This window comes from Streptomyces sp. NPDC044044 (assembly GCF_056434405.1).
Genome location: NZ_JBWKFG010000003.1, coordinates 57,224 through 168,305 on the forward strand (window position 1 = coordinate 57,224; position 111,082 = coordinate 168,305).

Consider the following 111,082-nt stretch of genomic DNA (forward strand, 5'->3'; position numbering starts at 1 on the left):
GACGGTGACTCGCACTGGTGCGTCGGTCGCAGGCCCGGTGCCGCTGCCCACTGAGAAGAACGTGTACTGCGTCATCAAGTCGCCGCACAAGTACAAGGACTCGCGCGAGCACTTCGAGATGCGCACGCACAAGCGCCTGATCGACATCCTCGACCCGACGCCCAAGACCGTTGACTCGTTGATGCGCCTGGACCTTCCGGCCGGCGTCGACATCGAGATCAAGCTCTGAGAGGCGCGGACAGATGACTAAGCAGATCAAGGGCGTCCTGGGCGAGAAGCTCGGCATGACCCAGGTCTGGGACGAGAACAACCGTGTCGTCCCGGTCACCGTCGTCAAGGCCGGGCCCTGCGTCGTTACCCAGGTCCGTACGAATGACTCCGACGGCTACGAGTCGGTCCAGATCGCCTTCGGCGAGATCGACCCTCGCAAGGTGAACAAGCCCCTCAAGGGTCACTTCGCCAAGGCCGACGTGACCCCCCGCCGCCACCTGGTGGAGATCCGCACCCCTGACGCCAGCGAGTACACGCTGGGCCAGGAGGTGACTGCCGAGGTGTTCGAGTCCGGCGTCAAGGTTGACGTCACGGGCAAGAGCAAGGGCAAGGGCTTCGCCGGTGTCATGAAGCGTCACAACTTCAAGGGACTCGGCGCGGGTCACGGTACCCAGCGCAAGCACCGCTCTCCCGGTTCCATCGGTGGCTGTGCCACCCCGGGCCGTGTGTTCAAGGGCCTCCGCATGGCGGGCCGTATGGGCAACGAGCGGGTCACCACCCAGAACCTGACCGTTCACGCCGTTGACGCGGAGAAGGGCCTGCTCCTGATCAAGGGCGCAGTTCCCGGTCCGAACGGTGGCCTCGTCCTGGTCCGTACCGCGGCCAAGGGGGTTTGAGGAACCGATGAGCACCATTGACATCCTTTCGCCGGCAGGCGACAAGGCCGGGACGGTCGAGCTCCCCGCGGAGATCTTCGACGTAGAGAAGATCAGCATCCCGCTTCTCCACCAGGTCGTCGTCGCTCAGCTGGCAGCTGCCCGTCAGGGCACGCACAAGACCAAGCGCCGCGGTGAAGTCCGCGGTGGTGGCAAGAAGCCTTACCGCCAGAAGGGCACCGGCCGCGCCCGCCAGGGTTCGACCCGTGCGCCGCAGTTCGCCGGCGGTGGCGTCGTCCACGGCCCGCAGCCGCGTGACTACTCGCAGCGGACCCCGAAGAAGATGAAGGCCGCGGCCCTGCGCCACGCCCTCACCGACCGGGCCCGCAACGCTCGTATCCACGTTGTCACCAACGTGGTCGAGGGCGACATCTCCACGAAGGCCGCGAAGACGCTGCTCGGCAAGGTCAGCGAGCGCAAGAACGTGCTCCTGGTCATCGACCGTGCGGACGAGACTTCGCTGCTCTCCGCCCGCAACCTGCCCCAGGTGCACATCCTGGAGCCGGGCCAGCTGAACACGTATGACGTGCTCGTCTCGGACGACGTGGTCTTCACCAAGGCCGCCTTCGAGTCCTTCGTGTCTGGCCCCAAGGCCGATGAGACCGAAGGGAGCGAAGCCTGATGGCTACGCGTCACCCGAGCATCGCCCCCAAGGCGGCCAAGGCCGCCAAGGCCGCGCGCCTCGCCAAGGCGAAGCGCCACGCCACCGAGGGCAAGAACACCGTTGAGACGCCGCTGAGCAAGAGCTTCACGGACCCCCGTGACGTCCTCGTCAAGCCGGTCGTCTCTGAGAAGAGCTACGCGCTCCTCGACGAGGGCAAGTACACCTTCGTCGTTGCGCCCGGCGCCAACAAGACCCAGATCAAGCAGGCCGTCGAGGCGGTCTTCTCGGTCAAGGTCACTGGGGTCAACACGATCAACCGCCAGGGCAAGCGCAAGCGCACCCGCACGGGGTTCGGTAAGCGCGCTGACACCAAGCGCGCGATCGTGACCCTTGCTGAGGGCGACCGTATCGACATCTTCGGCCAGGCCTCCTAACGGAGCGCCCTGGTCCGAATATCGGACGAGGACTGAGAAATGGGAATCCGCAAGTACAAGCCGACTACGCCGGGCCGTCGTGGCTCCAGCGTCGCCGACTTCGTCGAGGTAACGCGGTCCACGCCGGAGAAGTCGCTGGTCCGCCCGCTGCACAGCAAGGGCGGCCGTAACAACGCCGGTCGTGTGACCGTTCGCCACCAGGGTGGCGGACACAAGCGCGCCTACCGAGTGATCGACTTCCGTCGTCACGACAAGGACGGCGTGCCGGCGAAGGTCGCGCACATCGAGTACGACCCGAACCGCACCGCGCGCATCGCGCTCCTGCACTACGCGGACGGCGAGAAGCGCTACATCCTGGCCCCCCGCAACCTGTCGCAGGGTGACCGGGTCGAGAACGGACCGGGCGCGGACATCAAGCCGGGCAACAACCTGGCCCTCCGCAACATCCCGGTCGGTACGACCATCCACGCCATCGAGCTGCGGCCCGGCGGCGGCGCGAAGTTCGCCCGCTCCGCGGGTGCCTCCGTGCAGCTGCTGGCGAAGGAGGGCTCCATGGCCCACCTTCGTATGCCGTCCGGTGAGATCCGTCTGGTCGACGTCCGCTGCCGCGCCACCATTGGCGAGGTCGGCAACGCCGAGCAGTCGAACATCAACTGGGGCAAGGCCGGCCGTAAGCGCTGGCTTGGCGTTCGCCCGACCGTTCGCGGTGTGGCGATGAACCCGGTCGACCACCCGCACGGTGGTGGTGAAGGCAAGACTTCCGGTGGTCGCCACCCGGTCTCGCCGTGGGGTCAGAAGGAGGGTCGTACTCGTTCGCCGAAGAAGGCGAGCAACAAGTACATCGTCCGCCGCCGCAAGACGAACAAGAAGCGCTAGGAGCGGGTTTAGATGCCGCGCAGTCTCAAGAAGGGACCCTTCGTCGACGGACACCTCATCAAGAAGGTGGATGTCCAGAACGAAGCAGGTTCCAAGAACGTCATCAAGACCTGGTCCCGTCGCTCGATGATCGTCCCGGCCATGCTGGGCCACACGATCGCGGTGCACAACGGCAAGACCCACATCCCGGTGTTCGTCACCGAGGCGATGGTCGGCCACAAGCTCGGCGAGTTCTCGCCGACTCGCACCTTCCGCGGCCACGTCAAGGACGACCGGAAGTCGAAGCGCCGCTAGCGCGGGGTGGAACGACTATGACTTACACCGAAGGGACAACCATGGAAGCCAGGGCCCAGGCGCGGTACATCCGCGTCACGCCCATGAAGGCCCGCCGAGTGGTGGACCTCATCCGTGGCATGGATGCCACGGAGGCTCAGGCGGTCCTGCGTTTCGCCCCGCAGGCCGCGAGCGTGCCGGTAGGCAAGGTGCTTGACAGCGCCATTGCCAATGCCGCGCACAACTACGACCACAGTGACGCCTCTTCGCTGGTTATCAGCGAGGCGTACGTGGATGAGGGCCCGACCCTGAAGCGGTTCCGTCCGCGTGCACAGGGCCGTGCCTACCGGATCCGTAAGCGGACCAGCCACATCACCGTGGTCGTCAGCAGCAAGGAAGGAACCCGGTAATGGGCCAGAAGGTAAACCCGCACGGGTTCCGGCTCGGCATTACCACCGACTTCAAGTCGCGTTGGTACGCCGACAAGCTGTACAAGGACTACGTCAAGGAAGACGTCGCCATCCGTCGGATGATGACGTCCGGCATGGAGCGCGCCGGCATCTCGAAGGTTGAGATCGAGCGCACCCGTGACCGCGTGCGGGTGGACATCCACACCGCGCGTCCCGGCATCGTCATCGGCCGCCGTGGCGCCGAGGCCGACCGCATCCGCGGTGACCTCGAGAAGCTCACGGGCAAGCAGGTTCAGCTGAACATCCTCGAGGTCAAGAACCCCGAGGTCGACGCTCAGCTGGTCGCGCAGGCCGTTGCAGAGCAGCTGTCCTCCCGCGTCTCCTTCCGTCGCGCCATGCGTAAGAGCATGCAGTCGACGATGAAGGCCGGCGCCAAGGGCATCAAGATCCAGTGTGGTGGCCGTCTCGGCGGCGCCGAGATGTCCCGCTCGGAGTTCTACCGCGAGGGCCGCGTGCCCCTGCACACCCTCCGTGCGAACGTCGACTACGGCTTCTTCGAGGCCAAGACGACCTTCGGCCGTATCGGCGTGAAGGTCTGGATCTACAAGGGCGACGTCAAGAACATCGCCGAGGTCCGCGCCGAGAACGCTGCGGCCCGTGCGGGTAACCGCCCGGCCCGTGGTGGCGGCAACGACCGCCCGGCCCGTGGTGGCCGTGGTGGCGAGCGTGGCGGCCGCGGCCGCAAGCCGCAGCAGCAGTCCGCGCCGGCTGCCGAGGCCCCCAAGGCCGACGCTCCCGCCGCAGCTGCCGCTCCGGCTGAGAGCACCGGAACGGAGGCCTGACCGACATGCTGATCCCTCGTAGGGTCAAGCACCGCAAGCAGCACCACCCGAAGCGCAGCGGTATGTCCAAGGGTGGTACGCAGGTTGCGTTCGGCGAGTACGGGATTCAGGCCCTCACTCCGGCGTACGTGACCAACCGCCAGATCGAGGCGGCTCGTATCGCGATGACCCGCCACATCAAGCGTGGCGGCAAGGTCTGGATCAACATCTACCCGGACCGCCCGCTGACGAAGAAGCCCGCCGAGACCCGCATGGGTTCCGGTAAGGGTTCCCCCGAGTGGTGGGTCGCGAACGTCAAGCCCGGACGGGTGATGTTCGAGCTGTCCTACCCGAATGAGAAGACTGCGCGTGAGGCGCTTACCCGCGCTGCTCACAAGCTTCCGATGAAGTGCCGGATTGTTCGGCGCGAGGCAGGTGAGTCGTGATGTCGGCCGGTACCAAGGCGTCCGAGCTGCGCGAACTGGGTGACGAGGAGCTTCTCGCGAAGCTCCGCGAAGCCAAGGAAGAGCTGTTCAACCTCCGCTTCCAGGCGGCGACCGGTCAGCTCGAGAACCACGGGCGGCTCAAGGCCGTCCGTAAGGACATCGCGCGGATCTACACCCTGATGCGTGAGCGCGAGCTGGGCATCGAGACGGTGGAGAGCGCCTGATGAGCGAGAGCAACGTGACTGAGACCAAGACTGACCGCGGATTCCGCAAGACCCGTGAGGGTCTGGTCGTCAGCGACAAGATGGACAAGACCGTCGTCGTCGCTGTCGAGGACCGCGTGAAGCACGCGCTGTACGGCAAGGTCATCCGCCGTACGAACAAGCTCAAGGCGCACGACGAGCAGAACGCTGCCGGCGTCGGCGACCGCGTCCTCCTGATGGAGACGCGTCCGCTGTCGGCGACCAAGCGCTGGCGCATCGTCGAGATCCTCGAGAAGGCCAAGTAATTTCCGAGGGGTTTCCCTCGGATCAGTTCCGCCAGGCTCGGTGGGGACTGTCTAGCGCAGTCCCCGCCGGGAACCGGCAGACAAACAGGAGATAGACGTGATCCAGCAGGAGTCGCGACTTCGGATCGCCGACAACACGGGTGCGAAGGAAATTCTCACCATTCGTGTTCTCGGTGGCTCGGGTCGCCGCTACGCGGGCATCGGTGACGTCATCGTCGCCACCGTCAAGGACGCGATCCCCGGTGGCAACGTGAAGAAGGGTGACGTCGTCAAGGCCGTCATCGTTCGCACCGTCAAGGAGCGCCGCCGTCCCGACGGCTCGTACATCCGCTTCGACGAGAACGCCGCCGTCATTCTGAAGAACGACGGCGACCCTCGCGGCACCCGTATCTTCGGCCCGGTCGGTCGTGAGCTGCGCGAGAAGAAGTTCATGAAGATCATCTCGCTCGCGCCGGAGGTGCTGTAAGCATGAAGATCAAGAAGGGCGACCTGGTTCAGGTCATCACCGGTAAGGACAAGGGCAAGCAGGGCAAGGTCATTGCCGCTTACCCGCGCGACGAGCGCGTCCTGGTCGAGGGTGTCAACCGGGTCAAGAAGCACACGAAGGCCGGCCCGACCGCCAGCGGTTCGCAGGCCGGCGGCATCGTGACCACCGAAGCCCCTGTCCACGTGAGCAACGTTCAGCTCGTCGTGGAGAAGGACGGCAACAAGGTCGTCACGCGTGTCGGTTTCCGCTTCGACGAAGACGGCAACAAGATCCGCGTTGCCAAGCGGACGGGTGAGGACATCTGATGACGACCACCACCACTCCGCGTCTGAAGACGAAGTACCGCGAGGAGATCGCGGGCAAGCTGCAGGAAGAGTTCTCGTACGAGAACGTCATGCAGACCCCGGGTCTCGTCAAGATCGTGGTCAACATGGGTGTCGGCGACGCCGCCCGTGACTCGAAGCTCATGGACGGTGCCGTCCGTGACCTGACCACCATCACGGGTCAGAAGCCGGCCATCACCAAGGCCCGGAAGTCCATCGCGCAGTTCAAGCTGCGCGAGGGTCAGCCGATCGGCTGCCACGTCACGCTTCGTGGCGACCGCATGTGGGAGTTCCTGGACCGCACCCTGTCGCTCGCGCTTCCGCGCATCCGCGACTTCCGTGGTCTGTCCCCCAAGCAGTTCGACGGCCGTGGCAACTACACCTTCGGTCTCACGGAGCAGGTCATGTTCCACGAGATCGACCAGGACAAGATCGACCGCGTCCGGGGTATGGACATCACCGTGGTCACCACGGCGACCAACGACGCTGAGGGCCGTGCGCTCCTTCGTCACCTCGGCTTCCCGTTCAAGGAGGCGTAAGCGAGATGGCGAAGAAGGCACTTATTGCCAAGGCTGCTCGTAAGCCCAAGTTCGGTGTGCGCGGCTACACCCGCTGCCAGCGTTGTGGCCGTCCGCACTCCGTGTACCGCAAGTTCGGCCTGTGCCGCGTCTGCCTTCGTGAGATGGCTCACCGTGGCGAGCTGCCGGGCGTGACCAAGAGCTCCTGGTAATTCCCGCCTGTCCTTAGGGACTTGGGAATTACTGGAGGCTCTCGGTAAGTATCTGGTCGGTAGGTGGCCCACCTCTCCATGGCTTAGGCTAGGAGGGTTGGGCGCCTGCCGCCCTGACCGACTTACTACGCCGTAGGTCCCCGCGCCGCACCCGTCCCGCCTCTGAGTGGGGAGAGGGATGGCGCAGATAGGAAACCACGGCGAGAGAGGCCGAAGGCCAATTCATGACCATGACTGATCCGATCGCGGACATGCTGACTCGTCTGCGTAACGCGAACTCGGCGTACCACGACTCCGTGGCGATGCCGCACAGCAAGATCAAGTCTCACATCGCGGAGATCCTCCAGCAGGAGGGCTTCATCACGGGCTGGAAGGTCGAGGACGCCGAGGTTGGCAAGAACCTCGTTCTCGAGCTGAAGTTCGGCCCGAACCGTGAGCGCTCCATTGCGGGCATCAAGCGGATCTCCAAGCCCGGTCTCCGGGTTTACGCGAAGTCCACCAATCTGCCGAAGGTGCTCGGCGGCCTGGGCGTGGCGATCATCTCCACGTCCCACGGTCTCCTCACCGGCCAGCAGGCAGGCAAGAAGGGCGTAGGTGGGGAAGTCCTCGCCTACGTCTGGTAGTCGGGAACGGAGGAATAGCTAATGTCGCGTATTGGCAAGCTCCCCATCACGGTTCCCGCCGGCGTGGACGTCACCATCGACGGCCGGACGGTCTCGGTTAAGGGTCCCAAGGGCTCCCTTTCCCACACCGTCGTCGCGCCGATCGACATCGCTAAGGGTGAGGACGGCGTCCTGAGCGTCACCCGCCCCAACGACGAGCGTCAGAACAAGGCCCTGCACGGCCTGTCCCGCACGCTGGTGGCGAACATGATCACCGGCGTGACCACGGGTTACGTGAAGAAGCTCGAGATCAGCGGTGTCGGTTACCGCGTGCTCGCGAAGGGCTCCAACCTGGAGTTCTCGCTGGGTTACAGCCACCCGATCCTGGTCGAGGCCCCCGAGGGCATCACCTTCAAGGTGGAGTCCGCGACCAAGCTTTCGGTCGAGGGCATCGACAAGCAGAAGGTCGGCGAGGTTGCGGCCAACATCCGCAAGCTGCGCAAGCCCGACCCGTACAAGGCCAAGGGTGTCAAGTACGAGGGCGAAGTCATCCGGCGCAAGGTCGGAAAGGCAGGTAAGTAAGCCATGGCATACGGTGTGAAGATCGCCAAGGGTGACGCTTACAAGCGTGCCGCCAAGGCCCGCCGCCACATCCGCATCCGCAAGAACGTGTCGGGTACGGCGGAGCGTCCGCGCCTCGTCGTGACTCGCTCGAACCGCAACATCGTTGCTCAGGTCATCGACGACCTCAAGGGTCACACCCTTGCGTCGGCGTCGACCCTGGACGCGACGATCCGCGGTGGCGAGGCCGACAAGTCTGCGCAGGCCAAGCAGGTCGGCGCGCTCGTTGCCGAGCGTGCCAAGGCTGCGGGTGTCGAGGCCGTCGTGTTCGACCGCGGTGGCAACAAGTACGCCGGGCGCATTGCCGCTCTGGCGGACGCCGCCCGCGAAGCCGGGCTGAAGTTCTAAGCCCCGGTTCCGGAGCTAGCGGACGTAACAGAGAGAGGTAATTCCAATGGCTGGACCCCAGCGCCGCGGAAGCGGTGCCGGTGGCGGCGAGCGGCGGGACCGGAAGGGTCGCGACGGTGGCGCCGCCGCCGAGAAGACCGCATACGTTGAGCGCGTTGTCGCGATCAACCGTGTCGCCAAGGTAGTCAAGGGTGGTCGCCGCTTCAGCTTCACCGCGCTGGTCGTGGTGGGCGACGGTGACGGCACCGTAGGTGTCGGATACGGCAAGGCCAAGGAAGTTCCCGCGGCCATCGCCAAGGGCGTTGAAGAGGCCAAGAAGAACTTCTTCAAGGTTCCGCGTATCCAGGGCACCATCCCGCACCCGATCACGGGCGAGAAGGCCGCGGGCGTCGTCCTGCTCAAGCCTGCTTCCCCCGGTACCGGTGTTATCGCCGGTGGCCCGGTGCGTGCTGTGCTCGAGTGCGCCGGCGTTCACGACATCCTGTCGAAGTCGCTCGGTTCTTCGAACGCGATCAACATCGTGCACGCGACCGTGGCGGCCCTCAAGGGCCTGCAGCGTCCCGAGGAGATCGCGGCTCGCCGTGGTCTGCCCCTCGAGGACGTCGCTCCCGCGGCCCTGCTTCGTGCACGTGCCGGGGCGGGTGCGTAATGGCTCGCCTCAAGATCACGCAGACGAAGTCGTACATCGGCAGCAAGCAGAACCACCGCGACACGCTGCGTTCGCTCGGGCTCAAGCGCCTGAACGACGTGGTCGTCAAGGAAGACCGCCCCGAGTTCCGCGGAATGGCTAACACCGTCCGCCACCTCGTGACGGTTGAGGAGGTCGACTGACATGGCGGAGCAGAACCCGCTGAAGGTCCACAACCTCCGGCCCGCCCCGGGCGCCAAGACCGCCAAGACCCGTGTGGGTCGTGGTGAGGCGTCCAAGGGTAAGACCGCAGGCCGTGGTACCAAGGGCACCAAGGCCCGTTACCAGGTTCCGGAGCGCTTCGAGGGCGGGCAGATGCCCCTCCACATGCGCCTCCCGAAGCTCAAGGGCTTCAAGAATCCGTTCAAGACCGAGTTCCAGGTCGTGAACCTCGACAAGCTGAGCGCGCTGTTCCCCGAGGGTGGCGAGGTCACCGTCGAGGGTCTCGTCGCCAAGGGTGCCGTTCGCAAGAACAGCCTCGTCAAGGTCCTCGGCCAGGGTGAGGTCACCGTGGCGCTGCAGGTGACGGTTGACGCCGTCTCCGGCTCCGCCAAGGAGAAGATCACCGCCGCCGGCGGTACCGTCACCGAGCTCGTCTGAACTATTCAGGCCACTCGATGACTTGAGCGATTCCCAGCCGGGGATGCCCCACATATGGGGCATCCCCGGTTGGTCGTTCCAAGGGGGGCACGGTCGCCGGTAAGGTGGCGTGCACTGTCTAAGCTCCGTGCGGTCTGCCCGTGCGGTTTTTCTGACTGATACGTATTCGTCGATCCTCAGACCACTACCTCTTGCGCACGCGCGCGGGGGTCGCAGGAGGCACCGTGCTCACCGCGTTCGCCCGGGCGTTCAAGACGCCCGACCTGCGCAAGAAGCTGCTCTTCACGCTCGGCATCATCGTGATCTACCGGATCGGTACGCATGTCCCGATTCCCGGTGTCAGCTATAAGAACGTCCAGACCTGCATGGACCAGGCCAACTCCAACCAGGGGTTGTTCGGCCTGGTGAACATGATGAGTGGCGGGGCGCTCCTGCAGATCACGATCTTCGCCCTCGGCATCATGCCGTACATCACGGCGAGCATCATCTTGCAGCTGCTGACCGTGGTGATCCCGCGGCTCGAGGCCCTCAAGAAGGAGGGTCAGGCCGGCACGGCGAAGATCACGCAGTACACGCGTTATCTCACCGTCGCGCTCGCGATCCTCCAGGGGACCGGCCTCGTGGCCACCGCTCGTACGGGCTCGCTGTTCTCCGGCTGCCCCGTCGCCACCGAGATCGTGCCGGACCAGTCGATCTTCGTGACCGTCACCATGGTCATCACGATGACCGCGGGCACGGCCTGCGTGATGTGGCTCGGTGAGCTCATCACCGACCGCGGCATCGGCAACGGCATGTCGATCCTCATGTTCATCTCGATCGCCGCGACCTTCCCGAGCGCCCTGTGGGCCATCAAGAAGCAGGGCTCGCTGGCCGGTGGCTGGATCGAGTTCGGCACGGTGATCGCGGTCGGTCTCGTCATGGTCGGTCTGGTCGTCTTCGTGGAGCAGGCTCAGCGCCGCATTCCCGTTCAGTACGCGAAGCGAATGATCGGTCGCCGTTCCTACGGCGGTACTTCGACGTACATTCCGCTGAAGGTCAATCAGGCGGGCATCATCCCTGTGATCTTCGCCTCTTCGCTGCTCTACATCCCCGCTCTCGTCGCCCAGTTCGCGGGTGGCAACTCGGGGTGGAAGCAGTGGATCGAGGCGAACCTGACCAAGGGCGACCACCCGATTTACATCGCGACGTACTTCTTGTTGATCGTGTTCTTCGCCTTCTTCTACGTGGCTATCTCGTTCAACCCCGAGGAAGTCGCGGACAACATGAAGAAGTATGGTGGCTTCATCCCGGGCATCCGGGCTGGCCGTCCGACCGCTGAGTACTTGAGCTACGTACTCAACCGGATCACGTGGCCGGGCTCGCTGTATCTGGGTCTGATCGCTCTCGTGCCGACGATGGCGTTGGTGGGCTTCGGCGCAAACCAGAACTTCCCGTTCGGCGGGACAAGCATCCTGATCATCGTGGGTGTGGGTCTGGAGACCGTGAAGCAGATCGAGAGCCAGCTCCAGCAGCGCAATTACGAAGGGTTCCTCCGCTGATGCGAATCGTCCTCGTCGGGCCGCCCGGTGCGGGCAAGGGAACGCAGGCCGCGTTCCTCGCCAAGAACCTGAAGATCCCGCACATCTCCACGGGCGACCTCTTCCGCGCCAACATCAGCCAGGGCACGGAGCTGGGCAAGCGCGCGAAGGCCTACATGGACGACGGCAATCTCGTCCCCGATGAGGTCACCATCGGCATGGCGCACGACCGCATGACGCAGCCGGACGCCGAGAACGGCTTCCTGCTCGACGGCTTCCCGCGGAACGTGTCGCAGGCCGAGGCCCTGGACGAGTCGCTCAAGACGGACGGCCAGAAGCTCGACGCGGTGCTCGACCTCGAGGTCCCCGAGGACGAGGTGGTCAAGCGCATCGCGGGCCGCCGCATCTGCCGGAACGATTCCAGCCACGTCTTCCACGTGACGTACAGCAAGCCGAAGACCGAGGGCGTCTGCGACGTCTGCGGTGGCGAGCTCTACCAGCGCGGTGACGACCAGGAAGAGACCGTGCGCAAGCGTCTCGACGTGTACCACCGCGAGACCGAGCCGATCATCGACCACTACAAGGCCCAGGGCCTGGTGGTCACGATCTCCGCGCTCGGCAAGGTGGACGAGGTCACCAAGCGCGCGATGGACGCCCTCAAGGGCGACAAGTAGTCAGTACGCTGTATCGGCCGCGGTGCCCCTCGGGGGACCGCGGCCGTAGTGTTGTGTACGTAGCGGTTACGTACGTAACCGGTTGTCGGACGGATGACGGAGAGCGGAAGCCCCATGGTGCAGATCAAGACCCCCGAGCAGATCGCGAAGATGCGTGAGGCGGGCCTTGTCGTCGCCGCCGTCCACGCCGCGACGCGCGAGGCGGCGGTGCCGGGTGCCACCACGAAGGACCTGGACGACGTCGCCCGCAAGGTGATCGCCGAGCACGGCGCGAAGTCCAACTTCCTGGGGTACGGCGGCTTTCCGGCGACGATCTGCACCTCGGTCAACGAGGTCGTCGTGCACGGCATCCCGGACGACAAGACCGTCCTGAAGGACGGCGACATCATCTCCATCGACGCGGGCGCCATCATCGACGGCTGGCACGGCGACGCCGCCTACACCGCGTTCGTGGGCACCGGTCACGCTCCGGAGCTGATCGAGCTCTCCCGGGTGACCGAGGAGTCGATGTGGGCCGGCCTGGCCGCCATGAAGCAGGGCAACCGGCTGGTGGACATCTCCCGCGCCATCGAGACGTACATCCGCCGCCAGCCGAAGCCCGGCGGCGGCAAGTACGGCATCGTCGAGGACTACGGCGGCCACGGCATCGGCACCGAGATGCACATGGACCCCCACCTCCTGAACTACGTCGAGCGCCGCCGCGGCAAGGGCCCCAAGCTGGTGCCCGGCTTCTGCCTGGCCATCGAGCCCATGGTCTCCCTCGGCACGCCCCGTACGGAGGTCCTGGAGGACGACTGGACGGTCATCACGACGGACGGCACCTGGTCCTCGCACTGGGAGCACTCCGTCGCGCTGACGGAGGAGGGGCCGATCGTGCTTACGGCGCCTGACTGCGGCAAGGCGAAGCTGGCGGAGTACGGGGTCACGACGGCGCCGGACCCGCTGGGCTGAGCAGGGCCGGTCTGCTTAAGGATCTTCCCGATGGGGCATTCTTCCTCGATTCGTCTTTCCGGGTGGCCTGACGTAGACTGACGCGTCGGCTCTCGTGCATCCGTGTGTCTGCATGCGGTGAACGAAGTCGATCAAGGTAGTCGATTCGAAGGGCAGAGCGTGGCCAAGAAGCAAGGTGCCATCGAGATCGAGGGCACTGTCGTTGAGTCTCTTCCGAACGCCATGTTCAAGGTTGAGCTCCAGAACGGCCACCAGGTCCTGGCACACATCAGCGGCAAGATGCGTATGCACTACATCCGCATCCTCCCTGACGACCGGGTCGTGGTGGAGTTGTCTCCTTACGACCTGACCCGTGGCCGGATCGTCTACCGGTACAAGTAGATCTTGCCCGTACCTCATTCACGTGGGGTGCGGCACTGACCCGGAGAACCTCACCAATGAAGGTCAAGCCGAGCGTCAAGAAGATCTGCGACAAGTGCAGGGTGATCCGCCGTCATGGCCGGGTCATGGTTATCTGCGACAACCCGCGCCACAAGCAGCGCCAGGGCTGACGCACGACTGCAGTTCGCAGATTTTCGCGCGACGCACGTAAGCACATATGCAGGACGCGTCCCTCTTCAGTGATGGAGGGCGACACCCCCGGTCGGAGGCCGGGGACCCAGGATGTACCTCGTACGGCACCTGGGACCGGTCCTGCTGAAGACCTCCGAAAATCAACAGGAGCCTTGAATGGCACGCCTTGAAGGTGTTGACCTCCCGCGCGAAAAGCGTGTTGAGGTCGCCCTCACGTACGTGTTCGGCATTGGCCGCACGCTGTCCCAGCAGACGCTGGACGCCACCGGTGTGGACCGCAACACCCGTGTTCGTGATCTGTCCGAAGAGGACCTGATCAAGATCCGCGAGTACGTGGACGCGAACATCCAGACCGAGGGTGACCTCCGTCGCGAGATCCAGGCCGACATCCGCCGCAAGGTCGAGATCGGTTGCTACCAGGGTCTTCGTCACCGTCGTGGCCTGCCCGTCCGCGGTCAGCGCACCAGCACCAACGCCCGCACCCGTAAGGGCCCGCGTCGCGCCATCGCCGGTAAGAAGAAGCCGGGCAAGAAGTAGTCCTCAGCGGTCGATCGACAGCTGTCGCTGCAGGACCGACCACCTCGCGTAGGAGTTAATAGATGCCCCCCAAGGGTCGTCAGGGCGCTGCCAAGAAGGTGCGCCGCAAGGAAAAGAAGAACGTCGCTCACGGGCACGCCCACATCAAGAGCACGTTCAACAACACCATCGTCTCGATCACGGACCCCACGGGCAACGTGATCAGCTGGGCCTCCGCCGGCCACGTCGGCTTCAAGGGCTCGCGCAAGTCGACTCCGTTCGCCGCGCAGATGGCCGCCGAGTCGGCCGCGCGTCGCGCCCAGGAGCACGGCATGCGCAAGGTTGACGTCTTCGTCAAGGGTCCCGGCTCCGGCCGTGAGACCGCGATCCGCTCCCTCCAGGCCACCGGCCTCGAGGTCGGTTCGATCCAGGACGTCACGCCGACGCCGCACAACGGCTGCCGTCCCCCCAAGCGCCGTCGCGTCTGACGCACGTCGCTTGACTCAGGGATTTTCGGGCGGTGCGGCTCCTTGGAGCCGTACCGCCCGTACCCTTGTAGCAATCAAGGACATCAAATAGTGGGTGTCCATGACTGAAGGAAACACTTCATGCTGATCGCTCAGCGTCCCTCGTTGACCGAAGAGGTCGTCGACGAATTCCGCTCCCGGTTCGTGATCGAGCCGCTGGAGCCGGGCTTCGGTTACACCCTCGGCAACTCCCTGCGGCGGACCCTTCTCTCCTCGATCCCGGGTGCGGCTGTCACGTCCATCCGCATCGACGGTGTCCTGCACGAGTTCACCACCGTGCCGGGCGTCAAGGAAGACGTCACCGACCTCATCCTGAACATCAAGCAGCTGGTGGTCTCCAGCGAGCACGATGAGCCCGTCGTGATGTACCTGCGCAAGCAGGGTCCCGGTCTCGTCACCGCCGCTGACATCGCCCCGCCGGCCGGTGTCGAGGTGCACAACCCCGACCTGGTCCTGGCCACGCTGAATGGCAAGGGCAAGCTGGAGATGGAGCTGACCGTCGAGCGCGGTCGCGGCTACGTCTCGGCCGTCCAGAACAAGCAGGTGGGCCAGGAGATCGGCCGTATCCCGGTCGACTCGATCTACTCGCCGGTCCTGAAGGTCACGTACAAGGTCGAGGCCACGCGTGTCGAGCAGCGCACCGACTTCGACAAGCTGATCGTCGACGTCGAGACCAAGCAGGCCATGCGGCCGCGTGACGCCATGGCGTCCGCGGGCAAGACCCTGGTCGAGCTGTTCGGTCTGGCGCGCGAGCTCAACATCGACGCCGAGGGCATCGACATGGGCCCCTCGCCGACGGACGCGGCCCTCGCCGCCGATCTCGCCCTGCCGATCGAGGAGCTCGAGCTCACCGTCCGGTCGTACAACTGCCTCAAGCGCGAGGGCATCCACTCCGTGGGTGAGCTCGTGGCCCGCTCCGAGGCGGACCTGCTCGACATCCGCAACTTCGGTGCGAAGTCGATCGACGAGGTCAAGATGAAGCTGAACGGCATGGGTCTCGCGCTGAAGGACTCGCCTCCCGGCTTCGACCCGACCGCCGCGGCCGACGCCTTCGGCGCCGACGACGACGCGGACGCGGGCTTCGTGGAGACCGAGCAGTACTGATTTTCTGCGGGCCGGCTCTGGCAGGTCGCGCAGTTCCCCGCGTCCCTTACGGGACGCGGTGCCACTGACCCCGGTACCTGATACGGCCGGGGCAGACAACAAGGAGAAACACCATGCCGAAGCCCACCAAGGGTGCCCGTATGGGCGGCAGCGCCGCGCACGAGAAGCTTCTTCTGGCGAACCTCGCCAAGCAGCTCTTCGAGTACGGCCGCATCACCACCACTGAGGCGAAGGCCCGTCGTCTGCGTCCCTACGCGGAGCGTCTGGTCACCAAGGCGAAGAAGGGTGACCTTCACAACCGCCGCCAGGTGCTGTCCGTCATCACCGACAAGAGCATCGTGCACACGCTCTTCACGGAGATCGGCCCGCGCTACGAGAACCGCCCGGGTGGTTACACCCGTATCACCAAGATCGGTAACCGTCGTGGCGACAACGCGCCCATGGCGATCATCGAGCTGGTCGAGGCCCTGACCGTGGCGCAGGCTGCCACCGGTGAGGCCGAGGCGGCCACCAAGCGTGCCGTCAAGGAAGACGCCCTCAAGAAGGACGACGCGCCCGTCGAGGACGCGAAGCCGGCTGAGGACGCTGCCGAGGAGTCGAAGGACGCCTGAGGCTCTGCCTTGCTGTGAGCGGGTCCGCCCTTCGGGGCGGGCCCGCTTTCGCGTGTCCCTGGTGCTGAGAGGATGGTTGGTGTGAGCGATGAAGTAGAGCCCGGGTTCGTGCGGGTGCGGCTGGATCTTTCCTACGACGGCAAGGACTTCTCCGGCTGGGCCAAGCAGCGGCAGGGGCAGCGGACCGTCCAGGGCGAGATCGAGGACGCGCTGCGGACCGTGACGCGCTCGCGGGAGACGTACGAGCTGACCGTCGCCGGGCGGACCGACAGCGGGGTGCACGCGCGGGGGCAGGTCGCTCATGTCGATCTGCCCGATGAGGTGTGGGCCGAGCACAGCGACAAGCTGCTGCGGCGGCTCGCCGGGCGGCTGCCGCACGACGTGCGGATCTGGAAGGTGGCCGAGGCCCCTGCCGGATTCAACGCGCGGTTCGCGGCCGTGTGGCGGCGTTACGCCTATCGCGTGACCGACAATCCGGGCGGCGTCGACCCGCTGTTGCGCAGTCATGTGCTGTGGCACGACTGGGAGTTGGACCTCGACGCCATGAACGCCGCCGCACAGAAGCTCGTCGGCGAGCATGACTTCGCCGCCTACTGCAAGAAGCGTGAGGGTGCCACCACCATTCGCACGCTCCAGGAACTGCGCTGGGAGCGGCGGCCGGACGGGATCCTTGAGGCGACCGTGCGGGCCGATGCCTTCTGCCACAACATGGTGCGGTCGCTGGTCGGCGCCATGTTGTTCGTGGGGGACGGGCATCGCCCCGTGGAGTGGCCGGCCAAGGTGCTCGCCGCCGGGGTGCGGGACTCCGCCGTGCACGTCGTACGGCCGCACGGGCTGACCCTTGAGGAAGTCGGTTACCCCGCGGACGAGTTGCTCGCCGCGCGCGCCAAGGAAGCGCGCAACAAGCGGACGTTGCCCGGCGCCGGGTGCTGCTGAGCCCCGACTGCCGGACTACTCGGGGGCGTTGGCCGCGGCGGAGGCCTGGGCCTCGCCCCGCCGGTTGATCTGGCCGAAGGCGAAGCGGGCCAGATCGTCGCCGACGGTGTAGACCTTGCGCTCCTTCTCCGTGACGTCCTTGTCGCTGGTGAAGCCGGAGGTCGTGAAGTAGGCGTAGCGGCCGTAGGCGTTGTACGTGCCCCGGCAGACCGCCGTACGGCAGAAGTCGGGCACGCCCTTGCCGGACAGCGAGAGGACCAGGCCTTCCCTCGCCTGGTCGTTGACCTTGGCGGCCTGAGCCTCCGTGTCGAAGACGGCGACGCCGACCGTGACGGCGATGTTGTCCTTCACGTAGCTGGCGCGGAAGAGCTGCGTGCAGTCGTTCTTGGTGAGGATCGCGCCCAGCTTGGCCTGCGTGACGCTGGCGCACTTCTTCGTGCCGTCCGTGTCGCCCTTCTTGTAGACACGGTCGCCCGAGGTCAGCGACTTGCCGGGGAAGAGGGTGTCGGCGCTGAGCGGCGCCTTGTCCTTCTTGGCGCTGGAGATGAACTCCTTGGGGTCCGGCGGGGGCGGCGGCGTCGTCTCCTCGAAGGACGGGCCGGGGTTCTGACTCGCGCCGGGGATGTCCGCGGTCGAGGGCAGCTCGCTGGCCGGTTTGTTCGCGGCGGGGGAATTGTCGCTGTTCGCGGAGACGACCGCGACGGCGACCGCGGCCGCGACCACGACGGTGGCGAGCGCGCCGCCACCGATCATCAGCCATTTGCGGCGCCGGGTGCGCGATTCGGACGCCTCGGCGAGCGCCGCCCAGTCAGGGGTCTGTGAATCCCCTGGACCCCACTGAGGTCCCCCTTGCCCAAAGCTCATGGGCCGCATCTTAGACGGGGAGTTGGGGATGTTGAGCCGGGGTCCGGGGCGGGGGCCGACCTAGCCTGATCCATATGAACACGGGCAAAGTAGCTGTTAGCGGGTGGTTGTTGCGGCCGGTGACCTGGCACGGCTGGGCGGCGCTGGGAGTCGTGCTGCTCGCCGCGGTCGTCCGGGTGGGCCTGAAGAGCGCGGACGGCGGGATGGACAACGCCATCGTGGTGCGGGCCGCCGAGGCCTGGATCGAGGGGCGTTCGCCCTATGCCGACCGGCACTTCCTCTATCTGCCGGGCGCCGTGCTCGCCGCGGTGCCGCAGGCGTTGCTTCCGCAGTCCGTCGTGCGGTTCCTCGTCCCGGCGGGGGTCACGGCCTCGCTCGTCGTCGGGTGGGGGTGCGCGCTGCGGATCCATGGGGTGCCGTGGCGCAGCCGCTTCGCGGTGCTCGGTCTGCTGGTGCTCGCGGTCGGGTTCGCGCCGTTCGGTCACCTCGTCGTCCTCGGCAACTGGACGGTGGCGTCGGCGGCGGCGCTGCCGCTCGCGCTGCTGTTCGTGTGCCGGGGGAGGTGGGTGGCCGCGGGTCTGGTGATCGGGGCGGCCGTCGCCGTGAAGCCGCTGCTCGCGCCGGTGGTGCTGCTCTTCGTCTTCGCGCGGCGGTGGAAGGGGCTCGGGGCCGCGGTGCTCGTGCCGGCGGTGGTGTCCGCCGTGGCGGCGCTCGCGATGCCGGACCCCGCCGGGTTCTTCACGCGGACGCTGCCGTTCCTGCTGCGGGGCGACGACAGCTTCGTACGGCTCTATGAGGCGTCGCCCGCCGCGATCCTGCCGCGGCTCGGGGTGCCGCAGGGGGCGGCCTCGCTGCTCGCCCTCGCGGCCGCGGGGGCGGGGGTGTGGTGCGCCTGGCGGCGGTGGAGGAGCGGTGGGGGGCCGGGGGAGCTGCGGGTGGTCGAGACGGCCGTGATGCTGATGCTGGCGGCCTTCCTGGTGTCCAGGCCGTCGTACGACCACTACCTGCTGGTGGTCGTGCCGCTGCTGCTCGCGGGGGCGCTCGTGCCGGGGGCGGTGGCCCGGGGGCCGTGGTTCTGGGTGGCGCTCGTGCCGCAGGTCCCGGGGTTCAGCTGGCCCTGGCTGGAGCCGGGTACCAGGCGGGCCTTCCGGGACTGCGTGACGCTCTGTGTGCTGGCGGTCACGGTCGCCCGGAGCTGCGTCCGGACGGGCCGGGCTACCCTGGAAAGTGAGGACCCGCCCGTGGTGGGGGAGTCGCCGGTGCCCGTCTCCGGGGCCGCGTTTTGACCCGTACGGGGCGGCGCGGGTAGTCTCGAGGATTGTTATGCGTATTGGTGTCGTCGTTCTCACGCGAAGGGCCCATACGTAGGTTCCCTGGAGCAGTTACCAGTGGCTCGCATACGGGCAGCGTCCCCGGCACTGTGAGCCCCAGCTGCATGATCGCTTCCTGGGTGCCGTGTGTCTGGACCCCATCCACTGAAGAAGCGAAGGCTACGAAGTGCGTACGTACAGCCCCAAGCCCGGCGATGTGACCCGCCAGTGGCACGTCATTGACGCTCAGGACATCGTCCTGGGCCGTCTGGCGACCACTGCCGCCAACCTCCTGCGTGGCAAGCACAAGGCGATCTACGCCCCCCACATGGACATGGGCGACTTCGTCATCATCATCAACGCCGACAAGGTTCACCTGTCCGGCAACAAGAAGACCCAGAAGATGGCGTACCGCCACTCCGGCTACCCGGGTGGTCTGCGTTCCGTCCGCTACGACGAGCTTCTTGCGAAGAACCCCGAGAAGGCCGTCGAGAAGGCCATCAAGGGCATGATCCCCAAGAACACCCTGGGTCGTCAGATGCTCTCGAAGCTGAAGATCTACTCGGGCGACCAGCACCCGCACGCTGCGCAGCAGCCGGTGCCGTTCGAGATCACCCAGGTCGCGCAGTAGTTCCGGCCACAGCCCCTAAGACGTAAAGAAAGATCTGAGGAGAATCGTGGCCGAGACCACCGTTGAGCAGCCGGTCGAAGAGACCGAGGTTGTTGACGTCGAGCAGTACACCACCGAGTCCGAGGCGCCCGTCGAGGGCGAGTACACCTCGGAGTCGAACGCCGCGCGCTTCGGCGACCCGCAGCCGGCCGCCGGCCTGGGCCGTCGCAAGAACGCCATCGCCCGCGTCCGGATCGTCCCGGGCACCGGCAAGTGGAAGGTCAACGGGCGCACGCTCGAGGACTACTTCCCGAACAAGGTCCACCAGCAGGAAGTCAACGAGCCCTTCAAGGTGCTCGAGCTCGACAACCGCTACGACGTCATCGCCCGCATCTCGGGTGGCGGCGTCTCCGGTCAGGCCGGTGCGCTCCGTCTCGGTGTCGCCCGTGCGCTGAACGAGGCCGACGTCGACAACAACCGCGCCGCCCTCAAGAAGGCCGGTTACCTCAAGCGTGACGACCGTGCGGTCGAGCGCAAGAAGGCCGGTCTCAAGAAGGCCCGCAAGGCTCCGCAGTACAGCAAGCGCTAATCTGCCTGCTTGTACTTTTCGTTCGCCCCGGCGGCACGTTGTGTGCTGCCGGGGCGTTCGTTTATCGGGAACCCTGGAGATCCTGGTGATCCCAGGGCGGGACCCCGGTGATCCCGGGGTAGAAGTCCGGAGGAGGACAGCAGTGGGACGACTCTTCGGCACGGACGGCGTGCGCGGTGTCGCCAACGCGGATCTGACGGCCGAGCTCGCGCTCGGGCTCTCCGTGGCGGCGGCTCATGTGCTCGGCGAAGCGGGCACGTTCGAGGGCCATCGGCCGGTCGCGGTGGTCGGACGGGACCCCCGCGCTTCAGGGGAGTTCCTGGAGGCCGCGGTGGTCGCCGGTCTCGCGAGCGCGGGCGTGGACGTCCAGCTCGTCGGTGTGCTGCCCACCCCCGCGGTGGCGCATCTCACCGGTGCGCTGGGCGCCGACCTCGGCGTGATGCTCTCCGCGAGCCACAACGCCATGCCGGACAACGGCATCAAGTTCTTCGCGCGCGGCGGCCACAAGCTGCCCGACGAGCTCGAGGACCGCATCGAGTCCGTGTACGAGGAGCACCGCACCGGCGCTCCCTGGCAGCGCCCCACGGGCGCGGGCGTCGGCCGGGTGCAGACGTACGACCAGGGCCTCGACCAGTACGTCGCGCATCTCCTCGGTGTGCTCCCCAACCGCCTCGACGGACTGAAGATCGTCCTCGACGAGGCGCACGGCGCCGCCGCCCGTGTCTCGCCGGAGGCGTTCGCGCGCGCCGGTGCCGAGATCATCACGATCGGCGCCAAGCCCGACGGCCTGAACATCAACGACGGCTGCGGCTCCACGCACCTGGGCCTCCTGAAGGCTGCCGTCGTCGAGCACGGCGCCGACTTCGGTGTCGCGCACGACGGCGACGCGGACCGCTGCCTCGCCGTGGACCACACGGGTGCCGAGATCGACGGCGACCAGATCCTCGCCGTCCTGGCGCTGGCCATGCGCGAGCACGGCACGCTGCGCTCGGACACCGTCGTCGCGACGGTCATGTCGAACCTGGGCTTCAAGCTCGCCATGGAGCGCGAGGGTCTCTCCCTGGTGCAGACCGGTGTCGGCGACCGCTATGTGCTGGAGTCGATGAAGCAGAACGGCTTCGCACTCGGCGGCGAGCAGTCCGGGCACGTGATCATCCTCGACCACGCGACCACGGGTGACGGCACGCTGACGGGGCTTCTGCTCGCGGCGCGCGTCGCCGAGACCGGGCGCAGCCTCGCCGATCTCGCCGGGGTCATGGAGCGGCTTCCGCAGGTCCTGATCAATGTGCCCGACGTCGACAAGTCCCGGGTCACCACCTCCGCCGAGCTGACGGCCGCCGTCGCCGAGGCCGAGCGTGAACTGGGCGCCACGGGACGGGTGTTGCTGCGGTCGTCCGGCACGGAGCCGTTGGTGCGCGTGATGGTCGAGGCCGCCGACATCGACCAGGCCCAGTCGGTGGCCGAGCGCCTCGCCGACGTGGTGAAGTCCGCGCTGGGGTAGGGCAGTTGCCCGGCCAGGACGGTTGCCCGGCCGGGCAGTTGCTGGGCTAGGGCAGTTGCCCGGCTAGGACGTTTGTGACTTGGCGGTGCGCTCGCGCTGCCTGGCCCAGAGGAACTTCTGGGCCAGGAGCGTGAGCGTACCGGCGAGGACGATGCCCAGCAGGTTGAGCAGGAGCTGCTCGGTGGAGCCCCACGCCTGCTTGTACTCGTCGTAGCTGAAGGCCACGGCCGCGTTGGCCGCCGCGGGGACCGTCGTCACCGAGATGGCGACGCCGACCAGGGCGCCCGACTTCGCCGAGGTGAGGGAGAGCATGCCCGCCGCGCCCGCGAGGACCGCCACCACGAACGAGAACCAGTCGGGGCGGTAGATGAAGTTCGTGTTCGGGCGCTCCGACTTCAGGGCGTCGTCGCTGAACAGGTTCACCGCGTCCATGAAGTAGCTGAACCCGACCGTCACCACTATCGCGACTGCGAAGCCCACCAGGATCGCGATGAGCGAGCGCAGGGCGAGCCGCGGGGCGCGCTGGACCAGGGCGGTGCAGAAGCCCGCCAGGGGGCCGAACTCGGGGCCCACCGCCATCGCGCCGACGATCAGGATCGCGTTGTCGAGGACCACGCCGCAGGCCGCGATCATCGTGGCGAGCGTGATGAACGCGACGTACGTGACCGAGAGCGTCGACTCCTCGTGGGTCGCGTCGGAGAGCTGCTCCCACAGGACCGCGTCCGCGCCTTCGCCCGGGGCGTCCTTCTCCGCCTTGTCGGCGCGCTGGGACAGGGACAGGTCGATGTTCTCGACCGCGATCGAGCCCGACTCGTCGATGCCGAGTCCGCGCAGCCCCCCGATCAGTTCGTCGCCCGCCTCGCGGGCCACGTCGCACATGATGACGTCGCCCGAGGGATTGCGGGCCGCGCCCGGCAGCACGGCGAGGTGGGTGGTGCCGGTCGTCTCCTCGATCAGACGCACCACGTCATCGGTGCGGTCCGCCGGGGTGATCAGGCGTAGATGCAGCATGCGCGCAGGGTAGCCGCCTGTCCGGGACGCGTGGGGTCAGAGCTTGCGCAGGCTCAGGCGCTGCACCTTGTGGTCGGGGCCCTTGCGGATGACCAGGGCGGCCCGGCCGCGCGTCGGGGCCACGTTCTCCAGGAGGTTGGGCTTGTTGATGGTGCGCCAGGTCGTGCGGGCGTAGTCCAGAGCCTCTTCCTCCGAGACCTGGGTGTACTTGCGGAAGTACGAGGACGGGTCCTGGAACGCCGTGGCGCGCAGCTTCTTGAAGCGGTTCAGGTACCAGCGCTCGATGTCCTCGGCGCGCGCGTCCACGTACACGCTGAAGTCGAAGTAGTCGGCGAGGCCCACGCGGGTGCGGCCGTCCTTGCCGGGGAGGGCCGGCTGGAGGACGTTGATGCCCTCGACGATGAGGATGTCGGGGCGGCGGACCGTGAGGCGCTGGTCCTGCACGATGTCGTAGATCAGGTGGGAGTAGACGGGCGCCGTCACCTCGTCCTTGCCCGCCTTGATGTCCGCCACGAAGCGGGTCAGGGCCCTCCTGTCGTACGACTCCGGGAAGCCCTTCCTGGACATCAGGCCGCGGGCCTCCAGCTCCTTGGTGGGCAGGAGGAAGCCGTCCGTGGTCACCCGCTCGACGCGGGGGTGCTCGGGCCAGCGGGAGAGGAGGGCCTGGAGGAGACGGGCGACGGTCGACTTGCCGACCGCCACCGAGCCGGCGACTCCTATGACGAAGGGCGTGCCCGACTGGGAGCCCTTCTCGCCGAGGAAGGTGTTGAGCGCGCCGCGCAGGCCGTCGGTGGCGCCTACGTAGAGGTTGAGGAGGCGGGAGAGCGGGAGATAGATGTCCCGCACCTCGTCCAGGTCGATGACATCGCCCAGGCCGCGCAGCTCCTCCAGCTCGGCGGCGGTGAGGGGAAGCGGCGTCTTGTCACGCAGGGCGCTCCACTCGGTGCGGGTGAGGTCGACGTAGGGAGTCGCCTCCGGCCTGTGCCGGTGGGCGCTCCGCGCGGTCGTCGGGGGTACGGAGACCGATGAGATCACAGTCCATTGTTACGGCTGTTTGAACGGGGCGGGGGGTGGGGTGCGTCACCCTGCGGGGCTTGGGCGGGTCGGGTGTGGGCCTGGGCTTGGGCTTGGGCTTGGGCGGTGGGGGTGTGGGTTCGGGTTCAGGTTCGGGTGCGGGTTTGTGGGGTGACGCACCCTGCGGGGCTTGGGCGGTTGGGGGTGCGCGGGCTCGTAGGCTGCTGCTCGTGATTATTGGGGTCGGAATCGACGTGGCCGAGATCGAGCGGTTCGAGGCGGCGCTGCAGCGTACGGCGGGGATGGCGGGGCGGCTCTTCGTGGAGCGGGAGTTGCTGCTGCCGAGCGGGGAGCGGCGGGGGATCGCCTCGCTGGCGGCGCGGTTCGCGGCCAAGGAGGCGCTGGCCAAGGCGCTGGGGGCGCCTGCGGGGCTGCGGTGGACGGACGCGGAGGTGTTCGTCGAGGAGAGCGGGCAGCCGCGGCTGCGGGTGAAGGGGACGGTGGCTGCTCGGGCCGCCGAGTTGGGGGTGCGGTCGTGGCATGTGTCGCTCAGCCATGACGCGGGGGTGGCTTCGGCCGTGGTGATTGCCGAAGGGTAGGCGTGGGGTGCGGCGCCGGGTGACACTCGGGGTATGCGTACTGCGTACACGGTGGAGACGGTCAGGGCCGCTGAGCGGGAGCTGATGGCTCGGGTGCCGGAAGGTGCCCTGATGCAGCGGGCCGCTGCGGGGCTCGCGGTGGTCTGCGCCGAGGTGCTCGGCAAGGTGTACGGCTCCCGGGTCGTGCTGCTCGTGGGGAGCGGGGACAACGGGGGTGACGCGCTGTACGCCGGGGCGCGGCTTGCCCGGCGGGGGGCCGGGGTGTCGGCGGTGCTGCTTTCGCCCGAACGGGTGCATGGGGGTGGGCTTGCCGCCTTCCGTGGTGCTGGGGGGCGGGTCACTGGTTCCGAGGATGTGGTGCGGGGGGCCGATCTTGTCGTTGACGGGATCGTGGGCATCGGGGGGAAGGGCGGGCTGCGGGAGTCTGCTGCTCAACTGGTGGGTTCTGTGCGGGCGTTGGGGGTGCCGGTCGTATCCGTGGACCTGCCGAGCGGTGTCGATGCGGACAGTGGTGTCGTCGTCGGCGAGGCGGTGCGGGCCGATGTGACGGTGACGTTCGGGGTGTACAAGCCGGGGTTGTTGATTGATCCGGGGCGGGAGTACGCGGGGGTGGTGCGGCTGGTTGATATTGGGCTTGAGCTGGGTGCGGGTGTGGCTTCGGGGGCTGGTGCGGCTTCGGGTGTGGGTGTGGGTGTGGGTTCAGGTGTGGGGGAGGGCGCGGGTTCGGGTGTGGGTGTGGGGGAGGTTGAGGCTTTTCAGTACGCCGATGTGGCCTCGCTTCTGCCGTTGCCGACAGGGGAGAGTGACAAGTACCGGCGGGGTGTCGTGGGGATCGTCGCGGGGTCCGCTCGGTATCCCGGGGCCGCTGTCCTCGCTGTCGGCGGTGCGCTGCGGGGTGGTGCGGGGGCCGTGCGGTACGTGGGGCATGCGGCGGATGCGGTGATCGCCCGCTTCCCGGAGGCTCTCGTCTCCGCGGGGCCGCCGTCCAAGGCGGGGCGGGTGCAGGCCTGGGTGGCCGGTCCGGGGCTCGGGGACGATGCCGAGGGGCTCGCGGATGTCATCGGTGCCGATGTGCCCGTCCTGATCGACGCGGACGGGCTGCGGCTCGCCGATGCGGCTGCGGTGCGGGGGCGGAGTGCGCCTACGTTGCTCACGCCGCATGCGGGGGAGGCTGCCGCGCTGCTGGGGGTCGCGCGGGAGGAGGTCGAGCGGGGGCGTCTTGCCGCTGTGCGGGAGTTGGCGGGGCGGTATGGGGCGACGGTGCTGTTGAAGGGGTCGACGACGCTGGTCGCGGGTCCGGGGGGTGGTGCGGTGCGGGTGAACCCGACGGGGACGCCGTGGCTGGCCACCGCGGGCAGCGGGGACGTCCTTTCGGGGCTGGCGGGGGCGTTGCTCGCGGCGGGGCTCGGGGCGGGGGATGCGGCTGCGGTGGGCGCGTATCTGCATGGGCTGGCCGGGCGGCATGCGGCGGATGGGGCGCCGGTGGGGGCGCAGGATGTGGCGGAGGCTATTCCTGTGGCGTGGCGGGATGTGCGGGGGGACTAGCGTCCGGCTTTGGCGGGCTGCGGTGCTGGTCCGTATGTGGGTGCGGGGCCGTGCCGGTATGTCCGTCCTCGCTATCGTCCGGTGGGCGTGGGGTTGCTTCGCTGCTGGAGTGTTGGGAGCCGTGCTCCGGGCGGACATACCGGCACGTCCCCTCCCGAGCGTTTCCCGGCTGCGGCCGATCGGTCGTGCTCTCCAGGCAGGCGCCGCTGCGGGGCAATCGGGTGGTGGGCGGGAAAGGCTTGTTCGCCCAGGGGTGGCTGCGGGGTGAACGGGCGGGTGGGTGGGGAAGGGGTGTTCGGGGCGGGGCAATTGGGGGAAATGGGCGGCGGTGCGGGGGGAACCCACCGCGCGGCGCGGGCCGGTAGACCTCACCGCGGGGTTCGCTCATCGCATGATCAGTAAGACAGCTCAGCGCGGCCTGGCCGCACTGCTCACGCTGGCCGCCGCCCTCCCGGCAGGCCCCGCCTTCGCCGACCCCACCCCGCCGAGCCCCGCCTCCCCCGCCGCCCGCCTCGTCCCCGGCATCCCGCTTCCGCCGCGGCACCCGTGGCAGCTGGACACCCCGGACCAGGATCTGGCGCCGCACGTCTACACCCCCAGCGCCGCCGAGGACGCCATCGAGCCGGACGACGCGGTCGGCGAGCAGCTCATCGAGTACGTGCCGCCGGGTGAGGTCGTCAGGAAGTCGGCCGGTGCCCGGTGCAGCGCGAGTACCGGGCCCCATCAGCGGGATGCCGAGCGGTGGCTGAAGCTGCCGGTGGACGGCAAGCAGTCGCCCAAGGACTGCCGGGCCATCCGTGCCTTTCAGCGGAAGGAAGGGATCCGGCCCGCCATCGGCTTCGCGGGGCCCGTCACCTGGGCGCGGATGCGGCTCATCTCCGCGCGCAAGAAGCCGAACGCCGAGAGGAAATGCCCCACGCGCACCTACCGCCTCGCCTGCGTCGATCTGCGCCGGCAGCTGATGTGGGTGCAGAAGGGGAAGAAGGTGCTGCTCGGGCCCGTGCCGATCCGGAGCGGGCGGGCCGGGTACGCGACCCGTGTCGGCTGGCACAAGATCTACTGGAAGCACAAGAACCACTGGTCGTCGATCTACGAGACCCCCATGCCCTACAGCCAGTTCTTCAACGGCGGACAGGCCTTCCACGCCATCTACGGCAACATCTACAGCCCCCCTGGCTCACGGGGCTGCGTGAACCTGCGGCTCGATGACGCGCGCGCCCTGTGGAAGACCCTGCGCAAGGGAGACCGGGTCTACGCGTGGGGAAGCAGGCCCGGGACCTGAGGCGCGCGGCTGCCAGGGTGTCAGCGGGCTCTGAGACACTGGTCGGCGTTATGACTGAGACCGCACCCTTGCGTGCCCGCGCCGAGATCGACCTGGCCGCCCTCCGGGCCAACGTGCGGACCTTGCGTGCCCACGCCCTAGGCGCCGCCTTCATGGCCGTCGTGAAGGCGGACGCGTACGGCCATGGGATGGTCCCCTGCGCCCGCGCCGCCGTCGAGGCGGGCGCCACCTGGGTGGGCGCCGCGACCCCCGAGGAGGCGCTCGCGCTGCGGGCCGCCGGGATCCAGGGGCGCCTCATGTGCTGGCTGTGGACTCCGGGCGGGCCCTGGCGCGAGGGCGTCGAGGCCGACCTCGACATGTCGGTGAGCGGGCTCTGGGCGCTGCGCGAAGTGTCCGCCGCCGCGCGGGCCGTGGGGCGCACCGCGCGTATCCAGCTGAAGGCCGACACCGGGCTCGGGCGCAACGGCTGTATGCCCGCCGACTGGCCCGAGCTCGTCTCGCAGGCGCGGCAGGCCGAGGCCGAGGGCCTGGTGCGCGTCACGGGGATCTGGTCGCACTTCGCGTGCGCCGACGAGCCCGGACATCCGTCCATCGCCGCTCAACTCGCCCTCTTCCGCGAGATGATCGCGGCCGCCGAGGAGCGCGGGATCAGGCCCGAGGTGCGGCACATCGCCAACTCGCCGGGCACGCTCACGCTTCCGGAGACCCACTTCGATCTCGTACGACCGGGGATCGCGATGTACGGGATCTCGCCGAGCCCCGAGATCGGTACCCCTGAGGAGTTCGGCCTGCGGCCCGTCATGACGCTCAGCGCCTCGCTCGCCCTCGTGAAGCACGTCCCGGGGGGTCACGGCGTCAGTTACGGACATCACTACGTCACACCCGGCGACACGACTCTGGGCCTCGTCCCGGTCGGGTACGGGGACGGGATCCCGCGCCACGCGTCCGGCACGGGACCCGTGCTCGTCGGCGGCAAGTGGCGCACGGTCGCGGGGCGCATCGCCATGGACCAGTTCGTGGTCGACCTCGGCGGTGACGAGCCGGATGTGGGCTCCGAAGCGGTCCTGTTCGGTCCCGGTGACCGGGGCGAGCCGACCGCCGAGGACTGGGCGCAGGCGGCGGGCACCATCGCGTACGAAATCGTCACCCGCATCGGATCGCGTGTTCCGCGCGTCTATGCCAATGAGCGACCCGACGAGTGAGTAGGAGCGGCACGTGAGCGAGACCAGCACGGGGGCGGCCGCGGAAGCGGTGACGGAAGTCGCCGCGGCGGCCGGGAACTGGCGCAGGGCCGGATTCGCCGGTGCCGCGATAGGCGTCGTCGCGGCGGGTGCCGCGGCCGGTGTCGCCATCGAGCGGCTGACCGTCGGGCGCGGCATGCGCAAGAAGGCGCGGCTCGCACTCGACGCCTCCGGGCCGTACGGCTCGCTGCGCGGCATGCCGGGTCAGGCGTACGCCGACGACGGCACCGAGCTCTCGTACGAGGTCGACGAGGTCGAGTCGGACAGCGCGCAGGCACCGCGCCGCCGCAGGCTCTTCGGGCGCAAGGCCCCCGCTCCCGTCACCGTCGTATTCAGCCATGGCTACTGCCTGAGCCAGGACTCCTGGCACTTCCAGCGGGCGGCCCTGCGCGGCGTCGTGCGCTGTGTGTACTGGGACCAGCGCAGCCACGGCCGTTCGGGGCGGGGAGCCGCGCAGCTCGCGGACGGGACGCCGGTCTCCATCGACCAGTTGGGGCGGGACCTGAAGGCCGTCATCGACGCGGCGGCGCCCGAGGGGCCGCTGGTCCTGGTCGGGCACTCCATGGGCGGCATGACGACGATGGCCCTCGCCGACCACTTCCCGGAGCTGATCCGCGAGCGCGTCGTCGGCGTCGCCCTGGTGGGTACGTCGTCCGGGCGGCTCGGCAGCGTCAACTTCGGTCTCCCTGTCGCCGGTATGAATGCCGTGCGGCGGGTGCTCCCGGGTGTCCTGAAGGCGCTCGGCTCGCAGGCCGATCTCGTGGAGAAGGGGCGGCGGGCCACCGCGGACCTCTTCGCCGGCATCATCAAGCGCTATTCGTTCTCGTCGAGGGACGTGGACCCGGCGATCTCGCGGTTCGCCGAGCGGATGATCGAGTCGACGCCCATCGACGTGGTCGCGGAGTTCTATCCGGCCTTCGCCGAGCACGACAAGACGGAGGCGCTGAAGCACTTCTCCGAGCTTCCGGTGCTCGTCCTCGCAGGTGACAAGGACCTGGTGACGCCGAGCGAGCACAGCGAGGTCATCGCCGATCTGCTCCCGGACGCCGAGCTCGTCCTCGTCCCGGACGCCGGGCACCTGGTCATGCTGGAGCACCCCGAGGTGGTCACGGACCGCCTCGCGGACCTCCTGGCCCGAGCGGGGGCCGTCCCCGCGGCGGCCGACGCACGGACGTCCAGCGGCTAACGTTGGGGGGCATGGAAGCACCGCACAACCCGGCCCCCGTGAACTCCCTCGGCATCACCGTCACATCGCCCGAGCAGATGGGCGACCTGGGTCGCCGCCTCGCCAAACTGCTCCGCCCCGGTGACCTCGTGATGCTCACCGGCGAGCTCGGCGCCGGCAAGACGACGCTGACCCGTGGCCTGGGTGAGGGCCTCGGTGTCCGGGGCGCCGTCACGTCCCCGACCTTCGTCATCGCCCGCGTCCATCCGTCCCTGTCCGAGGGCCCGCCCCTGGTGCATGTGGACGCGTACCGCCTGGGCGGCGGGCTCGACGAGATGGAGGACCTCGACCTCGACGTCTCGCTGCCCGAATCGGTGATCGTCGTGGAGTGGGGCGACGGCAAGGTCGAGGAGCTCTCGGACGACCGGCTGCGCGTCGTCATCGACCGGGCCGTCGGCGACACGACGGACGAGGTGCGCGAAGTGACGCTGACCGGGGTCGGGACACGGTGGGCCCAGGCCGATCTCACGCTGCTTTCGGCCTGATCCTCGTCTTTTCGCCCGAACATTCCGACAAGGCGTCGGGAAGATGTTGCGCGCCGTGCTCCGGGCGTGGTCACATGGATACCGGTACTGGTTAGGTCTACCTAACCACGTCTGCCCCCGGAGCCCAGGAGGCATCCATGTCGGCTTCAGAACGTGACGTACAGCCCCGGCCGCACGGGCTGTCGGGGCCATCGGGGATTTCCATGCGCGATCTGCTGGCGTCCTGCGCCGCCGCCACCGCGGTCTCGACACCGCCGCGCGACCCGGCGCCCACGGGCGAGGTCCCTACGGAACGACGACGACCTTCTTGCTGATCGTCGCGAACTCCCACATCGCGTTGCCGTCCTTGCGCGACTCGCGGATGCCGCCGGTCTTCTTCGACGGGTCGGGCTTCGGCGTCGAGCCGTCGACGGCCGCGCTGAAGCCGATCGCGATGCCGTCCACGTTCGCGAAGCGCACGACATGCTCGATCGCCACGCCGTCCGTTCCGGTGACGGTGCCCGAGCGCGAGGTGACGGCGTACGTGCCGGGGACCGGGTCCACCGTGCTCGGCGTGACCTTGAACGTGTGCTGCGCCTTGCCGGAGCCCGCGACCAGCCACACGCGGTCGTCGCCCACCGAGTAGACGACCCGCTCGCCGCTGCCGGACTGCGCCGGAAGCGCCGTCGGGTTGGCCTTGTCCTTGGGGGACCGCGACGCCGAGGCGGAGGGGGACGTGTCGGGTTTCTTGCCCAGGGAGTCCGGCGCGCTGGCCGAGGCCTGGTAAGCGAGGAAGCCGACCGCGGCGAGCGCAGCGGCGGTGAGCCCGGCCACGAATCCCGAGCTGCTCCTAGACACCTGCGCCACCCTCTTCGTACTCCGTACGGCTACGGGGTGACGTTAGCAGCAGGTGTGCGGCATCCTCGGTCGGCCGTGCGCCGGGCGCCGGAGCCGTAGGCTATTCGCGTGCTCTTGCTCGCTCTGGATACCGCCACCCCCGCCGTCACCGTCGCGCTGCACGACGGCGCCTCCGTCGTCGCAGCCTCCAGCCAGGTGGACGCCCGCCGCCACGGTGAGCTGCTGCTCCCCGCCGTCGACCGCGTGCTCGCCGACGCCGGGCTCAGACTCGACGCCGTGACCGGCATCGTCGTCGGCGTGGGCCCCGGCCCTTACACCGGCCTGCGTGTCGGCCTGATGACCGCCGACACCTTCGGCCTCGCGCTCGGCGTGCCGGTGCACGGGGTGTGCACCCTCGACGGGCTCGCGTACGAGTCCGGCATCGAGAGCGGCCCCTTCGTCGTCGCCACGGACGCGCGGCGCAAGGAGGTCTACTGGGCGCGGTACGCGGACCCGCGCACCCGTCTCACCGACGCCGCCGTGGACCGCCCCGCCGACATCGCGGACGCGGTGGCGGGCGTGCCCGCCGTCGGCGCGGGCGCGGTGCTCTACCCCGAGACCTTCCCGGACGCCCGCGCCCCCGAGCACGTCTCGGCGGCCTCGCTCGCCTCGCTCGCCGCGGAGAAGCTCGCCGCGGGCGAGGAGCTGCTGGCCCCGCGGCCGCTGTACCTGCGCAGGCCCGACGCGCAGGTCCCCAAGAACTACAAGGTGGTCACCCCCAAGTGACATCCGTGACGACTGCTGTCCTGCGCGAGATGCGCTGGTGGGACATCGAGCCCGTCTTCGTCCTGGAGAAGGAGCTCTTCCCGGACGACGCCTGGTCGCGCGGCATGTTCTGGTCCGAGCTCGCCCACGCCCGCGGGCCGCTGGCCACCCGCCGCTATGTGGTCGCCATGGACGGGGACCGGCTCGTCGGGTACGCGGGACTCGCGTCGGCCGGCGACCAGGCCGACGTGCAGACCATCGCGGTGGCCCCGAGCCACTGGGGCACGGGGCTCGGCTCCCGGCTCCTGACCGATCTGCTCTGCGCGGCCACCGCCTTCGAGTGCGGCGAGGTCATGCTCGAGGTGCGGGTCGACAACACACGGGCGCAGAAGCTGTACGAGCGCTTCGGCTTCGAACCCATCGGCTTCCGGCGCGGCTACTACCAGCCGGGCAATGTGGACGCCCTGGTCATGCGTCTGACCGATCCCTCAACTTCCGTACAAGGAACCGACACCCATGGCTGACTCGCGCGATCAACCCCTCGTCCTCGGCATCGAGACCTCCTGCGACGAGACCGGCGTCGGCATCGTCCGCGGCACCACCCTGCTCGCCGATGCCATCGCCTCCAGCGTCGACGAGCACGCGCGCTTCGGCGGCGTGGTGCCCGAGGTCGCCTCGCGCGCGCACCTGGAGGCGATGGTGCCGACCATCGACCGCGCGCTGAAGGAGGCGGGGGTCGCCGCTTCCGACCTCGACGGCATCGCGGTGACGGCCGGTCCCGGCCTCGCGGGCGCGCTGCTCGTGGGCGTCTCGGCGGCCAAGGCGTACGCGTACGCGCTCGGCAAGCCGCTGTACGGCGTGAACCACCTGGCCTCGCACATCTGCGTCGACCAGCTGGAACACGGCACGCTGCCCGAGCCGACGATGGCGCTGCTGGTCTCCGGCGGTCACTCCTCGCTGCTGCTCTCCACCGACATCACGTCGGACGTACGCCCCCTGGGCGCGACCATCGACGACGCGGCGGGCGAGGCCTTCGACAAGATCGCGCGGGTGCTCAACCTCGGCTTCCCCGGCGGCCCCGTCATCGACCGGTACGCGAAGGAGGGCGACCCGAACGCGATCGCCTTCCCCCGCGGCCTCACGGGACCGCGCGACGCCGCGTACGACTTCTCCTTCTCCGGCCTGAAGACCTCCGTCGCGCGCTGGATCGAGGCCAAGCGGGCCGCGGGCGAGGAGGTGCCCGTGCGTGATGTGTCGGCGTCCTTCCAGGAGGCGGTCGTCGACGTGCTGACCCGCAAGGCCGTGCGGGCGTGCAAGGACGAGGGCGTGGACCACCTGATGATCGGCGGCGGCGTGGCGGCCAACACGCGGCTGCGTGCCCTCGCGCAGGAGCGGTGCGAGGCGGCCGGGATCCGGCTGCGGGTGCCGCGGCCGAAGCTGTGCACGGACAACGGCGCGATGGTGGCCGCACTGGGCGCGGAGATGGTGGCGCGTGGCCGTTCGGCCTCCGGCTGGGACCTGTCGGCGGACTCCTCGCTGCCGGTGACGGAACCGCACGTCCCGGCCCACGCGCACAGCCACGACCACGACCACGTGCACGAGGTCAGCAAGGAGAACCTGTACTCGTGACCGTCGCGCTGATGTGGGAGGCCCGCGCCGCCGACGGCCGGGGCGAGGAACTGCTCGCGTGGGCGCGGGCACAGCCCCTGGCGGTCGAGCCGGTCCGCCGCGAGAGCTTCCGCGCACCGCAGGACCGGGTCCTCGTCCTGACGTGGTGGGACGCGGCGTACGAAGCCGACCTGCCCGAACTGCCGGAGCCCGCGCCGGAGCTGGTGACGCGGGCGGTGCACAGGTGGCGCTTCGAGTCGGCAGGCCTCGGCTGACCCGGAGGGACCAGCCGGTCAGGGCCGTCGCGCCTGCCCCAGGAGCCCGTCGATGACCGCTCCCAGCTGTTTGGACACGTCGTAGTCCGCCGTCAGTTCCAGCCAGCGGTCGGCGAGCGCGGTCATGTGGGGGAGTTCCTCGGCGTCCGCGGCCGTGAGCATGCCGGGGAAGTGGCGCCCGCGGTCCGGCTCCTCGGCGCGGCGGGCCATCGCCTGGCGGAAGACCAGGTCGCCGTAGACGCAGTGCCAGATGGTGCGGTAGGCGGCGACGGCCTCGGCCGGGGTCAGGCCGCAGGTCATGCAGGAGTCGATGATCTCCTCGACCATCCACAGGGCGCCCTTGTCGGTGAGGTCGCCCAGGCTCAGCACCTCGACCACCCAGGGCATCCGCGCCAGGGTGCCGTGCATGTGCAGGGAGACAGCGAGCAGCCGGTCGCGCGGGTCGTCGGGGAGCTCCGGGCGCGGGACCGAATCGGCCGTGCCGGACAGGGTGAGCATCAGGAGCTCGTCCTTGTCGCGCACGTGGTGGTAGAGCGCCATCGGGGTCGTGCCGACCTCCTTGGCGACCCTGCGCATGCTCAGGGCGGCCACGCCCTCCTCCTGGAGGATGCGGCGCGCGATGCCGACGATCGTGTCGAGGTCGATGCGGCTGGGGCGGCCGCGCTTCTTCTTCTGCTCGACGGGTTTCTCCGCGGCCGCCGGTGGTGCCGCGTCTGTTCTTTCCGATTCTGCTGCCACGTGGCTCATTGTCGCGCCCCGGGGGTGTGGATGACGCACGCCGTTTTATTTTCTATACGCGTATAGTAATGTGCGTGGGCATGGTGAATCCTGCTGACTCCAAGCCCCCGCAGTCCCATTGGTTGCTGCCAGTGCTGCTCACCGTGCAGTTCCTGGTCTCCCTGGACATGTCCGTCGTGAACATCGCGCTGCCCGACATCGGCGACGACCTCGGCTTCGGGGCCGATTCGCTGCTCTGGGTCGTCAACGCCTACGCGCTCGCCTTCGGCGGCCTCCTCATGCTGGGTGGGCGCCTCGCCGACCTGGTCGGGCGGCGGCGCACCCTGATCGCCGGGTTCGCGGTCTTCGGCATCGCGAGCCTGGTCGGCGGGCTCGCGCAGACGCCGGGGCAGCTCGTCGCGGCGCGGGCCGTGCAGGGTGCGGGCGCGGCGGCGCTCGCACCCGTCGCGCTCGCGCTGATCACCGTCAACCACGCGGCAGGGGCCGCGCGTTCACGGGCGCTCGGGCTCTGGGGCGCGGCGGGTGCGCTCGGCGGTGCGGTCGGAGTGATGGCGGGCGGTGTGCTCACCGAATGGGCGGGCTGGCGCTCCGTGATGCTGATCAACGTCCCCGTGGTGCTCGGCGCGCTCCTGCTCTCGCGCCGTGGCGTGCCCGCCGACCGGCGCACCGGGCCCGCGCCGCGCCTCGACGTACTGGGCGCGCTGCTCGTCACGGCGGGCATGGCTCTGCTCGTCCTCGGCCTCGTCCGCACGGAGACGTACGCATGGGGATCCGGCACGACCCTGGGCACCCTCGGCGCGGCGGCCCTGCTGCTCGTCGCGTTCGCCGTCGTCGAGTCCCGGCAGCGTGAGCCGCTGCTCCGGCTCGGCCTGCTCAAGAACCGCCCCGTGGCCTCCGCGAACGCGTTCGCGCTGCTGATGTCGTCGGGGCAGTTCGCCGCCTTCTACTTCACCTCGCTCTATCTGCAGGAGGTCATGTCGTACGGGTCGACGCGGGCGGGAGCGGCGTTCCTGCCGTTCTGTGTGGGCGTCGTCGCCGGGTCGGTGATCTCGGCGCGGAAGGTCGGGCGTTTCGGGGAACGGACGCTGTTGGTGACCGGAGGGCTGCTCGGAGCGGCGGGGTTCGTGTGGTTCGCCCTCACGGTCGGCCCCGGCGGCACCTTCCTGGGATCCATCGTGGGGCCCTCGCTGGTGGCGAGCGTCGGCATCGGCATGTGCTTCGTGCCGCTCGGCACGGCGGCGACGTCCGGTGTCGCCGCCGAGGAGACCGGCATGGCGTCGGGGCTGCTCAACAGCTCCCGGCAGTTGGGCGGCTCGCTGGGGCTCGCGGTCCTGGTGACGGTGGCGTCGGGCGTCACGGGGTCAGGCCGTGGGCCCGGCGCGCTCGCGGACGGGTACGCGACGGCGTTCGGTGTCGCCGCGGCGCTGCTCGTGGCGGCGGCGTTGGCCACGGCGGTGCTGCATCGCGCTCCCGCACGGCTGCGACCTGCGCAAACGCCTGCCCGAGAAGATTCTTCGAAGAATCTGGGCGACGATGTCGATCCGGGCGTCTCCCGTTCGACGCATGGGTGAGAGGCGAGGAGAAGCCCCGCCACCACCCGATGGGAGACCACCATGCCGCGCTACCTGACGATGATCCGCGTCGACGAGAAGAACTCCCCCGAGGGCGGCCCGAGCCCCGAGATGGGCGAGCGCATGGGCGCGCTCCTGGAGGAGATCACCAAGGCCGGGGTGATGCTCGAGACCGCCGGCCTCACCCCGAACGCCGAGGGCACCCGTGTCCACTGGGAGGGCGGCCGGCTTTCCGTCACCGACGGGCCGTTCACCGAGGCCAAGGAGGTCGTCGGCGGCTACTCGATCACCCAGTGCAAGGACAGGGCCGAGGCGGTCGAGTGGGCGAGCCGGTTCCTGAAGGTCCACGACGAGCAGTGGACGGTGACGGCGGAGGTCCGGGAGATCATCGAGGGCTGAGTCCGGGCCGCGGGCCGTGGGCGCCGGGTCTTTGCGGTGCCCCGCGGAGGGTGCTCTGATGGGTGGCCGTGACGGCCCACTCCTCGGAGCACCCTCGCCCGGACGCTCCCCGCAACGCCATCGAGACCGTGTTCCGGATCGAGTCCCCGCGCCTCATCGCCGGTGTCGCGCGGATCGTGCGCGACGTGGGCATCGCGGAGGAGCTGGCGCAGGACGCGCTGGTAGCCGCCCTGGAACAGTGGCCGCGGACCGGCGTCCCCGACAATCCGGGCGCCTGGCTGACGACCACCGCCAAGCGCCGTGCCATCGACCTCGTACGCCGCAGGGAGCGCTACGCGCGCAAGCTTCAGGAGATGGGCCGCGACCTGGAGACGGCCCCGCCCCACGCCGACGAACCGGCCGACCCCGACGACATCGACGACGACCTCCTGCGCCTCGTCTTCACCGCCTGCCACCCGGTGCTCTCCGCCGAGGCCCGCATCGCACTCACCCTGCGGCTGCTCGGCGGCCTCACGACGGCGGAGATCGCCCGCGCGATGCTGGTCCCCGAGGCGACGGTGGCCCAGCGCGTCGTGCGCGCGAAGCGCACGCTCGCCGTCAAGGCAGTGGCCTTCGAAGTGCCGTACGGAGCCGAGCGCGAGGCCAGGCTCGGGTCGGTGCTCGAAGTCATCTACCTCATCTTCAACGAGGGGTACGCGGCCACGGCGGGCGACGACTGGCTGCGCCCCTCCTTGTGCGAGGACGCGCTGCGCCTCGCCCGGGTGCTGGCGGGACTGATGCCCCGGGAGGCCGAAGTGCACGGCCTGGCGGCGCTGTTGGAGCTCCAGACGTCCCGCGCGGCGGCGCGGACGGGCCCGGAGGGCGAGCCGGTGCTCCTCGCGGACCAGAACCGCCGCCACTGGAACCAGCCGCTGATCCGGCGGGGCTTCGCGGCACTCGCCCACGCGCGGGCCGCGTCGACGGGCGGCCCCGGCCCCTACGAGCTTCAGGCCGCGATCGCCGCCTGCCACGCGAACGCCGCGTCGTACGAGGAAACGGACTGGCCCCAGATCGCCGCCTTGTACGGCCTGCTGGCCGCCCGCACCCCGTCACCGGTGATCGAACTGAACCGCGCGGTGGCCGTGTCGATGGCATCGGGCCCGGCTGAGGCGCTGCGTCTGGTGGACGCGCTCGCGGACGAACCCGCCCTGAAGGACTACCACTTGCTGCCCAGCGTGCGGGGTGACCTGCTGGCCCGCCTCGGGCGCGGCGCGGAGGCGCGGGCGGAGTTCGAGCGGGCTGCGGGGCTCACGCGCAATGAGCGGGAGCGGGAGTTGCTGCTGGGGCGGGCCGAAAGGACCGGCCCGTCGTGGGGGTCCCCGCCTGCTCCTTGAGAGCTCGGGGAGTTCGAGGAGGGCTCGGGGGAGTTCGAGGACGGACTCGGCTGAGCCGGTGATCGACGGGGCCCGGGACCCCGGGCTTCAGGCCCCTGCGACCGGCTGCCCGATCAACATCGCCGGCGCCCCCGCCACCCGCGTCAGAAACACCGTCGCGGAGTTCTTGCCCTGCGGCTTCACCTTCCGGCGCAGTTCCTCCGGCTCCACCGCGGACCCCCGCTTCTTCACCGTCAGGATCCCGACCTCCCGCTCCCGCAGCACCGCCTTCAACTTCTTCACGCCGAAGGGCAGTTGATCGGTGATCTCGTACGCCACCGCGTACGGCGTCGTGTGCAGGGCGTCGGAGGTGACGTACGCGATGGTCTCGTCGATCAGGCCGCCCTCCACCCGCGCGGCCACCTCCGCCACCAGATGCGCACGGATGACGGCGCCGTCCGGCTCGTACAGATAGCGCCCCACCGCCCGCACCTGAGGGTCCGGCAGCATCGCGTCGAGCGAGGACCACAGCGATGCGCCCGAGGGCAGCAGCGTCGCGCGGTGCGAGGACGGGGTGTCGGTGCCGAACCACAGCACGGCCTCTTTCACGTCCCCGCCGTCCGAGATCCACTCCGCCGCCGCCTCGGCGGGAACCGCCTCGTGCGGGATGCCGGGAGCGATCTTCAGCGCCGCGTGCGGGGCCTTGCGGGCGGCCTCGACGGCCCAGGAGAGGGGCGGGGAGTAGGCCTCGGGGTCGAAGATGCGGCCCCGCCCGCCGCGCCGCGCCGGGTCCACGAAGACGGCGTCGTACGCGGCCGTGTCGACCTCGGTGACATCGGCCTCGCGCACCTCGATGAGGCCGTCGAGCCCCAGCGCCTCCGCGTTCGCGCGCGCCACCGCGCAGGTCAGCGGGTCACGGTCCACGGCGAGGACGGCGATCCCGGCCCGCGCGAGGGCGATCGCGTCGCCGCCGATGCCGCAGCAGAGATCGGCCACGCTGCGTACGCCCATGGCCTTGAAGCGCTCGGCGCGGTGCACGGCCACGCTCGTGCGCGTCGCCTGTTCGACGCCGTTCGGCGTGAAGAACATCCGCCCCGCGTCCTGCGCGCCGAACTTCGCCACCGCCCGCCGCCGCAGCCGCGCCTGCGCGAGCACCGCCGTGACCAGCTCCGCCGGGTGCTCGCGGCGCAGCCGGGTGGCGACGGCCAGCTCCCGGGCCGGATCGGCATCGCGCACCTCGTCGAGATCGAGCAGGGACCGGCCCTCGGCGCTGAGCAGCGCGGAGAAGGAGGTCAGGGCAGTCGAGTCGCGGTCGAGGTCGTTCACCCGGCCCATTGTGGGCCAGTCGGTGGATGGTGCGCGCCCGGCGGCGGTGTCGGCCCCTCGACGGGGCCTTGAGCTGCAAAAATCCGGCGCCATGCAACTAGTACGACAAAACGACAAATTCAGGGCGAGATGGAAGGCGCGGGGGCCGGTCCCGGCGCTGGGCCGGGTGAGGGGCCGGGTGCGGGCCGGGGCGGCCGTGCTCACCGTCGCCGCGATCGCCTCCGGCTGTGCGTCGGGCGCCGACGGCGGGGCCAATCCCGCCCCCGGCCAGCAGCGCCTGGACGCGCCGCCCGCCCGCGCCCTGGACTCCTACGCCCAGAAACTCCGCGTCGCCCAGGTCGCCCGCGCCGCCGCCGCGAAGCGCTGGGGCCTGGCGAAGACCCCGCTGACCGCGCCGACCGCCCCGGCCGTCAAGCCGAAGATCACCACGCGCAAGGGGTTCGAGGTCAAGGGGCAGGCGAGCCTGCCGCCCGTCTTCACGACCATCCCGACCAAGAAGAAGATCGTCTTCCTGACCATCGACGACGGCGCCGAGAAGGATCCGGCGCTGCTCAAGATGATGAGCGACCTGAAGATCCCGTACACCGCGTTCCTCAGCGACTACCTGGTCAAGGAGGACTACGGCTACTTCAAGAAGATGCAGTCCCGCGGGGTCGCGCTGAACAACCACACGCTCAACCACCGCTACCTGCCGGGGCTTTCGTACGAGGGCCAGCGCCGCGAGATCTGCGGCATGCAAGACGTCATCCAGAAGCGCTACGGCAAGCGGCCCGAGCTCTTCCGCCCGCCGTACGGCAACTACAACGCGGATTCGCTGCGCGCCGCCAAGACCTGCGGCATCAAGGCGGTCCCGCTGTGGGCGTCCGAGGCCTTCCCCAACCGCATGGACTGGCGCGAGTGGGACCGGGACCTGCACCCCGGCGACATCATCCTCACGCACTTCCGCGGGCGCGAGGACTGGAAGGGCACGATGCCCGACATGGTCCGCAAGGTCATGAAGACGGTCACCGACAAGGGGTACGCGGTGGCCAGGCTGGAGGACTACCTGTGACGGGGCGGGCGCGGGCACACCGCTACTTCGCCGCGGCCCTCGCGGCGGGCGTGCTCGCGCCCGCGCTGCTCACGGGGTGCGCGCAGTCGGTGGACCCGATCGAGCGGCTGGGCAGGAAGGCGGCGGAGAAGGTCCCGCCGAGGAAACCGGTGGCCTCGCCCACCTGTGCCCCACCTGCCGGGCCACTGAAATCAGGGCGGCACACGGCAGCGGAGACGGAACCGCCGACTCCCGGGAAACGTTGCCGCGAGGGGCGTGACGCCATCTCCACACCCCCGGAAGGCGCTCCGTCCCGATAAGACCCGCGTCAGTGAATTAGCAGTCCGCTTGACCGAGTGCTAATCGTCGTCCTAGTCTCGGCCTTGGCACTCACCACTGGAGAGTGCCAACAGCGACGGGCAGGTCCGGCACCCGCGACGACGGATCCACCTGGTCGCCACCCCAGACTGTTAACCCCGTAGATCTCCGAAGGGGGAGACCGGATCGTGACGACCGCCAGCTCCAAGGTTGCCATCAAGCCGCTCGAGGACCGCATTGTGGTCCAGCCGCTCGACGCCGAGCAGACCACGGCCTCTGGCCTGGTCATTCCGGACACCGCGAAGGAGAAGCCCCAGGAGGGTGCTGTCCTCGCTGTGGGCCCGGGCCGCTTCGAGAACGGCGAGCGCCTGCCGCTCGACGTGAAGGTCGGCGATGTCGTGCTGTACAGCAAGTACGGCGGCACCGAGGTGAAGTACAACGGCGACGAGTACCTCGTCCTCTCGGCTCGCGACGTGCTCGCGATCGTCGAGAAGTAATTCACCTGCTTCACCAGTATTGATTTGAGCTGCGCCCCTGGTCACCCCGCTGATTGCCGGGCGGCGAGGGGCGCAGTTCGTTGAAACCGAGTATCCGAGAGGGCTGAACCGCTCCCATGGCGAAGATCCTGAAGTTCGACGAGGACGCCCGTCGCGCCCTCGAGCGCGGCGTCAACAAGCTTGCCGACACGGTCAAGGTGACGATCGGCCCCCGCGGCCGCAACGTCGTCATCGACAAGAAGTTCGGCGCGCCCACCATCACCAACGACGGTGTCACCATCGCCCGTGAGGTCGAGGTCGAGGACCCGTACGAGAACCTCGGCGCGCAGCTCGTCAAGGAGGTGGCGACCAAGACCAACGACATCGCGGGTGACGGCACCACCACCGCGACGGTCCTGGCCCAGGCCCTGGTCAAGGAAGGCCTGCGCAACGTAGCCGCCGGCGCCTCCCCGGCCGCCCTGAAGAAGGGCATCGACGCCGCCGTCAAGGCCGTGTCCGACGAGCTCCTCTCGACCGCGCGCCCGATCGACGACAAGGCCGACATCGCGGCCGTCGCCGGTCTGTCCGCCCAGGACCCGCAGGTCGGCGAGCTCATCGCCGAGGCGATGGACAAGGTCGGCAAGGACGGTGTCATCACCGTCGAGGAGTCCAACACCTTCGGCCTGGAGCTCGACTTCACCGAGGGCATGGCCTTCGACAAGGGCTACCTGTCCCCGTACATGGTGTCCGACCAGGAGCGTATGGAGGCCGTCCTCGACGACCCGTACATCCTGATCCACCAGGGCAAGATCTCCTCGATCCAGGACCTCCTGCCGCTGCTCGAGAAGGTCATCCAGACCAACGCCTCGAAGCCGCTCCTGATCATCGCCGAGGACGTCGAGGGCGAGGCCCTGTCGACCCTGGTCGTGAACAAGATCCGCGGCACCTTCAACGCCGTCGCGGTGAAGGCCCCGGGCTTCGGTGACCGCCGCAAGGCCATGCTCGGTGACCTCGCCACCCTCACCGGCGGCACCGTCATCGCCGAAGAGGTCGGCCTCAAGCTCGACCAGGTCGGCCTGGACGTGCTCGGCACCGCCCGTCGCGTGACCGTCACCAAGGACGACACGACCGTCGTCGACGGCGGCGGCGACGCCTCCGAGGTCGCGGGCCGCGTCAACCAGATCAAGGCCGAGATCGAGTCCACGGACTCGGACTGGGACCGCGAGAAGCTGCAGGAGCGCCTGGCGAAGCTCGCCGGTGGCGTCTGCGTGATCAAGGTCGGCGCCGCGACCGAGGTCGAGCTCAAGGAGAAGAAGCACCGTCTGGAGGACGCCATCTCCGCGACCCGCGCCGCGGTCGAGGAGGGCATCGTCTCCGGTGGTGGCTCCGCTCTGGTGCACGCCGTCAAGGTGCTCGAGGGCAACCTCGGCAAGGAGGGCGACGAGGCCACCGGTGTCGCCGTCGTCCGCCGCGCCGCCGTCGAGCCGCTGCGCTGGATCGCCGAGAACGCCGGCCTCGAGGGCTACGTCATCACCTCGAAGGTCGCCGAGCTCGACAAGGGCTTCGGCTTCAACGCCGCGACCGGCGAGTACGGCGACCTGGTCAAGGCCGGCGTCATCGACCCGGTCAAGGTCACCCGCTCCGCCCTGGAGAACGCCGCGTCCATCGCGTCGCTGCTCCTCACGACCGAGACCCTGGTCGTCGAGAAGCCGGCCGAGGAAGAGGCCGACGCCGGGGGCCACGGCCACGGTCACTCGCACTGACCCGCTGCGCTCGGCTTGAACGGTGACCGAGGCCCGGCTTCCCTGGTGAGGGAAGCCGGGCCTCGGTCCTTTTCGGGTTCTCGTCCGCCGGGTTGCGCGCCGTTGCCGGACGCGGGTCGTGGTCCGTCCTCGCGCAGTTCCCCGCGCCCCTGTCGACGCTCTACTGCGGGCCGTATTTCCTGCCCGTCCTCGATGTCACCCCGCCCAGCAACGCCCTCGGCGTCACCTTCACCACGCCCATCAGCGCCTTGTAGCGGGGGTCCGGGATGGACAGGGTCTTGCCCCGCGCCAAGTCGGAAAGCGCCGCCGCGACCAGCTTGTCCGCGTCGAGCCACATCCACTTGGGGATGTTGGACGTCCCCATCCCGGCGCGCTCGTGGAACTCGGTCCGTACGAACCCGGGGCACAGGGCCATCAACCGCACCCCGGAGCCGGCCAGGTCCTTCGCCGCGCCCTGCGTGAACTGCACGACCCACGCCTTCGACGCCCCGTACGTCCCGCGCGGCACGAACGCCGCCACCGAGGCGACGTTCACGACGCCCCCGCGGCCCCGCTCCCGCATCGATTCCGTCGCCGCCGACGTCAGCCGGAGCACTGCCTCGCAGTGCACCTTCAGCATCGTCAACTCGTCCTCGATCGACACCTCCAGATACTTGCCCTTGTTGCCGAACCCGGCGTTGTTCACCAGCAGGTCGACCGGGTTCCTGCGGTCCGCGAGCCGCTTCTCGACGGTGGTGATCCCGTCGTCCGTCGCGAGGTCCGCGGTGAGGACCTCCGCCTCGATGCCGTGCCGGTCGTGCAGTTCGGTCGCCTGTTCCCGCAGTCGCTCGGTGTTCCGTGCCACCAGGACCAGGTTGTGGCCGTCACCGGCGAGCCGCCGGGCGAAGGCCGCGCCGATACCGGCGGTCGATCCCGTAATCAGAGCCGTAGTCATGGACCAAGGCTAGTGAGATCCGCAGACCGCTGTGTCGCCCGGACGGGCCCCTTGACCTGCTGCCTCGTCAAGTCGCCGGTGCAGAAAGTCAGTTACGAGGTCTGCGAGCCGTACTTCTCCACATACTTCCGAGCCGTTTCGATCGCCTCGGGGTGCAGCGCGTCCCCGGCGGCGAGCAGGCGCGGCAGCAACTCCCTCTCCGTCGTGACGGCCCTGAACTGGAGGGCGACGGTGATGTCGTGCCCCGGCCGGTGCACGACATCGATCGTGTCGCCGCCCCGGATCTCGCCCGGTTCGATCACCCGCAGATAGGCGCCGGGAGCACCTTGCTGCGTGAAGCGCTTGACCCACTTCGTCTCGCCGAGATGGCCCTGGAACGTCTGACAGGGAATGCGGGCCGACGTCACCTCGATGAGCAGATCGGGGCCGACGCGCCAGCGCTCGCCGATCTCCGCGCCGTTCACGTCGAGCCCGGAGGTCGTGAGGTTCTCGCCGAAGGAGCCGCCCGCCAGCGGGTGGCCGAGCAGGCGCTCCCACTCGTCCAGGTCCTCGCGCGCGTAGGCGTACACCGCCTGGTCGTTCCCGCCGTGGTGCCGCAGGTCGCAGACCTCGTCCCCGGCGACCCCGCTCCCGGCGGCACCCTTGGGGCCGGGAGCCGCCACCCGTACGGCCCCTTCGGCGGGGTGTTTGTCGATGCCGGTACTGCCCGAGGGCGCGTCGGTGTACTCGACGGCCTTGTGCCGGCCCAGATTCACGGAGAGAAGCTTCATGGCGGGAAGGGTAGGCGAGCTCACTCAAAGCGTCGACGCATTATTGGGCATTTAATCCAAGCGTCACTTATGCTTGATTCATGATCGAGGCCCGTCATCTCCGCGTCCTGCGTGCCGTCGCCGCCACCGGCTCCTTCTCGGCCGCCGCGCGTGAGCTCGGCTGCACCCAGCCCGCCGTCAGCCAGCAGATGAAGGCACTCGAAACCTCCGCGGGTACGCCGCTCCTGATCCGCACAGGCCGTGAGATGCGCCTGACTCAGGCGGGCGAGGCCCTGGTCCGGCACGCCGCGGGGATCCTGGCGGGACTGACCGCCGCCGAGGAGGAGGTCGCCGCCATCGCGGGCCTGCGGGCGGGCCGGGTCCGCCTCGTCTCCTTCCCCAGCGGCAGCTCGACGCTGGTGCCGAGCGCGCTTGCCGCCCTGCGCGCGGCGCACCCCGGCACCCGGGTCTCGCTGGTGGACGCCGAGCCGCCGCGCTCGGTCGAGATGCTGCGCGAGGGCGACTGCGACGTGGCGCTCGCCTTCCGGTACGACGGTGCTTCCGCCGCCGAGGAATGGGACGACCTGGTCGTGCGCCCGCTGCTCGCCGACCGGCTCGTCGGCCTCGTGCCCGAGGGGCACCGGCTCGCCATGGCGGAGTCGGTCGCCATCGGGGAACTGGCCGACGAGCCGTGGATCGCGGGCTGTCCGCGCTGTCGCAGGCAGCTGGTCGAGGTCTGCGAGGGGGCGGGGTTCGTGCCCCGCATCGATTTCGCGACCGATGACTATCCGGCGGTGATCGGCCTGGTCGGCGCAGGCCTGGGGGTCGCGGTGCTGCCCGAGCTCGCCATCGAGTCCGTACGCCCCAAAGGTGCACGCACAGTGACGGTGGAGCCTGCCGTCCAGCGCGAGATCGTCGCGCTCACCCTGCCGGATCTGGCGCAGGTGCCCGCTGTGGCGGCCACCCTTGACCACCTCGCGCGGGCCGCGGAGCGCTGAGCGCGCGCCGCGAAGAAACGTTCCTTCAGGTACGCGTGACCATGCCGCCGTGCGCCGTCGAGGCCGTGGCGGACGCCGATGCAGACGGCGTGGATGTCGTGACGAGGCGGTTGCGGGCGCGGCCCATGAGCTCCTCGCGCTCGTCCTCGGTGAGCCCGCCCCAGACGCCGTACGGCTCCCGTACCGCGAGGGCGTGAGCGGCGCACTCCGCGCGTACCGGGCACCTCATGCAGACCTCCTTGGCGGAGTTCTCACGCGCACTGCGTGCCGCGCCCCGCTCGCCCTCGGGGTGGAAGAAGAGCGAGCTGTCGACCCCGCGGCAGGCCGCGAGGAGCTGCCAGTCCCAGAGATCTGCGTTCGGTCCTGGAAGGCGGGAGAAATCTGCCATTGCTTGTCTCCTGGTAGCCGTTCTGCGCGGATACGGTGCCCATGACCGTACATCTACTGTCTAAGGAGATGAAAATATGACTCATTGGAAAATCTAGCCACAGACACCAGCAAAAGGGAAGGAAGAGGGCTAAATGGGGCATGGGTTGTGATGAAAGGTTGAGGGTCTCTCGCGCTGCCTGCTCTGTGTCCGCGCCCTCACGTAGAGTGCCGAACGAGGCCGACCGCCCCGTAACTCTTTCGGGTGACCGTCGTTGAGAGTGCGAGGCGGTTGAAAGAACAAGCGCTCGGGCAGATGTCCGAGAGCGTCAACCGCACAGGTGACGAATATGTACCAGCCTGGAGGCTCAAGGTGACGCGCAGCAGCTGTGAGAGCCGCGGAGGACAGTCATGACATCCGTCCTCGTCTGCGACGACTCCCCGCTTGCCCGAGAGGCGCTCCGCCGCGCGGTCGCGACCGTGCCCGGCGTCGAGCGCGTGACGACAGCGGCCAACGGCGAGGAAGTCCTCCGCCGCTGGGGCGCCGACCGCTCGGACCTGATTCTGATGGACGTACGCATGCCCGGTCTGGGCGGCGTGGAGACAGTTCGGCGGCTGTTGTCCGCCGACCCCGGTGCGCGCATCATCATGCTCACCGTCGCCGAGGATCTGGACGGTGTCGCGCTCGCGGTCGCCGCCGGTGCCCGCGGCTATCTGCACAAGGACGCCTCGCGCGCCGAACTGCGCGCGACCGTCACCCAGGCGCTCGCCGACCCGACGTGGCGACTGGCTCCGCGCAGACTGCGCTCGGCCGAGATGGGCGCGGCGCCCACCCTCACCGCGCGTGAGATCCAGGTGCTCGAGGGCATGAGCCACGGCAGGTCCAACGCCGAGATCGGACGTGAGCTTTTTCTCTCCGAGGACACGGTCAAGACCCACGCCCGGCGGTTGTTCAAGAAGCTCGGCGCCTCGGACCGCGCGCACGCCGTGGCGCTCGGTTTCCGCTGGGGCCTGGTCCGATAGGTGTGCCGCCGTGCGGGCACGGCGCTCCCCGCCCGCCGTGTGGTGGGCGGGGCGACGGACGCCCGTCGCTCCCTCTCGCGGGAGCGGTTGCCGTTGCTTCGCCGCCGATGCCGCATCCTTGAGGTGTGGAGTTCCTCGGGGACAGGTCGGTCGAGCGGGAGGGGAGGGCGCACGAGATGAGTTCCGGCGCACCTGCTCATAACGCTTCGGTGCACAACTACGGACGTGGTGCCACGGATCAATCAGCGCCAAGGCACCATGGACCGATGCGCGATGACAAGACGACGGTGATCGGTGCCCTCGTCCTTCGCGCGGTCGAGGGTGATGAGCAGGCCACGCACGATCTGCTGGCTCATGTGCACCCGCTGGCGCTGCGGTACTGCCGCACACGGCTGTCCCGACTGCCGGGTGACGCGCGGCACTTCGTGGAGGATCTGGCGCAGGAAGTGTGCGTCGCGGTCCTCCTCGCGCTGCCGCGCTACAAGGACACGGGACGTCCCTTCGAGGCGTTCGTCTTCGCGATCGCCGCGCACAAGGTCGCCGACCTGCAGCGCGCGGCGATGCGCCATCCCGGATCCACGGCGGTGCCGTCGGACGAGATGCCGGAGCGCCCCGACGACTCCCTCGGTCCCGAGGAGCGCGCGCTGCTCAGCAGCGACGCCGAGTGGGCCAAGAAGCTCATGGCCAACCTTCCGGAGAACCAGCGCGAGCTGCTGCTCCTGAGGATCGCCGTCGGGCTCACGGCCGAGGAGACCGGGCAGATGCTGGGGATGTCCCCGGGGGCCGTGCGTGTCGCGCAGCATCGCGCGCTGAGCCGGTTGCGGGCACTGGCCGAGCAGTAACGATCACCGGTTGCCCGACGATCGCCTTCGGCGTCCGTTCATGACGTATGAACGTACAAACCTGGTCGATGATCTTGCTCGTGGAATGAGACACCCTCCGTTCCCGTTAGCATGGACATCCGCACCGATCAAGGCCATTTGGGGAAGGTGTCATGACTGCAAACGTCGACGGAGTGCCCGAGAAATTCGCGACGCTCGGGCTGACCTACGACGACGTGCTGCTGCTGCCCGGCGCGTCGGACATGGCGCCGGACCAGATCGACACTTCCTCGCTCATCTCGAAGAACGTGCGCGTGAACGTCCCGCTGCTGTCCGCGGCGATGGACAAGGTCACCGAGTCCCGCATGGCGATCGCCATGGCGCGGCAGGGTGGCGTCGGCGTGCTGCACCGCAATCTCTCCATCGCGGACCAGGCCAACCAGGTCGACCTCGTGAAGCGCTCCGAGTCCGGCATGGTCACCGACCCGATCACGGTGCACCCGGACGCGACGCTCGGCGAGGCCGACGCGATCTGCGCCAAGTTCCGCATCAGCGGCGTCCCGGTGACCGACCCCGCGGGCAAGCTGCTCGGCATCGTCACCAACCGCGACATGGCCTTCGAGTCGGACCGCACGCGCCAGGTGCGCGAGGTCATGACCCCGATGCCGCTCGTCACCGGCAAGGTCGGCATCTCCGGCGTGGACGCCATGGAGCTGCTGCGCCGCCACAAGATCGAAAAGCTTCCGCTCGTCGACGACAGCGGTGTCCTCAAGGGCCTCATCACGGTCAAGGACTTCGTCAAGGCCGAGAAGTACCCCGGTGCCGCCAAGGACAGCGAAGGCCGCCTCCTGGTGGGCGCCGCCGTCGGTGTCGCGGGTGACGCCTTCGAGCGCGCCCAGGCCCTCATCGAGGCGGGCGTCGACTTCATCGTCGTCGACACCGCGCACGGCCACTCCCGCCTGGTCGGCGACATGGTCGCCAAGATCAAGTCCAACGCCTCGGGCGTGGACGTCATCGGCGGCAACATCGCCACCCGTGACGGCGCCAAGTCCCTCATCGACGCCGGTGTCGACGGCATCAAGGTCGGCGTCGGACCGGGCTCGATCTGTACGACGCGTGTCGTCGCCGGTATCGGCGTCCCGCAGGTGACGGCCATCTACGAAGCGTCGCTCGCCGCCAAGGAGGCCGGTGTCCCGGTCATCGGCGACGGTGGCCTGCAGTACTCGGGCGACATCGCCAAGGCGCTCGTCGCCGGCGCGGACACGGTCATGCTGGGCTCGCTGCTCGCAGGCTGCGAGGAGTCCCCGGGCGAGCTGATGTTCATCAACGGCAAGCAGTTCAAGTCGTACCGCGGCATGGGCTCGCTGGGCGCGATGCAGACCCGCGGCGACCGCAAGTCCTTCTCCAAGGACCGCTACTTCCAGGAGGGCGTCGCCTCCGACGAGAAGCTGGTCCCCGAGGGCATCGAGGGCCAGGTGCCCTACCGCGGCCCGCTCTCCTCCGTCGTGCACCAGCTGGTCGGCGGTCTGCGCCAGTCGATGTTCTACGTAGGCGGCCAGACGGTGCCGGAGCTCCAGAAGAACGGCCGTTTCGTGCGGATCACGTCGGCGGGCCTCAAGGAGAGCCACCCGCACGACATCCAGATGACGGTCGAGGCGCCGAACTACACGAACAAGCGCTGACGGCCTCACCGGCAAAGATGTGCTGACAGCGTTCCACGCGCGCGTGGGGGCGGGTCCGGATTCCCGGGGCCGCCCCCTTTGCGCGCGTCGGGGATACTGGAGCGGCAGACCGAGTGCCGAAGTGCCGAAGAAGTGCGAAGTACCGAAGAAAGCTGAAGGGCCACCCACGTGACTGAGATCGAGATCGGGCGCGGCAAGCGCGGCCGCCGCGCGTACGCCTTCGACGACATCGCCGTCGTGCCGAGCCGTCGTACCCGCGACCCGAAGGAGGTCTCGATCGCCTGGCAGATCGACGCCTACCGCTTCGAGCTGCCCTTCCTGGCGGCGCCGATGGACTCGGTCGTCTCGCCGCAGACCGCGATCCGCATCGGCGAGCTGGGTGGACTCGGCGTGCTGAACCTCGAGGGCCTGTGGACGCGGTACGAGGACCCGCAGCCGCTGCTCGACGAGATCGCGGAGCTGGACACCGACAACGCGACCCGGCGCCTCCAGGAGATCTACGCGGCCCCGATCCAGGCCGACCTGATCGGGCAGCGCATCAAGGAGGTGCGCGACTCGGGCGTGGTCACCGCCGCCGCGCTCTCCCCGCAGCGCACCGCCGAGTTCTCCAAGGCCGTCGTGGACGCCGGCGTCGACATCTTCGTGATCCGCGGGACCACGGTCTCCGCCGAGCACGTCTCCGGTGCCGCCGAGCCGCTCAACCTCAAGCAGTTCATCTACGAGCTCGACGTGCCGGTGATCGTCGGCGGTTGCGCCACGTACACCGCGGCCCTGCACCTGATGCGCACGGGTGCGGCCGGTGTCCTCGTCGGCTTCGGCGGTGGCGCCGCGCACACCACGCGCAACGTCCTGGGCATCCAGGTGCCGATGGCCACGGCCGTCGCGGACGTCGCGGCCGCCCGCCGTGACTACATGGACGAGTCCGGCGGCCGGTACGTGCACGTCATCGCGGACGGCGGCGTGGGCTGGTCCGGCGACCTGCCCAAGGCCATCGCCTGCGGCGCCGACTCGGTGATGATCGGCTCCCCGCTGGCGCGCGCCACGGACGCGCCGGGCAAGGGCCACCACTGGGGCATGGAGGCCGTCCACGAGGACGTGCCGCGCGGCAAGCGCGTCGACCTCGGTGTGGTCGGCACGACCGAGGAGATCCTCTCCGGTCCCTCGCACATCCCGGACGGCTCGATGAACTTCTTCGGGGCGCTGCGCCGTGCGATGGCGACGACGGGCTACAGCGAGCTCAAGGAGTTCCAGCGCGTCGAGGTGACGGTCGCGGACGCGCAGCACAAGCGCTGACGCTGCGCCGAGCAGAACGTGTGACCGATGTGGGGCCCGGACGCCGATGCGTCCGGGCCCCACACGCATGCGGTGAGCCGCACGCGCGCGTGCCCGGCTACAGGCGGTGGGCCGCGCCCGCCGGGGTCGCGCCCCGGGTGTCGAGGAGCAGCTGGGCCTTCACGGCGAGACCCTGCAGGTCGTACGTGCGGTGGTGCTGGAGCAGGATCGTGAGGTCGGCGTCGGCCGCCGCCTCGTAGAGGGAGTCCGCGCGGGGCACGGGGTGGCCGAGGACGCTCCAGCTGGGCACATAGGGGTCGTGGTAGCTGACGGCGGCGCCCATCTCCATCAGGCGGGTCGCGACCTCCTGGGCGGGGGAGCCCTGCTGGTCGGCGAGGTCGGGCTTGTAGGTGACGCCGAGGAGCAGGACGCGGGCGCCGCGGGCGGACTTGCCGTGTTCGTTGAGCAGGGTCGCCGAGCGCTGGATCACGTACCGGGGCATGCGGTCGTTGACCTGCTGGGCCAGTTCCACCATGCGCAGGGGGCGGGCGCCGCGGCCGGGGCCCGGGATGTCCAGGGGGACACCGTGGCCGCCTACGCCGGGTCCCGGGCGGAAGGCCTGGAAACCGAAGGGCTTGGTCTCGGCGCAGCGGATGACGTCCCACAGGTCGATGCTCAGGTCGTGGCAGAGCACGGCCATCTCATTGACCAGGGCCATGTTCACGTGCCGGTAGTTGGTCTCCAGGAGGTGCACGGTCTCGGCCTCGCGGGGGCCACGCGCGCGTACGACCTTGTCGGTGAGGCGGCCGTAGAAGGCGGCGGCCGATTCGGTGCAGGCCGGGGTGAGGCCGCCGATGACCTTGGGGGTGCCCGCGTAGCCGTGCGTGCGGTTGCCCGGGTCGAGGCGGCCCGGCGAGTGCGCGAGGTGGAAGTCGCGGCCCGCGCGCAGGCCTGAGCCCTCTTCGAGGATGGGGCGGAGGAATTCCTCCGTGGTCCCCGGGTAGGCGGGGGACTCGAGGATGACCGTGGTGTGCGGGCGCAGGCGCGCGGCCAGGGCGCGGGCGGCTTCGGCCACCTGGCTCAGGTCGAGGGTGCGGTCGGCCGCCGGAGGGGTGGGAGCGCAGATGACCGCGGTGCGGACCCGGCCGAGCTCGACCGGGTCGGTGGTGGGCCGAAAGCCCCTGGAGAGCATCCGGCGGACATCGGCGGCGGTGAGGGTTCCCTCGGCGCCGTCGCAGGGCAGGCGGCCGCCGGCCAGGTCGACGGCGCGGGCGGGGTCGTAGCCGATGGTGGCGATGCCGCCGGAGACGGCGGCCTGGGCGAGGGGCAGGCCGAGGTGGCCGAGACCGATGACGGCGAGATCTGCGGGCATGGCGGTGGGCCGTCCTCCCAATAGCCGGAGCGGGACGAGCGCGCAAGCCCTGTGGACAAGGTGGACCAGCGCAATGTCAGACTAGGAGTAAATATGACCGTTATGCGGCATTGCGCTGCGCCAGGCCTCGGAGTGTTGGCCGCGTGTTGTCCACAGGCGGCGACCGAACTCAGCGGACCTGACCAGAATCTGGGCATGATGTGAGCGCGACCACACCCGACAGCTAACGGGAGGCAGCGGTGAGGACAGCGACCTTGGGACCGGCGGAGCGTGCCGAGTCACTTGCGGAAATGGCCGAGCGGGAGCTGGATGTCCTGGTCGTGGGCGCGGGAGTGGTCGGTGCGGGCACCGCACTCGACGCCGTGACCCGCGGCCTCTCCACCGGCCTCGTCGAGGCACGGGACTGGGCGTCGGGCACATCGAGCCGGTCGAGCAAGTTGATCCACGGCGGCCTGCGCTATCTGGAGATGCTCGACTTCGCGCTGGTGCGCGAGGCGCTGAAGGAGCGCGGCCTGCTCCTCGAGCGGCTCGCCCCGCATCTCGTGAAGCCGGTGCCGTTCCTGTATCCCTTGCAGCACAAGGGCTGGGAGCGGATCTATGCCGGATCGGGCGTCGCGTTGTACGACGCCATGTCGATGTCGCGGGGCCACGGCCGAGGCCTGCCCATGCACCGCCATCTGACCCGACGTCACGCCCTGCGCGTCGCCCCGTGCCTGAAGAAGGACGCGCTGACGGGGGCCATGCAGTACTACGACGCGCAGATGGACGACGCCCGCTATGTGGCGACACTGGTGCGCACAGCGGCGGCGTACGGCGCGAAGGTCGCCAACCGCGCGCGTGTGACGGGCTTCCTGCGCGAGGGCGAACGCGTCGTCGGCGCCCGGGTGCAGGACGTCGAGGGCGGCGGGGAGTACGAGGTCCGGGCCAAGCAGGTGGTCAACGCCACCGGTGTGTGGACGGACGACACCCAGGCGATGGTCGGCGAGCGGGGACAGTTCCACGTCAGGGCGTCCAAGGGCATCCATCTGGTCGTGCCCAAGGACCGGATCAACTCGACGACCGGCCTGATCCTGCGCACCGAGAAGAGCGTCCTCTTCGTCATCCCGTGGGGACGGCACTGGATCGTGGGGACGACCGACACCGACTGGGACCTGGACAAGGCGCATCCCGCGGCGTCCAGCGCCGACATCGACTATCTGCTCGAGCATGTGAACTCGGTCCTCGCGGTGCCCCTTTCACGGGACGACGTGCAAGGGGTGTACGCGGGGCTCAGGCCGCTGCTCGCCGGGGAGTCGGACGCCACGAGCAAGCTGTCGCGCGAGCACACGGTGGCGCATCCCGCGCCGGGCCTCGTGGTCATCGCGGGCGGCAAGTACACGACGTATCGAGTGATGGCGAAGGACGCCGTGGACGAGGCGGTGCACGCCCTCGACCAGCGGGTTGCGGACTGTGTCACCGAGGACATTCCGCTGGTCGGCGCCGAGGGGTACAAGGCGCTGTGGAACGCGCGCGCCAGGATCGCCGCACGCACCGGGCTCCATGTGGTGCGCGTGGAGCACCTGTTGAACCGGTACGGCTCGCTGGCGGAGGAAGTCCTCGCCCTCGTCACGGCCGACCCCACGCTGGGCGAGCCGCTGCAGGCCGCGGACGACTATCTGCGCGCCGAGATCGTCTATGCCGCGTCGCACGAGGGGGCACGGCATCTGGACGACGTGCTGACCCGGCGCACGCGCATCTCGATCGAGACGTTCGACCGGGGCACCCGCAGTGCGCGGGTGTGCGCGGAGCTGATGGCGCCGGTCCTTGGCTGGGACAAGGACCAGGTGGAGCGGGAGGTGCAGCATTACGAGAAGCGGGTGGAGGCCGAGCGGGAGTCGCAGCGGCAGCCGGACGACCTGACGGCGGACGCGGCGAGGCTGGGCGCGCCGGACATCGTGCCGCTCTAGCCGTTCGCCCCCGGCTCGTGCCCGGCTCGCCCCCGGCTCGTGCCCGGCTCGCCCTCACCTGTCGGCCGGGTCGGATGCGCAGAACTCGGCCGCCAGGAGGGTCGATTCGAGGTCCGGGTCGGCTATCCCGTCCGTGTTGACCCGGAAAGTCAGGACACGGTCGCCGTCGCGGGTGGCGGCCGTGCGGACGTAACTTCCGGCGATGCGGCCGCTGTGGCCCCAGACCGTGGTGCCGCAGGGCAGCTTCTGCGGGTAGAGGCCCATGCCGTACCGGCCCTCCGCGGTGCGGGTGTTGAGCATCTGCCGCAGCTGGGGCGCGGGGAGCAGCCGGCCGGTGAGGAGGGCGGCGTAGAAGCGGTTCAGGTCGGCGAGTGTGGAGACCAGCTCGCCCGCGGCGCCCGCGACGCCCGGGTTGAGGGCGGTGACGTCCTGGCCCTCGCTCGTGTACGCGCGACCGTGCGGGGCGGGGAGCGTGGTGCGGGTGCCGGGGAAGGAAGTGCCGGACAGGCCAAGGGGGGTGATGACGCGGCGTTCGGTCTCGGCGGCGTAGGAGCGGCCGGTGACCTGTTTGATCACCATGCCGAGGACGACGTAGTTGGTGTTGGAGTACGACCAGCGGCCCGGCGTGGTCGCGGGGCGGGCGAGGGCGGTGCGGACCGCCTCCGCCGGAGTGAGGGGGGCGAGGCCTTTGGTGTCGGTGGTGTAGTCCGCGAGGCCGCTGGTGTGGGTGAGCAGGGCGCGCAGAGTGAGAGCGCGGCCGGTGAGACTTTTGCCGCGGATGAGACCGGGCAGGTGGAGTTCCACGGAGTCGGACAGGGACAGACGGTGTTCGGCGGCGAGTTGGAGTACGACCGTCGCGATGAACGTCTTGGTGATGCTTCCGGCGCGGAAGTGGTCGGTGCGGCGGATGCGGGTGGCGTCGCCGGTGTCGTGGCCGGTGTCGGCGCCGCTTCCTGCGCTTCCTATTTCGGTCGCGGGTGCTTGGTTTCTGTCCGGGCCCGTGGTGGTGTCGTCAGCCGTGGGCTGGTTGGCCTGCGCGAAGTGCCAGTGGGGCCGCTGGGCCGCCCGCTGTCCCGGTGGTGGGTCCGGGGCGCCCGGCTCGGTTGTTGACCATGGGGCTTCGCGGGCCAACAGAGCCGCGGCGGGGGCCTTGCCTCGGGTGACGAGCAGCGGAAGAGTGGCGTCCGTGGCCGGTTTGGCGGCCAGCGGCGCACTGGCGGAAGTCAGGCCGATGAGGGTCACCGCAAGGGGTACGGCCAGCAGTGTCCGCGGAATGGGCATGGCGGTCCCTCCCTGTGCGGAGCCCATCATGAGGGACGTTGGACCCTGGGCGTAGACCGGTCCCTGAGTAAGGGACAATGGAGGCTCTGTCAGGGCGGGTTGCGCGGGTAGCAGCGGTAGCAGCAGAGGGGACGCATGTCGGACGCGGAGCAGGCGGGTCAGTCCCGTCAGGACAAGAGCGAACGTCTCCTCTCCGGGCGTTACCGGCTGGGAGAAGTGCTCGGCCGCGGCGGAATGGGAACCGTCTGGCGCGCCAAGGACGAGACACTCGGCCGGACCGTCGCGGTGAAGGAGCTGCGCTTTCCCTCGAGCATCGACGAGGACGAGAAGCGTCGGCTCATCACGCGTACGTTGCGTGAGGCCAAGGCGATCGCGCGGATCCGCAACACCAGCGCGGTGACCGTGTACGACGTGGTCGACGAGGACGACCGGCCGTGGATCGTGATGGAGCTGGTCGAGGGCAAGTCGCTCGCCGAGGCCATTCGCGAGGACGGGCTGCTCACGCCGAGGCGCGCGGCCGAGGTCGGGCTCGCGGTGCTCGACGTGCTGCGCTCGGCGCACCGCGAGGGAATTCTGCACCGCGACGTGAAGCCGTCGAACGTGCTGATCGCCGAGGACGGCCGGGTCGTCCTCACGGACTTCGGCATCGCGCAGGTCGAGGGCGACCCGTCGATCACGTCCACCGGCATGCTCGTCGGCGCTCCCTCGTACATCTCGCCGGAGCGTGCACGAGGGCACAAGCCTGGTCCGGCGGCCGACCTGTGGTCGCTCGGCGGGCTGCTGTACGCGGCGGTGGAAGGCGTTCCTCCGTACGACAAGGGGTCGGCGATCGCGACCCTCACCGCGGTGATGACCGAGGACGTCGAACAGCCGACGAACGCGGGTCCGTTGGAGAAGGTCATCTACGGCCTGCTCGCCAAGGACCCCGAGCAGCGGCTGGACGACGCGGGGGCGCGTGCGCTCCTGCTCGACGTGATTCACGCGCCCGAGGTCAAGGACGAGCCGGAGCCGGTCGACGCGACGAAGGTCGTGCCGTTGCCTCCGGTGCCGCCGGCCTTGGGGAAGCGGTTCGGGAAGGACAAGAGCAAGGGCAGGGGCAAGGGAGGCGTCGGCCGTGCGGCCGGGGCTGGTGCGGCCGGTGGCGGCGCCGCTGGTGCCGCTGGTGCGGGTGGCGCTGCGGGTGGCGCTGCGGCCACGTCTGAGGCCGCCGGGAGCTCCGAGACCGCTGGATCCTCCGTGGACTCCGGTGGCCGCAAGGGCGAGGAGGCCGCCGAGCGGCTGAAGGGTGCGCTCCGGTCGGTGCGGAAGGCCGCGGCTGCGGCTACCGCGCGGGGTGCGGGCGCGGGTGCGGGCACGGGTGCGGGCGCCGGGACGGCTGCTTCCGGTCCTGCTTCGCCCTCTGAATCCAATTCCAGTTCCAGTTCCAGTTCCAGTTCCAACTCCAAGTCCGGTTCTGGGGCTGGGTCTGGGTCTGGGGCCGCATCTGGTGCGGTGGCGGGGAAGCCGTCGCGTACCGGTGCGGCTGGGACGGCCGCTGCTGCTCCTGCTGCTGCCTCTCCTTCCACTCCGCCGCCTCCCGCGACTCCGCCGCGTGCGACGCCTCCCAAGGCCTCGCTCACCGACGTGGTGCCGCGGCGCACGCTCGTGATCATCTCGGTGGCCCTCGTGCTCGCGGTGCTCGGGACCGTGCTGGCCTTCGCGCTGAACGGCGGGGACGAGAACGGCGGGCAGGACAGCAAGAACGGCGGGGACAAGGCCGCGTCCAGCGGGGCCACCGCGGGCAGCGGTGAGAAGGACAAGGAGAAGGACCAGGGCGCCGGGAAGGACGACGGTGCCGAGAAGGACAAGGGCGACGCGGACAAGGGCACGGGTTCGGGGGCGAGCCCCGGCGCGGACGAGAGCAAGGATCCGGACGGCAGCGACGAGGGCAGCGGCAACGACCCCGGCAAGGAGCCGGGCGACGGTGCCGAGTCGACGTACAAGCACTCCCAGGGATTCTCGGTGGGCCTGCCCAAGGGCTGGAAGTATCAGTCCACGGCTGCCGCGGGCGCGCGTTTCACCGGGCCGAACGGGCAGAAGCTGCTGATCGGCTGGACCCCCACCCCGAAGTCCGACCCCGTGAGCGACTGGAAGAGCCAGGAGTCGTACATGGTCCGGTCGCAGTACAAGCGCATCCGGATAGAGAAGGTCGACTTCCGCGGCTGGAACACGGCCGACTGGGAGTTCACGTACGTCGACGGCGGCACGAAGTACCGCTCGATAGACCGCGGCTTCGTTGTCAACGACCACCTGGGCTACGGAATGATGTACACGGCCAAGGACGGCAAGTGGGGCAGCGACGAGCGCAAGGACGCGTGGCGGACCTTCACGAAGTCGTTCGAGCCGAAGAAGTAGCCGAAGAAGTAGCTGAAGAAGCAGCCGGAGGAAGTAGCCGAAGGAAGCAGCCAGCAGAAATAGCCAAGGGTCTCGGCGAGATCTCGCATCCCCTCAATGTGGTTTGCCTCCGGCACGTATCGTGAGTGACTGCGGACCGTACGCAGCCGCAACAAGGCGTTAGACGAACGGAATTGACCACCGGGCGGACGGGGGAGGCGTCGTGGACGAATACGCGGGGCGGGTACTCGCCGACCGCTATCGCCTGCCGCTGCCTCCTGCGGATGAGTACGAACTCGCGGAGACCCGCGCCTTCGACACGTACAGCGGGCAGGAAGTCCTGGTCAGGCAGGTGCCGTTGCCTGAGGTCGTCGACGCGGAAGTGCTTGAGCTCGATGAGCGGGACCTCCCGGAGGGTGAGCTTCCGGCCGGGTTCGTGAGCGCGGGGGCGGTGCGACGGCCGTCGGCGCGCACGACGCGCAGGCCGTCGGACCCGGCGGTGCGGCGCGCGATAGAGGCGGCGCAGGCCGCCGCGCAGATTCCCGACCATCCGCGGCTCGACCAGGTCTTCGACGTGTTCGCCGAGGGCGGTTCGCTGTGGATAGTCAGCGAGTTGGTGGCGGCGAGGCCGCTGGCCGCGCTGCTCGCGGACCGGCCGCTGAGCCCGTATCGGGCGGCGGAGATCGCGTCGGACGTGGTGACGGCGCTGCGGGTGCTGCACGCGCACGGCTGGGTCCACCGGAACATCACCGCCCGCACGGTCCTGGTCTGCGACGACGGCCGGGTGGTCCTCACGGGCCTGGCGGCGGGCGCGGCGGAAGAGGCGCTGTGCGGGTACGACCCTCGGCCCGAGGAGTACCTCGCGGGTTTTGAGGGTGGGGATGGGGGTGGGGACGACGGCTCGGGGCCCGACGCGGGTGAGGATGCGGGTGAGCCTGGCGGGGCCGATGCGCCTGGCGAGCCCTATGCGCCCGGCGCGGCTTACACGCCTGACGGGGCCTACGAGGTCGATGAGAGCGATCGTTCGCGTGGGCATGCCGCGATCGAGGCCGCCCCGGCCGCTGAGCCCGGGGGCGCTGTGCGGGCGACACGGTCCAACGCCATAGCCGCGTATCGCGCCGGGGCACGGGCCGCGGCGCGGGTGAGCGAGGAAGAGGGGCGGCGGGGCCGGGCATCGACGGGTGCGGAGTTGCCGGGGCCCCGGGACGGCGGGTCGTTCGGGGCGCGTGAGGGGCACGGGGCGTACGAGACGTACGAGACCTACGAGACGTACGAGACGTACGACGATGATGGGCCGCGTGGGTACGGCGCGGAGGGCGGGAACAGTGGTGAGGCCGAGGTTGCCGGGCGGATCATGGATCCGTATGGCGTCGGCGGTACGAAGCAGTGGCACGGGGCCGTGCCGAGGGGCGGAGGCGCGGGGGAGTCGAGTTCAGGTGCGGGCAAGGGCGTTGCCCCCGGCCGCACCACTCCTCCCCCCGCGGCTGCCGCTACACCCGCTACACCCGCTCCAGCCCCAGCCCCAGCCCCAGCCCCAGGCCCAGCTCCATCCCCAGCCCCAGCCCCAGGCCCATCCCCTTCGCCTTCCTCTTCCTCGTCCCCTCCCTCGTCCGGCCACAGCTACTGGGACGCCCTCGTCGCCGAGCGGAGCGGGGCCCGGCGCGGGCCCGCCACCGCTCTTGCCGCCGAGCGGGCCCGGCACGCACGTATGACCGTGGTCGGCGCCGTGACCGAGCGGTGGGCGCCCGAGCAGGCCGGGCCCGTGCACGAGAACTGGCAGCTCGCCCCGCCCATCGGACCCGCCACCGACCTCTGGGCGCTCGGCGCGTTGCTGTTCCGGGCCGTGCAGGGCCACGCGCCCTACCCGGAGGAGAGCACCTTCGAGCTCGTCCAGCTGGTGTGCGCCGAGCCGCCGGCCTTCGCGGAGGAGTGCGGTCCGCTCCGGCCCGTCGTCGAGTCGCTGCTGCGCCAGGACCCCACGGAGCGGCTCGACTTCGAGGAGCTGAACGGCTGGCTGCGGTCGCTGGTCCGCTCGGCGCCCGAGCCGGAAGCAGGCGCGAACGTCGTGCCCGCGCCGCCGTTCGACGCCAGGCGGCTGCCTGTCGTCCGCCGTCGCGGTGTTCTCGTACGTCGCAAGAAGCGGCGCGCCGCCGCGCCCGCCGACCCCGCCCCCATGCCGAACTCCCGGCAGAACGGGCGTCACAAGCACAAGCAGTCGAAGCAGTCGAAGCTGGCGAAGCAGCCCAAGCGAGGGCGGGAAGCCAGGCCGATGGCCAACGCGCCCTCGTCCGCGTTCGCCTCGGCACCCGCGCCCCCGCGCGCACCCGCACCTCCACGCGCGCGCGCGCCCAAGCGCAGCGGTACGGGACGGCCGCGCTCCCTGGGGCGCCTCCTGCTCCTCCTCATCCTGGTCGGGCTCGTCGCGGCGATCGCGTACGCCGTGGCCTTCATGCCCAAGTCGGGGGAGGACAGGGGCAGCGAGCGTGCCGGATCCGCCGGGGACCCCGGCAGCAGCTCAAGCGCCCGGCCCAGCGAGGACGGCAAGTCCGACAAGCCCAGCGACAAGCCGAGCGACAAACCCAGTGACAAGCCCAGCGACAAGCCGGAGAGGAGCCCCGACTCGCAGCAGCCGCAGACCAGCGGACCCGCGCTGCCGAAGGGCTTCACGCTCCGCAAGGACGCCGAGGGCTTCCGGGTCGCCGTCGCGAGCGGCTGGGACCGGCAGCCCAAGAACGGGCGGGGTCAGGTCCTTTACACGCAGGGCGACTTCGAGCTGATCGTCGTGCCGGGGCGGGACGGCACGGACGAGTACGGCAGCGACCCCATGAAGTACCAGCGCGAGCACGAGCGCGAGCTGCAGCCGTTCCGCGACTCGACCTGGGCGGAGTCCTCCGGGATGCGCAGGATCGATGTGGGTGGACGGGTCATGGGTGAGGGGCAGTTCACCTGGCAGGCCTCGGGCGGCGGCGAGATCTTCGTACGCAATCTCGCGATGATCGTCGGCGGGAAGTACCACGTCGTGCAGATCCGGGGACCTGAGGCCGAGCGGGACGAAGTGGACCGGTTCTACGAGCAGGCCTCGTCGACCTATCAGGTCACTGATTGAACCGTTGACCGGTTTCCCTCCCTCATCAGTCATCATGTGATGCATCGGGCACGGTATTTGACTGTTCCTGATCGACGTTTCGCGGAGCTTCTCGGCCGCGGGAGCGGCTCGGTGTCGTTGCGTCACGCGTCACAGTGAGGTCTCCGAGCACCCCCGGAGGTTCCCCGCACGCCACCGGCTCCCTAACCTGGGCCATGTCAGAACCATTGCGGGGGATCGTGAATCAGATGCAGGGCCTGCTCCTCGCGGGCCGCTACCGGCTCGGAGAGTCCATCGGGCGCGGTGGCATGGGACGGGTGTGGCGCGCGCGGGACGAGGTGCTGCACCGGGTCGTCGCCGTCAAGGAGCTGACGGCCGCGCAGTTCGTGCAGGAGGCCGACCGCGCGGTCCTTTTCGCGCGTACGCACGCGGAGGCGCGGGCCGCGGCCCGGATCAACCACCCCGCGGTCGTCACCGTCCACGACGTCCTCGAGTACGACGACCGGCCCTGGATCGTGATGGAGCTGGTCGAGGGCCGTTCGCTCGCGGACGCCGTCAAGGAGCAGGGCCGCATCGAGCCCGCCGAGGCCGCCCGCATCGGCCTGTGGACGCTGAAGGCCCTGCGCGCGGCGCACGCGGCCGGGGTCCTGCACCGTGACGTCAAGCCCGGCAACGTACTCCTGTCGAACGACCGGCGCATTCTGCTCACCGACTTCGGGATCGCCGCGATCGAGGGGGACTCGACGATCACGCGGACGGGCGAGGTCGTCGGCTCCGTCGACTATCTGGCGCCCGAGCGCGTCAGCGGCGCCAACCCGGGCCCTGCGTCGGACCTGTGGGCCCTCGGCGCCACGCTGTACACGGCGGTCGAGGGGAACTCCCCGTTCCGGCGCACGTCCCCGCTGGGCACCATGCAGGCCGTGGTCACGGAGGAGCCCGCGCCGCCCGAGTACGCGGGGGTGCTCGCCCCTGTCATCAGCGCGCTCCTCCGAAAGGACCCGGACACCCGGCCGACCGCGGAAGAGGCCGAGCTGATGCTCGCCGAGGCAGCGGAAGGGCGACAGCCGAGCGGGGCGCAGGCGTACGTGCCGACGCAGATCCACTCCACGTCCCAGCAGCAACAGCAACAGCAACAACAGCCGCAGCCCCAGCCCCAAGCGCAGACCCGGCACCAGCACACACCGCAGTACGGCCACCACTCGGTGGAGCCCGGCACTGTCGTCCACGGGAACAGCGGGACAGGAAACGGCCGCACAGGAAACGGCGCGACAGGAAACGGCACCGGCCTCAATTCCGCGCCCTACGACTCCGGCACCGTCGTCCACGGCACCCACCAGTCACACGAGGCACACCAGTCGCACCAGTCGCACCAATACCCGAGTCACCCTCCGAAGCGCCACAAGCGGGCCGCGATCATCGCGGTGGTCGCCGCGGCCGTGCTGCTCGGCGGCGGAACCGCGGGCTACCTGTACTACGCGGACGGCGACGACGGCCGTACGGAGCAGTCCAGTGACGGAGCGCCGGGCAAGGCGGTCGGCGGCATACCCAAGGACTGGCCGTTGGTGGAGGATGCCGAGGGCTTCAAGCTCAGGCTGCCCAAGGGCTGGGAGCGGGAAGCCGACGGAAATCAGATCGACTACACCCCGGACCACGGACGGCACTTCGTACGCATCAGCGTCGACCGCAACACGACGTGGGAGAGCCCCTACACGCACCAGCTGGACCTGGAGAGGAATCTGAAGGTCAAGCTGCCCGACTACAAGAGGCTGCAGCTTGATTCGAACACCTACCGCGATCGGACGGGCGCACTCTGGGAGTTCAGCTGGACGGCGGGGGCGAACGACACGACCGCGGGCCCGCGCCGCGCCATCTCACAGTCCTATCTCAGCCGTGGCGGCGTCGAGTACGTGATTTACATGTCGTCCCCCGCCGCCGACTGGGACAAGGCGCGCCAGCAGTTCGACGCGATACTCCGGGGCTGGGTGGAGGGCTGAGGCCCTGGCCCGCCGCCGGGGCGGCCGGGACGAGCGGCCTGAACCAGTCCGCCGCCCAGGTCCGGAGGGTCCGTTCGCACACGTGTGGGGCATGATGGCCGCATGGGGAGCGTGGGGGACAACGCCCGGGTCATAGCTGGCCGTTACCGTCTGGATGTGCGGCTCGGCAGGGGTGGCATGGGCGTCGTCTGGCAGGCCACTGATCAGTTCCTCGGCCGCCGGGTCGCCGTCAAGGAACTGGCGCTCGACGACACGCTCTCCGAATCCGACGCGATGCAGCAGCGCGAACGCACCTTGCGCGAGGCGCGGGCGGCGGCGCAGCTCCGGCACCCGCACATCATCGTCGTCCACGACGTCGTCGTGCAGAGCGACCACCCGTACATCGTCATGGAGTTGATCGAGGGCGGTTCGCTCGCCGGGCGGATCGCGCGTTCGGGCCCGATGAACGCGCGGGCCGTGGCCCGGATGGGCATCGATCTGCTCGGCGCGCTGAGCGTCGCGCACGCCGCCGGGGTCCTGCACCGCGACATCAAGCCCGCGAACGTCCTCATGGAGGAGGCGACCGGGCGCGTCGTCCTCACCGACTTCGGGATCGCGCAGGTCAGCGGGGCGACGACGCTCACGGAGATCGGGTCGTTCGTGGGCTCGCCCGAATACACCGCGCCCGAGCGCATGTCGGGCGAGCGGACGGGGCCCGAGTCCGACCTCTGGTCGCTCGGCGCGCTCCTCGTCGCCGCGCTGACCGGCGAGTCGCCCTTCCGGCGCGACTCGATCGGCGGCGTGCTGCACGCCGTCGTCTTCGACGAGATCCGCCCGCCGCCGGCCGCCGCACCGCTGCTGCCCGTCATCCTCGGCCTCCTCGAACGCGACCCGGACCGGCGGCTCGGGGCGGCGGAGGCGGTGCGGCTGCTGCGGACGTACGTCGAGACGGGGCGGATGCCGTCGACACCGGCGGGCCGGGCCGGCGGTCAGCCGTCGGCGCTGCCGGGCGGGCGGCTCGGCGGCTACACGCCCACCTACCGTGACCTGCCCACGCGTCCGCCCGCGCACCCGCCGGGGCCTTCCCGGGGCAGGCGCAGGGTCATGCTGATCGCCGCGGCGCTCGTGGCCGCGGTGGCCGGGGCCGGGGTGTCCGCCGCCGTCCTGCTGGGCAGGGACGACGACGGGAAGGGCGGTACGCCGTCGACGCCGGCCTCGCAGAGTTCGCAGACCGCGCAGACGGGGACGCCGAGCCCGTCGCCCTCGCCGACCCCGACGGTGACGGTCACGCGCGGCTCCCGCACACCGAAGCCCTCCACGCCCGAGGCCCCCGAGGGCTACCGCGTGGCGGAGGACCCCAGGGGCTTCACGCTCGCCGTGCCGGACGGCTTCACGCGCGAGCTGGACGGGCCCCGCACCTTCTACAAATCCCCCGGCGGCACCTACCGCATCGGCATCAAGGAGTCGGCCCCGGAGCCGGGCGGCCCGCTCGCCGTGCAGCGCCGCTCCGCCGCCAAGGGGCCGGAGAACAACCCCGGTTACCGGGACGGCGAGGTCAGCGAGACCTCGCACAACGGACGGCCCGCGGCCCTCTGGCAGTTCAGCTGGGACGGCTTCACGGAGGCGGAGGGTGCCCGGCACACGTACGACCTGTGCTGGGAGGAGGGCGGCCGGATGTACGACGTGTGGGTCTCGGCGCCGGTCGGCAAGGCCGAGCAGGGCAGGCGGTACTTCGACACGGCGGTGGACTCGTTCGTACGCCGCTGACGTCACGCCGTATGCCGCTGACGTCACGCCGTGCGTCGTTGCGGCTCGGCCCGGCGCATCACCCCTGTCACAAGTCGGTGACCCGAGTGGAAGCGGGGGCCTTCGGCAAGGTACTGATGTGGGCATGAGTAATGACGGGGGAGCCAACTACGGCCCGTACGAACCGACCAGTTTCGGACTGCAGCCTCCGCAGTCGTCCGTACCGGGGCAAGGTGGGCAGCAGGGTCAGGACGGGAACCCGTACGCCCAGCAGGAGCACCAGCACCAGCAGCCGCCGCACCAGCAGCAGTCACACACGCAGGTGTCGCACCCTCAGCAGCCGGCCGCGCCGACGCCGCCCCCGTCGCCCTACGCCCAGCCCACCCAGGTGGTGCCGAACCAGCCGTCCGAGCCGGACCCGGGCGCGGGCCGCCTGATCGCGGGCCGCTACCGCCTCCTCTCCAAGCTCGGCCACGGCGGCATGGGCACGGTCTGGCGCGCGAAGGACGAGACGGTGGACCGCGACGTCGCGGTCAAGGAACCCCGCATCCCCGACCACCTGCCCGAGCGCGAGCGCACCAACGTCTTCGAGCGGATGCGCCGCGAGGCGCGCGCCGCGGCCCGCCTCGACCACCCGGCCGTGGTCAACGTCCACGACGTGGCGGTCGAGGACGGCCAGCCGTGGATCGTCATGGAGCTGGTCCAGGGCCGCTCGCTCGGCGCCGCGCTCCAGGAGGGCACCCTGAGCGCCCGCGAGGCGGCCCGCGTCGGCCTGGAGGTGCTCGGCGCTCTGGACGCCGCCCATCAGGCGGGCATCCTGCACCGTGACGTGAAGCCGGACAACGTGATGCTGGGGCAGCACGACCGCGTCATCCTCACGGACTTCGGCATCGCCCAGATCGAGGGCGAGACGAACCTGACGGACACGGGCGGCTTCGTCGGTTCGCCCGAGTTCATCGCCCCGGAGCGGGTCCTCGGCCAGCGCCCGGGACCGGCATCCGACCTCTGGTCGCTCGGCGTGGTCCTCTACGCCGCGACGGAGGGCGTCTCGCCGTTCCGCCGCAACAACACCCCCGCGACGCTGCAGTCCGTCCTGAACGCGACACCCGCGGCCCCCGCTTCGGCCTCGGGCCCGCTGGCGCAGTCGATCAACGGACTCCTGGCCAAGGACCCGGCCCAGCGCCCGCGCGCGGCACAGGTCCGCGCCCTCCTGGAGGAAGCGGCGAAGCCGCCGGAGGTGGCGCCGACGCGGGTCGTCCAGGTCGGCGGGGGCGGTGCCTCGGGCGGCAAGGGCGTCACCCTCGGCCGGAAGTCCCTGATCAGCATCGGCGCGGTGGTCGTCGCAGCCGTGGTCGCAGGCGTCCTCGTGGTCATGAACCCGTTCGAGGCGGCCGAGGCGGACAGCTGGAAGCAGCACGAGGAGAAGGCGCTGGGCGTGACGCTTTCGGCACCGCCGGACTATGTGAAGTCCGAGCCGGACGGCTCTGTCGCGACGGAGCACTGGGTCAGGTACACCGACCCGAGCACCGCCATCTCGATCAACCTGAACCTGGAGAAGAAGTCCGAGGACAGCGCCGGTGAGATGGCGGGGTCCGCGGCCGCGCAGGCGTACAGCGACAGTGACGGGATCGAGAACGGCGACGACACGAACATGGCCGAGGATCCCGCTCCCCGGAGCAGAACGGTGAAGACCTCGTACAACGACCGGGAGTCCGCCGAGAACACGGTCACCTACGTCGACGACTCGGACTCGGATCAACTGAAGCCGCGCGAGGCCAAGGTCTTCTACTACAAGACCAAGTCCGGCGACATGTACAAGATGTGGATCGACTACCCGAGCAAGGGCGACTTCACCGAGCGCGGCCGTGAGGTCGCCAAGACCGCGATCGCCGAGCTGGAGATCAAGAACCTCTGACGCGGGCCCGTTCCGCGAGTGCGGTCCGAATTGGTGACCCGTTGTTGATCAACTCCGGCTAAGCCCCTGATCAGGTGCTTTACCGCCAGCGATCGCTGGCGCGGTGTGTGCACCCGGTGAAAGCTGATTACCGACGGGTACCCAAAACCTTGACCTGGGCCTACGCTCACCTCCATGACGGACTCGCAGGCCACCGCAGCGCCCCTCGGAACGAACCCGATAGCCACCGCCCCCGAAGGCGCGCGCACCGCCGCCGACGTGGTGACTCCCGAGCTGATCGCGCAGCTCACCCGGGATGTGATCGGCACGGGCCGGACGGCCAACCACCAGCCGTTCACCGGTGAGAAGCTGGCCGACCTGCCCGAGTCCACCCCCGAGGACGTGGCCACCGCCTTCGAGCGTGCCCGCGTGGCCCAGGTCGCCTGGGAGCGCACCCCGGTCCGCCGCCGCGCCGCGATCCTGCTCCGCTTCCACGACCTGGTGCTCCAGCGCCAGGCGGAGGTCCTCGACCTCATCCAGCTGGAGACCGGCAAGGCACGCCTGCACGCGCACGAGGAGCTGCAGGCCGTCGCCGTCGCCGCCCGGCACTACGGCCGCAAGGCCCCCGCGTATCTGAACCCCAAGCGGCACACCGGCGTCGTACCGACCCTCACGAAGGTCACCGAGAACCGTCAGCCGCGCGGTGTGGTCGGCCAGATCGCGCCCTGGAACTACCCCTTCGAGCTGTCCATCGGCGACGCCCTTCCCGCGCTCGTCGCGGGCAACGCGCTGGTGATGAAGCCCGACACGGAGACCTGCCTGACCGCCCTGTGGGCGCGGGACCTGATCATCGAGGCCGGGCTGCCCGCCGAGGTCTTCCAGGTCGTCCTGGGCGAGGGGCCCGTCGTCGGCCCCGAGATCGTCAAGCACGCCGACTACGTCTCCTTCACCGGCTCGACCCGCACCGGCCGCGAGGTCGCGCAGGGCGCCGCGGGCCGGCTCGTCGGCGTCTCGCTCGAACTCGGCGGCAAGAACGCCATGCTGGTGCTGCACGACGCCGACATCGACAAGGCCGCGGCGGGTGCCGTGCGCGCCTGCTTCTCGTCCGCGGGGCAGCTGTGCATCTCCATCGAGCGGTTGTACGTCCATGAGTCGATCGCGGACGAGTTCGTGGAGCGCTTCGCGGCGCGGACGAAGGCGATGCGGCTCGGCACGTCCCTCGCGTACGGAGCGGAGATGGGCTCGCTGGTCGGCGAGCGGCAGCTGGAGACCACCAAGCGGCACGTCGACGAGGCGGTCGCCAAGGGCGCCACGCTGATCGCGGGCGGCGTCGCACGTCCCGACATCGGCCCGTTCTTCTTCGAGCCGACGATCCTGGACGGCGTCGAGTCCCCGATGGCGGTGTGCGGCGAGGAGACCTTCGGGCCCGTCGTCTCCATCTACCGCTTCACCGACGAGAACGAAGCGGTCGAGCTCGCCAACTCCACGTCGTACGGCCTGAATTCCTCGGTCTGGACGAAGGACGGCAGCCGCGGCCGCAAGATCGCGGCCCGCCTGCGCACCGGCACGGTGAACGTGAACGAGGGCTTCGCGCCCGCCTACGGCAGCGTGCAGTCGCCGATGGGTGGCATGAAGGACTCGGGCCTCGGCCGCAGGCACGGCTCCGAGGGCATCCTGAAGTACACCGAGGCGCAGACCGTCGCGCACCAGCGCCTCATGCCGCTCGCGCCGTCCTTCGGCATGGACGACGAGAAGTACGCGGCGTTCATGAGCCTGAGCCTGAAGGTCATGAAGTCCCTGCGCCTGCGCTAGGCCAGGGGCCCGGAGTGGGTCCTCAAGAGCCGTTCTCTAAGGGTTAGTTCTCAACGAGGAGAGTCGATGTCACAGGAGAGCTCTGTCCAGAAACAGCCGGACAGTGAGGCGGGTGGACGCGGCGGGCCCGGCGAAGCGTCGTACGACTACGACGTCATCGTCGTCGGGTCCGGCTTCGGCGGCTCCGTCTCCGCCCTGCGCCTGACGGAGAAGGGCTACCGCGTCGGCGTGCTCGAAGCGGGGCGCCGCTTCACCCGTGAGTCGCTCCCGAAGAACTCCTGGGACCTCAAGAACTACCTCTGGGCGCCGGCCCTCGGCCTCTACGGCATCCAGCGCATCCACCTGCTGGGCAACGTGATGGTGCTCGCGGGGGCGGGCGTCGGCGGAGGTTCGCTGAACTACGCGAACACGCTCTACGTACCCCCCGCGCCGTTCTTCAACGACCCGCAGTGGAAGGACATCACGGACTGGCAGAACGAGCTCGCCCCCTACTACGAGCAGGCCAAGCGCATGCTCGGGGTGCGGCTCAACCCGACCACCACACCGTCCGACGTCCACCTGAAGGCGACCGCCCAGGCCATGGGAGTGGGCGACAGCTTCCACATGGCGCCGGTCGGCGTCTTCTTCGGCGACGAGCAGGACGCCTCGGGTACTTCAACGGCTCGGCCCGGCGCGGAAGTTCCCGACCCCTACTTCGGAGGCGCGGGCCCCTCGCGCAAGGCCTGCACCGAGTGCGGCGAGTGCATGACGGGCTGCCGGCACGGCGCGAAGAACACCCTCAACGAGAACTACCTCTACCTGGCGGAGAAGGCGGGCGCCGTCATCCACCCGATGACGTCCGTCGTCACCGTCACCGAGGACTCGCGGGGCGGGTACGCCGTCGCCACCCTGCCCACCGACGCCAAGCGCAAGGGCAAGGGGCGTACGTTCACGGCGCGCGAGGTCGTCGTCGCCGCGGGCACCTACGGCACGCAGACGCTCCTGCACCGCATGAAGGACACCGGCCTGCTCCCGCGCATATCGGGGCGGCTCGGCGCACTGACCCGCACGAACTCCGAGGCCCTGGTCGGCTCGCAGACCACCGACCGCCGCTACCGCAAGCAGCACGGCATCGAGAAGGCGGACTTCACCAAAGGCGTCGCGATCACCTCGTCGATCCACCCGAACGACTCCACGCACATCGAGCCCGTCCGCTACGGCAAGAAGTCCAACGCGATGGGCGGCATGACGATCCTGCAGGTGCCGTACAGCATCAAGGGCGGCAAGGCGCGCGTCACGGGATGGCTCGGGAACGTCGCCAAGCACCCCTGGCTGATGGTCCGTTCGCTCTCCAACCGGCGCTGGTCGGAGCGGACCATCATCGGCCTGGTCATGCAGACGCTCGACAACTCCCTGACCACGTACCGCAAGGAGAAGGGCATCGGCAAGGGCCTGCTGACCGCACGGCAGGGCCATGGCGCGCCCAACCCGACGCAGATCCCCGAGGCGACCGAGGCGGCGACGCTGCTCGCCAAGGAGATCAACGGCTTCGCGGGTTCGAACGTCGGCGAGCTGATGGGCACCCCGCTGACCGCGCACTTCCTGGGCGGCTGCCCGATCGGCGACAGCGCCGACACCGGGGTCATCGACCCCTACCACCGCCTCTACGGCCACCCCGGCATCTCGGTCGTCGACGGCGCCGCGGTCTCCGCGAACCTGGGCGTGAACCCCTCCCTGACGATCACCGCGCAGGCCGAGCGCGCGATGTCGTTCTGGCCCAACAAGGGCGCCGAGGACACACGTCCCGAGCAGGGCGCACAGTACGTACGCCTCGCCGCCGTCGAGCCGAAGTCCCCTGCGGTACCGGCCGGCGCGTTCGGCGCGCTGAGGCTTCCCTTCCTGGGGATGCCCGCGGTGCCGGCCAAGAAGTAGTCAGGGCGGCCACCGCGGCCGCGTACGCGAAAGGACCTGCGCCCCCCTCCGAGCGCAGGTCCTTTCGCGTGCTTCAGGTGCCGCTGAGCGGCGTGCCGTTTCCGGCGTACCGACGCACGTGCTTACGCGGTGGCGTCGGCCTTCTTGCGGCGGACGACGAAGACCGCACCCGCACCGGCGATGACGGCGACACCGCCGACGAGGCCGATGGTCGGCAGCATGGAGCTGGAGCCGGTCTCGGCGAGGTTGCCGGTGGTCGGGATCTCCTTGGCGCCGCCCTGGGGGGCCGTGCCACCGGTGGGCTTCTTGCCGCCCTTGTTCTCCTCGGCCTTGCCCGGGTTCTCGTTGTCGCTGCCGGCCTTCAGGACGGTGAACTCGTAGAACGCGAACGCGTTGTGCACGCAGTTCTGCTCGGAGTCGAGGTAGCCGCCGAGGCCGAGCGCGTAGCCGTCACCGGCCGGGGCCTTGGCGCTGACGTTGACGCGCAGCTTGATGTCGACCTTCTCCTTGGCACCCAGCTCGGTGGTGCCGAAGTACAGGCCGCCCGAGACCTCGTCCGCGATGGACTCCCAGGCCTTGGTGTCGGGGTTGAAGTACTGGATCTGCGCGTAGTTGGCGAGCCAGTCCTTCTCGTCCTCGCTCTCCGTGAAGTTGTCCACGGCGGCGAGCCACTGGACCTCGCCGAGGTCCTCGTCGCTCGGGTTCGAGGCGGTCAGCTTGAACTGGTGCCAGCCGCTGCCCGCGACGATCTTGCCGGGCAGACCCGAGAGGCCGAGCTCCAGCTTCGAGTCGTCGTCCACGCCGTCATCGTCGACCGCGCAGTCCGTGGGCTCCGCGGTCGGCTCGTCGGTCGGCTCTTCCGTCTCGGTGGGCTCCTCGGTCGGCTTGCCCGTCTCGGTGGGCTTGGCCGTCTCCGTGGGCGTCGCCGTCTCGGTCGGCTTGGCCGTCTCCGTGGGCTTGGCCGTCTCGGTCGCCGTCTCGGTGGGCTCGGCCGTCTCGGTCGGCGTGGGCGTGTCGGTGGCCGACGCGGTCGGAGTCGGAGTGGTGTCCGGGGTCGCGAAGGCGGCAGGGGCCGACAGCAGCGCGATCGGGGCTATGGCAGCGGTCGCGGCCGCGGCGGCCATGACACGGCGAAGCTTCATGAAGACCTCAGGTAGTCCGGCGTAGCACCTGGTGAGCGCTACGGAGGTGGAGGCCTCCGCGGTGGGGGCGCGGGTGTGGCCGTTGTTACGCATGCATGACCTGCGTCTGCTGTGAATGGTTGTCCTGGAACTCACAGAATTCTTATGTGGCTTGGATCACAGAGCTTGTGCGGCCGTCACCGGGTGCCGTAGAAATTCCCCCGCTCTACGGTGATCCGCCGGGAGCAAGGGGCAGCGGGAGGGGGCGGCGTGGCGGAGCCGGACGAGAGACCGGGCGGCATGCGGGACGGGGAGCCCGGCGAGATGCCGGATGCGATACCGGACGACGTGTGGGAGCGGTTCGAGCGCGACAGTCTGCGCGACATCCGTTCGTCGGCGCCGAAGGAGCCGTCCGCGCGGGCGCGCATGGTGGCCGAGCGGCTGCGACGTCTTGACGAGGAGGCGGCGCGCCAACAGGCCGCGGAGTCACGGGCGTTGGGCCGCAGGCGCAGGAAGCGCAAGGCGGCGAAGGGGGAGGGCGCCGCCGGGGCGTGGCGGCCGGACGAGTGGCGGTCCGCGCCGACCGGGCCGCGGCGCAGCGGGCGTTCGGAGCGCAGCCGCCGGGTGTGGAGCGTGGTGATCGTGGTGGGCTGCATGGCGCTGGCGATCGTGGTCCTGAGCCCGTTCCGGTTCTGGATCTGGCAGTAGCGGGAGCTGGGAGCGGTGGGACTTGCCGGCAGTGGGAACCGCCCGTAACGATCTTCCGTCGTAGAAGGGGTGCGGGTGACTCCGCATGAGCGGGTGACCCTGCATGGACGGGTGACCCCGCACTGTGTGAGACGAAAATGGGGGAGCGGGAACGTGAAGTCGGCTGTGTCGCGTGGCGTGGTGGCTGTTTCGACCGTGGCGGTGCTGGGCCTGACGGCGGCGTGCAGTGGTGGCGGTAGCAGTGATGGCGGCAGTGGCGGCGACGGCAAGGGCGAGAAGTCCGGGCAGGCGGACACGACCTCCGCCACCGCGAAGCTGGAGAAGGCGGCTCTCACCTCGGGCGACGTGAAGAAGTACGAGGTCGCGAAGGAGTCCGCAGAGGGCAAGGGCAAGGCCGAGGACAAGGGCAAGGGCACGCCGTCGGCGGGACGTGTGAACCCGGCCGACTGCCGCCCGCTGTCCGAGATGCTCACGGCCGCCGCCCCGCCGAAGTCGAAGGCGCACGTCAGTCGCACGCTGACCAGCACCGATGTCGCGGAAACCACCACGACGGAGGTCGTGCTGCTGGCGTACGGCCAGACCGATGCCGAGAACACCATGGACACGCTGCGCACGGCGACGAAGTCGAAGAAGTGCGCCACGTTCGGCGACGGCGGCCACCGCTACATCGGCGTCCGTCCGCAGCCCGCGCCGGTCGGCGGCGACGAGGCGGTCTCGTACAAGCTCGCGAGCCGGGCCGGTGAGTTCCTCGACCGGGACCGCGTCACCGTCGTGCGCAGCGGCTCGACGCTGATCGCTTTCCGTGCCTCGAACGTCTTCGACCCGGAGTCGGCCAAGGCCGACGAGGAGGGCGAGGCCGCCGGGCTGCCCGAGAAGTTCCGTGACGGCGTGACGGCCGACCCGGAGGTGGCCGAGGCGATCGTCGACGCGCAGCTCGCGAAGCTGGCCGAGGTCGGGAAGAGGTAGCGGCGCCCGGAGGGGCGAAGGCGGTGGAGTGAGGAGCGAAGGGCCCCGCGGGACGGATCCGCGGGGCCCTTGGCTGTCAGCACCGACGTCAGGGCAGCGTCGGTGCCGCGGAGCGGCGCCGGGGGGAGTGCGCCGCGGGCCTGAGGGGCGCCGGTGGCCGACCCGGCGCGCGAGGGGCGCACGGGGGGCGCTCTAGTGGTCTCGACCAATGGCAATGAAGTTGTGGACTGCCGGACGTGCGGCCAGTCCTGCTAGGCATCGTGCTCGATGCGCCGTGGCGCGCGCAACCGGTTCGACATGATCCGGACGAACGGGGACAGCCGGGCCTTTTCGAGGGAACAGGGGACGGTCGGGGACTGTTCGAGGGGACGGTCGGGGACGGTTCGGGGGACGGGGAAGGCCGGTCGGCTCCGGGCGTCCCCGAAGCCGACCGTTCCCTGGGTGACCGGGCTGCTGTCCCCTGCCGTCCGGTCACGTCTCTGGAGCGAGGTCCCACGGCGCACACGAGGTGTGCGCCTCATCGCTCCAGCGGAGCCACGCGTGGTTTTTCCGTGCCCGCCCCTGGCTGGCACGGACATCGGGACCAACGAAGCCGCTCCGGGCCCGGTCACGCGCCGTACGGGTGAGAGCGGACCCGAACTCAGGTCCGGGGGCGGTCCGGGGTGTTCAGACCCGGCCCCTGCACAGCTCCAGGAGGGTCATCGCGAGCGACGTACCGGGCTTGCCGAGCGCGTCCCTGTAGTGGCCGAGGACCTCCATCTCGCGCGAGAGGTTGACGCGACGGCCGCCCGAACCGATCCGGGCCTCCTGGATGACGGCCGACACGGCCATCCGTTCCTGTACGAGACCGATGATGCGGTCGTCGAGTGCGTCGATGCGGTCACGCGCGCCCTCGATCACATCGGCGGCCTCGGGGGTGCGGGCGCCGGTCTTGTCGGTCGTGGTGATGGTCATCTGGGGCTCCTCATCGGATGCGGATCTCGGATGGAGTGCCCCGGAGCGACAAGGCCCGGAAATGACAGAACGCCCCGGGCCTTGTCGGCCCGGGGCGCCTGGGAAGTCGCTTGTCAGTGGATCAAGCAGCTCGACCATGGCAGCCGGCGGGCCGGTTGCCATAGGTAAAGAGGAAGCTGAGGTGCTTGGTCACGAGGACAGTATGCCCCCAGGCGCGCGTGCCTGGTCAACACGGGTTCCGCCGCGGCTCGGATGCTGAGACGCCCCGCATCGCCCCGCATCGCCGCGGGCTCGCGGGCACCGGCTCCGTCGGATGCGACGAAGGGGGTGCCCGCGAGCCCGTTAGAATCGACAAAACAGATCCCTGCTCACGCACGAGCCCCAGCTCACGCTCAATGCCGGAAGGCCGCCGCCGTGCCATCAGCGTCCCCCGCTGCCGCCGCCCCCGACACCGTTCTGGTCGTCGACTTCGGAGCGCAGTACGCCCAGCTCATCGCCCGCCGCGTCCGCGAGGCCCGGGTCTACAGCGAGATCGTGCCGAGCACCATGCCGGTCTCCGAGATGCTCGCGAAGAACCCCGCCGCGATCATCCTCTCCGGCGGCCCCTCGTCGGTGTACGCGGACGAGGCGCCCAGCGTCGACCGCGCCCTGTTCGAGGCGGGTGTCCCCGTCTTCGGCATGTGCTACGGCTTCCAGCTGATGGCGACCACCCTCGGCGGCACCGTCGACAACACGGGCGCGCGGGAGTACGGCCGCACCGGCCTGCACATCTCCAAGTCCGGCTCGACCCTCTTCGAGGGCACCCCGGACGAGCAGTCCGTGTGGATGTCGCACGGCGACGCGTGCAGCGCGGCGCCCGAGGGCTTCACCGTCACCGCGTCCACGGACGTCGTGCCGGTCGCGGCCTTCGAGGACGACGAGAAGAAGCTGTACGGCGTGCAGTACCACCCCGAGGTCATGCACTCCACGCACGGCCAGCAGGTGCTCGAGCACTTCCTCTACCGGGGCGCGGGCCTGAAGCCCGACTGGACCACCGGCAACATCGTCGAGGAGCAGCTCACCGCGATCCGCGAGCAGGTCGGCACCAAGCGCGCGATCTGCGGCCTCTCCGGCGGCGTCGACTCCGCCGTGGCCGCCGCCCTCGTGCAGAAGGCCATCGGTTCGCAGCTGACCTGCGTGTATGTCGACCACGGTCTGATGCGCAAGGGCGAGACCGAGCAGGTCGAGAAGGACTTCGTCGCGGCCACGGGCGTGCAGCTCAAGGTCGTCGACGCACAGGAGCGCTTCCTGACCGCGCTTGCCGGGGTCTCCGACCCCGAGCAGAAGCGGAAGATCATCGGCCGCGAGTTCATCCGCGTCTTCGAGCAGGCCCAGGCGGAGATCGTCGCTGAGGCGCCCGGTGACCAGCCCGTCGAGTTCCTCGTCCAGGGCACGCTCTACCCCGACGTCGTCGAGTCCGGCGGCGGCTCCGGCACCGCCAACATCAAGTCCCACCACAACGTGGGCGGCCTCCCCGAGGACCTCGAGTTCCAGCTGATCGAGCCGCTGCGCCAGCTCTTCAAGGACGAGGTGCGGATGGTCGGGCAGGAGCTCGGCCTGCCGGACGAGATCGTCCAGCGCCAGCCCTTCCCGGGCCCCGGCCTCGGCATCCGCATCGTCGGCGATGTCACCAAGGAGCGTCTGGACCTGCTCCGCGAGGCCGACGCGATCGCTCGCGAGGAGCTGACCGCGGCCGGTCTCGACCGTGAGATCTGGCAGTGCCCCGTGGTGCTGCTCGCCGACGTGCGCAGTGTAGGCGTGCAGGGCGACGGCCGGACGTACGGCCACCCGATCGTGCTGCGGCCCGTCTCGTCCGAGGACGCCATGACGGCCGACTGGACGCGCATGCCGTACGACGTCCTCGCGAAGATCTCCACGCGCATCACGAACGAGGTCGCCGACGTGAACCGCGTCGTCCTCGACGTGACGAGCAAGCCGCCGGGCACCATCGAGTGGGAGTAGTCCTCCCGGCGGGAGCCGTCCCGCAGCGCTGATACGGCGCCGTCCACCGAGGTGGGCGGCGCCGTTCGCGTACGTCAGGTCCGCCTGGTCGTCCGCGCCGGCGCCCCCGGCTTCCACAGCTGCACCGCCAGATACTTCTCGTCCTCGATGTACGTGCGGACCACCTCCGTCAGCTCCGTGCGGAAGAGGTGGAACGCGTCCGGGTCCGGCGGGTTCACGTCTCCCGTGTACCGCGCGATGAGCTCGGGGTCCTCGGCCTTGACCGCCCGCCCGGAGATCCGGATGTCGCCGCCGGCCATCTCCGTGCCCGGCCCCGGGTTCGCCTGGAGCGAGAAGCGCGGATCGCGGAGCAGGTCGAGCGCTTTCATCGAGTTCGGCATCATGCCGAGCCACAACTCCCCGTACAGGAAGCGGACTTCGAGCCCGGTCGTGCGTGGTGATCCGTCCTTGCGGAGTGTGGCGAGGGTGTGGTGCGTGAACAGGCCGAACCGCTCCTCGGCGGTCCGCGCGAAGGCGGGTTCTGCTGCGCTGAAGGCTGCCCAGTTCGTCGTCATACGGCGAGTGTCCCGCCGATACCCGACATCTACTGTCCGGCATGACGCGCCGACCCCTGTCCGGCATGACGCGCCGACCCCTGTCCGGCATGACGGGCCGACCTCTGTCCGGCATCGCGCCCCGATTGCGCACTCTCTTCACAGGGCACCCCTGTCTTCCTGCGCTGACCGGCGGTAACTTCCGCTCCGTACAGCCAGGGATGGAGGACACATGCAGGCGCCCACACCGATACCCGTCGAGCGGTTGCAGTTCGCGATGCCGCCGGTGCACGACTCGTTGGCGGAGGAACGGCGTTACCGCAAGGAACGGCTCGCCGGGGCGCTGCGGATCTTCGGACGGCTCGGATACGAGGACGGGGTGTCCGGGCACATCACGGCGCGGGACCCGGAGCACGAGGACTGTTTCTGGGTGAACCCCTTCGGGATGCCCTTCAAGCACATCACCGTGGGCGATCTGGTCCTCGCCAACGCGGAGGGGCAGGTCGTCGAGGGGCGCCACCACGTCAATCAGGCCGCCTTCACCGTCCACGCGCAGGCGCACCTGGCGCGGCCAGACGTCGTCGCCGTCGCGCACTGCCACTCGCTGCACGGCCGCGCCCTGTCCACACTCGGCGAACTCCTGGACCCGATCACGCAGGAGTCCTGCGCCTTCTACGAGAGCCACGCGCTGTACGACGGCTACACGGGCGTCGTCGTGGACTCGGACGAGGGCCGGCGGATCGCCGCCGCGCTCGGCGATCACAAGGCCGTCATCCTGCGCAACCACGGGCTGCTCACCGTCGGCGACTCCGTCGACGCCGCCGCCTGGTGGTTCCTCACGATGGAGCGCTCCTGCCAGGTCCAGCTGAGCGCGCGGGCCGCGGGCAGGCCGATCCTCATCGGCCACAAGCAGGCGGTGGCGACGCGCGAGCAGCTCGGCAGCGACCTCGTCGCGTGGATCAACTACCAGTCCCTGTGGCAGGACATCAGCCGCAGCGAACCGGACCTGCTCGCCTGAGCCGTTGACCTCGGACGTCAACACGGGCGCGGCGCGTTCACCCTCGCTGACCTGACCCGGGGAACCCGATCGCCTTCCAGTACGGCACAATCCCCTTTCATCGCAAGGAAGTTCACGTTTCGGTGCTCGAACGAGGGCGGGGAAGGCGGCGTACGCGGTGGCGGTGCAGGAGGCGCGGCAGGGCGCACACGGGGGCGGCTGCACATGCGGCGACTGCCCGCACGGTGCGCGCGAGGGGCATCGGCGTGCCGTGGCCGCATTCCTCGCCAAGCGCGACGAGCTGGCGGTGGGGCAGGGGCTGCCCCCGGCGGTCGCCCACTCGACGGGCGCTTCGCGGCAGTGGGTGTCGGACGAGCTGACCCAGTCCGCGCGCGACGTCGCCGAACGAGGCCGGGCCGAGGGCCAGGCCTGGCTCGGCCTGCTGTGGCGGCGCACCGCGGGTGTCGTCTGGGTGGCTGTGGGCGTCCTGCTCCTGGTCCAGGCGCTCACCGCGATCGGCACCGGGTGGACCCTCGCCCGCACCGCCGGAGTACTCGCGGCCGTGGTCGTCGGCGGTCTGCTGACCGGCGCCGGATATGTGCACCGGGCGCGCGGCGGGATCCTCGCGCCGTTGATCGGCGAGGACAACCGCCTCTCCACCTCCCGCGCGGTGGCCGCCTGTTGGGTCCTGCTCGTCGTCTTCGCCGTGCTCGTCCTGGTGGGCGAGCTCGCCGGGGCGTCCGGGCACCGCGAGCGGGACGAGCTGATCGCCGGGCTCGACCTCGCCCGTGCCGCGGGCGCCGTGACCGTCCTCGCCGTGGTCTGCGGGGTCGCCGTGCTCGTCCGCCGCGTGGTGGGCCTGCGCGTCCTTGGCCAGCGGCTGCAGAAGGTGCCCGCCGACCGCCCCCGGGCCGCCGACCTGCTCACCGACGACGCGGGCCGCGGCAGCTTCGCGGACGCGCAGTACGTCCTGGTCAGCGCCGTCGCCATGATCTTCGCCGCCGTGCGCCTCGCGCGCCGTCCCGAGCAGCTGCCCGACCTGCCGTGGGGGCTTGCCCTCCTCGTCCTGGTGTCGGCGGCCACATACCTCGCGGGCAAGTACGCCGAGGGCGGCCGGCCCGTGATCCTCTCCGTGGTGCGTGCCCGCGAGGCGGGCGACCTCGACGCCCCCATCCGCACGGGCGACGACATCGAGATCCGCGGCGCCGGATTCGTGCCCCCGGGCGCGCAGACCGCCGATCGCCTCGCCCGTATGGTCGTTCGCATCGGAACCGTGCACGTCCATGTGCCGCTCGTCCCCGTGCCGGGCGGTTTCACCAACCCGGCCGACGCGGCCCTGACCGTCCCCGTCCCGGTGGACGTGGAGCCGGGGCGGGTCGACGTCCAGGTGATCACGGCCGCGGGCGTGGAGACGAACCGCTGCACGATCGACGTCACGGACTGAGCACCTCGGCTCTGCGCCGGGCCGGTCCTCGCGAATTCGATGCAAGCCACTGAGCAGGCCCCCCTGTTCGTACGTATCGTCAGATGACGGGTCCATGGGCGAAGCGGGTCAACGGGAGAGGCGGCGAGAGCGATGGCTCACGGCATGCGTACCGACAGCCACACCAGCTACGTCAGAAGCAGCGGCTGGCGGGAGAGCGCTTCCCGATACGCCCTGCTCCCGCTCCGGGTCTTCCTCGGTGTCACCTTCATCTACGCGGGCCTGGACAAGCTCACCGACAGCGCCTTCATGTCGGCCAGTGGCGCTGGCTCCATCGGCGAGATGATGGAAGGCGTCCGCGACATCTCCGCCATCCCGGCCCTCGTCGACCTCTCCCTCAAGAGCCCGGTCGGCTTCGGCTACGCCATCGCCATCGGTGAACTGGCCGTCGGCATCGGCACCCTCGTGGGCCTCTTCGCCCGGATCGCCGCGCTCGGCGGTGCGCTGATCTCGCTCAGCCTCTGGCTGACCGTGAGCTGGTCCACCGAGCCCTACTACTACGGCAACGACCTGGCCTATCTGATGGCCTGGCTCCCGCTGATCCTCGCGGGCGCCTCCATCTTCTCGCTCGACGCGATGCTCGCGGCCCGACGCAAGTACGGGTCGGGGCTCGGCTGAGCCGCGGGCCGGGCTGGGCAGGCAGGGCAGGGCCAGGCTGGACCGGGCTGGGCCGGGCTGGGTCGGCTAGGCGTCCCTGGAGCCGTCGACCGGGCGGTCGGCTATCCGGTCCGCTGTGCTGTCCGTCGTCCGGCCCGAGGTGCGGTCCGCCGTGCGGGCGGTGGGCCGGCCGCGTATCCCGTAGGACACGGCTGCCGCCGCGCCGCCGAGCAGCAGACCCGCCAGCATGAGCGGGAACGCCACGAACCACGGTGTGTCCCAGATACCGCCCGCGTCACCCGCGTAGGCGATGGCCGCCATCAGCAGGAACAGACCGAGGACCAGCTTGCCGGGATGGAACTCATGACGTAGCACGGGTCACCTCCACCTGTCCGATGCCCACCTCGACGTGCAGCTCCAGCGTGCCGCCGTCCTTGCTTCCCGCAGGCGGGTTCAGCGTCACCGTCTTCTCCTTGCCCGGAGCGATGTCCACGTCCCCCTTGCGGTCCTCCGGCAACTGGATGTCGCCGATGCCCACTTCCACGTCCAGCTCCACCGTGCTGTTCTTCGGCACGATCACCTTCATCTGCCCGGCCCCCACCTCGGCACTGGTGCTCAGCGTCTCGCCCTTGCCTGGACCGGCCCGGGTCAGGTCGAGCGTGCCGAGGCCAGTCCCCAGTTCATACCGAGGCTCGACCTGTTCCGCCGCGGCCGGTTTCCACTCCGTCTCCGCCCAGGTGGTGCTGATGTCTTTGGGCAGTGCGGCCGAGCCCGCGAGCAGCCCCGCCGTGATCACCGCGAGCACGATCGAGCCCACGCCGGTGCGCCCGAGGAAGGCGCTGAGAGCGATACCGATGCCGAACACGGCCAGGGCGAGGGCGAGGCCGGTCTGCAGGCTGGTGCCGAGCGGCTGCTCCTCCCACGTGAGGCCGGTGCCCAGACCGCCCGCGAGCAGCGCTCCCAGAAAGACGAAGCCGCCGATCCAGCGCGGACCGCGCTGCTTGGGCCGGGGCGCCACCGCGGGCTCCCGCGGACGTATCCGCCCGTGCGGGGGGTCCGGCTGATACTGGACGGCCACTCCCTCGGGCCCCCAGAAATAGCCCGAGATCCCGTCGTGCGTGCCGTCCTTGACGATCGGATCCCGCCACCACGAAGGCGCACCGGCCACCGGAGGCGCCTTCGCCTCGGGCGGGGCGTCCGCCACGGCCTGGGCCGCCACCGGATCGGGGTCGGTCGTGCCGCGCTGCTGCGACCAGTACCCCGCGCCCGCGAGGAGCAGGGCGAGGACGGCCGCGAAGGTGAGCGCCCCGCCGTTGTTCAGCAAGGAGAGGAAGACGCCGCAGCCGACGAGCGCGAAGAGCACGGCCGTCAGGGCCTGGCCGTCCACACGGCCGGAGAGGAGCCTGCGCGCCTCGTTCTCCTCCTCGTCCTCGAAGGGGACGAAAAGCCACACGAAGCCGTAAAAGACAAGACCGAGCCCGCTGGTGACGGAGAGGAGCGCGAGCCCGATCCGGAAGATCACCGGATCCATGTCGCAGTGCTGCCCGAGACCCGCGCACACGCCGCCCAGCTTCTTGTGCCGGCGGTCGCGGCGGAAGGCCCGCACGACCATCGGCCCGCCCGGCTTCTGCGCCGTGGCGGTGAGAGGATCGCGCGGCGCGGCCTGCGGGCCCGTCCCGGCGGGCTGCTCGTCTGTCATGTGTCCATGGTGACGGGCCGGAGGCCACCGCGGCAGTCGGGACAACCCTGGCCGAACCCTGAGATCGCCCCTGACACGCCCCTGCCCCGGCCTCCGCACCCCTGCGTCCGGGGCGGAGATCAGGGACGTCTCGGGGGTCAACCCTGATGCCCGCGCCCGCGTACGCGTGTGAATATCGGAGACATGCCGGAAGCCGCAGCAGTATCCATCGAAGACGAGCGGCCGCTGCGAAAGCTCTACCGCAGCGGTGACGGCCGTTGGCTCGGCGGGGTCGCGCGCGGCCTCGCCGGTCACCTCGGTCTGCCCGTCGTCTGGGTGCGGCTGATCTTCGTCGGCCTGTCCATGGCGGACGGGTTGGGCGCGCTGCTGTACGCGGCGTTCTGGTTCTTCGTGCCGCTGGGCGTCGGCGGGGTCGACGCCCAGCGGCCGCCTTCCGCCGTGACCACCGAGACGGCACCTGACGGACGCCGCAGACTCGTGGCCCGCAAGCCGGACAAGGGCCAGCTCGTCGCGCTGCTCGCGATGGTCGTCGTCGCCATGGTCTTCGTCGGCAATGTGGATCTGGGCAGCTCGACCAAGGCCTATATCTTCCCGACGCTGCTCGTCGCCGCCGGTGTCGCGCTCGTCTGGCGGCAGGCCGACAACGCCCGCCGGGCCCGCTGGATGGCCGTCGGCCGCCGCAGGCGCACCCTGACCATCGCCCGCGCGGGGGCCGGAGTGCTGCTCGTCGGCGCCGGTGTCAGCGGCATCGTCGTGCTGCAGGGCTCCACCTCGCACCTCAGCTCCGTGCTGCAGGCCGCGCTCGCCGTCCTCGTCGGCGTCGCGCTGCTCGCCGGCCCCTATCTCGTGCGCATGATGCAGGACCTCTCCGAGGAGCGGCTGATGAGGATCCGCGCGCAGGAGCGGGCGGAGGTCGCCGCCCATGTGCACGACTCGGTCCTGCACACCCTGACCCTGATCCAGCGCAACGCCGAGAACGCCTCAGAGGTGCGCCGCCTGGCCCGCGCCCAGGAGCGAGACCTGCGCCAATGGCTCTACAAACCGGAGGGCACGGGCAAGGACGAGGCGGACGAGCCCGACACCCTCGCCGAAGCGGTCCGGCGCAATGCCGCGGAGGTGGAGGACAAGCACGGAGTGCCCATCGAGGTCGTCATAGTCGGCGACTGCCCGCTCGACGACCGGCTGACCGCGCAGATGCAGGCCGCGCGGGAAGCAATGGTGAACGCCGCCAAGTACGGTGGCGAGGGCGGTGCGGTGCAGGTCTTCGCCGAAGTCGAGGGGGAGACGGTGTTCGTCTCCGTCCGCGACCGTGGCCCCGGCTTCGATCTGGATTCCGTGCCGGACGACCGCATGGGCGTACGAGAATCGATCATCGGCCGTATGCAGCGCAACGGCGGCACGGCGCGGCTGCGCGCGGTGCCGGGGGGCGGCACGGAAGTCGAGCTGGAGATGGAGAGGACGGCGACGACATGAGCGACGCGAGTGAGCCCGTGGGGCCCAGGGGTGGATCAGAGGGGGCGGCCGAGCCGTCCGCGGCCGAACCGGACACGGCGGTCGAGGCCGGGGCGACCGGATCGGCTCAGCCCGCCGACGCGGCCGACGCGGCAGATTCAGCCGGTGCTGCCGTCGGCGGTGACCAGGAGAGCCGCCGCGCGCGCGTCGTCCTCGTCGACGACCACCGGATGTTCCGTACAGGCGTCCAGGCGGAGATCGGCAGGACCACGATCACTGGTGTCGAGGTCGTCGGCGAGGCCGCGGACGTCGACCAGGCGGTCACGGTCATCACCACGACGCGCCCCGAGGTCGTGCTCCTCGACGTGCACCTCCCGGGCGGCGGCGGGGTCGAAGTGCTGCGCCGCTGCGCGCCGTTGATGTCCGATGCCGAGCGCCCCGTGCGGTTCCTCGCGCTGTCCGTCTCGGACGCCGCCGAGGACGTCATCGGAGTCATCCGTGGCGGTGCCCGCGGCTATGTCACCAAGACCATCACCGGTACCGACCTGGTCGACTCCATCTTCCGCGTGCAGGACGGCGACGCGGTGTTCTCGCCTCGCCTCGCCGGGTTCGTCCTCGACGCCTTCGCGTCGACCGACGCGCCCCCGGTGGACGAGGACCTGGACCGCCTCACGCAGCGCGAGCGCGAGGTGCTGCGGCTCATCGCGCGGGGGTATGCGTACAAGGAGATCGCCAAGCAACTCTTCATCTCCGTGAAGACGGTCGAGTCGCATGTGTCGGCGGTGCTGAGGAAGCTCCAGCTGTCCAACCGGCACGAGCTGACGCGGTGGGCGACGGCGCGTCGGCTGGTCTGACGGTCGGGCCGGTCCCGGCTCAGTGGTGCGCCGGCGGCCGGGCCCTGGCTCAGCGGTGCGCGTTGTTCGTCACCGGGCCCAACTTCCGTATCGCCCAGCGGTAGTGGCCCACTGCCTTGGTGGCGCCGATGAGGCCCGTCAGCCACAGGATGAGGCCCGTGCCCATGCCGAGTACGACGTCGCCGTACGAGTCCCGTCCCGGCTCGGCGTAGGCGGCGGCCGCGAAGGACGCCCACAGGCCGAGCGCGCACACGAGGAGGGACGAGAGGAGCCAGCAGAGGCTGAGGCCGGGGGAGCGGAGGGCGGAGTCCGATGCCGGGTGGCTGTCCAGCGCAAGCCAGCTGTCGGTGAGTTCGCGGGCCTTGCGGTCGTTGCGAATGCCGACGACCACGCCGAACACGCAGGGGGCGATGGCCCCGAGGCCGAGGACCGCGCAGAGCGGGCCCATGACGATGGCCGTCGGATCGTGGTCCTCGATCATCTCGAGCGGCACCGTCAGAAGCGCCCAGCCGATGACGCAGCCGAGCCCGAACAGCCAGAGCAGCAGGATCCGGTGCAGCCCCAGGCTCCGCCTGCGCAGTTCATCGAGCGCCATGCCGCGGTCGTGCAGGAGCGCGTTCCGGTCCGGCCAGGTGCGCAGATAGGCAGGCGGCGGGGGCGGCGGCAGCGTACGGCGGGGCATGCCCCTGACAGTACCTGCGGGCCCGCGCGGCTCTTCAACCCGCCCGCGCGGCCCTTCACCGCACCAGTGCGGTCCTCCACTGCACCAGTGCGGTCCTCCACCGCACCCGCGTGACCCATCACGCCACCCGCGCCGCCCCCGCGAAGGGCATCTGGCTGATCGGCGCGAGGCGTACTGGTGCGCTCGGGTTCGGGGCGTGGATCATCTGGCCGTTGCCCACGTAGAGGCCGACGTGGCTGATGCCCTGGTAGAAGAAGACCAGGTCGCCGGGCTGGAGTTGGGAGCGCGGGATCCGCTCGCCCGCGGCGATCTGCGCGTACGTCGTGCGCGGCAGGTCGACCCCCGCCGACCGGTAGGCGGCCTGGGTGAGCCCGGAGCAGTCGAACGCGTCGGGGCCGGTGGCTCCCCACACGTACGGGCTGCCGAGCGCCTTGTGCGCGTACGCGACGGCCGCTGCGGCACGGGAGTTGGGAGCCTTGGCTGTACCGCCCGAGGCGCCGTCGCGGGCCTCCGTGCGGGACGCCCTGTCCTCGCCCGTGAGCTTCGCGCGCTGGTCGCCGGTGAGCTGCGACAGGAGCCGCTTGGCCGTGTCCAGCTTTCCGTTGACCGTCTTCTTGTGCTTCTTCAGCTCCGCCTGGCGCGACTTGAGGTGCGCGAGGGTGTCGTCGGCCTCGGTGTGCAGCTGGTCGATCCCCTGCAGCTGCTTCCGCACGCCGGTGACGGCCGCGGCCTGGCGGCTGTCCGCCCGGTCGGCGAGCGCGGCGCGCTCGAGGTACTGGTCGGGGTCGGAGGAGAGCGCGAGCTGGACGGCCGGGTCGATGCCGCCGCTGCGGTACTGCGCCGCGGCGATCGAACCGAGGCCCTCGCGCGCCGAGTTGAGCTTCTGCGTCTTGCGGGCCGCCTCGTCGCGCAGCTCGCCCAGCGACTTCTCGGCGCTCTCGGCCTTCTCCTTGGCGCCGTTGTACTTCTCGGTGGCGATCTCCGCCTCGCGGTAGAGCGCGTCGACCTTGGACTTCACCTCGGCCGGGCTGAGCCGCGGGTCGGCGTGTCCCGTTCCGTCGAAGGCGGTGGCTGTTGCGGCCCCGGCGAGGGCGATGGTGGCGGCGGTGCGGGCCGTATGGCCACTGAGCGAGCGCTGTTTGGGCTTGCGGTGCGCTGCCACGAAGGGGGCTCCTTAAGGTTCCGGCGGCGGCCCGCACAGGGGGAGCGGACCGCCGCCGGATTCTCGGCGGTGGTGTCCGACTGCCGCCCCTGGTCCGGGCGGCGGTGGGGAGCCGGGCACCTGACGAAGGACGCTAAACCTGGGCGTCACGGGTTGGTGACGGAATGCGTGCAACTGACGGAAGTGTTATGGAAGGTGACCGTATGTGACTGCGTCATTCGTCAGACCGCACGTCCTTCGCGTATGCGTGTGACCGATGCGGCGCTTGTGGCCCACCTGGCTACGGAGTGGTGATAAGGCCCCGGCTAGGCTCCGGAACCATGGACGTTCTCACCCATCTCTTCGTCGGCCTGCACATCATCGGCATCGCCTCCCTCCTGGGCGGCTTCCTCACTCAGATGAAGCAGATGGGCCAGGGCACGGCCCGCTTCAACCCGGCGATGCTGCACGGCGCGCTGACGATGCTCGTCACGGGCGTCATCCTGGTGGGCCTCAACCAGGCGGACGACAACCCGGTCAACAACGTCAAGATCGGCATCAAGATGGCCGTGCTGATCGTGATCCTCGCGCTCGTCTATGTGAAACGGGATGAGGAGAAGGTGGACAAGGGGATGTTCGGCGCCGTCGGGCTGCTGACCGTCGCGAACATCTTCATCGCGGTGCTGTGGACCTGAGCCGACCCGCAGAAGCACGGAAAACGGCCCTCCACGCGCGCGTGGAGGGCCGTTTTCTCGTGTGTGGCGTCTTGCGGCGTCTCGAATGACGGTTACGCGGGCCGCACCACGCTGTGGATCGGCATGTAGTAGATCGACTCGACGCGGACGTTCGCGCCCGGCTTCGGGGCGTGGATCATCTTGCCGTCGCCGATGTAGATCCCTACGTGGCTGATGTCGTCGTAGAAGAAGACCAGGTCACCCGGCTTTGCGTCGGCGGTCTTCACGGTCGTGCCGACCTTCACCTGGTCCCACGTAGTACGCGGCAGGGAGATCCCCGCGGCCTTCCACGCGTCCTGGGTGAGCCCGGAGCAGTCGTAGGAGTCGGGGCCGGTGGCGCCCCACACGTACGGCTTGCCGATCTGCGCCTCCGCGAAGTTGATGACCTTCGCGGCCTTCGTCGCGTAACCGCTGTCCGTGTCGCCGGAGCCGGAGCCGGAGCCGGAACCCGTGCCGGAGCCGGTGCCGGTGCCGGAGTCCGGGGTCTCCTTGTTCTCCTCGCGCTCCTTCGCCGCGGCCTCTTCCGCCGCCTTGCGCTTGGCCTCCGCCTCGGCCTCCTGCTTGCGGGCCAGCTCGGCGGCCTTGCGCTTGGCCTCTTCTTCCTTCTTCTTCTCGATCGCCGCGAGCCGCGCCTTCTCCTCGGCGGTCAGCTCCGAGAGCATCGTGCGCGCCTGGCCCAGCTTCTTCTGGACGGTCTGCTTGCTCGTCCTGAGGTCGTCCCGCGAGTCGCTCAGCGTCTCCAGGCTCTTGGTGGCCTTGGCGCGCTGCTTCGTCGCCGAGGCCTGCTCGGTCTGGTAGTCGTCGACCGCCTTCTTCTGGCGCGCGGTCAGCCGGTCCGACAGGTGATTCTGGTCGAAGTACCCCTGCGGGTCGTCGGCGAGCATCATTGTGGCGGTCTCGGAGACGGCGCCGGTGCGGTACTGGGCGGCGGCGAACGCGCCCAGCTCCTGGCGGGCCTCGTTCAGCTTGTCGGCGCGCTTGGCCACGTCGTCGAGAAGGGTGTCGACCTTCTTGCGCTGCTTGTCGGTGCGCTCCTTGGCCGAGTTGTACTTCTGCGTGGCCACGCCCGCCTGGTGGTAGAGGTCGTCGACCTTTTTCTGGACCTCTTCGAGGCTGGGCTTCTGCGGCGCGGACGGTGCGGCTTGCGCGCTCTGTGACAGGAGGGCCACGGAGGTGAGGGCCGCCGTCGTGATGCCGAGGGCGGGAGTGGCGCGTAGGCCGGCAATGCGGGTCCGCGGCTTGCGGTGCGACGCCAAGGGAGGCGACTCCTTCCGTAGACCGCCTACCGGGTTAGCTGTCGGGTTCGGGCGGATGGTTCCGGAAGGTTGCCCTACAGTCCCGTACTTCGTACGGGACCGATTCACCCCAAGTTCATCGTGGGTCCCCGGCTCCGAGGAGATCGAACTCGGCGGAGGCCACCCGTTCCCGGCGGGGTTCGCCGGTGGGAGTACGAGCGGCCTGCGGAGCACGCTAGCCAACTCGTGTGGTCCGTGTGAAGGTTGATGTTCGATATGCCCGATACATTTTCGTTACTTTACGAAGCTCTTGACGCGGGCACGCCGTGCCATGGCGGAGCGTGACCGTCCGCGCTCGGGGCGTAGGTGCAGTGACGTGGCCGGAACCCGGGGCGGGTTGTCAGTGGGGCCGCCTAGACTCGGGAGGCGATGAGCAGCCTCTTTGATGACAGCTTCCTGGCGGACCTCAAGCCCTCGCGGGCTTCGGAGGAAGAGCACCCGCCGCCGCCCGAGGACAGTGCCCCGGAATCCATTCCGGATGATCTGTTCGACGGGAAGTTCGACGCGCCCGCGCCCCGGGACGCGCACTATCGCGGAGGTGCCCCGCGCCCCGTGCTCGACCCGGCGGCCCTGCTCGACGGACTGAACGAGAACCAGCGCGCGGCCGTCGTGCACGCGGACACCCCGCTGCTCATCGTCGCGGGCGCGGGCTCGGGCAAGACCCGGGTCCTCACGCACCGCATCGCGTATCTCCTGGCCGAGCGGCACGTGCACCCGGGGCAGATCCTGGCGATCACGTTCACGAACAAGGCCGCGGGCGAGATGAAGGAGCGCGTCGAGCAGCTCGTCGGGCCGCGGGCCAACGCGATGTGGGTGTCGACCTTCCACAGCGCGTGCGTGCGGATACTGCGCCGCGAGTCGAAGACGATCGGCTTCACCTCATCCTTCTCGATCTACGACGCCGCCGACTCCAAGCGCCTGATGGCACTGGTCTGCCGCGACCTGGACATCGACCCGAAGAAGTTCCCGCCGAAGTCCTTCAGTGCCAAGATCTCGAACCTGAAGAACGAGCTGATCGACGAGGAGACCTTCGCCGGTCAGGCCGCCGACGGCTTCGAGCGGACCCTCGCCCAGGCGTACGCGATGTACCAGTCGCGCCTGCGCGAGGCGAACGCCCTCGACTTCGACGACCTGATCATGACGACGGTCAACATGTTCCGCGCGTTCCCGGACGTCGCCGAGCACTACCGCCGCCGCTTCCGGCACGTGATGGTCGACGAGTACCAGGACACGAACCACGCCCAGTACGCCCTGGTGCGCGAGCTGGTGGGCCCCTCCGGGGGCGAGGGTGACGACCCCGCCGAGCTGTGCGTCGTGGGTGACGCGGACCAGTCGATCTACGCCTTCCGCGGCGCCACGATCCGCAACATCCTCCAGTTCGAGGAGGACTACCCGAACGCGACGACGATCCTCCTGGAGCAGAACTACCGCTCCACGCAGACGATCCTGACCGCCGCCAACGCCGTCATCGAGCGCAACGAAAGCCGCCGCCCCAAGAACCTGTGGACCAACGCGGGCGCGGGCGCGGGCATCACCGGCTATGTGGCCGACACCGAGCACGACGAGGCGCAGTTCGTCGCCGACGAGATCGACCGGCTCACCGACGCGGGCGACGCGAAGGCGGGCGACGTCGCGATCTTCTACCGGACGAACGCGCAGTCCCGTGTCTTCGAAGAGATCTTCATCCGCGTCGGCCTGCCGTACAAGGTCGTCGGCGGCGTCCGCTTCTACGAGCGCAAGGAGGTCCGGGACGTCCTCGCGTATCTGCGCGTGCTCGCCAACCCCGAGGACTCCGTCCCCCTGCGGCGCATTCTCAACGTACCCAAGAGGGGCATCGGCGACCGCGCGGAGGCGATGATCGACGCGCTCTCGCAGCGCGAGAAGATCTCCTTCCCGCAGGCCCTGAAGCGTGTCGACGAGGCGTACGGAATGGCCGCGCGCTCGGCGAACGCCGTCAAGCGGTTCAACGTGCTGATGGAGGAGCTGCGGACCATCGTCGAGTCCGGCGCGGGCCCCGCCGTCGTCCTGGAGGCCGTGCTCGAACGGACCGGGTATCTCGCCGAGTTGCAGGCCTCGACCGACCCGCAGGACGAGACCCGCATCGAGAACCTCCAGGAACTCGCCGCCGTGGCCCTGGAGTTCGAGCACGACAACGGCGAAGCCGCCCAATCCAGCGAAGCCGCGCAATCCGGTGAAGGCGGCGAAGGACAAGGAGAAGGACAAGGCGAAGGGGACGCGGAAGGAGGCGGGGACGACGCGGGCGCGGGCACAGGCGTGTCGGGCACGCTCTCCAAGTTCCTGGAGCGGGTCGCGCTCGTCGCCGACTCGGACCAGATCCCCGACGAGGAGGACGACGGCTCCGGAGTCATCACGCTGATGACCCTGCACACCGCCAAGGGCCTCGAGTTCCCGGTCGTCTTCCTGACCGGCATGGAGGACGGCGTCTTCCCGCACATGCGCTCACTCGGCCAGGTCAAGGAGCTGGAGGAGGAGCGCCGCCTCGCGTACGTGGGCATCACGCGCGCGCGTGAGCGGCTCTATCTGACGCGGTCCTCGATGCGCAGCGCCTGGGGACAGCCTTCGTACAACCCGCCGTCGCGCTTCCTGGAGGAGATCCCGGAGGCCCACCTGGACTGGAAGCGGAAGGGTTCGGTCGGCGCACCGGCATCCTCCGGGCCCGCGGCCGGAATCGCCTCCTCCTTGTCGTCGTCGCGCTCGCGCACCGGGGGAGCGCAGGGCTTCGCCACGCGCCGTGCCACGGAGAAGCCGGTGGTCGCGCTCGCGATCGGGGACAGGGTCACGCACGACCAGTTCGGCCTCGGGACCGTGGTCGGGGTGAAGGGCACGGGCGCGAACGCGGAGGCGACGGTGGACTTCGGAGAGCCCAAGCCGAAGCGGCTGCTGCTGCGGTACGCGCCGGTGGAGAAGCTGTAACGCCGGGAGCGGCGGCCTGAGTTACGCCAGGTCGCCGCGGGCGGTGCCTTGGACTACGCCGGGTCGCCGCGGGCGGTGCCTTGAACTACGTCGGGTCGAGGCCGTGGCTGCGCAGCCACGGCAGCGGGTCGATCGCCGAGCCGCCGCCGGGGCGCACCTCGAAGTGCAGGTGCGGTCCCGTGGAGTTGCCGGAGTTACCGGAGAAGGCGATGGGGTCGCCCGCCTTGACGGGGCCGCTGGAGACCTTGTGCGTGGAGAGGTGGCAGTACCACGTCTCCGTGCCGTCCTTGGCGGTCACGATCGCCATGTTGCCGTAGGCGCTGTTCCACTTGGTGGAGACGGTGCCGTCGGTGGCGGCGAGCACCTCGGTGCCGTACGACACCGGGAAGTCGATTCCGGAGTGCGCGGACATCCAGTTGATGCCGGCCTGGCCGTAGTACGCGCTCAGGCCGTGCTGCTTGACCGGCAGCGCGAACTTGGGGCGCAGACGCTCCTTGCGCGCGGCTTCCTCGGCGGCCTTCTTCTCGGCGGCGACCTTCTCCGCCTTGAGGTCGATGCGCTCCTGGGTGCGGCTCGCGCGGTCGGCGAAGTCACCGGCGTCCGCGGACAGGTTCGCCAGCTGCGTGTCGAGCTTGTTGTTGGCGGCTGAAGGCTGGACCGACGTGGGGTCCGGGGCCGATGCCGCCTGTGCCTCCTTCTCGTCCCCGCCGCCGAAGTCGCCCACGGAGGCGGCGGCGATACCCGCGACGCCCATCACGCAGGCGGAGGGCACGGCGACGGTGAAGAGTGCGGAGCGCTTGGCGGGGGAGCGGCGGCGGGTCCGTGAGCGGGAGCCGTGCGAGCGGTCCATGACCGGCGGTTCGTCGTCGCCGACGGAGCCGTGGCGGCTCGGCTCGACCGGACCGAGTGAATCGGCGGGAGCCTCGTCGGGGGTGAACTCGTGCTCGGCGGGGGCCGGTTGTGCGTAGGCCTCGGGGGCGTGGGATCCGGAGGCGTAGGACCCGGTGTCGTAAGGCGAATGCTCGTACGGTTCGGGTGCCTCGTACGTGTCGGGCGCCCCGGGCGTGTCCTGGGCCTCGTACGTTCCGTGTGCCCCGTGTGCCCCGTGTGCTCCGTGGGCTTCTTGCGGCTCGGGGGCGCCGTACGCATCGAGCGTCTCCGTGGCCCCGTAGGTCATGTCCTGGCCGCCGGAGTTCCACGCGGTCGCGTCGTACGCGCCGGTGTCGAAGGCCTGGGTCTCCCACTGGCCGGTCTGCTGCGGCTGGTGCTGCTGCTCGTGCTGCGGCTGGTTCCAGGCGGTGGTGTCCCACTGGCCGGTGGCGTCGGGGCCCGGCTGCGCGGGGATGTCGGCGGAGAGGTGCTGATAGCCGCCGGTCGACCACATGCTGGTGTCGTAGCTGCCGGTCTCGTAACCACTGGTGTCGTACGCGGCCTGGTGCTGGGCGGCGTAAGGGTCGTAGTTCAGCGTCTGCTGCGTCCCCGTGGTGGACCACTGGCCGGTGTCGTACTGACCGCCGGGCATGTCGCCGAAGAGCGGGTCGGACGCGAAGCTTCCGGTGTCGGGACCGGCCGTCGCATAGCCGCCTGAGGTGTCGAAGCTCCCCGTGGAGTAGCCGTCGTACCCGGCGTAGGCGCCATGCTGGGTGCTCTGCGGGTCATACGCCGCGTAGGGCGCATAGTCGGCGGGTGCCGAGGCCGGGGGTGTCGAGCTCCCCGACGGGTGACGGTCGTTCACCAACTTCTCTTTCGCCTCGGCAGCAGGGGCAGAGCAGTGCGGCGACTGTACCCGGCGGTATGCGGGCGCGACAATCTTCGGCAGGTTTCACGCTCTCAGGAAACGGGCATTCGGCCGCCTTTCGGCGGACTGCGGGCACAGCTTTGGCCCTGCGTTCGAGTTCCGTTCGACAAATTTCCCGCGTCGAGGCGCGCGGGAGCTGCTCCTCAGGCCACGGTCAGTCCCTTCTCGGCACCGGCACCCGTCGCGGGGGTCCCCGAAGCAGGCAGATCGAGGGCCTGGCGGATTCCGGCGGCGACCGCGGGGTGCACGGGCAGGGCGAGATGACCGATACCGGAGACACGTACGTTCTGGGCGATCAGGTCGGGATGGTTGACGCAGGCCGTCTCGAGGGGGGCCATCAGCTGGTCCAGGTCGCTCCAGAAGCTCACGAAACGGGTCCGGCAGCCCGGCGCGGGCTCGCGCAGCTCCTCGATCACGTCCGATCCGGGGCGCATCTGGCGCACGATCGGGTGCGCGTCGGCCAGCGGCACGACCCGCGTTCCCTCGTGTGGGGTACCGAGGGTGACCAGCGTGCGGACGCGTTCGTCGCCGCCGAGGCGCTGTGCGTAATAGCGGGCGATCAGGCCGCCGAGGCTGTGTCCGACGATGTCTACCTGATGGTGGCCCGTGCGCTCACAGATCTCCTCTATATGGCGGCCGAGCAGCTCGGCGGCGGTGCGGATGTCGCAGGTGAGGGGGGAGTAGTTCAGGGACTCCACGTGCTGGCCGGCGTGCTGGGCCAGGGAGCGGCGCAGCAGGACGAAGACCGAGCGGTTGTCGATGAAGCCGTGCAGGAGGACGACCGGGGGGCGGCGCTCCGCGGGGAGTCGGGGGGCGTCGGGCGGCGGCAGCTCGGCGGCGACCCTGCGTTCCTGGACGATGCCCGAGGGGTACAGGAGGAGGTGGCCGGCGAGGATCGCCACCTCGAGTGCGGTCGCCTTCAGCAGGGCCAGGGAGAGTCCCGCGAGTCTGGCGGGCAACTGGAGGCAGGGCGGGCGAAAGGGCAAGACCCTGGTGACGGTCATGGTCGACCTCCCGGTCGGCACGCGGGAGGACGGCTCTGTCCCCCGTGTGCCCGTAGTGGGGAGGCGTGACAGAGGTCGTACGACGGTACGTGGTCGGCGCATGTGGCGCGCCGAATACCGGCGCGATCGCCGACGCGCCGCATCACCACGGCGCGCAGCTGACGGCGCGGTGGCACGGCGACCTCGTTGCGGCTCCCCTTGCGCCGTCCCGGCAACGGTCCGTATGCCGCTGGATACGGGAGTGGCGCGCAGCGAACGTGTCCCATCGTGTGATTTCCCCCTCGCTCTCCACCGTGAAACTGCCGGGTGCGAGATGCTGGAGATAACGTTCGTTCACTTCCCCGGCCGGTGCGGCACGGGGTGCCAGTGCTTGGACAGATGGATATCGGTACATGGAGGCAGTGATGGGTGTGGCAGCCGGTCCGATCCGCGTGGTGGTGGCGAAGCCGGGTCTCGACGGTCATGATCGCGGAGCCAAGGTGATCGCGAGGGCACTGCGTGACGCGGGTATGGAGGTCATCTACACCGGCCTGCATCAGACGCCCGAGCAGGTGGTGGACACCGCGATCCAGGAGGACGCCGACGCGATCGGCCTGTCCATCCTCTCCGGCGCCCACAACACGCTCTTCGCGCGCGTGATCGAGCTCCTGAAGGAGCGCGATGCGGAGGACATCAAGGTCTTCGGCGGCGGCATCATCCCCGAGGCGGACATCGCGCCGCTCAAGGAGAAGGGTGTCGCGGAGATCTTCACTCCTGGGGCGACTACGGCTTCGATCGTGGACTGGGTCCGGGCGAACGTCCGCCAGCCTGCGGGCGCCTGACGGCAACCGCTCTGCGGCGGGGGCGTCGTCCGGCCTTTCCTGCTCCGGGGTGAGGGCGCCTCGGTGGCCTCGGGCTGCGCCGGGAGCGGCCGACTGCTTTCGCCCCGGGGCGAAGGCGTCCGGCGGCCTCTGGTTCAGGGGGGAGCTGTTCGGCTGTTGTGAAGCCGTGGCTGGGGCTTTGGTGAGGGGTGTCGGTCGCGCTGGCTCTGGGGCTTCGGTGAGGGTGGTCGGTCGCCCCGGCCCTGGGGCCTTGGTGAGAGTGAGGGGCGTCGGTCGCCCCGGCTCTGGGCCTTTGCTGAGAGTGAGGGACGTAGGCCGTCCCGGCTCCGGGGCTTCGGTGGGAGACATCGGCCGCCCCGGCTCAGTAGCGGATTTGCCTACGTTTCCCGACATGACGGCACCCCCGCTTCTTCCGGCGCCGCGCCCGGTCCTCCCGGCTCCGCGCCCAGCTCCGCCCGCATCGCCGCGCGTAGACGCAACGTACTGACCAGGCGCTGGAAGGCCTCCGACCAGTAGCCGCCCGCGCCGGGGGATGCGTCCTCCGGCTCGTCCGGTACCGCGGTCAGTACGTCGAGGCGGACCGCCTCCGCAGGGTCGAGGCAGCGCTCCGCCAGGCCCATCACCCCGCTGAAGCTCCAGGGGTAACTCCCGGCGTCACGAGCGATGTTCAGTGCGTCCACCACCGCCCGGCCCAGCGGTTCCGACCAGGGCAGTGTGCACACGCCGAGCAGCTGGAACGCCTCCGAGAGGCCGTGCGTCCCGATGAATCCCGCGACCCAGTCGGCCCGCTCCCCGGCCGGCAGCGCGGCCAGGAGCTTCGCGCGCTCGGCGAGCGACGCCGCTCCGGGGCCCGCCGCATCGGGGGACGAGGGAGCCCCGAGCAGCGCCCGGGACCAGACAGCGTCACGCTGCCGCACGGCCGCGCGGCACCACGCGGCGTGCAGCTCGCTCTGCCAGTCGTCGGCCACGGGCAGCGCCACGATCTCGGCGGGGGTCCGGCCGCCGAGCCGCTCCGGCCAGGTGCCGAGCGGTGCCGCCTCCACCAACTGGCTCAGCCACCAGCTGCGTTCACCCCGCCCGGTGGGAGGCTTCGGAACGACGCCGTCACGCTCCATGCCCGCGTCGCACTCGTGCGGCGCCTCGACCGTGAGCGTCGGCGTGCTCTTCGTGCCCTGCGCATGGTCGATGGCCACGCACGAGGCGGCGCGGGCCGCCATCCGCGCGGCGAGCGCGGATGAGGGCAGCGCGGACAGGAGCTCGGCCGCCGTCGCGCGGACGTTGCGGCTGCGGTCGGTGAGGGCCTGTTCCAGGAACGGCTCGTCGGCGTCGCGCAGTTGGGTGCGCAGGGAGTCGAGGAACATCAGGCGGTCCTCCGCTCGCTCCGTGCCCCAGGTGGTGGCGAGCAGCTCCCGCGCGGCGGCGGGGTCATGCGCCCGCACCGCGCCGAGCAGGGCGACGCGCTCGGCGAACAGACCTTCCTCCCAGAGCTGTTGGACCAGCGCCGTCTCCTCAGGGGCCGGCAGCGACACCCCGCCGCCCGGAGTGGAGCGGAGCGCGAACTTCCAGTCCGGGTTGAGCCGCGCGAGCCACAGGGCCCGCGGGCCCGCGAAGGTGAGCGCCTGCGGCCGGAGATCCGTGCGCCCACGGGCCGCGTTCAGGAGGGCCGGAAGCAGCTCGGGCGGCGCCGCGAAGCCACGGTCGTTGGCCAACGCCAGCCATTGGGGCAGCAGTTCCATCAGGTCGGGCACCGCGCCCCGGCGTCCACCACTGGCCGTGCCGGGGTGGTCGGTGAGCAGCGTGGCGAGCCTGCGCCGCGCCGCGGGCGGCACCAGGGGCCTGGGGTCGTCCGCCGCAGGCTCAGGGGGTGTCGCGGCGGGTGCGGGACGAAGCCCGGCTCTGCGCCGGACGGTCTGCACGGCTGCCGCGTCCAGCAGAGCGGTCGGCGCGTCCTTGTCCTGGGTGCTTACGGGGGGCGTGCGGCGGTCGGTGCCGAGGAGCGCGGCGGTGACCAGGTCTTCCCAGGGGATGACGGTCGCTTCGGTGAGTGCGGTGGTGCCGGTCATGTGGACTCCTCTCTCGGACGGATCACTCGGTGTTTCGTCTGGAGCTGCCGTCTTGGATCTGCCGGAACTGCTGGATCTACCGGAACTGCTGGATCTACCGGATCTGCTGGATCTGCTGGATTTGCCGTTGCGGTGCTGCGGTGCTGAGGTGTCGCGGTGTCGCGGTGCTGAGGTGCTGCGAAACGCGGCAGCGCTTCAGGGGTACGCATCGGTGCGACGGTGGTGAGGCGTGGCGGTCAGCACAGGGCGACCGCCTCTCCCGCTCCGCGCGGCCAGGCCGTCAGAGGGGTGAAGCCCTCGTGACCACATTCGCCGAAGACCGTCACCGGAGCGCCTCCGGAGAGTGCCACCAGCCGCCACAGCCCCGCACGGGACGCCGCGGAAGGCGTGATGGGCAGGGCCGTGTCGCCTTTCGCGTCCGCCAGTTGCCAGCCTTCGGATGAGGGGCCGGGGCATGGGGTCGGTATCACTTCGCTCAGCGTCACCGGCCAGGAGTCCAGCCAGGGGTCGTCCCGCAGCACCTCGCCGTAGCTGTGCGCGGCCTGTTCCGTCCGTACGCCCGGCGGACGGGCGGCCGTCGGCGCGGGGGCGCTGAACTGTTCGCCCAGGTCGGACCGCAGCTGTCCGGCGCCCGGATACGCGGTCAGCTCGGCGTCCAGCGCGAGGCCGACCGGCAGCGCGAGCGCGGGCGCGCGGCCCGCGGCTCCGTACGACAGGAGCAGGGCCGTCCGGCCGGACTCCGCGCCGTACATCCATATCCGGCGGGTGGTGAGCTTGCTGTCCGCCGTGTCGTACTGCGCGAGCACCAGCCAGTGGTCCCGCACCGGCGGACCCTCCGCCTGCGCGGGCAGGCCTATGCGGGAGCGGACCGTGGCCGTCAGGGCCTCCGGCAACTGCCCGCGGTGCAGCCAGCCCTGGTCGAGGAGGTGGAGGAGCGCGCACTCCTCCAGCATCCGCACCGGCCAGCCGGGACCGGAGGAGGGAATCGCCCCCAACTCTCTTACACGCGCGGCAAGTCCGGGCGCCTGCGCGTCGACCATGCGGGCCGCCGTCTCCTCCCACAGCCCGTACCCCATCTGCTCGGCGGAGGCTATGCCGCCGCGCAGCAGATCCGAGAGGCGCCGCTCCAGCTCCGTCACTCCTGCCGTGACCCGCTCGGCCCGCCGCTCTGCCCTGCGGCGCGCGGCCTCGGGGTCAGCGGGCGCTGAGTCCGGTGCCGCGTCCGAAGCCCGCTTCGACTCCGCTCTCTCGCGGCGTCCCGCGAGCCACTCCGCCGCCCAGGCCGGCGGCTGCGCGTCCGGCACCGAGCAGGATGGCGCCTCGCCATCCGCCGCCCAGAGCAACAGCAGCCCGAGCGCGTGCTTGCACGGGAACTTGCGGCTCGGACAGCTGCATTTGTACGCCGGTCCCGCCGCGCCGGTGATGTCCGCGATGTCGACAACCGTCTGATACGGCTTGCTGCCACTTCCCTTGCACAGTCCCCACACCGTCCCCTCGCCCGAACTGCCCGCCTCCGACCATGGGCCGGCGACGCCGAGTTTGCTTCCCGCCTTGCGTGACGGGGCGTCAGGTGCCAAGGCAAGGACCTGATCCGCCGTCCAGCGCACCCCCTGCTGAGTCATGTCATCGAAGGTAGATCCCGCCACTGACAATCGACCTTGCACTCGATGTCCGTGCAGGTCAGAAGCGTCCTCGGGTCGATTGTCAGTGGCGTGGTGCACGGTTGGAATCACATCCGGGCCAGAGGTGTCCGGACGAGTTGGAGGGGGATCGCTCCATGACCGTGTCCGTCGACCCGACGACCTCGACAAGCTCGACGATCGAGAACCAGCCCGTGTCTGCATCCGCTGTCTCCGCGCCCGCAGACGCGCCTGCAGCCGCGCCCGCGGGGGAGGCGCTGCGGCCGCACGCCGAGCACGCTTTCGCCGCCGAACTGGCCGCGCTCGCCGCGCAGGACGACCGGCCACGGCCCACGCGCTGGCGGCTCTCGCCGTGGGCGGTCGCGACGTATCTGCTCGGCGGCACGCTGCCGGACGGGACGGTGATCTCGCCGAAGTACGTGGGGCCGCGCCGCATCGTCGAGGTCGCCGTCACCACCCTCGCCACGGACCGCGCCCTGCTGCTGCTCGGCGTGCCCGGCACCGCGAAGACCTGGGTGTCCGAGCATCTGGCGGCCGCCGTCAGCGGAGACTCGACGCTGCTCGTGCAGGGCACGGCAGGGACGCCGGAGGAGGCGATCAGGTACGGCTGGAACTACGCGCAGCTGCTCGCGCACGGCCCCAGCCGCGACGCGCTCGTGCCCAGCCCGGTCATGCGGGCCATGTCCGACGGCATGACGGCGCGGGTCGAGGAGCTGACCCGCATCCCCGCCGACGTGCAGGACACGCTGATCACGATCCTGTCGGAAAAGACCCTTCCCATACCGGAGTTGGGCCAGGAGGTGCAGGCCGTCCGCGGCTTCAACCTGATCGCGACGGCCAACAACCGCGACCGCGGGGTCAACGACCTGTCGAGCGCGCTGCGCCGCCGCTTCAACACGGTGATCCTGCCGCTGCCGGAGAGTGCCGACGCAGAGGTCGACATCGTCTCGCGACGCGTCGACCAGATCGGGCGCTCGCTCGACCTGCCGACCGGGCCCGAGGGGATCGACGAGATACGCCGCGTCGTCACCGTCTTCCGCGAGCTGCGGGACGGGGTCACGGCCGACGGGCGTACGAAGGTGAAGTCGCCGAGCGGCACGCTCTCGACGGCCGAGGCGATCTCCGTCGTGACCAACGGCCTGGCTCTGGCAACGCACTTCGGGGACGGCGTGCTGCGGCCGGGCGATGTCGCCGCGGGCATCCTCGGCGCGGTCGTCCGTGACCCGGCGGCGGACCGGGTGATCTGGCAGGAGTACTTGGAGGCGGTGGTCCGCGAGCGTGACGGCTGGAAGGACTTCTACCGCGCCTGCCGTGAGGTGAGTGTGTGACGGATGCGAGTGGCGGCAAGGGCCCGGATCTGAGTGCGGCTGTAGGTGCGAATACGGCTGTGAATACGACTGGGGCTGTGGGTGTGGGTGTGACGGTGGCTGGTTCGCGTGACACGGCGTGAGACGCGTGAGACGGAGAGGGGGCGGACATGAGCGACGAGGTGCGCGGGGGCGAGGCGCGAGCGGGCGAGGGGCCGTTGCTGCTCGGGGTGCGGCATCACGGGCCGGGGTCGGCGCGTGCGGTGCGGGCGGCGCTTGAGGAGGGCGCCCCGCGCGTGGTGCTGATCGAGGGGCCGCCGGAGGCCGACGGGCTGGTGGCGCTCGCGGCGGAAGAGGGGATGCGGCCGCCGGTCGCGCTGCTCGCGCACGTGGTGGACGAGCCCGGCCGGTCGGCGTTCTGGCCGCTGGCCGAGTTCTCGCCGGAGTGGGTCGCGATCAAGTGGGCCGCGGGGGCCGGGGTTCCGGTCCGGTTCATGGATCTTCCGGCGGCGCATTCACTGGCACGCGCGGAGAGGGCGGAGGGGACGGAGGAGGCGGAGGGCGCCGCAGCTCCTGGGGGCGTGGACGTGTCCGCGGACGCGCACGTGGACGCGGTGCGGATCGATCCGCTCGCGGTGCTCGCGGAGACCGCAGGGTACGACGATCCCGAGCGGTGGTGGGAGGACGTCGTCGAGCACCGGGGGGCCGGGGCGGACGCCTTCGCGCCGTTCGACGCGCTGGGCGAGGCCATGGGGGCGCTGCGCGAGGAGTACGGAACCGGTGGGCACGACCGTGACCTGGTGCGCGAGGCGTATATGCGGAACCAAGTCCGCGCGGCACAGCGGGAGTTCGGCCCGGACGACGTCGCGGTCGTGTGCGGGGCCTGGCATGTGCCCGCGCTGCGGCAGAAGGTGACCGTGTCGGCCGACCGGGCGCTGCTCAAGGGGCTGCCCAAGGTGAAGGTCGACATGACCTGGGTGCCCTGGACGCACCGCCGCCTCTCCCGGGCCAGTGGATACGGCGCGGGAATCGCGTCGCCCGGTTGGTACGGGCATCTGTTCAGCGCGCCCGACCGGCCCGTGGAGCGCTGGCTGACGAAGGTTGCGCGACTGCTCCGGGACGAGGACAGGCTCGTGTCGTCCGCGCATGTCATCGAGGCGGTACGGCTCGCGGACACGCTCGCCGCGATGCGGGGGCGCCCGCTGCCCGGTCTCACCGAGACGACGGACGCGGTCCGTGCGGTGATGTGCGAGGGCTCGGACGTGCCGCTCTCCCTCGTGCACGACAAGCTCGTCGTCGGGGACGTCCTCGGGGAGGTCCCCGACTCGGCCCCGGCCGTGCCGTTGCAGCGCGATCTCACGCGGCTCCAGCGGAAGCTCCGGCTCAAACCGGAGGCGTTGGAGCGGGAGTTGGAGCTCGACCTGCGCAAGGAGACGGACGCGGCGCGCAGCAGGCTGTTGCACCGCCTCCGGCTGCTGGGGATCGGCTGGGGCGAGCCCGCCGCGTCGCGGGGGAGCACGGGTACGTTCCGGGAGACCTGGCGGCTGCGGTGGGAGCCGGAGCTTTCGGTGCGGGTGGCGGAGGCGGGGGTATGGGGGACGACCGTGCTCGCGGCGGCGACCGCTCGCGCGGAGTCCGATGCCGTCGGGGCCGGCGCCCTGGCTGACGTCACCGCGCTGGCCGAGCGGTGTCTGCTGGCCGAGCTGCCGGACGCGTTGCCGGTGGTGATGCGGGTCCTGGCGGACCGGGCGGCACTGGATGCGGACGTCGGGCATCTGGCGCAGGCGCTGCCCGCGTTGGTGCGGTCGCTTCGGTACGGGGACGTGCGGGGCACGGACACGGCTGCGCTCGGCGAAGTGGCTCTGGGGCTCGCGGAGCGGGTGTTCGTCGGGCTGCCACCGGCGTGTGCGGGGCTCGACCAGGACGCGGCGCTCGAGATGCGGGGGCATGTGGACGCGGTGCACCAGGCGGTGGGCCTGCTGGGTGAGTTGGGCGAGTTGCGCTCCGGCCCTGCGGGCGAGGGGACGCCTCGTCCGAGTGTGTCCACGGTGGGTGCTGCCGGTATACGGGGGCGGTGGCACTCCGTGTTGAGGGTGTTGGGGGAGCGGGACAGCGTGGCCGGGGTGGTGCGCGGGCGGTGCGTGCGGATCCTGCTGGACGGCGGGGAGTTGGCCGAGGACGAGGCCGCTCGGTTCATGGGGCTCGCGCTGTCCCGGGGGACCGAACCCGCCGAAGCCGCGGCCTGGATCGAGGGGTTCGTGGGCGGTGGGTCAGGGGGCGGCATGCTGCTCGTGCACGACGAGCGGCTCCTCGGCCTTGTCGACGACTGGCTGAGCGGGGTCCCGGACCGAGCCTTCACGGACGTGCTGCCCCTGCTGCGGCGCACTTTCTCGGCGTACGAACCGGGGGTGCGGCGGACTCTGGGGGAGCTGGTGCGGCGTGGTCCGGGGGCGGGCGGCGGTGGCTTGGCCGTCACCGGCGGGATACCCGGCTTCGGGGCGGAACTTGACGGTGAGCGCGCGGATGCGGTGCTGCCGGTGCTGAGTCTGTTGCTGGGGGCCGGGTCCGGGGCCGGGGGCGAGGCCGGGGTCGGGTCTGGGCCCGGGTCCGGACCCGACCCCGGGGCAAGGGCAGGGGCCAGTGTCCGTGGTGGTGTCGAGCTTGTGGAGGTGGGCTGATGACGCAGGAAGTGCTGGACCCCGCGGGGGAGCGGTTGCGGAGGTGGCGGCTTGTGCTGGGCGGGGGCGCGGCCGAGGGGACCGGGTGCGAGCTCGCCGGGCGGGATGCGGCGATGGACGGTGCGCTCGGTGCGTTGTACGGGGGAGGGGACGCGGGGAAGAAGGACCGGGGGCGGGACCGTTCGGCGGGGCTCGGCGCGTCCGCGCCTTCCGTGGCGCGCTGGCTCGGGGACATCCGGACGTACTTCCCCTCGTCCGTCGTCCAGGTCATGCAGCGCGACGCCATAGAGCGGCTCGGCCTCTCCGCGCTGCTCCTTGAGCCCGAGATGCTGGAGGCGGTCGAGGCCGACGTGCATCTGGTGGGGACCCTTCTCTCCCTCAACAAGGCCATGCCGGAGACCACCAAGGAGACCGCGCGGGCCGTCGTCCGCAAGGTCGTCGAGGACCTGGAGAAGCGGCTCGCCACGCGCACCCGCGCGACCCTCACCGGCGCGCTCGACCGCAGCGCCCGTGTCAGCAGGCCGCGCCACCACGACATCGACTGGAACCGCACGATCGCGGTCAACCTCAAGAACTACCTGCCGGAGTACAAGACGATCGTGCCCGAGCGGCTCATCGGGTACGGGCGGGCGTCGCAGTCCGTGAAGAAGGAGGTCATCCTCTGCATCGACCAGTCGGGCTCGATGGCCGCGTCCGTCGTCTATGCCTCGGTGTTCGGTGCCGTGCTCGGCTCGATGCGGTCGCTCAACACGCGGCTCGTCGTCTTCGACACGAACGTCGTCGACCTCACCGATCAGCTCGACGACCCGGTGGACGTCCTGTTCGGCACGCAGTTGGGGGGCGGAACCGACATCAATCGGGCGCTCGCGTACTGCCAGTCGCAGATCACCCGGCCCGCCGACACCATCGTCGTCCTCATCAGTGACCTCTACGAAGGGGGCATACGCAACGAGATGCTGAAGCGGGTCGCGGCGATGAAGGCGTCCGGAGTGCAGTTCGTGACGCTGCTCGCGCTCTCCGACGAGGGGACGCCCGCATACGACCGGGAGCACGCGGCTGCGCTCTCGGCGCTGGGGGCTCCGGCCTTCGCGTGCACCCCGGACCTCTTCCCGGAGGTGATGGCGGCGGCGATCGAGAAGCGCCCCCTGCCCATACCGGACATGAGTACGCATCAGTAACACTTGAATACGCATCGGTAACAGGGGACTTGCGCGAGGGCGGGCGGGCCGTGCGAGGATCGGCGGGCTTCACTCCCGGAGCATCACGTTCCGTGGCTCACCCTGCCTCGCCCTTCCCCGTTCCGCCCCGCTCAGCAGAGGAATCCCCTCGTCTTGACTCCCGCCGCAGTCGTTCTGCCTGATGCCGCTGTGCGCCTGGTGCGTGCGGTGGCCGGGCGGCGTGCGCTGCAAGTGGTGGTGCTGCTGGCCGGTTTGCTCGCGCTGGGTTTCCTCTGTGGCGAGCGGGCTGCGGCGGTGGACGGAGCGCCGTCGGTCGCAGAACGTGCGCGGGTGACCGAGCCCGTGCGTGAACGGGGGCCCGATTCCGTGCGTGAGCGGGTGGGCGAGCCCGTGCGTGAGCAGGTGGGCGAGCCCGTGCGGGAGACCGCGAGCGGGGTTGTCCGTCACGGGCGGCAGGCGGTGCGCGACGCCGCGGTCGAGCCGGTGGCCGATGCCGCCGAGCCTGTGGCGCGGGGCGTGGTGCGGCCGGTCGCCGACGGGGTCACCGGTGTTCTCGGCGGTTCGCCGCAGCGGGTGTTGCCCGCGGCGCCCGACATGCCCAACATGCCCGAGCTGCCGCTGCCTGGTCCCGGCGCGGGCGATGGGGATGACGCGGACGACGGCGCCGGTGCCGGTGCCGAGCCCCGGTCTCCGGAGAGCGCCGCCAAGCCTGGCGACGGTCGGGGCGGGGCGGGAGTTCGGGCGCACGAGGCGCGGAAGTCGTCCGGGGCGCGGGGCGATTCTTCGTACGGCACCGGTTCCGGTGTCGGTACCGGCACCGCGTATCCGGCTGGTCAGCAGGCGCGCGGCGCCGACCTGTTCGGCGGTGACACCTCGGGCCACGCGCACGGCGGCGGGCACGAGCCGTTCCCGTCCGTGCCCGGTCCCGGTGATCCGGCACGGACCCTGGGCGGTCAGTCGGTCGGTGACGGGAGTTCCACGCGGCACGGCGATCCGTGTGCCGCCTCGTGCGCAAGCCGTGCGCCGGTGCGGCTTCTGCAGGGTGCCGGGGCCGGTCAGGTCCCCGCGCCGATCCGCGAACGACACCGGGACATTCCCGAATTCCCTGGCTAGGGCAGCCCTTTCCCCGCGAAGACCTGCCGCGCGGGGGTGGCAAAGGTCTGCCCGCCGACCGGACGTATCCGGGTCGGATTCACAGCCAGAGTTCGAAGGATCTGAAGCACGCATGAACAAGAACATCCGTCGTTCCATCGTCATAGCCGCCGGTGTCACGGGCGCCTGGGCGCTCGGTTCCGCCGTGGCCAGCGCGGACGAGCTGCCGCAGCACTCCGTGGCCCTGCCGGACAACGCGTCCGACGCGGTCGCTGACGTCACCGGTGACATCACCGGCGACGTCACCGACGTCCAGGGCAAGGCGAAGTCCACCGTCGCGGACGCGAAGTCCACCGTCACCGAGGCGAAGGCCGCCGCTCACAAGGCCACCGCCCCCGCCGTCGACACCACGGACGTCAAGGCCCCCGCGGTCAGCAAGCCGGACGTCAGCAAGCCGGACGTGACCACCCCCGACGTGACCACCCCCGACGTGACCACCCCCGACGTGACCACCCCCGAAGACTCCGTCGACTACCTCTTCGGCCCGCTCTCCGCCTTCGCCCCGGAGGTCGAAGCCGCCGCGGCGAAGGCCCCGGCGACCGCGACGCAGACGGCCACGGACACGACGCGTACCGCCACGACGACCGCCGCCCCGATCGTCGACGAGACGGCCACGGCCGTGCTGCCGCCCGTCGCGGCCACCGCAATCGACGGCGTCGTGCCGGTCGCCGGGCAGGCCGTGGGTGACGTCTCCTACCTGGCGCAGGGCGTGGTCGGAGACGTGACGCCGTTCGCCGGCGGGGTCGTCGGCGAGGTCCCGCCGTTCGCGCAGGGTGTCGTCGGCGACGACGTGCAGCCGTTCGCGGGCGGAGTCGTCGGCTCGGTCTCGCCGCTCGTGCAGACCGTCACCGACCAGGTGCGGCCCGTCGTGCGGGGCGTCGGCGGCAGCGCGGGCGAGCTCGCGTACGGCGTCACGGGTGATGTCCACCCGTTCGCCGGTGGCGTCGTCGGCCAGGTCTCGCCGTTCGCGCAGGACCTGACCGGCACCGTCGCCCCCGACGCGCAGTCCCTCGCGGGCAACGCCGTCTCGGGCGTCCAAGGCGTGGCCGGCTCGGTCACCCCGGACTACCTGCCGACGTACGAGCAGGCGTACAACGCGACGTACGCCGTCTGACAGCGGAGCGACACACCTACACCAGCACCTGCACCTCTACACCTGCAGCTCTACACCGACACCGACACCTACAGCCACAGCCGTGCGGCGGCACGAGCCGTAGCTGAAACTGCAGCTGCATCAGTCGTAACAGGAGCAAATGGGCGGTCCCTGTCACCACAGGGGCCGCCCTTCCCATGTGCGGATCCGCGATCTGTGACAGTCATCACCGCCCAAATGTGATCTGCGATTTAGGGACCTACGGCCCACGGCGATAACCTGCGAGACGGACATGCCGCGTACCGGACTCCGTCCTACGCCTCCCTTGTGACAGCGCAGTCACGTTGCCCTCCGCGGCACGCCCACGCAGACAGCTGACCACAAAGCAGCGAGATCGCAGCGAGATCACGGAAAAGGGACGGACGCGCGTGGACCTGTTCGAGTACCAGGCGAGGGACCTCTTCGCCAAGCACGGTGTACCGGTGCTGGCCGGTGAAGTCATCGACACGCCTGAGGCGGCGCGCGAGGCCACCGAGAAGCTGGGCGGCAAGTCGGTCGTCAAGGCACAGGTGAAGGTCGGTGGCCGCGGCAAGGCCGGCGGCGTGAAGCTGGCCGACAACCCCGACGAGGCAGTCGCTCGCGCGACGGACATCCTCGGAATGGACATCAAGGGCCACACGGTCCACAAGGTGATGATCGCCGAGCTGTCCCCGGAGATCGAGGCGGAGTACTACGTCTCGTACCTCCTCGACCGCACCAACCGCACCTTCCTGGCCATGGCCTCGGTGCAGGGCGGCATGGACATCGAGGAGGTCGCGGAGAAGACTCCCGAGGCCCTCGCGAAGGTCCCCGTCAACGCCGTCGAAGGCGTGAACATCGAGAAGGCCCGCGAGATCGTGGCCCAGGCGAAGTTCCCGGCCGAGGTGGCCGAGGGCGTCGCCGAGGCGATGGTGACCCTGTGGGACACCTTCGTCGCCGAGGACGCGCTCCTCGTCGAGGTCAACCCGCTGGTGAAGACCAAGGACGGCCGCATCCTGGCCCTTGACGGCAAGGTCTCGCTCGACGAGAACGCCGACTTCCGCCAGGCCGACCACGAGGCGCTCGAGGACAAGGACGCAGCCAACCCGCTCGAGGCTGCTGCCAAGGCCAAGAACCTCAACTACGTCAAGCTGGACGGCGAGGTCGGCATCATCGGCAACGGCGCGGGTCTCGTCATGAGCACCCTCGACGTCGTCGCGTACGCCGGTGAGAACCACAGCAACGTGAAGCCGGCCAACTTCCTCGACATCGGTGGCGGCGCTTCGGCCGAGGTCATGGCGAACGGCCTGGAGATCATCCTCGGCGACCCGGACGTCAAGTCCGTCTTCGTCAACGTCTTCGGTGGCATCACCGCGTGCGACGAGGTCGCCAACGGCATCGTCCAGGCGCTCGAGCTCCTCAAGTCCAAGGGCGAGGAAGTCACCAAGCCGCTGGTCGTGCGTCTCGACGGCAACAACGCCGAACTGGGTCGCAAGATCCTGTCGGACGCCAACCACCCGCTCGTGCAGCGCGTGGACACCATGGACGGCGCGGCCGACAAGGCCGCCGAGCTCGCGGCTGCGAAGTAAGGGACCAGGTCAGAACACCATGGCTATCTTCCTGACCAAGGACAGCAAGGTCATCGTCCAGGGCATGACCGGTGCCACGGGCATGAAGCACACCAAGCTCATGCTGGGCGACGGCACGAACATCGTCGGCGGCGTGAACCCGCGCAAGGCCGGCACGTCCGTCGACTTCGACGGCACCGAGGTACCGGTCTTCGGCACCGTCGCCGAGGCGATGGAGAAGACGGGCGCCAACGTCTCCGTCCTCTTCGTGCCGCCGGCCTTCTCCAAGGCCGCCGTCGTCGAGGCGATCGACGCCGAGATCCCCCTCGCCGTCGTCATCACCGAGGGCATCGCCGTCCACGACTCCGCCGCCTTCTGGGCGTACGCGAAGTCGAAGGGCAACAAGACCCGCATCATCGGCCCGAACTGCCCCGGTCTCATCACCCCGGGTCAGTCGAACGCCGGCATCATCCCGGGCGACATCACGAAGCCGGGCCGCATCGGCCTGGTCTCGAAGTCCGGCACGCTGACGTACCAGATGATGTACGAGCTCCGTGACATCGGCTTCTCCTCGGCCGTCGGCATCGGTGGCGACCCGGTCATCGGCACGACGCACATCGACGCCCTCGAGGCGTTCGAGGCCGACCCCGAGACCGACCTGATCGTGATGATCGGCGAGATCGGCGGCGACGCCGAGGAGCGTGCGGCCGACTACATCAAGGCCAACGTGACGAAGCCGGTCGTCGGCTACGTCGCCGGCTTCACGGCGCCCGAGGGCAAGACCATGGGCCACGCCGGCGCCATCGTCTCCGGCTCCTCCGGCACCGCGCAGGCCAAGAAGGAGGCCCTTGAGGCCGCGGGCGTCAAGGTCGGCAAGACGCCGACCGAGACGGCCAAGCTCGCGCGAGCGATCCTCGCGGGCTGAGGTTGCCTGAACGTCCGAAAAGTGGGCCCGCACCTCGCATGAGGTGCGGGCCCACTTTTCTCTGTCCGCGGGCTGACTGCGGCTGGTCGTCCGCGGGCCGACTGTGGCCGGTCGTCCGCGGGCCGACTGTGGCCGGTCGCGCCGTTCCTCGCACCCGTCATGGGCGCGCCCCTGACGGGGCGGGGCGCCCCCTAACGGAGATCCGGTGTCAGCCTTTCCGGGCCGCTCGACAGGTCCTGGCGGAGCTTCTTGTGGAGGATCTGGTCCTCGTACGTCAGGTGGCCCGGACCCATCCTCGGCGGTACGCCGCTGATGGCCTTGCCCGGGGACTGGGGCGGCTCGTAGTGGGTGGGGGCCGTGCGCAGCGTCAGGGCCGTGGCGCCGACGATCAATGCCGTGAAGGCGATCGCCGCGCGGGTCCAGAAGCGGGCGCGGTGTTCGCTTCCGGTGCGGACCCGGCCCGCGTTCGGGGGTTGCAGTTTCTCCGCGGCGCAGAGCTCGCCGAGGCGCTGGTGCAGGGCTTCGGGGGTCGCCGCCTGCTCGGGCAGCCGCTCGGCGATCGCCTCGCGTGCGCGCAGGAGGCGGTTGGCCGCCGCGGGCGTGCTCGCCTCCGTCTCGGCCGCGGTCTCGGGCAGGTCGAGCCCGACGCCGTCGTAGAGCAGGAGGGTGCGGCGCTGCGCGGGCGGCAGGCTCATCAGGACGGTGAGGAAGGTCCGGTCGGCCGCCGTGGCGGGCGGGGCGTCCGGCTGCCGGTGGGTGGGGCGCAGGCGGTGCCAGGGGGACATCGCGTACTCGTACGCCGCCGCGCGCACCCAGCCCGCCGGGTCGCGGTCGACGGCGACCTCGGGCCAGCGCTGCCAGGCGAGCTGGAAGGCGCGCTCCACGGATTCCTGGGCGAGGGTGCGGCGGCCGGTGAGGAGGTAGGTCTGGCGTACGAGGCCGGGGGCGCACGTCGTGCAGAGCGCGTCGAAGGCTTCGGCTGGGGTCGGGCCGGCGGCTGACTCGGCGGGCGCGAGCTCCGGCTCCGGCTCGGCCTGGACGTTGGCGGTCGCCGTCGCCGCAGCTGCAGCCGCCGCCGGCGCCGCGTCCCGCACCCTTGGCTCGAGCGGGCGGACATGGCCGTTCATCGCCGCGCCCACCGGGATGCGCGCGGGGGACTTGTCGTCCTTGGCGTCCTTGGCGTCCACGGCCGACTCCGGGTCCTTTGCCCAGCTGGGGCGCCGTACGGAGCGCTTCTCCTTCACGGTCTGTTCGTTCGAGATCTCGGCGAGCAGCTTCGCGTAGGACTCGCGCCGGCGGCCGCGTGGCGTCGAGCGGCCCGACTCCCAGGAGCGGACCGTCTCCCGGGCGACGCCCACCCGCGCGGCGACATCGGCCTGGCTCAGGGACTTCGCCTCGCGCAGACGTCGGCGTTCCTTGGGGGACGGCAACGGGGTGGCAGGGCTCTGGGTCATGTCGGACTCTCCGCGCCGGGGGCCGTGGGCCTTCGTGCGGCGGGGAGCCGGGCGCGGCTGATCCGTCGTACGAAAAAGTACATAAACGTATCTTGTGCGACACATCCGGTATTCGCCTGTTACGAGGAGAAAGCGCGTGTCGTTGGGAGCATGGCGCCGTGACTCAAATCACCGACCGCAGCTCACCGTTGCCGCCCCTCAAACCGCTGATCGAGCGGGCCCGCGACCGCTCACCCGGACTGGCGACGTGCCTGTTCGGAGGGGCTGTCGCGGCAGGGCTCGGGCTCGGCTCGTGTGCCGTCCTGGTGATGATCCTCTGGATCAGCTCGCCCTATCCGGACAGCGGGCCCAGTGGGGCGCTGCATGTCGCGGCCTCGGTGTGGCTGATCGCCCACGGCGCGGAGCTGGTCAGGACGGACACGCTCTCCGGGACGCCTGCCCCGCTCGGCGTCACGCCCATGCTCCTGATGGTGCTCCCGGGCTGGCTCGCGCACCGGGCGGCGCGGGACGCGGCGGATCCCGAGGAGCGGGGGATGGCGCCGCGGACCGCGTGGTGCGGGGTGGTCGGCGGCTATCTGCTGGTCGGCGCCGCCGCGACGCTGTACGCGGCCGGGGGCGAGCTGCGGCCGTCGTGGCCGAGCGCGGCCGTGCACGTGCCGGTGCTCGTGGGGGGTGCGGCGGCGGTGGGGGTCTGGACGGCCCTGGGGCGGCCCCAGGGACCGCTTCCTGGAGTGCTGCGAGCGGGCCTTCGCGCGCTGCCCGCAGGGGTACGTCCCTTCTTCGTACGCCGATACGTCCGCGCCGTCACGCGGGCCGCGGCGGCCGGGACGCTGGTGCTCGTCGGCGGGGGAGCGCTGCTGGCCGGGATCTCCCTCGCGCTGCACGGCGGCCTTGCGAGGGCATCGTTCGCGCAGGTCACGGACGTGTGGTCGGGCCGCTTCGCGGTGCTGCTGCTCGCCGTGGCGCTGGTGCCGAACGCGGCGGTGTGGGGCGCGGCGTACGGCCTCGGCCCCGGCTTCGCGCTGGGCACGAGGAGCGTGGCGGGGCCGCTCGCCGTGAGTACGGGGCCGATGCTGCCGGCGTTTCCGCTGCTCGCGGCGGTGCCGGCGGAAGGGCCTGGGTCGCCGTTGACGTGGGCGGCGGGTGCGGTGCCGCTGGGGGCGGGGATCGCGGTGGCGTGGTTCGCGGCGGGGGCCGCGGCGCCTGCCTTCGGGGAGCGGGGCGAGGCGTGGTCACGGGGGCGTACGGCGCTGGTCGCGGGGGCGGCGGCGGTGCTGTGCGGGGCGGCGCTGGCGGGGCTCGCCGAGCTGGCGGGCGGTCCGATGGGGGTGGCCGTCCTGGCCGACTTCGGGCCCGTGTGGTGGCAGGCGGGGGCTGCGGCGGTGGGGTGGACCGGGGTGGTGGGGGTGCCGGGGGCGCTGCTGGTGCGGGCCTGGCGGCTCCGGACCCGCCGGGCGGTTGCGCCGCGCTGGACGTGGCTGCGGTTGCGGTTGCGGCTGCCGAGGCCCCGGCTGCCGAGGCCGCGCATCCCGCAGCTTCAGCTGCGCGCCCCTCGCCTGCGGCTTCCGCGGATCCCTCGCCGCCGCCACAGCCCGCCTTCTCCTCCGGAAGCAGCCCCGCCGGTCGCGGAGCCGTTCGAGCCGTACGACTTCCTGCCGCGGGCACCTGCGGTGGGCGGGGCGGAGGACTGGGGCGGGGCGGACTGGCATGACGACGCGGCCCGGGAGGCCCGCTGGTCCGCCTTGCGGGACGCGAACGGGGAGGAGCGGCCGCCGGGGGCTTGAGGGGGCGGGGGGAGTGCCGCTCGCCAAGCGGAGGGGAAAGGCGAGGTCAGGTCCCCGCCAACCCTCCCCCCCCCGCCAGGAATCAGTCCCGCTCGCCCAGGAGCGGGCGCAACTGCTTCGGCAGGAGGTCGTTGCACTCCTGCTTCGACTGGCTCGTGAGGGCGTCGCTCACGCACGTGTAGTAGTCGCGGTACACCAGCTGCGCGGCGAACGTCGCCGCCACCATCGCCAGCGCGAGCGAAGCCGTCACCAAGCCGCTGATCGCCGCCGTGGTCTGCGGCTTCGTGCTGGCGGGGTCCGCCGCGGGCCGCTGCGTGGCGGGCGCCGTCGGGTCCGGCTGCTTCGGCTTCGCCCGCAGCGAGCTGATGCCCCAGTGCAGCGCGAGCGCGCC

General features: G+C 70.2%; 108 protein-coding genes, 1 pseudogene and 1 riboswitch (2 of these 110 cut by a window edge). Of the genes and pseudogenes, 83 read left to right on the forward strand and 26 right to left on the reverse strand.

Translation table 11 applies throughout. The annotated features are described in order from the left end of the window. The 31 genes from rpsJ to truA all read left to right on the forward strand — a co-directional run. Positions 1-229: the 3' portion of a 30S ribosomal protein S10 gene (gene rpsJ / locus AC07AG_RS11135; RefSeq protein ID WP_003948644.1), read on the forward strand. Its footprint begins 80 nt before the window's first position; the window shows 229 of its 309 coding nt (coding positions 81-309); the start codon falls outside the window, past its left edge; the stop codon is at positions 227-229. A 13-nt stretch (positions 230-242) separates the two neighbouring features. Then, the gene (rplC, locus tag AC07AG_RS11140; RefSeq protein WP_160506658.1) at positions 243-887 is read left to right on the forward strand and encodes a 50S ribosomal protein L3; all 645 of its coding nucleotides are present in this window, start codon (positions 243-245) and stop codon (positions 885-887) included. Between the two features lie 7 nt (positions 888-894). Next, positions 895-1,548 carry a 50S ribosomal protein L4 gene (gene rplD / locus AC07AG_RS11145; RefSeq protein ID WP_160506659.1) on the forward strand — a complete coding sequence of 218 codons (654 nt, stop codon included), beginning with the start codon at positions 895-897 and terminating at the stop codon, positions 1,546-1,548. Beyond that, positions 1,548-1,964, forward strand: a complete 417-nt coding sequence (rplW, locus tag AC07AG_RS11150) for a 50S ribosomal protein L23 (protein WP_190084419.1) — start codon at positions 1,548-1,550, stop codon at positions 1,962-1,964. The genes rplD and rplW overlap by 1 nt, the downstream gene beginning before the upstream one ends. Before the next feature lie 39 nt (positions 1,965-2,003). Further along, positions 2,004-2,840, forward strand: coding sequence for a 50S ribosomal protein L2 (gene rplB, locus AC07AG_RS11155; protein ID WP_160506661.1), 837 nt, complete (start codon positions 2,004-2,006; stop codon positions 2,838-2,840). A gap of 12 nt (positions 2,841-2,852) precedes the next feature. After that, positions 2,853-3,134, forward strand: a complete 282-nt coding sequence (rpsS, locus tag AC07AG_RS11160) for a 30S ribosomal protein S19 (RefSeq protein ID WP_160506662.1) — start codon at positions 2,853-2,855, stop codon at positions 3,132-3,134. Positions 3,135-3,175: 41 nt separating this feature from the next. Next, positions 3,176-3,523, forward strand: coding sequence for a 50S ribosomal protein L22 (gene rplV, locus AC07AG_RS11165; protein WP_016645177.1), 348 nt, complete (start codon positions 3,176-3,178; stop codon positions 3,521-3,523). Continuing rightward, a complete protein-coding gene (rpsC, locus tag AC07AG_RS11170) occupies positions 3,523-4,365 on the forward strand; it encodes a 30S ribosomal protein S3 (RefSeq protein WP_160506663.1) in 843 nt (280 codons plus the stop codon). The genes rplV and rpsC overlap by 1 nt, the downstream gene beginning before the upstream one ends. Positions 4,366-4,370: 5 nt before the next feature. Then, positions 4,371-4,790, forward strand: a complete 420-nt coding sequence (rplP, locus tag AC07AG_RS11175) for a 50S ribosomal protein L16 (RefSeq protein WP_135332557.1) — start codon at positions 4,371-4,373, stop codon at positions 4,788-4,790. Continuing rightward, positions 4,790-5,014 (forward strand): 50S ribosomal protein L29, encoded by a 225-nt coding sequence (rpmC, locus tag AC07AG_RS11180; RefSeq protein ID WP_003998824.1) that lies wholly within the window; start codon positions 4,790-4,792, stop codon positions 5,012-5,014. Before rplP ends, rpmC begins: the two co-directional genes overlap by 1 nt. Continuing rightward, the gene (gene rpsQ, locus AC07AG_RS11185) at positions 5,014-5,298 is read left to right on the forward strand and encodes a 30S ribosomal protein S17 (protein ID WP_055564830.1); all 285 of its coding nucleotides are present in this window, start codon (positions 5,014-5,016) and stop codon (positions 5,296-5,298) included. Before rpmC ends, rpsQ begins: the two co-directional genes overlap by 1 nt. 97 nt (positions 5,299-5,395) lie before the next feature. Then, positions 5,396-5,764 (forward strand): 50S ribosomal protein L14, encoded by a 369-nt coding sequence (gene rplN, locus AC07AG_RS11190; RefSeq protein ID WP_073768975.1) that lies wholly within the window; start codon positions 5,396-5,398, stop codon positions 5,762-5,764. Between the two features lie 2 nt (positions 5,765-5,766). Further along, entirely contained in the window at positions 5,767-6,090 is a 324-nt protein-coding gene (rplX, locus tag AC07AG_RS11195; protein ID WP_055553504.1) for a 50S ribosomal protein L24, read from the forward strand. Then, the gene (gene rplE / locus AC07AG_RS11200) at positions 6,090-6,647 is read left to right on the forward strand and encodes a 50S ribosomal protein L5 (RefSeq protein ID WP_249588332.1); all 558 of its coding nucleotides are present in this window, start codon (positions 6,090-6,092) and stop codon (positions 6,645-6,647) included. The genes rplX and rplE overlap by 1 nt, the downstream gene beginning before the upstream one ends. Before the next feature lie 5 nt (positions 6,648-6,652). Further along, the gene (locus AC07AG_RS11205) at positions 6,653-6,838 is read left to right on the forward strand and encodes a type Z 30S ribosomal protein S14 (protein ID WP_003948630.1); all 186 of its coding nucleotides are present in this window, start codon (positions 6,653-6,655) and stop codon (positions 6,836-6,838) included. 224 nt (positions 6,839-7,062) lie between these two features. Beyond that, complete coding sequence (gene rpsH, locus AC07AG_RS11210) at positions 7,063-7,461, forward strand: 30S ribosomal protein S8 (protein WP_030359017.1); 399 nt, start codon at positions 7,063-7,065, stop codon at positions 7,459-7,461. Positions 7,462-7,482: 21 nt separating this feature from the next. After that, a complete protein-coding gene (rplF, locus tag AC07AG_RS11215) occupies positions 7,483-8,022 on the forward strand; it encodes a 50S ribosomal protein L6 (protein WP_249588331.1) in 540 nt (179 codons plus the stop codon). A gap of 3 nt (positions 8,023-8,025) precedes the next feature. After that, on the forward strand, positions 8,026-8,409 hold the full coding sequence (gene rplR, locus AC07AG_RS11220) for a 50S ribosomal protein L18 (protein ID WP_160506668.1): 384 nt from the start codon (positions 8,026-8,028) through the stop codon (positions 8,407-8,409). A gap of 46 nt (positions 8,410-8,455) precedes the next feature. Continuing rightward, positions 8,456-9,058 (forward strand): 30S ribosomal protein S5, encoded by a 603-nt coding sequence (rpsE, locus tag AC07AG_RS11225; protein ID WP_160506669.1) that lies wholly within the window; start codon positions 8,456-8,458, stop codon positions 9,056-9,058. Continuing rightward, a complete protein-coding gene (rpmD, locus tag AC07AG_RS11230; RefSeq protein WP_041985698.1) occupies positions 9,058-9,240 on the forward strand; it encodes a 50S ribosomal protein L30 in 183 nt (60 codons plus the stop codon). Before rpsE ends, rpmD begins: the two co-directional genes overlap by 1 nt. Position 9,241: 1 nt before the next feature. Next, on the forward strand, positions 9,242-9,697 hold the full coding sequence (rplO, locus tag AC07AG_RS11235) for a 50S ribosomal protein L15 (protein ID WP_249588330.1): 456 nt from the start codon (positions 9,242-9,244) through the stop codon (positions 9,695-9,697). 224 nt (positions 9,698-9,921) lie between these two features. After that, the gene (gene secY / locus AC07AG_RS11240; protein ID WP_361058806.1) at positions 9,922-11,235 is read left to right on the forward strand and encodes a preprotein translocase subunit SecY; all 1,314 of its coding nucleotides are present in this window, start codon (positions 9,922-9,924) and stop codon (positions 11,233-11,235) included. Beyond that, positions 11,235-11,888 (forward strand): adenylate kinase, encoded by a 654-nt coding sequence (locus AC07AG_RS11245; protein WP_478754080.1) that lies wholly within the window; start codon positions 11,235-11,237, stop codon positions 11,886-11,888. Before secY ends, AC07AG_RS11245 begins: the two co-directional genes overlap by 1 nt. 114 nt (positions 11,889-12,002) lie before the next feature. Then, positions 12,003-12,839 (forward strand): type I methionyl aminopeptidase, encoded by an 837-nt coding sequence (map, locus tag AC07AG_RS11250; protein WP_478754082.1) that lies wholly within the window; start codon positions 12,003-12,005, stop codon positions 12,837-12,839. Between the two features lie 159 nt (positions 12,840-12,998). Continuing rightward, entirely contained in the window at positions 12,999-13,220 is a 222-nt protein-coding gene (infA, locus tag AC07AG_RS11255; protein ID WP_003948620.1) for a translation initiation factor IF-1, read from the forward strand. 56 nt (positions 13,221-13,276) lie between these two features. Then, complete coding sequence (rpmJ, locus tag AC07AG_RS11260; RefSeq protein ID WP_003974245.1) at positions 13,277-13,390, forward strand: 50S ribosomal protein L36; 114 nt, start codon at positions 13,277-13,279, stop codon at positions 13,388-13,390. Positions 13,391-13,568: 178 nt separating this feature from the next. Next, complete coding sequence (rpsM, locus tag AC07AG_RS11265) at positions 13,569-13,949, forward strand: 30S ribosomal protein S13 (protein WP_135332566.1); 381 nt, start codon at positions 13,569-13,571, stop codon at positions 13,947-13,949. 62 nt (positions 13,950-14,011) lie between these two features. Beyond that, a complete protein-coding gene (gene rpsK / locus AC07AG_RS11270; protein ID WP_003948617.1) occupies positions 14,012-14,416 on the forward strand; it encodes a 30S ribosomal protein S11 in 405 nt (134 codons plus the stop codon). 120 nt (positions 14,417-14,536) lie between these two features. Then, positions 14,537-15,559 carry a DNA-directed RNA polymerase subunit alpha gene (locus AC07AG_RS11275; protein ID WP_016645160.1) on the forward strand — a complete coding sequence of 341 codons (1,023 nt, stop codon included), beginning with the start codon at positions 14,537-14,539 and terminating at the stop codon, positions 15,557-15,559. Between the two features lie 113 nt (positions 15,560-15,672). Beyond that, a complete protein-coding gene (gene rplQ, locus AC07AG_RS11280) occupies positions 15,673-16,170 on the forward strand; it encodes a 50S ribosomal protein L17 (RefSeq protein ID WP_361053552.1) in 498 nt (165 codons plus the stop codon). Positions 16,171-16,251: 81 nt separating this feature from the next. Continuing rightward, entirely contained in the window at positions 16,252-17,106 is an 855-nt protein-coding gene (gene truA, locus AC07AG_RS11285) for a tRNA pseudouridine(38-40) synthase TruA (RefSeq protein ID WP_478754084.1), read from the forward strand. Between the two features lie 15 nt (positions 17,107-17,121). Here truA and AC07AG_RS11290 read toward each other — a convergent pair whose 3' ends face one another. Beyond that, complete coding sequence (locus tag AC07AG_RS11290; RefSeq protein ID WP_478754086.1) at positions 17,122-17,970, reverse strand: hypothetical protein; 849 nt, start codon at positions 17,968-17,970, stop codon at positions 17,122-17,124. 74 nt (positions 17,971-18,044) lie between these two features. Here AC07AG_RS11290 and AC07AG_RS11295 point away from each other — a divergent pair, with 74 nt between their 5' ends. From AC07AG_RS11295 to glmM, 4 genes are all read left to right on the forward strand, one after another. After that, the gene (locus AC07AG_RS11295) at positions 18,045-19,256 is read left to right on the forward strand and encodes a glycosyltransferase family 87 protein (RefSeq protein WP_478754088.1); all 1,212 of its coding nucleotides are present in this window, start codon (positions 18,045-18,047) and stop codon (positions 19,254-19,256) included. Between the two features lie 211 nt (positions 19,257-19,467). Continuing rightward, positions 19,468-19,911 carry a 50S ribosomal protein L13 gene (gene rplM, locus AC07AG_RS11300; RefSeq protein WP_249588322.1) on the forward strand — a complete coding sequence of 148 codons (444 nt, stop codon included), beginning with the start codon at positions 19,468-19,470 and terminating at the stop codon, positions 19,909-19,911. Positions 19,912-19,957: 46 nt separating this feature from the next. Beyond that, positions 19,958-20,479, forward strand: coding sequence for a 30S ribosomal protein S9 (gene rpsI / locus AC07AG_RS11305; protein ID WP_249588321.1), 522 nt, complete (start codon positions 19,958-19,960; stop codon positions 20,477-20,479). 142 nt (positions 20,480-20,621) lie between these two features. Continuing rightward, the gene (glmM, locus tag AC07AG_RS11310; RefSeq protein WP_478754090.1) at positions 20,622-21,980 is read left to right on the forward strand and encodes a phosphoglucosamine mutase; all 1,359 of its coding nucleotides are present in this window, start codon (positions 20,622-20,624) and stop codon (positions 21,978-21,980) included. A gap of 63 nt (positions 21,981-22,043) precedes the next feature. On the opposite strand, the gene AC07AG_RS11315 is transcribed toward glmM, so the two are convergent. Next, on the reverse strand, positions 22,044-22,991 hold the full coding sequence (locus AC07AG_RS11315) for a DUF389 domain-containing protein (protein ID WP_478754092.1): 948 nt from the start codon (positions 22,989-22,991) through the stop codon (positions 22,044-22,046). A gap of 36 nt (positions 22,992-23,027) precedes the next feature. Continuing rightward, positions 23,028-24,026 carry a type I pantothenate kinase gene (gene coaA / locus AC07AG_RS11320; protein WP_478754094.1) on the reverse strand — a complete coding sequence of 333 codons (999 nt, stop codon included), beginning with the start codon at positions 24,024-24,026 and terminating at the stop codon, positions 23,028-23,030. Between the two features lie 209 nt (positions 24,027-24,235). Between coaA and AC07AG_RS11325 the strand changes: the two genes are divergently transcribed. The 6 genes and pseudogenes from AC07AG_RS11325 to tsaE all read left to right on the forward strand — a co-directional run bounded on the left by AC07AG_RS11325 (position 24,236) and on the right by tsaE (position 30,382). After that, a complete protein-coding gene (locus AC07AG_RS11325; protein ID WP_478754096.1) occupies positions 24,236-24,604 on the forward strand; it encodes a holo-ACP synthase in 369 nt (122 codons plus the stop codon). 33 nt (positions 24,605-24,637) lie between these two features. Continuing rightward, positions 24,638-26,149: an NAD(P)H-hydrate dehydratase gene (locus tag AC07AG_RS11330; protein WP_478754098.1), complete on the forward strand. Its 1,512-nt coding sequence runs from the start codon at positions 24,638-24,640 to the stop codon at positions 26,147-26,149. 391 nt (positions 26,150-26,540) lie between these two features. After that, complete coding sequence (locus AC07AG_RS11335) at positions 26,541-27,431, forward strand: L,D-transpeptidase family protein (RefSeq protein WP_478754100.1); 891 nt, start codon at positions 26,541-26,543, stop codon at positions 27,429-27,431. A gap of 50 nt (positions 27,432-27,481) precedes the next feature. Continuing rightward, entirely contained in the window at positions 27,482-28,633 is a 1,152-nt protein-coding gene (alr, locus tag AC07AG_RS11340) for an alanine racemase (RefSeq protein WP_478754102.1), read from the forward strand. A 13-nt stretch (positions 28,634-28,646) separates the two neighbouring features. Next, positions 28,647-29,892, forward strand: a pseudogene (locus AC07AG_RS11345) (alpha/beta fold hydrolase); the annotation flags it as partial. After that, positions 29,870-30,382 (forward strand): tRNA (adenosine(37)-N6)-threonylcarbamoyltransferase complex ATPase subunit type 1 TsaE, encoded by a 513-nt coding sequence (gene tsaE, locus AC07AG_RS11350; RefSeq protein ID WP_478754104.1) that lies wholly within the window; start codon positions 29,870-29,872, stop codon positions 30,380-30,382. The pseudogene AC07AG_RS11345 and the gene tsaE, both read left to right, overlap by 23 nt. A 285-nt stretch (positions 30,383-30,667) precedes the next feature. Here the strand turns inward: tsaE and AC07AG_RS11355 are convergent, their stop codons facing one another. Beyond that, positions 30,668-31,219, reverse strand: a complete 552-nt coding sequence (locus AC07AG_RS11355) for a hypothetical protein (RefSeq protein WP_478754106.1) — start codon at positions 31,217-31,219, stop codon at positions 30,668-30,670. Positions 31,220-31,327: 108 nt separating this feature from the next. On the opposite strand from AC07AG_RS11355, the gene tsaB reads away from it, so the two are divergent. The 4 genes from tsaB to AC07AG_RS11375 are packed head-to-tail and all read left to right on the forward strand — an operon-like array spanning position 31,328 to position 33,846. Beyond that, complete coding sequence (tsaB, locus tag AC07AG_RS11360) at positions 31,328-31,984, forward strand: tRNA (adenosine(37)-N6)-threonylcarbamoyltransferase complex dimerization subunit type 1 TsaB (protein ID WP_478754108.1); 657 nt, start codon at positions 31,328-31,330, stop codon at positions 31,982-31,984. Positions 31,985-32,013: 29 nt separating this feature from the next. Then, on the forward strand, positions 32,014-32,487 hold the full coding sequence (gene rimI, locus AC07AG_RS11365; protein ID WP_478755501.1) for a ribosomal protein S18-alanine N-acetyltransferase: 474 nt from the start codon (positions 32,014-32,016) through the stop codon (positions 32,485-32,487). Beyond that, complete coding sequence (gene tsaD, locus AC07AG_RS11370; protein ID WP_478754110.1) at positions 32,480-33,592, forward strand: tRNA (adenosine(37)-N6)-threonylcarbamoyltransferase complex transferase subunit TsaD; 1,113 nt, start codon at positions 32,480-32,482, stop codon at positions 33,590-33,592. The genes rimI and tsaD overlap by 8 nt, the downstream gene beginning before the upstream one ends. Further along, entirely contained in the window at positions 33,589-33,846 is a 258-nt protein-coding gene (locus AC07AG_RS11375) for a hypothetical protein (protein ID WP_478754112.1), read from the forward strand. Before tsaD ends, AC07AG_RS11375 begins: the two co-directional genes overlap by 4 nt. 18 nt (positions 33,847-33,864) lie before the next feature. Here AC07AG_RS11375 and AC07AG_RS11380 read toward each other — a convergent pair whose 3' ends face one another. Continuing rightward, entirely contained in the window at positions 33,865-34,584 is a 720-nt protein-coding gene (locus tag AC07AG_RS11380) for a TetR/AcrR family transcriptional regulator (RefSeq protein ID WP_478754114.1), read from the reverse strand. A gap of 80 nt (positions 34,585-34,664) precedes the next feature. Here AC07AG_RS11380 and AC07AG_RS11385 point away from each other — a divergent pair, with 80 nt between their 5' ends. From AC07AG_RS11385 to AC07AG_RS11395, 3 genes are all read left to right on the forward strand, one after another. Continuing rightward, the gene (locus AC07AG_RS11385) at positions 34,665-36,155 is read left to right on the forward strand and encodes an MFS transporter (RefSeq protein ID WP_478754116.1); all 1,491 of its coding nucleotides are present in this window, start codon (positions 34,665-34,667) and stop codon (positions 36,153-36,155) included. A gap of 42 nt (positions 36,156-36,197) precedes the next feature. Further along, the gene (locus AC07AG_RS11390) at positions 36,198-36,554 is read left to right on the forward strand and encodes a YciI family protein (RefSeq protein WP_249588305.1); all 357 of its coding nucleotides are present in this window, start codon (positions 36,198-36,200) and stop codon (positions 36,552-36,554) included. Between the two features lie 62 nt (positions 36,555-36,616). After that, positions 36,617-37,927, forward strand: a complete 1,311-nt coding sequence (locus tag AC07AG_RS11395) for an RNA polymerase sigma factor (RefSeq protein WP_478754118.1) — start codon at positions 36,617-36,619, stop codon at positions 37,925-37,927. Between the two features lie 87 nt (positions 37,928-38,014). Here AC07AG_RS11395 and AC07AG_RS11400 read toward each other — a convergent pair whose 3' ends face one another. Further along, a complete protein-coding gene (locus AC07AG_RS11400) occupies positions 38,015-39,241 on the reverse strand; it encodes a THUMP-like domain-containing protein (protein WP_478754120.1) in 1,227 nt (408 codons plus the stop codon). A gap of 82 nt (positions 39,242-39,323) precedes the next feature. Here AC07AG_RS11400 and AC07AG_RS11405 point away from each other — a divergent pair, with 82 nt between their 5' ends. After that, entirely contained in the window at positions 39,324-40,283 is a 960-nt protein-coding gene (locus AC07AG_RS11405) for a polysaccharide deacetylase family protein (RefSeq protein WP_478754122.1), read from the forward strand. 22 nt (positions 40,284-40,305) lie between these two features. On the opposite strand, the gene AC07AG_RS11410 is transcribed toward AC07AG_RS11405, so the two are convergent. Next, complete coding sequence (locus AC07AG_RS11410; protein WP_478754124.1) at positions 40,306-40,446, reverse strand: hypothetical protein; 141 nt, start codon at positions 40,444-40,446, stop codon at positions 40,306-40,308. Between the two features lie 322 nt (positions 40,447-40,768). Here AC07AG_RS11410 and groES point away from each other — a divergent pair, with 322 nt between their 5' ends. Continuing rightward, complete coding sequence (groES, locus tag AC07AG_RS11415; protein WP_006347174.1) at positions 40,769-41,077, forward strand: co-chaperone GroES; 309 nt, start codon at positions 40,769-40,771, stop codon at positions 41,075-41,077. A 116-nt stretch (positions 41,078-41,193) separates the two neighbouring features. Further along, positions 41,194-42,819 carry a chaperonin GroEL gene (gene groL, locus AC07AG_RS11420; protein ID WP_478754126.1) on the forward strand — a complete coding sequence of 542 codons (1,626 nt, stop codon included), beginning with the start codon at positions 41,194-41,196 and terminating at the stop codon, positions 42,817-42,819. A 160-nt stretch (positions 42,820-42,979) separates the two neighbouring features. Here the strand turns inward: groL and AC07AG_RS11425 are convergent, their stop codons facing one another. Next, a complete protein-coding gene (locus AC07AG_RS11425; protein WP_478754128.1) occupies positions 42,980-43,753 on the reverse strand; it encodes an SDR family NAD(P)-dependent oxidoreductase in 774 nt (257 codons plus the stop codon). A gap of 92 nt (positions 43,754-43,845) precedes the next feature. Then, the gene (locus tag AC07AG_RS11430; RefSeq protein WP_478754129.1) at positions 43,846-44,523 is read right to left on the reverse strand and encodes an MOSC domain-containing protein; all 678 of its coding nucleotides are present in this window, start codon (positions 44,521-44,523) and stop codon (positions 43,846-43,848) included. A gap of 80 nt (positions 44,524-44,603) precedes the next feature. On the opposite strand from AC07AG_RS11430, the gene AC07AG_RS11435 reads away from it, so the two are divergent. Next, on the forward strand, positions 44,604-45,500 hold the full coding sequence (locus AC07AG_RS11435) for a LysR family transcriptional regulator (RefSeq protein ID WP_478754131.1): 897 nt from the start codon (positions 44,604-44,606) through the stop codon (positions 45,498-45,500). A 25-nt stretch (positions 45,501-45,525) separates the two neighbouring features. On the opposite strand, the gene AC07AG_RS11440 is transcribed toward AC07AG_RS11435, so the two are convergent. Then, a complete protein-coding gene (locus tag AC07AG_RS11440) occupies positions 45,526-45,888 on the reverse strand; it encodes a WhiB family transcriptional regulator (RefSeq protein ID WP_478754133.1) in 363 nt (120 codons plus the stop codon). A 389-nt stretch (positions 45,889-46,277) separates the two neighbouring features. Between AC07AG_RS11440 and AC07AG_RS11445 the strand changes: the two genes are divergently transcribed. From AC07AG_RS11445 to AC07AG_RS11460, 4 genes are all read left to right on the forward strand, one after another. Continuing rightward, positions 46,278-46,889: a response regulator transcription factor gene (locus AC07AG_RS11445; protein WP_003948568.1), complete on the forward strand. Its 612-nt coding sequence runs from the start codon at positions 46,278-46,280 to the stop codon at positions 46,887-46,889. Positions 46,890-47,155: 266 nt separating this feature from the next. Next, positions 47,156-47,731, forward strand: coding sequence for a sigma-70 family RNA polymerase sigma factor (locus tag AC07AG_RS11450; RefSeq protein WP_055549856.1), 576 nt, complete (start codon positions 47,156-47,158; stop codon positions 47,729-47,731). A 152-nt stretch (positions 47,732-47,883) separates the two neighbouring features. Continuing rightward, on the forward strand, positions 47,884-49,392 hold the full coding sequence (gene guaB, locus AC07AG_RS11455) for an IMP dehydrogenase (RefSeq protein WP_478754135.1): 1,509 nt from the start codon (positions 47,884-47,886) through the stop codon (positions 49,390-49,392). Between the two features lie 168 nt (positions 49,393-49,560). Further along, the gene (locus AC07AG_RS11460) at positions 49,561-50,685 is read left to right on the forward strand and encodes a GuaB3 family IMP dehydrogenase-related protein (RefSeq protein ID WP_249588295.1); all 1,125 of its coding nucleotides are present in this window, start codon (positions 49,561-49,563) and stop codon (positions 50,683-50,685) included. Positions 50,686-50,782: 97 nt separating this feature from the next. On the opposite strand, the gene AC07AG_RS11465 is transcribed toward AC07AG_RS11460, so the two are convergent. Next, positions 50,783-52,036, reverse strand: coding sequence for a nucleotide sugar dehydrogenase (locus AC07AG_RS11465; protein WP_478754137.1), 1,254 nt, complete (start codon positions 52,034-52,036; stop codon positions 50,783-50,785). A 239-nt stretch (positions 52,037-52,275) separates the two neighbouring features. Between AC07AG_RS11465 and AC07AG_RS11470 the strand changes: the two genes are divergently transcribed. After that, the gene (locus AC07AG_RS11470; RefSeq protein ID WP_478754139.1) at positions 52,276-53,982 is read left to right on the forward strand and encodes a glycerol-3-phosphate dehydrogenase/oxidase; all 1,707 of its coding nucleotides are present in this window, start codon (positions 52,276-52,278) and stop codon (positions 53,980-53,982) included. A 54-nt stretch (positions 53,983-54,036) separates the two neighbouring features. Here AC07AG_RS11470 and AC07AG_RS11475 read toward each other — a convergent pair whose 3' ends face one another. Further along, positions 54,037-55,263: a serine hydrolase domain-containing protein gene (locus AC07AG_RS11475; RefSeq protein WP_478754141.1), complete on the reverse strand. Its 1,227-nt coding sequence runs from the start codon at positions 55,261-55,263 to the stop codon at positions 54,037-54,039. Between the two features lie 135 nt (positions 55,264-55,398). Between AC07AG_RS11475 and AC07AG_RS11480 the strand changes: the two genes are divergently transcribed. The 7 genes from AC07AG_RS11480 (at position 55,399) to AC07AG_RS11510 (ending at position 70,057) form a co-directional block, all read left to right on the forward strand. Continuing rightward, the gene (locus AC07AG_RS11480) at positions 55,399-57,657 is read left to right on the forward strand and encodes a serine/threonine-protein kinase (RefSeq protein ID WP_478754143.1); all 2,259 of its coding nucleotides are present in this window, start codon (positions 55,399-55,401) and stop codon (positions 57,655-57,657) included. 202 nt (positions 57,658-57,859) lie between these two features. Then, positions 57,860-60,742: a protein kinase gene (locus AC07AG_RS11485; RefSeq protein ID WP_478754145.1), complete on the forward strand. Its 2,883-nt coding sequence runs from the start codon at positions 57,860-57,862 to the stop codon at positions 60,740-60,742. Positions 60,743-60,969: 227 nt separating this feature from the next. Then, the gene (locus tag AC07AG_RS11490; protein WP_478755503.1) at positions 60,970-62,715 is read left to right on the forward strand and encodes a serine/threonine-protein kinase; all 1,746 of its coding nucleotides are present in this window, start codon (positions 60,970-60,972) and stop codon (positions 62,713-62,715) included. Between the two features lie 102 nt (positions 62,716-62,817). Continuing rightward, positions 62,818-64,461, forward strand: coding sequence for a serine/threonine-protein kinase (locus tag AC07AG_RS11495; RefSeq protein ID WP_478754147.1), 1,644 nt, complete (start codon positions 62,818-62,820; stop codon positions 64,459-64,461). A gap of 124 nt (positions 64,462-64,585) precedes the next feature. Continuing rightward, complete coding sequence (locus AC07AG_RS11500) at positions 64,586-66,355, forward strand: serine/threonine-protein kinase (RefSeq protein ID WP_478754149.1); 1,770 nt, start codon at positions 64,586-64,588, stop codon at positions 66,353-66,355. Positions 66,356-66,529: 174 nt separating this feature from the next. Then, positions 66,530-68,146, forward strand: coding sequence for a succinic semialdehyde dehydrogenase (locus AC07AG_RS11505; protein ID WP_478754151.1), 1,617 nt, complete (start codon positions 66,530-66,532; stop codon positions 68,144-68,146). Between the two features lie 66 nt (positions 68,147-68,212). Next, positions 68,213-70,057 (forward strand): GMC oxidoreductase, encoded by a 1,845-nt coding sequence (locus AC07AG_RS11510; protein WP_478754153.1) that lies wholly within the window; start codon positions 68,213-68,215, stop codon positions 70,055-70,057. 122 nt (positions 70,058-70,179) lie between these two features. Here the strand turns inward: AC07AG_RS11510 and AC07AG_RS11515 are convergent, their stop codons facing one another. Beyond that, entirely contained in the window at positions 70,180-71,199 is a 1,020-nt protein-coding gene (locus AC07AG_RS11515; RefSeq protein ID WP_478754155.1) for an LAETG motif-containing sortase-dependent surface protein, read from the reverse strand. Between the two features lie 249 nt (positions 71,200-71,448). Here AC07AG_RS11515 and AC07AG_RS11520 point away from each other — a divergent pair, with 249 nt between their 5' ends. Then, positions 71,449-71,886 (forward strand): hypothetical protein, encoded by a 438-nt coding sequence (locus AC07AG_RS11520; RefSeq protein WP_478754157.1) that lies wholly within the window; start codon positions 71,449-71,451, stop codon positions 71,884-71,886. 180 nt (positions 71,887-72,066) lie between these two features. Next, positions 72,067-72,852 carry a hypothetical protein gene (locus AC07AG_RS11525; RefSeq protein ID WP_478754159.1) on the forward strand — a complete coding sequence of 262 codons (786 nt, stop codon included), beginning with the start codon at positions 72,067-72,069 and terminating at the stop codon, positions 72,850-72,852. 666 nt (positions 72,853-73,518) lie between these two features. Here AC07AG_RS11525 and AC07AG_RS11530 read toward each other — a convergent pair. Then, entirely contained in the window at positions 73,519-73,869 is a 351-nt protein-coding gene (locus AC07AG_RS11530) for a chorismate mutase (RefSeq protein WP_478755505.1), read from the reverse strand. 351 nt (positions 73,870-74,220) lie between these two features. Between AC07AG_RS11530 and guaA the strand changes: the two genes are divergently transcribed. Further along, positions 74,221-75,807, forward strand: coding sequence for a glutamine-hydrolyzing GMP synthase (gene guaA, locus AC07AG_RS11535; protein WP_478754161.1), 1,587 nt, complete (start codon positions 74,221-74,223; stop codon positions 75,805-75,807). A gap of 74 nt (positions 75,808-75,881) precedes the next feature. Here the strand turns inward: guaA and AC07AG_RS11540 are convergent, their stop codons facing one another. Beyond that, on the reverse strand, positions 75,882-76,361 hold the full coding sequence (locus AC07AG_RS11540; protein ID WP_478754163.1) for a pyridoxamine 5'-phosphate oxidase family protein: 480 nt from the start codon (positions 76,359-76,361) through the stop codon (positions 75,882-75,884). A 211-nt stretch (positions 76,362-76,572) separates the two neighbouring features. Here AC07AG_RS11540 and AC07AG_RS11545 point away from each other — a divergent pair, with 211 nt between their 5' ends. The 3 genes from AC07AG_RS11545 (at position 76,573) to AC07AG_RS11555 (ending at position 79,438) form a co-directional block, all read left to right on the forward strand. Beyond that, positions 76,573-77,358, forward strand: a complete 786-nt coding sequence (locus AC07AG_RS11545) for a class II aldolase/adducin family protein (protein ID WP_478754165.1) — start codon at positions 76,573-76,575, stop codon at positions 77,356-77,358. A 157-nt stretch (positions 77,359-77,515) separates the two neighbouring features. Then, positions 77,516-78,781 carry a hypothetical protein gene (locus AC07AG_RS11550; RefSeq protein ID WP_478754167.1) on the forward strand — a complete coding sequence of 422 codons (1,266 nt, stop codon included), beginning with the start codon at positions 77,516-77,518 and terminating at the stop codon, positions 78,779-78,781. A 132-nt stretch (positions 78,782-78,913) separates the two neighbouring features. After that, on the forward strand, positions 78,914-79,438 hold the full coding sequence (locus AC07AG_RS11555) for a DoxX family protein (RefSeq protein WP_478754169.1): 525 nt from the start codon (positions 78,914-78,916) through the stop codon (positions 79,436-79,438). Between the two features lie 66 nt (positions 79,439-79,504). Here AC07AG_RS11555 and AC07AG_RS11560 read toward each other — a convergent pair whose 3' ends face one another. Beyond that, a complete protein-coding gene (locus AC07AG_RS11560; RefSeq protein WP_478754171.1) occupies positions 79,505-79,792 on the reverse strand; it encodes a hypothetical protein in 288 nt (95 codons plus the stop codon). Then, positions 79,779-81,116, reverse strand: a complete 1,338-nt coding sequence (locus tag AC07AG_RS11565; protein WP_478754173.1) for a PspC domain-containing protein — start codon at positions 81,114-81,116, stop codon at positions 79,779-79,781. Before AC07AG_RS11565 ends, AC07AG_RS11560 begins: the two co-directional genes overlap by 14 nt. Before the next feature lie 183 nt (positions 81,117-81,299). On the opposite strand from AC07AG_RS11565, the gene AC07AG_RS11570 reads away from it, so the two are divergent. Both AC07AG_RS11570 and AC07AG_RS11575 read left to right on the forward strand, forming a co-directional pair. Next, positions 81,300-82,589, forward strand: a complete 1,290-nt coding sequence (locus tag AC07AG_RS11570; protein WP_478754175.1) for an ATP-binding protein — start codon at positions 81,300-81,302, stop codon at positions 82,587-82,589. Next, positions 82,586-83,422, forward strand: coding sequence for a LuxR C-terminal-related transcriptional regulator (locus AC07AG_RS11575; protein WP_478754177.1), 837 nt, complete (start codon positions 82,586-82,588; stop codon positions 83,420-83,422). The genes AC07AG_RS11570 and AC07AG_RS11575 overlap by 4 nt, the downstream gene beginning before the upstream one ends. A 49-nt stretch (positions 83,423-83,471) precedes the next feature. Here AC07AG_RS11575 and AC07AG_RS11580 read toward each other — a convergent pair whose 3' ends face one another. Beyond that, positions 83,472-84,104 carry a hypothetical protein gene (locus AC07AG_RS11580; protein ID WP_478754179.1) on the reverse strand — a complete coding sequence of 211 codons (633 nt, stop codon included), beginning with the start codon at positions 84,102-84,104 and terminating at the stop codon, positions 83,472-83,474. 118 nt (positions 84,105-84,222) lie between these two features. Next, positions 84,223-85,266, reverse strand: coding sequence for a C40 family peptidase (locus AC07AG_RS11585; protein WP_478754181.1), 1,044 nt, complete (start codon positions 85,264-85,266; stop codon positions 84,223-84,225). A 320-nt stretch (positions 85,267-85,586) separates the two neighbouring features. Between AC07AG_RS11585 and AC07AG_RS11590 the strand changes: the two genes are divergently transcribed. Next, the gene (locus AC07AG_RS11590) at positions 85,587-85,940 is read left to right on the forward strand and encodes a hypothetical protein (protein ID WP_344521882.1); all 354 of its coding nucleotides are present in this window, start codon (positions 85,587-85,589) and stop codon (positions 85,938-85,940) included. A 92-nt stretch (positions 85,941-86,032) separates the two neighbouring features. Here AC07AG_RS11590 and AC07AG_RS11595 read toward each other — a convergent pair whose 3' ends face one another. Then, positions 86,033-87,235, reverse strand: a complete 1,203-nt coding sequence (locus AC07AG_RS11595; RefSeq protein ID WP_478754183.1) for a C40 family peptidase — start codon at positions 87,233-87,235, stop codon at positions 86,033-86,035. An 8-nt stretch (positions 87,236-87,243) separates the two neighbouring features. After that, a riboswitch (cyclic di-AMP (ydaO/yuaA leader) is annotated at positions 87,244-87,400 on the reverse strand. Positions 87,401-87,643: 243 nt separating this feature from the next. Here AC07AG_RS11595 and AC07AG_RS11600 point away from each other — a divergent pair. Beyond that, positions 87,644-90,208 carry an ATP-dependent DNA helicase gene (locus tag AC07AG_RS11600; protein WP_478754185.1) on the forward strand — a complete coding sequence of 855 codons (2,565 nt, stop codon included), beginning with the start codon at positions 87,644-87,646 and terminating at the stop codon, positions 90,206-90,208. Between the two features lie 85 nt (positions 90,209-90,293). Here AC07AG_RS11600 and AC07AG_RS11605 read toward each other — a convergent pair whose 3' ends face one another. Both AC07AG_RS11605 and AC07AG_RS11610 read right to left on the reverse strand, forming a co-directional pair. Continuing rightward, positions 90,294-91,943 carry a M23 family metallopeptidase gene (locus tag AC07AG_RS11605; RefSeq protein ID WP_478754186.1) on the reverse strand — a complete coding sequence of 550 codons (1,650 nt, stop codon included), beginning with the start codon at positions 91,941-91,943 and terminating at the stop codon, positions 90,294-90,296. A 206-nt stretch (positions 91,944-92,149) separates the two neighbouring features. Then, on the reverse strand, positions 92,150-93,010 hold the full coding sequence (locus tag AC07AG_RS11610; protein WP_478754188.1) for a lipase family alpha/beta hydrolase: 861 nt from the start codon (positions 93,008-93,010) through the stop codon (positions 92,150-92,152). A 404-nt stretch (positions 93,011-93,414) separates the two neighbouring features. Here AC07AG_RS11610 and AC07AG_RS11615 point away from each other — a divergent pair, with 404 nt between their 5' ends. Continuing rightward, a complete protein-coding gene (locus tag AC07AG_RS11615; protein WP_160506729.1) occupies positions 93,415-93,831 on the forward strand; it encodes a coenzyme B12-dependent isobutyryl CoA mutase small subunit in 417 nt (138 codons plus the stop codon). Positions 93,832-94,208: 377 nt separating this feature from the next. Here the strand turns inward: AC07AG_RS11615 and AC07AG_RS11620 are convergent, their stop codons facing one another. Together AC07AG_RS11620 and AC07AG_RS11625 are read right to left on the reverse strand one after the other, a co-directional pair. Further along, on the reverse strand, positions 94,209-95,894 hold the full coding sequence (locus AC07AG_RS11620) for a DUF5691 domain-containing protein (protein ID WP_478754190.1): 1,686 nt from the start codon (positions 95,892-95,894) through the stop codon (positions 94,209-94,211). Between the two features lie 236 nt (positions 95,895-96,130). Beyond that, positions 96,131-97,516, reverse strand: a complete 1,386-nt coding sequence (locus AC07AG_RS11625; protein WP_478754192.1) for an SWIM zinc finger family protein — start codon at positions 97,514-97,516, stop codon at positions 96,131-96,133. A gap of 155 nt (positions 97,517-97,671) precedes the next feature. On the opposite strand from AC07AG_RS11625, the gene AC07AG_RS11630 reads away from it, so the two are divergent. The 7 genes from AC07AG_RS11630 to sucD all read left to right on the forward strand — a co-directional run bounded on the left by AC07AG_RS11630 (position 97,672) and on the right by sucD (position 107,453). Beyond that, positions 97,672-98,862, forward strand: coding sequence for an ATP-binding protein (locus AC07AG_RS11630; protein WP_478754194.1), 1,191 nt, complete (start codon positions 97,672-97,674; stop codon positions 98,860-98,862). 149 nt (positions 98,863-99,011) lie between these two features. Further along, positions 99,012-101,519 carry a DUF5682 family protein gene (locus AC07AG_RS11635; protein ID WP_478754196.1) on the forward strand — a complete coding sequence of 836 codons (2,508 nt, stop codon included), beginning with the start codon at positions 99,012-99,014 and terminating at the stop codon, positions 101,517-101,519. Next, positions 101,519-102,697, forward strand: a complete 1,179-nt coding sequence (locus AC07AG_RS11640; protein ID WP_478754198.1) for a vWA domain-containing protein — start codon at positions 101,519-101,521, stop codon at positions 102,695-102,697. The genes AC07AG_RS11635 and AC07AG_RS11640 overlap by 1 nt, the downstream gene beginning before the upstream one ends. A gap of 153 nt (positions 102,698-102,850) precedes the next feature. Beyond that, complete coding sequence (locus AC07AG_RS11645) at positions 102,851-103,810, forward strand: hypothetical protein (RefSeq protein WP_478754200.1); 960 nt, start codon at positions 102,851-102,853, stop codon at positions 103,808-103,810. Between the two features lie 112 nt (positions 103,811-103,922). After that, positions 103,923-104,963 (forward strand): hypothetical protein, encoded by a 1,041-nt coding sequence (locus AC07AG_RS11650; RefSeq protein ID WP_478754202.1) that lies wholly within the window; start codon positions 103,923-103,925, stop codon positions 104,961-104,963. Positions 104,964-105,370: 407 nt separating this feature from the next. Continuing rightward, positions 105,371-106,549, forward strand: coding sequence for an ADP-forming succinate--CoA ligase subunit beta (sucC, locus tag AC07AG_RS11655; RefSeq protein WP_361053738.1), 1,179 nt, complete (start codon positions 105,371-105,373; stop codon positions 106,547-106,549). Positions 106,550-106,568: 19 nt separating this feature from the next. Further along, positions 106,569-107,453, forward strand: a complete 885-nt coding sequence (gene sucD / locus AC07AG_RS11660) for a succinate--CoA ligase subunit alpha (protein WP_361053741.1) — start codon at positions 106,569-106,571, stop codon at positions 107,451-107,453. A gap of 191 nt (positions 107,454-107,644) precedes the next feature. Here the strand turns inward: sucD and AC07AG_RS11665 are convergent, their stop codons facing one another. Continuing rightward, complete coding sequence (locus AC07AG_RS11665; protein WP_478754204.1) at positions 107,645-108,907, reverse strand: sigma factor-like helix-turn-helix DNA-binding protein; 1,263 nt, start codon at positions 108,905-108,907, stop codon at positions 107,645-107,647. A 158-nt stretch (positions 108,908-109,065) separates the two neighbouring features. Here AC07AG_RS11665 and AC07AG_RS11670 point away from each other — a divergent pair, with 158 nt between their 5' ends. After that, positions 109,066-110,691, forward strand: a complete 1,626-nt coding sequence (locus AC07AG_RS11670; RefSeq protein ID WP_478754206.1) for a cell division protein PerM — start codon at positions 109,066-109,068, stop codon at positions 110,689-110,691. Between the two features lie 82 nt (positions 110,692-110,773). On the opposite strand, the gene AC07AG_RS11675 is transcribed toward AC07AG_RS11670, so the two are convergent. Beyond that, positions 110,774-111,082, reverse strand: the 3' end of a protein-coding gene (locus AC07AG_RS11675) for a hypothetical protein (protein WP_478754208.1). The gene runs 510 nt beyond the window's last position; 309 of the gene's 819 nt are visible here — the last part of the coding sequence; the start codon falls outside the window, past its right edge — the gene reads right to left on this strand; it ends in the stop codon at positions 110,774-110,776.

What these genes read in the sequence shown, in the direction of transcription:
- AC07AG_RS11245 (WP_478754080.1), top strand. Translation starts at nt 11,235, where the DNA reads ATGCGAATCGTCCTCGTCGGGCCGCCCGGTGCGGGCAAGGGAACGCAG.
- guaB (WP_478754135.1), top strand. Translation starts at nt 47,884, where the DNA reads ATGACTGCAAACGTCGACGGAGTGCCCGAGAAATTCGCGACGCTCGGG.
- rplD (WP_160506659.1), top strand. Translation starts at nt 895, where the DNA reads ATGAGCACCATTGACATCCTTTCGCCGGCAGGCGACAAGGCCGGGACG.
- rplO (WP_249588330.1), top strand. Translation starts at nt 9,242, where the DNA reads ATGGCGGAGCAGAACCCGCTGAAGGTCCACAACCTCCGGCCCGCCCCG.
- AC07AG_RS11495 (WP_478754147.1), top strand. Translation starts at nt 62,818, where the DNA reads ATGGGGAGCGTGGGGGACAACGCCCGGGTCATAGCTGGCCGTTACCGT.
- AC07AG_RS11445 (WP_003948568.1), top strand. Translation starts at nt 46,278, where the DNA reads ATGACATCCGTCCTCGTCTGCGACGACTCCCCGCTTGCCCGAGAGGCG.
- AC07AG_RS11390 (WP_249588305.1), top strand. Translation starts at nt 36,198, where the DNA reads ATGCCGCGCTACCTGACGATGATCCGCGTCGACGAGAAGAACTCCCCC.
- rplR (WP_160506668.1), top strand. Translation starts at nt 8,026, where the DNA reads ATGGCATACGGTGTGAAGATCGCCAAGGGTGACGCTTACAAGCGTGCC.
- AC07AG_RS11435 (WP_478754131.1), top strand. Translation starts at nt 44,604, where the DNA reads ATGATCGAGGCCCGTCATCTCCGCGTCCTGCGTGCCGTCGCCGCCACC.
- rplE (WP_249588332.1), top strand. Translation starts at nt 6,090, where the DNA reads ATGACGACCACCACCACTCCGCGTCTGAAGACGAAGTACCGCGAGGAG.
- rplX (WP_055553504.1), top strand. Translation starts at nt 5,767, where the DNA reads ATGAAGATCAAGAAGGGCGACCTGGTTCAGGTCATCACCGGTAAGGAC.
- AC07AG_RS11545 (WP_478754165.1), top strand. Translation starts at nt 76,573, where the DNA reads ATGCAGGCGCCCACACCGATACCCGTCGAGCGGTTGCAGTTCGCGATG.
- rpmD (WP_041985698.1), top strand. Translation starts at nt 9,058, where the DNA reads ATGGCTCGCCTCAAGATCACGCAGACGAAGTCGTACATCGGCAGCAAG.
- AC07AG_RS11650 (WP_478754202.1), top strand. Translation starts at nt 103,923, where the DNA reads ATGAACAAGAACATCCGTCGTTCCATCGTCATAGCCGCCGGTGTCACG.
- groL (WP_478754126.1), top strand. Translation starts at nt 41,194, where the DNA reads ATGGCGAAGATCCTGAAGTTCGACGAGGACGCCCGTCGCGCCCTCGAG.
- rplC (WP_160506658.1), top strand. Translation starts at nt 243, where the DNA reads ATGACTAAGCAGATCAAGGGCGTCCTGGGCGAGAAGCTCGGCATGACC.
- AC07AG_RS11385 (WP_478754116.1), top strand. Translation starts at nt 34,665, where the DNA reads ATGGTGAATCCTGCTGACTCCAAGCCCCCGCAGTCCCATTGGTTGCTG.
- AC07AG_RS11510 (WP_478754153.1), top strand. Translation starts at nt 68,213, where the DNA reads ATGTCACAGGAGAGCTCTGTCCAGAAACAGCCGGACAGTGAGGCGGGT.
- AC07AG_RS11570 (WP_478754175.1), top strand. Translation starts at nt 81,300, where the DNA reads ATGCCGGAAGCCGCAGCAGTATCCATCGAAGACGAGCGGCCGCTGCGA.
- rpsS (WP_160506662.1), top strand. Translation starts at nt 2,853, where the DNA reads ATGCCGCGCAGTCTCAAGAAGGGACCCTTCGTCGACGGACACCTCATC.
- AC07AG_RS11315 (WP_478754092.1), bottom strand. Translation starts at nt 22,991, where the DNA reads ATGCTGCATCTACGCCTGATCACCCCGGCGGACCGCACCGATGACGTG.
- AC07AG_RS11635 (WP_478754196.1), top strand. Translation starts at nt 99,012, where the DNA reads ATGAGCGACGAGGTGCGCGGGGGCGAGGCGCGAGCGGGCGAGGGGCCG.
- AC07AG_RS11405 (WP_478754122.1), top strand. Translation starts at nt 39,324, where the DNA reads ATGCAACTAGTACGACAAAACGACAAATTCAGGGCGAGATGGAAGGCG.
- tsaE (WP_478754104.1), top strand. Translation starts at nt 29,870, where the DNA reads ATGGAAGCACCGCACAACCCGGCCCCCGTGAACTCCCTCGGCATCACC.
- rplV (WP_016645177.1), top strand. Translation starts at nt 3,176, where the DNA reads ATGGAAGCCAGGGCCCAGGCGCGGTACATCCGCGTCACGCCCATGAAG.
- AC07AG_RS11490 (WP_478755503.1), top strand. Translation starts at nt 60,970, where the DNA reads ATGCAGGGCCTGCTCCTCGCGGGCCGCTACCGGCTCGGAGAGTCCATC.
- AC07AG_RS11500 (WP_478754149.1), top strand. Translation starts at nt 64,586, where the DNA reads ATGAGTAATGACGGGGGAGCCAACTACGGCCCGTACGAACCGACCAGT.
- rplQ (WP_361053552.1), top strand. Translation starts at nt 15,673, where the DNA reads ATGCCGAAGCCCACCAAGGGTGCCCGTATGGGCGGCAGCGCCGCGCAC.
- rplP (WP_135332557.1), top strand. Translation starts at nt 4,371, where the DNA reads ATGCTGATCCCTCGTAGGGTCAAGCACCGCAAGCAGCACCACCCGAAG.
- alr (WP_478754102.1), top strand. Translation starts at nt 27,482, where the DNA reads ATGACTGAGACCGCACCCTTGCGTGCCCGCGCCGAGATCGACCTGGCC.
- AC07AG_RS11540 (WP_478754163.1), bottom strand. Translation starts at nt 76,361, where the DNA reads ATGACGACGAACTGGGCAGCCTTCAGCGCAGCAGAACCCGCCTTCGCG.
- AC07AG_RS11580 (WP_478754179.1), bottom strand. Translation starts at nt 84,104, where the DNA reads ATGCCCCGCCGTACGCTGCCGCCGCCCCCGCCGCCTGCCTATCTGCGC.
- AC07AG_RS11430 (WP_478754129.1), bottom strand. Translation starts at nt 44,523, where the DNA reads ATGAAGCTTCTCTCCGTGAATCTGGGCCGGCACAAGGCCGTCGAGTAC.
- rplW (WP_190084419.1), top strand. Translation starts at nt 1,548, where the DNA reads ATGGCTACGCGTCACCCGAGCATCGCCCCCAAGGCGGCCAAGGCCGCC.
- rpsQ (WP_055564830.1), top strand. Translation starts at nt 5,014, where the DNA reads ATGAGCGAGAGCAACGTGACTGAGACCAAGACTGACCGCGGATTCCGC.
- AC07AG_RS11465 (WP_478754137.1), bottom strand. Translation starts at nt 52,036, where the DNA reads ATGCCCGCAGATCTCGCCGTCATCGGTCTCGGCCACCTCGGCCTGCCC.
- rimI (WP_478755501.1), top strand. Translation starts at nt 32,014, where the DNA reads ATGCGCTGGTGGGACATCGAGCCCGTCTTCGTCCTGGAGAAGGAGCTC.
- rplB (WP_160506661.1), top strand. Translation starts at nt 2,004, where the DNA reads ATGGGAATCCGCAAGTACAAGCCGACTACGCCGGGCCGTCGTGGCTCC.
- AC07AG_RS11615 (WP_160506729.1), top strand. Translation starts at nt 93,415, where the DNA reads ATGGGTGTGGCAGCCGGTCCGATCCGCGTGGTGGTGGCGAAGCCGGGT.
- rpmJ (WP_003974245.1), top strand. Translation starts at nt 13,277, where the DNA reads ATGAAGGTCAAGCCGAGCGTCAAGAAGATCTGCGACAAGTGCAGGGTG.
- AC07AG_RS11330 (WP_478754098.1), top strand. Translation starts at nt 24,638, where the DNA reads ATGCGTACTGCGTACACGGTGGAGACGGTCAGGGCCGCTGAGCGGGAG.
- rplF (WP_249588331.1), top strand. Translation starts at nt 7,483, where the DNA reads ATGTCGCGTATTGGCAAGCTCCCCATCACGGTTCCCGCCGGCGTGGAC.
- AC07AG_RS11610 (WP_478754188.1), bottom strand. Translation starts at nt 93,010, where the DNA reads ATGACCGTCACCAGGGTCTTGCCCTTTCGCCCGCCCTGCCTCCAGTTG.
- rpsH (WP_030359017.1), top strand. Translation starts at nt 7,063, where the DNA reads ATGACCATGACTGATCCGATCGCGGACATGCTGACTCGTCTGCGTAAC.
- AC07AG_RS11475 (WP_478754141.1), bottom strand. Translation starts at nt 55,263, where the DNA reads ATGCCCATTCCGCGGACACTGCTGGCCGTACCCCTTGCGGTGACCCTC.
- AC07AG_RS11625 (WP_478754192.1), bottom strand. Translation starts at nt 97,516, where the DNA reads ATGACTCAGCAGGGGGTGCGCTGGACGGCGGATCAGGTCCTTGCCTTG.
- AC07AG_RS11640 (WP_478754198.1), top strand. Translation starts at nt 101,519, where the DNA reads ATGACGCAGGAAGTGCTGGACCCCGCGGGGGAGCGGTTGCGGAGGTGG.
- AC07AG_RS11205 (WP_003948630.1), top strand. Translation starts at nt 6,653, where the DNA reads ATGGCGAAGAAGGCACTTATTGCCAAGGCTGCTCGTAAGCCCAAGTTC.
- tsaD (WP_478754110.1), top strand. Translation starts at nt 32,480, where the DNA reads ATGGCTGACTCGCGCGATCAACCCCTCGTCCTCGGCATCGAGACCTCC.
- AC07AG_RS11575 (WP_478754177.1), top strand. Translation starts at nt 82,586, where the DNA reads ATGAGCGACGCGAGTGAGCCCGTGGGGCCCAGGGGTGGATCAGAGGGG.
- AC07AG_RS11555 (WP_478754169.1), top strand. Translation starts at nt 78,914, where the DNA reads ATGGCTCACGGCATGCGTACCGACAGCCACACCAGCTACGTCAGAAGC.
- map (WP_478754082.1), top strand. Translation starts at nt 12,003, where the DNA reads ATGGTGCAGATCAAGACCCCCGAGCAGATCGCGAAGATGCGTGAGGCG.
- AC07AG_RS11480 (WP_478754143.1), top strand. Translation starts at nt 55,399, where the DNA reads ATGTCGGACGCGGAGCAGGCGGGTCAGTCCCGTCAGGACAAGAGCGAA.
- AC07AG_RS11505 (WP_478754151.1), top strand. Translation starts at nt 66,530, where the DNA reads ATGACGGACTCGCAGGCCACCGCAGCGCCCCTCGGAACGAACCCGATA.
- AC07AG_RS11450 (WP_055549856.1), top strand. Translation starts at nt 47,156, where the DNA reads ATGCGCGATGACAAGACGACGGTGATCGGTGCCCTCGTCCTTCGCGCG.
- AC07AG_RS11425 (WP_478754128.1), bottom strand. Translation starts at nt 43,753, where the DNA reads ATGACTACGGCTCTGATTACGGGATCGACCGCCGGTATCGGCGCGGCC.
- AC07AG_RS11440 (WP_478754133.1), bottom strand. Translation starts at nt 45,888, where the DNA reads ATGGCAGATTTCTCCCGCCTTCCAGGACCGAACGCAGATCTCTGGGAC.
- rpsK (WP_003948617.1), top strand. Translation starts at nt 14,012, where the DNA reads ATGCCCCCCAAGGGTCGTCAGGGCGCTGCCAAGAAGGTGCGCCGCAAG.
- AC07AG_RS11400 (WP_478754120.1), bottom strand. Translation starts at nt 39,241, where the DNA reads ATGGGCCGGGTGAACGACCTCGACCGCGACTCGACTGCCCTGACCTCC.
- rpmC (WP_003998824.1), top strand. Translation starts at nt 4,790, where the DNA reads ATGTCGGCCGGTACCAAGGCGTCCGAGCTGCGCGAACTGGGTGACGAG.
- AC07AG_RS11600 (WP_478754185.1), top strand. Translation starts at nt 87,644, where the DNA reads ATGAGCAGCCTCTTTGATGACAGCTTCCTGGCGGACCTCAAGCCCTCG.
- rpsC (WP_160506663.1), top strand. Translation starts at nt 3,523, where the DNA reads ATGGGCCAGAAGGTAAACCCGCACGGGTTCCGGCTCGGCATTACCACC.
- AC07AG_RS11665 (WP_478754204.1), bottom strand. Translation starts at nt 108,907, where the DNA reads ATGACCCAGAGCCCTGCCACCCCGTTGCCGTCCCCCAAGGAACGCCGA.
- AC07AG_RS11620 (WP_478754190.1), bottom strand. Translation starts at nt 95,894, where the DNA reads ATGACCGGCACCACCGCACTCACCGAAGCGACCGTCATCCCCTGGGAA.
- AC07AG_RS11565 (WP_478754173.1), bottom strand. Translation starts at nt 81,116, where the DNA reads ATGACAGACGAGCAGCCCGCCGGGACGGGCCCGCAGGCCGCGCCGCGC.
- rpsM (WP_135332566.1), top strand. Translation starts at nt 13,569, where the DNA reads ATGGCACGCCTTGAAGGTGTTGACCTCCCGCGCGAAAAGCGTGTTGAG.
- AC07AG_RS11515 (WP_478754155.1), bottom strand. Translation starts at nt 71,199, where the DNA reads ATGAAGCTTCGCCGTGTCATGGCCGCCGCGGCCGCGACCGCTGCCATA.
- AC07AG_RS11590 (WP_344521882.1), top strand. Translation starts at nt 85,587, where the DNA reads ATGGACGTTCTCACCCATCTCTTCGTCGGCCTGCACATCATCGGCATC.
- AC07AG_RS11295 (WP_478754088.1), top strand. Translation starts at nt 18,045, where the DNA reads ATGAACACGGGCAAAGTAGCTGTTAGCGGGTGGTTGTTGCGGCCGGTG.
- AC07AG_RS11630 (WP_478754194.1), top strand. Translation starts at nt 97,672, where the DNA reads ATGACCGTGTCCGTCGACCCGACGACCTCGACAAGCTCGACGATCGAG.
- AC07AG_RS11335 (WP_478754100.1), top strand. Translation starts at nt 26,541, where the DNA reads ATGATCAGTAAGACAGCTCAGCGCGGCCTGGCCGCACTGCTCACGCTG.
- AC07AG_RS11275 (WP_016645160.1), top strand. Translation starts at nt 14,537, where the DNA reads ATGCTGATCGCTCAGCGTCCCTCGTTGACCGAAGAGGTCGTCGACGAA.
- sucD (WP_361053741.1), top strand. Translation starts at nt 106,569, where the DNA reads ATGGCTATCTTCCTGACCAAGGACAGCAAGGTCATCGTCCAGGGCATG.
- rpsE (WP_160506669.1), top strand. Translation starts at nt 8,456, where the DNA reads ATGGCTGGACCCCAGCGCCGCGGAAGCGGTGCCGGTGGCGGCGAGCGG.
- AC07AG_RS11290 (WP_478754086.1), bottom strand. Translation starts at nt 17,970, where the DNA reads ATGAGCTTTGGGCAAGGGGGACCTCAGTGGGGTCCAGGGGATTCACAG.